Raw genomic sequence first — 115,343 nt, 5'->3', positions numbered from 1 at the left:
CGGTCAAGGTAATCGGGGCGCAGCGTTGAAAGATACATTTTCCCGCTGGCCGTGCAGTGAAACGGAACCTGTGTGCCGACGGGCAACTGAATGCGCAGCGGCCAATGGGTTTCCACACGATCGAGATAGAACATGCCCTCGCGTTCGGGGATCGCAAGATTACAGGTCTCGCCAACCGATAGCGCCAAGGACTTCAGGACAGCCAATCGCACGGTTCTGATCCGCTCGGACGACAGTGTATTGATCGAAAGTATCCGCATCCGACGGCCGGGACTGTAGGACCGGCCGTCAATGTCGCGTTGCAGAAACCCTTCTGCCTCTGCCGTTGCAAAGAGCCTGTGGATCGTTGGCTTGGGCAGCTTCATGGTCTCGTTGATGACTGACGGCGTGACAGGGACGCCGGCCTTCGCGACTTCTTCTAAAAGCAACAAGAGCCTTAGATTGGTCGGGATTTGGCCGGCGGCCTCATCGTTTTCGTCGTCAATCATCGTCACATTATCTATCCGGCAAAATCGCGAGTGCAGTTTCCGGAACAAGTGCCACAAAGAACCAGACTGCAATCAGTGCAATAAGGTAGGGCACGATGTAGCGCAACAACCGGAAGTAGGGCACACCTGTTACACCGGAGGCGACATAAAGGTTAAGCCCGTAGGGCGGTGTTACAAACCCGATGGATGCGCCAACAAGAAAGACAACGGCAAAATGGATCGGATCAATGCCGACCGAAGCTGCAATTGGCGCAAGTATCGGCGCAAGAATGATTGTCACGGGCAAGGATTCAAGAATCATGCCAGTCACGAAAACAATCGCCATGGATGTGAACAGCACCGCATAATAGCCGCCCATTCCTGTCACAAAATCACCAATGGTTTCTTTTGCGCCCAGTGATGAAAGTACCTGTTGCATCGCTACCGAAACAGCGATCAACGGAACAAGAATACCCGTAATCTGCGCCGAGCGCGACACGATAGACGGCACCTGCGGAATCGTGAAACCCTGCACGACGAACATCGAGGCAAAGCCTTTCTGTTCAACGGGCACATCGGCGGCAGCTCCCATAACCTTGTTCAGCGGATAGCACAGCAAGCCGATGAAGACACAAAAGCCCACGGTCACGCCTGCTGCCTCGGTCGGTGAGAACTTGCCGGTATAGATACCCCAAAGCACCAAACCGATAGCAAAGAAACCCAACCAAGCGCCGATAGCAGTCTTGATCAGCCGCGAAATCGAAAGGCCGATCAGGATGCCCCAACCGTTTATCGTGCAGACGATAAAGGCTGCGGTCATCATTCCTATAACCATCAGTGTGCCAGGAATAATCCCCGCTACAAAAAGATCGGAGATCGGCAGGTTCAACAAAAAGCCGTAGACAATGAAGATGATCGAAGGCGGGATAATGATACCCACCGTACCGCCCGCAGCAGCCGTGGCCGCAGAAAAGCGCTCGTCGTAATTGCCCTTCACCATCTCGGGATGGAGCATTGAACCAATGGTCGCCGTCGTGGCCGAGTTAGATCCCGAAATCGCCGCGAACAGACCGCAGGCTGCGATAGACGCCATCGCAAGACCACCGCGCAGCCAACCCAGACAAGAATAGGCAAAATCCGACAATCGCCGCGCGATCCCCGATTGGTTGATCAGGTCACCTGTCAGGATAAACAAAGGCATGGCCAGCAGGGCAAAACCCTTGCTAAAGACGTTGATCAGTTCATTGCCGGTGTTCGCGAGGGGCAAATCAATGACAAAACTACACCCGATAACCCAGTAAAAGATCACCAGCAGGACCGGTGTCCCGAGCATAAAGAACAGCGTTACCGCCAGCGAAATGATGGTAATCCATGTGCCGTCAGTCATTACACATCTCCGCCAATAACTGCTTGTTTGATGATCTGATCGCCAGACCGGTAATTGTTCCAGTCTTCCAGCCAATTGCCGATCACACGACCGGACATCAGGGTGAAAGCAATAGGAACGGTGATGTAGAACCACCACTTCATGACGTCATCGACGCCGTCGACGAGTTGAAAGTTGTCAGCGGACAGTACCGTAAACCGCAGCGACGTAGTGATCGCGATCCAGCAGAAGCCGAACCAGAGAATAGCATCAAGTGTGAGGGTCGCCATTTGACCCGCGGGGGGCATTTTGGTTCTAAATTCGCTAAAGCTCAGGTGCGTGCGCAGCTTGACGTTATAGGAACAGGCGAACCACGCCATGACCATAAACAGGAAGGGCGGGACCGTCGTTGATCCTGACCACTGGTGCGAAAAGACAAAGCGGTCGATCACACCCCAACAGATGATCCCGGCGATGATCAGATACACAATTACCGAGAGGCCGCGCTCTAGATGGCGCTCCATGAAAGGGAAGAATTGATAGAACAAATGGGCCAGAACACCGCCCACAAAGGTCGCCACAAAACAGAACAGCCACATACCGTCTGTATCGAACGCACTCCGCATTTCCCAGGCACTTCCCGAGAAGAGAGCGGGCACAATAGCTACCGCCTCGGATAATATCGACATACAGGTCTCCCCCCGAAATCTGTCTTAGAGCTGCATTGACCGCAGCTATCTTATTGTGTGGTGAAAAAGGCCGGCCGAACTCACATTCGGCCGGCCAGATTTCTAGTCAACAGGCAAAGGCCTTAGCCTTTCCACCAGCGACGTGGTTCAACGTTTTCAGGCAACGTGTTCGCATCAATTGTGCGGACCTCGTCATAGATCTCCTGATATGTGTCCAGACCACCGGACCAGCCGTTGAGGCGCTCGCGCCACTCTTCCCAGAGTGCTGGCTGATACTCAGGCGAGCACATTTCTTCCGCCTTCTTGATCTCTTCAGGAGACAAGAACGCGTTGCGCACTCCGTTTTGTGCAAAGATCGTGTTTGGAAGCTGAGGGTCAGACTGGCCGACAGTGTTGATCAGGGCAACTTCGTTTGCCGCCTGTACATGTGTCTGTGCCCAATAGGCTGATTCCATTACCGCATCCTGCAGATAGCCTTCAAGGCTATCGAAGACCGACGCAGACATGGCTGTGTGCTCGGTACCGCAGAAGAAGTTCAGGTGAACAGACTGGGATACAACAGGCGCCATGTTGGCGTAAGCCACCGCAGAGGCCCATGTTTCCGCACCGTCAATCAGGCCTTGCTTGAGGCCATCAAGGGTTTCTTCCCACGCGATCGGAACAGGGTTCAGGTTCAGCGCTTCCATCGCGATGCGACCAAGCTGTGTACCTGTGACACGGTTCTTGGTACCGGCCAACTGCTCGACAGATGTGATTGTGGGTTTGTCGTCAAAGTTCATACCCAGCTGGATGCCGCGCAGTTCCGCATGGCTGAAAAGGAACTTCAGACCGTGACGCTTTTCATATGGTTCACGCAGCAGACGCATGGACGCCGGTGAATACAGGAAGTGATACTGGTCCGCGCGGTTACGGAACATATACGCGTAGTCCAGAACGTTCAGGTAAGGTGCACCACCGGCAGAGTTCTGTGTTGAGGCCGCATAGATATCAACGATACCCTGCTGTGTTTTTTCAACGCAGGACGTTTGACCGCAGATCTGGTTGTCACCAATAAATTCGATGCGAATTTCACCGTCTGTACGTGCCTCCAGATCACGTGCAAACTCCAATGCGCCCGCACGCTCGATCAGCAGGTTGCGGGCGTTAAAGCCGGATGCGCCAAATTTCAGGTTGTATTTTGCTTCCTTCGCGAAGCGGCGTTCGTAGGTCGATTCCGCCGCCGCGGCGAGGTTCGCAAGGCTCATGGCGCCACCGAATGTTCCCGCCGCCATAAGCGTCGAACTCATCCCGTATTGCCCTGCCAGCTTGAACAGATCCCTCCGCGAAATCTGGCTGAGTTTATCTCCAATCATCATGTTTCCTCCCATGTTGTCGATTATTGAGACTTATAGTTTCAAAAAAGCCTAGTATAGTCTTTGCGTTCTGCATAGAGTTTTTTCACATTGATGGAGAAAGAAGCAGTGGAAGCTGATTTTATAGTTGTAGGCGCAGGTTCTGCAGGCTGTGTCCTTGCCAATCGCCTCAGTGCGAATCCCGCACATAAGGTGATTCTGCTTGAGGCAGGTGGCCGTGATCTTAACCCATGGATCCATATTCCGGTGGGATATTTCAAAACGATCCACAATCCCAAGGTGGATTGGTGCTATAAGACAGAGCCTGATCCGGGCCTGAATGGGCGGTCGATAGAATGGCCCCGCGGCAAGGTTCTGGGCGGGTCTTCCTCGCTCAATGGCCTGCTCTACGTCCGCGGACAACCACAGGATTATGACCGCTGGCGCCAGATGGGAAACACCGGCTGGGGGTGGGACGATGTACTGCCGCTTTTCAAACGCGCCGAGAAAAACGAACGCGGTGCCGATGAATACCACGGCGATCAGGGCCCGCTGTCGGTTTCTAACATGCGCATCCAACGTCCGATCACCGATGCATGGGTCGCAGCGGCGCAAGCCGCAGGCTATAAATTCAACCCTGACTACAATGGCGCAGAGCAAGAAGGCGTGGGCTTTTTTCAGCTGACGTCGCGCAACGGCCGGCGGTGTAGTGCGGCTGTGGCCTATCTCAATCCGGTCAAATCGCGCGAGAACCTGCAAATCATCACCCATGCGCAGGTCGAAAGGGTCATTATCGAAGGAAAACGCGCAACAGGCGTGACCTACACCGACCGCAGCGGGACGGTGCAAACCATCAAGGCACGCAAGGAAATCATTCTGTCGGGCGGTGCGATCAATTCCCCGCAAATCCTGATGCTTTCGGGCATCGGAGAGGCGGCGCATTTGGCTGAAAATGGCATCAACGTGGTGCATGATCTGCCGGGTGTGGGCAAGAACATGCAGGATCACTTGCAGGCGCGGCTTGTATACAAATGCAACGAACCTACCCTGAATGATGAGGTCGGTTCGCTCTTCGGGCAGGCCAAGATCGGATTGAAGTATCTGATGTTCCGCGCCGGTCCGATGACGATGGCCGCCAGCCTTGCAACTGGGTTCCTGAAGACGCGCGACGACCTGGAAACGCCTGATATCCAGTTCCACGTCCAACCTCTCTCGGCCGAAAACCCCGGCAAGGGTGCCGATAAATTCTCGGCCTTCACGATGTCGGTGTGTCAGCTCCGCCCGGAAAGCAAAGGCGAGATCAGGCTGCAAAGCAGCGATCCACGGACCTACCCCAAGATTATTCCGAATTATCTGTCCACCGAAACCGACTGCCGCACCGTGGTCGCAGGCGTGAATATCGCCCGCAAAATTGCGCGGCACGCGCCACTCACGTCAAAGATCAGCGAAGAGTTCCGGCCAAATCCCAGCCTGCCGATGGATGACTACGAGGCGACACTCGATTGGGCGCGCAATAACACTGCCTCGATCTATCATCCGACGGGCACCTGCAAGATGGGCGAGGGCGAGGGCGCGGTTGTTGATGCGCGGTTGCGTGTGCATGGCATTGCAGCGCTGCGTGTCGCGGATTGTTCGATCATGCCGGAGATTGTCTCGGGCAACACAAATGCCCCTGCGATCATGATTGGCGAAAAAGCGTCAGATTTGATTTTGGAGGACGTCTAGGAAGTGAGGGACGGCCGCGACTTGAGGCTACTTGAAAAACCCGATCGCGCGTGCTCCATGCTTGATCCCGTAGATCCGAAGAGGCTGTAGTATATGAAAACAAGACAAAAAATGCAGACCTTTGACTGGTTCAACTTCGCTGCGCTTGTTGCGGTCGGTGTATTTCTTGGACTGGCAATCGATGGCTTATTCGCACTTGCCGCCAGTGGCGCCTGGGGCAGTATCTTGATGATCATCGCCCTTTCGGCAGGTTTCATCGTCTTTTATCTGATTCTGGAACGGGCGTTCGAGTTCATTTCGACAGGAAGGTTTTCGGCACCTCGACAACTCCAGAAACCCCGCAAACCGCTTGTTATGGTTTTCAGCCTACCACTTGGCGTCATTATCGGCATCATCGGGGCGCAGTTTGGTTTGGGTGATTTGCTGCTCTAGGATATGGCACGGCCGCTAACACCGGTAGATTGACACCGCCAGCTGTCAACTCTGCCCTTGACCCCTCCGCCGGAATCGCAAACACTGACAAGGATGGTTTCCATGCGCCGAAAATGCGTCTGGAATGAAAAGGGAATACGGTGAGGAAGAGCCAAAGCGCGCCGAATCCGTGACTGCCCCCGCAACTGTGAGCGGCGAGCGACCCCGATGATCACCACTGAGCGCAAGCTCGGGAAGGATCGGGCAAGCAGCGACCCGCAAAGTCAGGAGACCTGCCATCAAAGGTACAGAGATGTGCCACGAGAAACTCAAACCGGGCGGGGTGTCCGGAGCGGAGAACATGATGGTGAACACGGCTCTTTTGGCCCCACAAACATGCCCTTTCGTCCCCCCGCTTATGCGCGGAGGGCTGCATGGACCGGACAACACAACACCGCATCACGGTCTGCACATCGTGTAGACATAAGGGGACGGAATGCCGCCCCGGATACGAACTTATTGAAAAACTGCGCAAAGCGATTGCCGCAGCGGGCGATAGCATTGCCGAAGACTTTGCCATTTCGGGCGTTGCTTGCATGGCAGGCTGCGACCGCCCCTGTACGGTCGCCTATCACGGGACGCAAAAGGCGACTTACCTTTTCGGCGATATCACACCCGAGGATGATATCGACGACCTCGTCGACTTTGCCAAACAATACGCTGTGCTGCATGACGGCTGGTGTTCCTCGGTGGACCGCCCAGGCAAACTGCGTAAATCCACGCTGGCCCGCGTGCCTGCCGCAATGATCGCCCTGCAAGACAGCAAGGTGCTTGCGTCATGAGCGGCGCACATCTGAAAGTCACCGACGCAAGCTGGCGCCCCCACCGGCGGATGGATCCTGTGCTTCAGCCCACAAGTTTTGAGATCGCCGCAGGCCGCGTGCTTGGTGTGGTCGGACCCAATGGTGCAGGTAAATCAACGCTCTTGCGGCTGCTCTACCGCTATCATGCGCCCAGCACTGGACGCGTGGAAATCAATGGGCAGGACATCTGGTCCATGCCCGCACGCAAAGCAGCCCAACACGTTGCGGCAGTCTTGCAGGAACAAGCCGCAGCCTTCGGCCTGACTACCCGCGAAATCGTCGCGCTCGGGCGCACCCCTCACCGCCAAGCGTATGCCAGCCCCGGTACCCAAGACCACACCGTGATCGACGAAGTGATGACACTCCTCGACCTGCAAGGTTTGGCAGACCGCGATTTCGGCACGCTTTCGGGCGGTGAACGCCAGCGTGTCATGGTCGCTCGTGCGCTGGCACAGCAGCCACAAATTCTGATCTTGGACGAACCGACAAACCACCTTGATATCCGCCACCAGCTCGAAGTGCTCGCGCTCATCAAGCAGCTTGATCTGACCATCGTCGTGTCACTGCATGACCTGAACATGGCTGCCAATATCTGCGATGATATCCTTGTTCTGGAAAACGGCCACCCCCGTGGATTTGGATCGCCCGATACGCTTTTGACCGAAACACTGGTCTCCGACACTTTCCGCGTCAACGCGCGCCGCGAAAAACTCGCACCCAGCGACGCCAGCCACCTGTCCTTTCATCTGCCAACCTGAAGAAACCCACACATGAAACTGTATTTGACAACCGCCGTCCTCAGCTTCGCGGCAGCCAGCGCCTTTGCCCAAACCACCGTCCAAAGCTGTGAGCGCGAGGTGACTTTCGACGCCCCGCCAAAGGCCGCCGTGTCCAATGACATCAATCTCACCGAAATGATGCTGGTGCTGGGACTGACCGACCAGATGGTCGGCTACACAGGCATTTCCGGCTGGAACAAACTTGACGAAACCATGCGCGCAGGGGTCGCGGAACTGCCAGAACTCTCCGAACAATACCCCTCCAAGGAGGTTCTGATCGGCGCGGAGGCGGACTTCTACTTTGCGGGCTGGAACTATGGCATGCGCGTGGGTGGCGAAGTGACCCCCGAAACGCTCTCTCCCTTTGGCATCGCGGTTTATGAACTCACGGAAAGCTGCATTCACATAGGAGGGACAGGCGCGCGCACCGCTGCGTCAATGGACGACATGTACAGTGACCTACGCAATCTTGGCGCAATCTTTGGTGTGTCGGACCGCGCCGAGGCGCTGATCGCGGATTACCAGGCGGAGCTCGCGACTTTCCTCGCCGACCTGCCCCCCCTGGCTTCACCGCCCCGCGTCTTTGTTTACGACAGCGGCGAGGATGCGCCCTTTACGGCAGGCCGCTATGCCATGCCAAACGCACTGATCGCAGCAGCAGGCGGTGAGAACATTTTGGATGAACTCGACAAAAGCTGGACCACCGTCGGCTGGGAGGCCGTTGTCGAGGCAAACCCCGAAATTATCGTCATCGTAAATTATGGCGAAGTGACTGCTGCGCAAAAACGCGACTTCTTGGTGTCCAACCCTGCCTTCGCGAACCTCGACGCTGTCAAGAACGACCGCTTCGTTGTCCTCGAATATGTTGAGGCAACACCGGGCCCGCGCAACATCGAGGCCGTGAAAACACTCGCTGCAGCATTCCGCGTCAATTAACAGATGGATGAGGCGCGCAGACAGACCACCACGCTCAACCCCCAGAAGGCGAGACTGCGGCTGACCTTCGGGCTGGGGTTTGTCTTGCTTTTTCTATCGCTCTCTACGGCGGTCAGTGTCGGTGCGGTCTCGGTCCCGCTTCCGACGGTCTGGGGGATATTGCTGCATAAAGTCGCGCCTTTCCTGATCACCCCTGACTGGTCCGCCGGGCGCGAGGCCATCGTCTGGGACATCCGCTTTCCCCGCGCGATCCTAGCCTGTCTGGTTGGCGCGGGCCTCGCCATCGTCGGGGCCAGCCTGCAGGCAGTGACGCGCAATCCGCTGGCCGATCCGCATTTGTTAGGCATTTCCGCAGGCGGGGCGTTTGGCGCGATCCTCGCGCTTTTACACACAGGGCTTTTCCTTGGGCTGCTCACAGTGCCGTTGATGGCCTTTCTTGGTGCACTCGGCGCCACATTGATTGTTCTCGCGGTCGCGCAATTTGCCGCCACCACCACCGCCGACCGGCTGGTGCTGGCTGGCGTCGCGGTCTCTTTCATCGTGATGTCCGCCGCGAATGTGCTGATCTTTCTGGGCGATCCGCGCGCTGTGCACACCGTCGTTTTCTGGATGCTTGGCGGCCTCGGCCTCGCCCAATGGAGCCAGTTGATTTATCCGCTGGCGATCCTTTTGGTTTGCGGCGCCTACCTTTGGGCCAACGCTGGCAACCTTAACGCGATGACGATCGGGGATGAGACTGCGGCCACCTTGGGCATTCCCGTAGGCCGGTTTCGCCTGACGATCTTCGTGGTCGGCGCACTGATCACGGGCGTGATGGTGGCGTTTTCAGGGATCATCGGCTTTGTCGGCCTGATGATCCCCCATATCGTACGCCTAATTGTGGGCGGCGATTACACCCGCGTACTGCCTGTTTCTGCCATCTGCGGTGCGATCTTTCTGCTTTGGGCGGATATCATCGCACGCACAGTTATGGCCCCCGACGACATCCCGATCGGGATCGTCACCGGTCTGATCGGCGGTGTGTTCTTTGTGTGGCTATTGCGGCGCAAGCCGCTCTAGCCACATTTGGAATACCCGCAAGACCCGCAAGTCATGCAACCCTCAACCATGCGCAGGTCGTAAGAGCCGCAAGACGAGCACGCCTTGCCACGCGGGCCACCATTGATGGCGACAACATCCGCCTGAGGATCGGCTTTCAGGCCCATGCCCTCGCCTGCCAGGAAACCGGTAGCGACCATGTGTTTTTCAATGACACCACCAATCGCGGCCAAAATAGACGGCACATATTTACCCTGCATCCACGCGCCACCACGCGGATCGAACACGGCCTTGAGTTCCTCAACCACGAAAGACACATCGCCCCCGCGCCGGAAAACCGCCGAGATCATACGCGTGAGCGCCACGGTCCAGGCAAAGTGTTCCATGTTCTTGGAATTGATGAAAACCTCAAACGGTCGCCGATGGCCCGCGATGACCAGATCGTTCACAGTGATATAGATCGCATGCTCACTATCGGGCCACTTGAGCTTATAGGTCGCGCCTTCCAACTCCTGCGGGCGGTCCAGCGGCTCTGACATGTAAACAACCTCGGCGCCCTCGCCTTCATGGCGAACCTGAGCGGGAACCTCGGACGGCGATGCCTCTTGCGAAACCGACAGGACCGATCCGGTCACATCATTCGGACGGTAGGTGGTGCAGCCTTTGCAGCCCTGATCCCATGCAGCCATGTAGACCTCTTTGAAATCATCGAAGCTGATATCCTCGGGACAGTTGATCGTTTTGGAAATCGAGCTGTCGATCCACTTTTGTGCCGCCGCCTGCATCCGCACATGATCCAGCGGGGCGAGCGTTTGGGCATTCACAAAATAATCGGGCAAAGGTGCATCACCTTTCAGGTCACGCCACAACTGGACTGCGTAATCCACAACCTCTTCCTCGGTGCGCGAACCATCTTTTTGGAGAACCTTGCGCGTGTAGGCGTAGGCAAACACAGGCTCGATGCCTGAGGACACGTTACCCGCATAAAGGCTGATTGTGCCGGTCGGTGCAATCGACGTCAAAAGCGCATTTCTTATGCCATTTTGACGGATTGCTTCTTTTACGTCCTCATCCATGTGCTGCATGGCACCACTGGCAAGGAACTTCTCCGCATCGAAAAGCGGGAAAGACCCCTTTTCTTTGGCAAGCTCCACAGAGGCCAGATAGGCCGCCCGCGCGATCTGGTGCATCCATTTATCGGTTTGCGCTGCCGCCTCTTCCGACCCGTAGCGCAGGCCGACCATCAGCAGCGCATCGGCCAGCCCAGTGACACCCAGACCGATGCGGCGCTTGGCCTTGGCCTCGGCCTGCTGTGCCTCAAGCGGGAACCGCGAAGCATCCACAACATTGTCCATCAACCGCACGGCTGTCGCGACGAGATCGGTCAGGGCATCCTCATCCAAAGCGGCCGCATCTTCAAACGGGTCGCTGACCAGACGCGCCATATTGATAGAGCCCAGCAAGCATGCGCCATACGGTGGCAGGGGCTGTTCACCACAGGGGTTCGTTGCCGCAATGGTTTCACAATAGCTCAGGTTGTTCATCTGGTTGATCCGGTCGATGAAAATCACACCCGGTTCAGCATAGTCATAGGTCGAGCGCATGATCGCATCCCACAAATCGCGCGCGCGCACTGTGCGATAGACCTGCCCACCAAAGACCAGATCCCAAGATCCGTCTGCTTTCACCGCATCCATAAAGGGGTCAGTGATCAGCACGGACATATTGAACATGCGCAAACGTGCAGGATCAGACTTCGCCGTGATGAAATCCTCTACATCAGGGTGATCACACCGCATTGTTGCCATCATCGCGCCGCGGCGCGAACCGGCCGACATAATCGTGCGGCACATCGCATCCCAAACATCCATGAAAGACAGCGGGCCCGACGCATCTGCCGCGACTCCCATGACGCTGGCACCCTTGGGACGGATCGTCGAGAAATCATAGCCGATCCCGCCACCCTGCTGCATCGTCAGCGCCGCCTCTTTGAGCATGTCAAAGATGCCCCCCATGCTGTCAGGGACTGTGCCCATGACAAAACAGTTGAACAGCGTCACCGACCGCGCCGTGCCAGCCCCTGCCGTGATCCGGCCCGCAGGCAGATATTTGAAATCTGAAAGAGCATCATAGAATTTGCCTTCCCACTCTTTGGGATCATCCTCCACTGCGGCCAAGGCACCCGCGATGCGCCGCCATGTATCTTCGACCGTTTCGTCGATCGGCGTACCGCCCGCATCCTTGAACCGGTACTTCATGTCCCAGATTTGTTCAGCAATAGGGGCGGAAAACGCGGTCATGGCGGGGAATCTCCTCATCGGTACAGGCAAGACTTGCATCTTACGTGCTGGGTGTTTGGTTGGGAATGGCTAAAGCAGATCAAAATTGCCGCAGCTCGACAATACCACATATAGCGGTTGATTTCCAATATGCCACCACATAAACCTTTTTCCAGCCAGGCCTTGCCACGCAGCTTATCCACGTTAACTACCACTTATCCCGGGGGGGATTGATGTCGAAAACCGTCCATATCCTGAAGCTCTCTGTCGGCACCGAAACGGTCGCCGATCTCGCTGCATGGCAGGCAACGGCGCGTGCACAGACCCAAGACGGGCTGCCACGCCACATCACCCGCATGTGGCCGAAACGGGCTGAAGAGATCCTGAACGACGGATCGATCTTCTGGGTTATCAAAGGCGTGATCCTCTGCCGTCAACCCATTGCGCGACTTGAAGAATACATCGGCGGCGACGGCATCCGCCGCTGCGCCATCGTATGCAAACCGGGCCTGATCCGCGTCGAGGCCACACCGAAACGCGCCTTTCAGGGCTGGCGGTATCTGACCGTAGATGACGCCCCCCGCGACCTGCCTGAAGGCCGGCAGGACGAAGAGGCCCTGCCACCCGAACTTTCCAAGGCTCTTGCTGCCATCGGTGTCCGCTAGGCAGGCGGCAAACCCTGTGCCATGATCCGCGCAGGAGGAGCCCCGCATGACCATTTTCACAAGTCCCTATCCCGACGTCCCTGCAACAGACCTGACGATCACCGAGCGTGTTTTTCAAAACCTTGAAAGCCGCCCCAACGACGTTGTGCTAACTGATGGCCCCAGCGGGCGCAGCATGACCGCCGCCGCATTCATGGATCAGGTCAAACGCATGGCGGGAGGATTGGCCGCAGCAGGCTTTGGCGCAGGGCATACGGTGGCGATCATGGCCCCCAACATGCCCGAGTATTGCGTGGTCTTTCATGCTGTCGCCTGGGGCGGTGGGACAATCACAACGCTGAACCCGACCTATACCGCGAGCGAGGTCGCCCACCAGATTCGCGATGCCGGTGCCGAACTTCTTATTACGATCCCCGACTTCATGGAGACCGCTCAGAAAGGCGCAGGTGAAACCCCAATTATCGCCATGGGCACGCCGGAATACATGGCTCTTTTTGGCGATCCGATCACCGAGCAGGTGCCCGTCGATCTGGATGATTTCACTGTCGTACTGCCCTATTCCTCCGGTACCACGGGCCTACCCAAAGGTGTCATGCTCTCGCACCGCAATCTTGTGATCAATGTCGATCAATCCATCGTCGCCGCCGATTTCCAGACGGGCGAAGTAACTGCCGCCTTCCTGCCTTTCTTCCACATTTACGGTATGACCGTGCTCATGAATATCCATCTCGGTGGCGGCGGCGCTTTGGTGACAATGCCACGCTTTGACCTGCCGCTATTTTTGCAAATCAGCCAGGACTACAAAGCCCAGCGTATGTGGGTCGTGCCCCCTGTCGCCCTTGCGTTGGCCAAACATCCGCTCGTCGATGACTATGACCTATCAGGGCTGCAAGAGGTATTCATCGCCGCTGCTCCTTCCGGCGCCGATCTCTCCGACGCGATTGCAGCGAGGCTGGGCTGCAACGCGCTGCAAGGTTATGGCATGACCGAACTCAGCCCCGTCTCCCACGTGGTTCCGCGTAGCGCCCCGCGGTCAGGGGCGGCAGGCGTGACCGCGCCAAACACAGCCTGCAGGATTGTCGACATAGAGACCGGCCAAGACCTGCAAGCGGGCGAAGAAGGCGAACTCTGGATCAAAGGCCCACAAGTCATGCAGGGCTATCTCAACAACCCGCAGGCCACCGAGCAAACCATCACCCCGGACGGATGGCTACGGACCGGTGACATCGCGAAAATTGACGAAGATGGCTATATGTTCATCACCGACCGCCTGAAAGAACTGATCAAATACAAAGGCTTCCAAGTTGCTCCGGCAGAGTTGGAGGCCATGTTGGTCGCCATGGACGGCATCACAGACGCTGCGGTTGTTGGTCTGCCAGACGATGAAGCGGGCGAACTGCCCGTGGCCTTTGTCGTGGCAGGCGATCCTGCCCCCGATCAGGCCGCGATCAATGCTCATATCGCGGCGCGACTGGCCACTTACAAGCAGCTCCACCAGGTCTATTTCGTGGATGAGATCCCGAAATCCGCATCCGGCAAAATTCTGCGCCGTTTCTTGCGGGACAGATTGCAAGGCTGACACTGGACGCCCCGCCTGTGCCTTCTATAGTCAGGCACGACAATGGCATCCAAGGGCGCAGTATGAAACCAGCATCTTCCCGCGCGGCCCGCAGGCTCGCCCAGAAAAGCAATACATCAGGCGCGATCACTGTCGCCGATATTGCCGCGCGCGTGGCCAAAGCCCGCGTCAAAGGTGCCGCCAAAACGCAAGAGGATCGCGCCAAACGCATCCTCTCCTCTTTCCTGCAAACCGCCCAAACCTACGGCATGCCCGCCAAAGAAGTCATTGCGGAAATGGCCAGTGGCAAAGCCGCATGGCGACTGGGCCACGCTGTCCGTGACGAGATCATGAAAGCCCCTCCCGAGGCCGTGACAAACGCGGCCTGCACGCAAGGGTGTGCCTTTTGTTGTATCCTCTCGGGTGGCGAGGGCGGCGTCATTACCGCCTTTGAAGCAGCACAACTCCACAAAGCCGCAAGTCCGCTTGCAGGCCAACCCGATGGCCGCGCATGGCACCCACAGGCCTGCCCCGTCCTTGACCCCGAAACACGCAGTTGCCGCGCCTATGAAGCGCGCCCGATGATCTGCCGTTCATTTCTGTCGACGGATGCCGAAGCCTGCGAAAGCAATGCCGCGGGCGGGACCGAGAAGGGTGCAGGACTCCTCGGTAGCCATCTGGATTATCTGGTGATTCATGCCCTGTGCCGGCAAGCCCTGAAAGGTATCACACAGGTCCACAGCTATAGCATGGCCGCGACGGCAGCCTCTGCTGTTGCTGGCGATGACACTGAAACCGGTCTCACGAAAGCCCGCCACAAACCCTCGGCCCTGGAGATCGCGTGCCGTGACGCGATCAGGGCCGCGCAGGCCTAAATGCCCAGCACCAACTGCAGCGCTTTCAGCTTCTTGCGTTGCTCATCGGTCCAGTCATTGCGCCGCCCGCGAAACAGGGTCGCCTGGGACGCATGAATCAGCCCGTCATCCAAGATCTTCAAACCATTGGCGCGCAGTGTTTCACCGGTCGAAGTGATATCGGCAATCGCCTCGGCAGTCTCATTCTTGACGGTCCCTTCGGTCGCGCCCTGACTATCCACAATCTGATAATCTGCCACGCCCTGCTCGCGCAAAAATTCACGCACCAGACGGTGGTATTTCGTCGCGATCCGCAGCCGGAACCCGTGTTTTTGCCGAAACGCTGCCGCAGTTGCATCCAGATCATCCAGCGTATTCACATCAACCCAGGCCTGCGGGACCGCGACAATCAGATCAGCCCCGCCAAAGCCCATCGGCGCAAGTTCCGCGACACGGCTGTCCCAATTGGCCAGCTTCTCGCGCACCAGATCAGACCCCGTCACACCAAGATGGATATTCCCTGATGCCAACTCACGCGGGATTTCCCCAGCGGACAACAGCACCAGTTCAAGCCCCTCAAACCCGTCAACAGCCGCCGCATATTCACGATCAGAGCCTGATTTACGCAGGCTGATCCCGCGCGCACCAAACCAGTCAAAGGTCTTTTCCATCAACCGCCCCTTGGACGGCACACCCAGTTTCAACATCAGCGCAACCCCAAAGCCAGATCAGGGCGGATCACACCGCCCACAGCAGGCACTGCTCGGCCCTGCCCCAAGCGCGCCGTCAGCGCATCATAACGGCCACCGGACGCCACGGGCGGCTGGTCCGGACGATCAATGGCGTAAAATCCGAAAACAAACCCGTCATAGTACTCCAGCGATGTGCGCCCGTAACTGCCTTCAAACTCAAGGCTGTCAACATCGACGCCGTGGTTCGACAGCGCCTCAAGTCTGGCGTTCATTGCGGCCACGGCATCACCAATCGCAGGCATATCGACCGCAATATCGCGCAGGGCACTCAGGACATTTGGCGCCGTCTCACGCAAACCCAAGATCGCATCGATCACCGCGATTTCTTCGGTGGCAATCGGTGGCGCCGCCGCATCGGCACGCAGCGCATCAATGCGCGCCTGCACTTCCGCACGGGTGCGCAACCCGATTTCCGGGCCTGCCTGCGCAAAAGGATCGTCCGCAGCCAAAAGAGCCGCCCGTGCAGGCGGCAAGGCACCGCTGCCAAACCGCTTCAACAACGCGCGAAACCGCTGCGGCCTCCAGATATGGCGCATCAGCGCCGCCTTGCGATCATCAGTTGTCCGCAACCCGCGCACCGCCGCCATCAGCACCCCGATATCACCTGTGGCAGCCCGTACAGGAAGCCCGGCAAGCCCCTCTGCGATAGCTGCAAAAACCTCCGCATCGGCACCTGCGGGGTTAGCACCGTCAAAGACTTCATACCCCACCTGCACGAACTCATTCGCGCGGGTTTCATCGACTTCCTGCTTGCGAAACACCTTTCCGGAATAGGTGTAGCGGGCGGGGTCTGCACGGGCCTCCATGTGCATCTGCACAACAGGCACTGTGAAATCAGGGCGCAGGACCATCTCGCCGCGCAATGGATCAGACGTCAGATAGGCGCGCGCGCGGATATCCTCGCCGTAAAGATCAAGCAAAGTCCCGGCCGATTGCAGCACGTCTGCCTTGATCACCTGCGCGCCCTTGGCCGCAAAGAGATCACGCAGACGCCGGGCTTCGGTCAATGTGGCGGGTGAGGTCGGCATCAGCTGTGCGTGTCCAGAATTTCGCGGACCTTCGCAAGCATCTGGTCGCGCGGCACTTCGTATTGGCTGGGGCGATCCTTCCACTCTTCCAGCGTCGCGTTCTTGGCAATCTCGGCACCAAGGATCAGGTCCTTGATCTGCACGATGCCTTTGTCGAATTCATCACTGCCCGCGATGATCGCGACAGGCGAAGCGCGCTTGTCCGCATACTTCAACTGATTGCCAAAGTTCTTGGGGTTGCCCAGATAGACCTCGGCACGAATGCCCGCATTGCGCAGTTCGGCCACCATGGTCTGATAATCCGACATACGGTCGCGGTCCATGACGGTCACGACAACAGGACCCACAGCCGTCTGATCCATACGTCCTTTGGCGCGCAACGCGGCCAGCAAACGGTCCACACCAATCGACACACCCGTAGCAGGCACTTCTTGTCCGGTGAAACGCTTGACCAGATCGTCATAGCGGCCACCGCCAGCGACAGAACCGAAATTGCGGGGACGGCCTTTTTCGTCGGTGACTTCGAAGGTGAGTTCGGCCTCGTAGACAGGACCTGTGTAGTAGCCGAGGCCACGGACAACGGAAGGATCAATCTCGATCCGCTCGGCGGTATAGCCCTGCGCCGCCAAAAGTGCCGCAATAGTCTCTAACTCTTCGACGCCTTCGACACCAAGCGCTGATCCGGCCACCAGTTCATGCAACCGTGCAACGGTCGCCGCACCCGTATCGCGCTTGGCTTCCATAAAGCCCATGACGACCTCGGCCTGCGCATCCGCCAGCCCGGCACCCTTAGTAAAATCACCGCTGGCATCCTTGCGGCCTTCACCCAAGAGCGCGCGCACGCCTTCTGGCCCAAGACGATCCAGCTTATCAATCGCGCGCAGCACAATCCCGCGCTCAGCCTCTTTGTCGTCACCGGACAGCCCCGCGACTTCCATCACACCATTCAGTACTTTGCGGTTGTTCACGCGGATAATGTAATCCCCGCGCTCGATCCCCACAGCCTCCAACGTATCGGCCAGCATCGCGCATATCTCGGCATCTGCAGCCACGGATCCCGCCCCGACTGTATCCGCATCACACTGGTAAAACTGCCGGAACCGCCCCGGTCCGGGCTTTTCGTTGCGCCAGACAGGGCCCATCGCATAGCGACGGTAGGGTGACGGCAGATCATTGCGATACTGTGCCGCGACACGCGCCAGAGGGGCCGTCAGATCATAGCGGAGGGCAAGCCAATCGTTGTCTTCTTCCCATGCAAAGACACCCTCGTTCGGGCGATCCACATCGGGCAGGAACTTGCCCAGCGCCTCGACCGTCTCAACGGCGGATGTTTCCAAGGCATCAAACCCGTAGCGATGATACACCCCTGCAATCGTGGCAAGCATCTCATTACGCGCGGTCACATCCGCGCCGAAATAATCCTGAAACCCTTTGGGCGTCTGCGCCTTGGGGCGGGGCTGTTTCTTGATCTTGGCCATAGGCTTGGTCCTGCCGGTCACTTCTGTTCCAGCGCCGTTTAACCCGCCATTGTGACAGGGGCAATGCAGTCGGGTGCGGATCAAGGCAAAGCCCTGTCATCATCTTGCCAAAAATACTCAAATTCCGATCGCTGACACAATCCGCGGCACGGCCCTTTTCGCGGCATCGTTGCAGCGCTATGATGCGGCCATGACAAGCATCACGCACCTTGAAGAAAAGATTGCCCACCTGACCCGCACGGTCGAGGATCTGTCGGATATCGTCGCCCGTCAGGAAACCGAATTGGCTGTGGCGCAACGGCGTTTGGCGATGCTGATGGAACGCGAAGCAGGGCGTGAAATGGACGCGGGCGGCACGGTCCCCCTGGCCGACCAGCGGCCGCCGCACTGGTAGAGGCTGAACCCCATCGGGGCGGGTTTTGGAGAACTGGGCCATGAGAGCCATCTCTTGTTTTCTCGCCTCCGCGCTGAACTTGTTGGCTCCGGTAAGCGCTACGGCCCAAGAAGACATGCGGACCGTGCAAGTCCGCTTTGCTGCCGGAAGCTCTGGCACGACGATCACCGACACGATCACAGGGCGTGAAGTCGTCCTCTACAAAATCGGGGCCGAGGCCAGCCAACGTATGCGCATCACTCTCATTCCTTCAAATCTGGCCACGTATTTCAATCTCTACACTCCCGGTACTGGCCCCGGGGATCAAGCATTGGCTGTTAGTCAGATGACGCCAGAGCTGAATGCCTTCGACGGGGCCCTGCCTCTATCGGGCGAATATACGGTCTCGGTCTATATGATGCGCAGCGCCGCGCGGCGGGGTGAAGTATCTGACTATACGCTGACCATCGACATCAGTGGCGACACAGGCGCCGTTGTCCAGGGGGATTTTGCCGACGGGCTGCAGGGCGGACCCGATTTCTATCAGGTCGCGACGTCCGGCAGTACGCTGAACCTGCGCGGGGGTCCGTCCGTGGGGGCGGACCGTCTCGCCCGCCTGTCCAACGGTCAGATCCTGCGCAACCTAGGTTGCCGCATGGCCGAAGGACGGCGCTGGTGCAAGGTCGCGACGCTGGCTGATCCCGGCATTGAGGGCTGGGCCGCAGGTGACTTTCTTGTCGAAGCCAGCGGTCAAGCCACACCTCCGGTCCGACCCAAGGGAACGTTACGCGTCTCTGATCATCCTTCGCGCGAAATGGCATGGACGTCATGGTGCCTCTTGCAGAAAAGCGGCACCACACTATCGAGGCGCAATCCAGCTATTGTTCGAGATGGATCATCTGCGCAATCATGCGGCCTTCAGCGGACTTCAGGCTCATACGTGCCAGTGGTCCGAACTCGGCGAAATCCTGTTCCAGCTCTGGAAACAGCGCGAATATCTCGTCCCGTTGCGCATCATCCATGCCGGAAATGCCCACATGTCCTGGGTGGAAGCTCTCACAAGGGGCGCCATCAGCATAGACGATTTCGTGCTGATCGAACATCATGTGGAAATAGGTCACCGTGCCCCCTTCGCGGCGCAGGATCCTCTTGTCATCAACCAGATGCTTTGCCGCCACCAGCACCTCAGCGACGCCGAACAACAACTCGGCCTGCCAGCCACCCAGTAACACGCGGTGCTGCGGCGACAGGACAAGCGGCCTGTCGTTTCCAAGCACATCTGCGGCAATCACGATCGGTGCGAAGCGGCCGACGGCATCAATGGTCCGCGACCCGATCCAACGAATCGGCTGCAGGCCATTATCCTTTGTGCGCACAAGATCCCCCACGCAGAGGTCCTGCACTGCAACCTTGCCGTCTTTCGTGTCAATCAGCGTGTCATGCGCAAAACAGACGATGTCGCCCGTAAAATCGCCCAAACCGATCGCGCCTGACCGAATCCCGTTACTGCTGTTACCCGAAAACGAGATCACCACGCTGACAACGGGCGAGCCGAAGGTCACCGAAATGGAGTCCGCGGCACCAGGGCCGTCAACGTCAGCAGAACTGGTATCGGTCGCAGCGACTGTATTTGGGTCCAGCAGGACGTGATAACTCTCCAAATTCGAAAAAATCGGCGTAACCGGATTGCCATTTGCATCCAAGGCCGTGATCGTCACGACATCCGACCATCCATTGGCAAGCGCATCGAGGTCGAAAATTTCGAAAGACAGATTCTTGACACCGTCATCGAAATCCAAGGTGAGGTTGGACGATTCTCCTGCGGGGACCCGCTGAGCAAAAATCGACCCACCAAAGTTGCCGAAATAGCCCGGATTGTTGGCGCCGCCCGAGCTTGATGCCGTCGACGTAAACGTCGTTGTATTTCCTATCCCCGGCCCAGACGTATTGGTGAGGGTCGTGGTCCCGTTCGGACTTGAAAAGGTTGTCCAGTCAAAAAGAAATGGCATCGCGGCTACCTGATTAAAAATACGTTTTGCAGGCTATTACATTTAATTTAGACCATGTTAAGGAGCCGTGGAACTATCCTAGACTAAAAGAGATAAACAGCGCGCTAATCTGCCACATTTTTTCCAGCGCAAGCACGAATAGGGTCAAAAAATGCCTATTGTTACTTTACCTAGGGAAACCTCTGAACGGTTAAGTCCACGGATTCAAGCTCTTGGCCAGACGCATCCGGTCGAACTTTTTCCGGCCAGCAAGATTGTCATGGGCATCGTTTTCACAACCGCAGAAACCAAGGAATTCGGCGGCGAAGGTGGCGAAGCGATGGTTCTGGCAGTCAAAGATATGGCTGCACTCAGCGCCGCCATTCCTGAATTCGAAGAGGAACGCAGGAACTATTGTGTGATCAATCATGCGAAAGCTATCGCAAGGCTTGATCCCTTTGCCTAGGCGTCTTCCACTTCAATGACGCCGCCCAAGCTCCGCAGCGCGCCTTTGATTTGTGGATTGACCGGAAATTCTTCGCCAAGATCAAGCTCGACCTCACCGGGGAGATCGTCGCGCATCAGGCAAAAATAAATCGGCCCCCGCGCGGCACGCACAGCCCCCTTGGAAGCATTCTCAAGCACTGTGGCAACCGAACCGATGACTTCGGGCCCATCAATAAACACCCGCAAACCCGCACCTCCTGCATCGGCGACCACCGCATCCACAGGCCCTACCGAGCGCCCCAAGAGCTTGAGTTGATCCGCCTCCATCGTGGCCTCACATGTCAGGACGACCTGACTGCCAGTCTCAAGGAATTCACGGGCGTTTTCCAGGACATCTGAAAACAGCGTCACCTCATATTGGCCGGTCGGATCAGACAGTTGCGCGAAGGCAAAGCGGTTGCCGCGCGCCGATTTACGTTCCTGCCGGCCTGACACGGTACCAGCCATCTTCACCACACATGCCCCGCGCTCGGCCTTGGCGATCACTTCGTCCAGCGTCAAAATCTGCTTGCGCTTGAGCGCGCCCATATAGTCATCCAGCGGATGACCCGATAGATAGAAACCGATGGCCTTGAACTCTTCGGCAAGCCGCTCGGCAGGCAACCAGTCTGCGCCATCCATCAGCCGTGGTTCCGGCAAATCCTCGCCCGCATCCCCGAAGAGCGAAACCTGATTTGAGGATTTCTGGTCATGAATCGCCGCGGAATAGGCGGTCAGCGCATCAAGGCTCATCATCACGCGGCGGCGGTTCGAATCCAGCACATCAAAGGCCCCTGCCCGCGCCAGCATTTCGAGTGACCGTTTGCCAACGCGCTTGAGATCACAACGGCGCGCAAAATCGAACAGGTTCACAAATTCGCGGTCCCCGCGCCCTGCGACGACCAGCTTCATCGCCTCGACGCCAACGTTCTTCAACGCGCCCAGCGCATAGACAAGCTTTTGATCTTTCACATCAAACGTCGCCTGAGAGCGGTTTACACAAGGCGGGGTGTATTCAATCCCAAGGCCTTTCTTGACCTCCTGAAAATACACGCCCAGCTTGTCGGTCAGATGGATATCGCAGTTCATCACACCGGCCATGAACTCGACCGGATGGTTCGCTTTCAGCCACGCGGTTTGATAACTGACCACCGCATAGGCCGCAGCATGGGATTTGTTGAAACCGTAGTTGGCGAATTTTTCGAGCAGGTCGAAAACCTCGCGGGCTTTCTTGGGCTCAACCCCGTTGGCCTTGGCGCCCTCTTCGAATTTCGGACGCTCCTTGGCCATTTCCTCGGCGATCTTTTTACCCATCGCGCGGCGCAGCAAATCCGCACCGCCAAGGCTGTAGCCCGCCATGACCTGCGCGATCTCCATCACCTGTTCCTGATAGACGATGATACCTTGGGTTTCCTTGAGAATATGGTCAATCGAAGGGTGGATCGACTCCAGTTCCCTTTGGCCGTTCTTGACCTCGCAGTAGGTCGGAATGTTCTCCATCGGGCCGGGGCGATAAAGCGCCACAAGCGCCACGATATCCTCGATACAGTTTGGTTTCATGCGCTTGAGCGCATCCATCATACCGCTGGATTCCACCTGAAACACAGCCGTTGTCTTGGCGCTGGAATAAAGCGCATAGGATTTTTCGTCATCCAGCGGGATCGCCCCGATGTCGTATTCAAAACCTTCAGGCGCATCATAAAGCTTGGTGCCATCCGCCGCGACATTCAGCGGGCGGCCAGTCTTTTTCACCAGTTCCACCGCGTTCTGGATGACAGTCAGGGTTTTCAGGCCCAGAAAGTCGAATTTAACCAGCCCCGCCTGTTCGACCCATTTCATATTGAACTGGGTTGCGGGCATGTCTGATCGCGGATCCTGATAGAGCGGCACCAGTTCGTCCAGCGGACGGTCGCCAATAACGACACCCGCCGCGTGGGTTGAGGCGTTGCGCAACAGTCCTTCGACCTGCTGGGCATAGGTCAGCAGGCGGTCGACAACCTCTTCATTCTTGGCCTCTTCGCGCAAACGCGGTTCATCGGCCAGCGCCTTTTCGATGGAAACCGGTTTCACCCCTTCCACAGGGATCATCTTCGACAGACGGTCCACCTGCCCGTAGGGCATCTGCAGCACGCGGCCCACGTCCCGCACGGCGGCCTTGGACAGCAGCGCACCGAAGGTGATGATCTGTCCTACTTTGTCGCGTCCGTATTTATCCTGCACATAGCGGATCACCTCTTCGCGGCGGTCCATGCAAAAGTCGATATCAAAGTCAGGCATCGACACACGTTCAGGGTTCAAGAACCGTTCAAACAGAAGCGAATAGCGCAGAGGATCAAGATCGGTAATCAGCAGCGCATAAGCCACAAGGGACCCCGCGCCAGAACCACGGCCCGGCCCCACGGGAATCCCCTGATCCTTGGCCCATTTGATAAAGTCGGCCACGATCAGGAAGTAACCGGGAAACCCCATACCTTCGATGATCCCAAGCTCGAATTCGAGCCGCTTTTCATATTCGGCCACATCGGCTGCATGCGGGATGACGGCAAGACGCGCTTTCAGTCCCTCTTGCGCCTGACGGCGCAATTCCGCGACCTCATCATCGGCAAATTTCGGCAGGATCGGCGCGCGCTTATATGCCTTGAAGGCACAGCGCCTGGCAATTTCGACGGTGTTTTCAATCGCCTCGGGCAAATCGGCAAAGAGCGTCGCCATCTCTTGCGGTGATTTCAGATAGTGCTGCGGTGTCAAACGGCGACGCGGCTCTTGCTGATCGACATAGGCACCTTCAGCGATGCAGATCAGCGCGTCGTGCGCTTCGTAGAGTTCGGTTTTGGGGAAATAGACGTCATTGGTGGCCACCAGTGGCAGGTTCTTGGCATAGGCCATCTCGATATGACCACGCTCTGACAAACGCTCGGCCTCGGGCAAGCCATCACCGGGGTGCCGCTGGAGTTCGACATAGAGCCGGTCGGGATAGATTGCGGCCAGCCTGTCGAGGAATGCTTCGGCTTTGGGCCGCTGGCCTTGCCGCAGCAGACGGCCCACTGGCCCATCGGGGCCACCTGACAAACAGATCAGACCCGTGTGGTATTGCGCCAGTTCTTCAAGCGTGACCTGCGGCAACTGGCCCTGCGCATCCAGATAGGCGCAAGAGTTCAGCTTCATCAGGTTCATATAGCCCGCTTCGGATTGCGCCAGCAGCACGATCGGTGCGGGAAGTTCAGGCCGTTTACCCGGTTCTGCGGCAAGATACGTCACATCCAGCTGACAACCGATGATCGGTTGCACCCCTGCCTTGGATGCCCCTTCGGAAAATTCCAGCGCGCAGAACATGTTATTGCTATCCGTCACTGCGACAGCAGGCATTCCCATCGCCGCAATCATGTCAGGCAGTTTTTTGGTCGGGATCGCACCTTCCAACAACGAATACTCGGTGTGAACGCGCAGGTGGATGAATCGGGGATCAGAGCTCATAGACGCAAGGTAGCGAAAGCCCGCGGCGCTGCAAGCGCGGAAGCGTGCCATTGCTCATCACTTAGCCGATTGACTAACTTTATTGACAATCGGTGCTTGCCGGTGAAATCTCACCCACATGACGAAGCAACTTGATTCCTTCTTCGGCGCGATGGCCGATCCAACCCGCCGCGCTGTCATTGAGCGGCTGGCTTCCGGCCCTGCCAGTGTCAGCGAATTGCACGCACCGCACAAAATGGCGCTGCCCACATTCATGCGGCATCTCAAGGTGCTCGAAGACACTGGAATCGTCCGGTCCATCAAGAAGGGTCGTGTGCGCACCTGCCACATCGAGGCAGCTCCGCTGATTGCCGCACAGGGCTGGCTCGCGTGGCAACGCGAGATTTGGGAGAACCGGATGAACAACCTCGATGCACTGGCCCATAAGATCGCGGCAGACGAAAAGGATATTTAGATGCCACTTGATACAAAATCATTCGACATGCACCGTTTGCTTCCTCTGCCAGCGGACCGGCTTTGGCAGGTTCTGACAGATGCCAAAGAGCGCGAGAAATGGAACGGGCCGGATGCATCTACCCTTTTGGAGACCGATGCCGCCGATCTGCGTGTAGGCGGAGTGGATGTGCACCGGTTCGGGCCTGTTGATGCGCCCGAGTTTCTTGTGGAAACCCGCTGGTACAATCTGGCAGCACCGGAACGCGCCGTGTTTACGGAGACTCTGATTTTCGGCGGTGAAGCCGTGTCTACAAGTCTTGTCACCTATCTGCTGGAAAGTAAGGGCGCGCAAACCGCATTGAACATCACCGTAGCAGTCTCGTCCTTCTCTGGTCCCGATACGCTTGATGAAGTACAACATGGCTGGGCGGGCGCATTGGAAACCCTGACAAGCTTTGCCCAAAGCATTGGGCAATCGACCTAGCCAACTGCCACCAGAATAGGCATCTGCCGACTTATCCCGCAGGGTTCTTGTAAAATGCCTTGCCAAACGATCCCGACACGGGTTTCATGACGTGTGGAAAAGGGCTGATGTCTACGTCGCATCGACATCGTAGCGCCCTGACAGACATTCGGTAAGGCGACGGGTTTAAATCATGAACGTCACGTTTCTTCTCAACGGGGAAACCGTGCAGGTGGAAGCGGAGCCGACCCGCACCCTGCTAGAATGGCTGCGCGAGGATCAGGGTCTTTGCGGCACCAAGGAAGGCTGTAACGAGGGCGATTGCGGGGCCTGCACTGTCATGGTCACGGACGCGGACGGCGCGAAAGCACTCAATGCATGTATTCTCTTCTTGCCGCAATTGCATGGCAAAGCCGTGCGCACTGTTGAAGGGATCAGCGCGCCGGATGGCACACTGCACCCTGTCCAGCAGGCGATGATCGACCATCACGGATCGCAATGCGGGTTTTGTACGCCGGGGTTTATTGCCGCGATGGCAACTGGGCACCTGCAAGGGCGCGCCGATCACAACGATGTGCTGGCTGGTAACCTGTGCCGCTGCACCGGCTATGCGCCAATCGTTCGGGCGGCGCAGGCGGCGGAAACCGCACAGGTGCCCGCATGGATCAGGGATGAGACCCCCGCTGTTGATGGCGTCCCATACGCGCCGGAAACCTTGGATGCGTTGGCCGACTGGTACGCCTCCAACCCTGACGCGACGCTGATTGCGGGTGCGACGGATGTCGGCCTCTGGGTCACCAAGCAGCTGCGGGACCTGCCCAAAGTCGCTTTCCTGAACCGCTGTGCATCGCTGCGCGAGATTACCAAAACACAGGACGGCATTCATTTCGGGGCTGCCGTCACAATGACCGAAGTTCTCGCGACCATCCGCAAAACACACCCCTCTTATGCCGAAATGATCAGGCGTTATGGTTCCGAGCAGGTGCGCAATGCGGCGACCATCGGCGGGAATATCGCGAACGGCTCGCCCATCGGCGACAATCCACCCGCGCTCATCGCACTTGGCGCCACCTTGCACCTGCGCCACGGCACCAAGACGCGTGATCTGCCAATCGAGGATTTCTTCATCGCCTACGGTAAGCAGGACCGCGCCCCGGGCGAGCTGGTGACCGGCGTGACGCTGCCCAAGAACGCACCAGCGCTGCGCTGCTATAAAATCTCGAAACGCTTCGATCAGGATATTTCAGCGGTTTGCGGCTGCTTCAATGTCACTGTTGTAGACGGCGTTGTCAGCGAGGCACGCATCGCCTTTGGCGGCATGGCGGGCACCCCGCACCGCGCGCATGGGGTTGAGGCGGCGCTCATCGGCCAGCCGTGGACATCAGCGACAATCGCAGATGCCGCTGGCCTCTTCGCGCAGGACTACACGCCCATGTCCGACATGCGCGCCAGCGCGAATTACCGCCTGAAGCTCGCGCAGAACCTGCTCCAGCGCTATTTTGCGGACCTCAGCGGTCAGGCCACCTCTGTTTTGGAGGTGAAAGCATGAGCGTTGCCACCCCCCTCCCCCATGATGCCGCGACCCTGCATGTGACGGGAACTGCGCGTTACATCGACGATATCCCGACACCGGCCGGCACGTTGCATCTGGCTTTTGGCATGGCCGAGATCGCCTGCGGCACCGTTCGCGCGATGAACCTTGAAAAGGTGAAGAGCGCCGCCGGTGTTGTCGCTGTGCTGACGGCAGATGACCTGCCCTTCGCCAATGATGTCTCGCCATCGGCACATGACGAGCCGCTGCTGGCGACGGGGCGTGTGCATTATTACGGACAACCCCTCTTTATGGTGGTCGCACAGTCGCATCTGGCGGCGCGCAAGGCTGCGCGGTTGGCGACCATCGACTATGCCGAAGAAACGCCGATCCTGACAATCGACGATGCGATCGCCGCCGATAGCCGCTTTGAAGACGGCCCCCGCATCTGGACCAAAGGTGATGTGGAAAGCGCCCTGAACACCGCGCCACATCGCATCACGGGCACCATCAACATGGGCGGGCAGGAACACTTCTACCTTGAAGGTCAGGCCGCCTTGGCCCTGCCGCAGGAAGGCGGGGACATGGTCGTGCAGAGTTCGACCCAGCACCCCACTGAAATCCAGCATAAGGTGGCTGAGGCACTGGGCGTTCCGATGCATGCTGTGCGCTGTGAAGTACGCCGCATGGGGGGCGGGTTCGGCGGCAAAGAGAGCCAGGGCAACGCGCTCGCGGTGGGTTGCGCCGTGGCCGCGCGGCTGACAGGCAAGCCATGCAAAATGCGCTATGACCGTGACGATGACATGATGATCACCGGCAAGCGGCACGATTTCAGGATCACCTATGACGCAGGCTTTGATGGTGAGGGGCGCCTCACAGGCGTTGATTTCACCCAGATGACGCGGTGCGGTTGGGCGCTTGATCTGTCACTCCCCGTGGCCGACCGCGCGATGCTGCATGCCGACAACGCCTATCATCTGCCTGCCGCGCGGATCACTTCGCACAGGCTCAAGACCAATACACAGTCCGCCACCGCCTTTCGCGGCTTTGGCGGCCCGCAGGGGGTTTTGGGGATCGAGCGGGTGATGGATCATATAGCGGCCGAACTGGGCCTTGATCCTGTCGTGGTGCGTCAGCGCAATTACTATGCCGGAATGCAGGCCGAAGGGCCGGGAACCGGCAAACGATTTGGCGCGGAGCATTCGCCAAAACCCGCCGTTCAGACGACGCCCTACCATATGCCCGTCAAGGACTTCATCCTGCATGAGATGACCGAGGCGCTGCTGGCGTCATCCAACTATCACGCCCGCCGCGCCGCCATCGCCGAGTGGAACGCGGGCCATGAGGTCCTCAAGAAAGGCATCGCCTTCAGCCCTGTGAAATTCGGTATTTCCTTCACGCTGACCCACCTCAATCAGGCGGGCGCGCTGGTGCATGTTTATCAGGACGGCTCGGTGCATATGAACCACGGCGGGACGGAAATGGGCCAAGGGCTGTTTCAGAAGGTGGCGCAAGTCGCCGCCCACCGCTTTGGCATAGACGTTTCGGCGATCAAGATCACCGCCACGGATACGGGCAAGGTGCCCAACACCTCGGCCACGGCGGCGTCATCGGGCACAGACCTGAACGGGATGGCGGTGGCCAATGCCTGCGATATCATTCGTGACCGGATTGCGGCCTGTCTGGCGGAACTGCACCAGACGGATGCCGCCAGCGTGCGCTTTGAGAACAGTCGTGTCTTTGTCGGTGCCGCGCAAATGAGTTTCGCCGAAGCAGCGCAGACCGCGTACCTGAACCGCGTCAGCCTCTCCGCGACCGGATTTTACAAAACCCCCGATCTGGCATGGGACCGCATCAAGGGCACCGGTACGCCGTTCTTCTATTTTGCCCAAGGCGCTGCGGTGACAGAGGTGGTGATCGACACGCTGACAGGGGAAAACCGCATCCTGCGCACCGATATCTTGCATGATGCGGGCGCATCGCTGAACCCCGCACTGGATATCGGGCAGGTCGAAGGCGGCTATGTCCAAGGTGCCGGGTGGCTGACCACCGAAGAGCTGGTCTGGGACGACAAGGGGCGCCTGCGTACCCATGCGCCTGCGACCTATAAGATACCCGTCTGTTCGGACCGGCCCGATGTGTTCAACGTGGCTCTTTGGGATCAACCGAACCCCGCCCAGACGATCTACCGCTCCAAAGCGGTGGGTGAGCCGCCTTTCATGCTGGGCACTTCAGCGTTTCTCGCGTTATCGGATGCGGTTGCCGCCTGCGGCAACGCCTACCCTGACCTGCAGGCCCCTGCGACCGCCGAAGAAGTGCTGCGCGCTGTGAACAGGGCGCGCGCATGACGGCAATTCGCATCACGGTGACGAAAACCGCGGGGTCCGTGCCGCGTGAGGCAGGCACGCAGATGCTGGTTTGGGCGGACCGGAGCGAAGGGACCATCGGGGGCGGCACGCTGGAATGGGAGGCGATGGCCGAAGCACGCCGGATGCTGCGCGATGGACGGCAAAGCCATAATGCAACAGTACCGCTGGGCCCCGCACTCGGCCAGTGCTGCGGCGGATCGGTCAGCCTGTTGTGGGAAGAGGCGGAAGCGATGACCACCCCCCCTGCCCGTCCGCTCTGGATTTATGGCGCAGGGCACGTCGGGCGCGCTCTGGTCAACGTGATGGCACCTTTGCCGGATTTTGAGATCACTTGGGTGGATACAGGCCCGGAACGCTTTCCGGAGACCGATGTCACAACTCTTGTCGCCAAAGACCCTGCCCTGATTGTGAAACATGCCCCCACTAATGCCGATCACCTGATTCTTACCTATAGCCATGAAATCGACCTCGCCCTCTGCCACGCGCTGCTGAACCACGACTTTCACAGTGCAGGATTGATCGGATCTGCGACGAAATGGGCGCGATTCAGGTCGCGCCTCGCGGCATTGGGGCATACGCCCGCCCAAATCTCGCGCATCGCGTGTCCAATCGGGGATCCCGCACTTGGAAAACACCCTGCGGCGATTGCACTTGGCGTCGCAACTGCGATGATTAGCCCTCAGGCACGCCAGACAAGGGAGCGCACTGCATGACGGAACCGCTGTTGCGCTTATGGGGGCTGACCAAAGCCTATCCCGGTGTTGTCGCCAACAAGGACGTCTCCTTTGATATCGGGCGCGGTGAAGTCCACGCACTCTTGGGCGAGAACGGGGCCGGCAAATCGACACTGGTCAAAACCATCTACGGATTGGTCAAACCTGACAGCGGGACGATGACATTGGAGGGCGAACCCTTCCAGCCCGCCGAACCCCGCGCGGCCCGTGCGGCAGGCGTTGCGATGGTGTTCCAGCATTTCTCGCTTTTTGATGCGATGAACGTGGCCGAGAACATCGCGCTTGGCATGGAAAACCCGCCGCCCCAGGCCGAGATTGCAGCACAGGTGCGGCAGGTATCGGATCAATACGGTCTGCCGCTTGATCCGGACAGGATCGTAGGAGAGCTGTCTGCAGGCGAGCGCCAAAGGGTCGAGATTATTCGCTGCCTTTTGCAGGACCCCAAGCTTTTGATCATGGATGAGCCGACATCGGTCCTTACCCCGCAAGAGGTGGCAATCCTTTTCGAAACGCTGCGCAAGCTCAGCCGCGAAAGCACGGCGATTCTCTATATCTCACACAAGCTCGAAGAAATTCGCGCACTGTGTGACAATGCCACGGTCCTGCGGCTGGGGCAGGTCGTCGGCACCTGTGATCCGCGCACGACCTCGGCGCGGGATATGGCAGAACTGATGGTGGGCAGCACGCTGCATGTGCCGCACAAAGAAGACAAGCCTGCAGGTGAAACCGTTCTGGCACTCAAGAACCTGAGCGCGAAAGCACCGCATCGTTTTGGCACGCCTTTGCGGGATATCGTCCTGGAGGTGCGCAAGGGCGAGGTGCTGGGGATTGGTGGCGTTGCCGGTAATGGGCAGGATGAGCTGGTCGCGGCTCTATCGGGTGAAATGAAGACAGCAAAGGCAATGATCCACTATAAGGGCCAGCCCATCGGCAACCTTGCACCCAATGCGCGGCGCAAGATCGGCATTCTGGCCGCTCCAGAAGAACGGATGGGCCATGCCGCGGCACCTGATATGAGCCTCACGGAAAACGCGATCCTGACAGCCATGACGCGCGAGAAACTGACGACAAACGGGTTCCTGCATTGGGCCAAAGCACGGAAATTCGCCGAAGGGGTGATTGCCGCTTTTGACGTGCGCACGCCGGGGCCGCAAAATGCGGCGCGGTCACTGTCCGGCGGAAACCTGCAGAAATTCGTAATCGGCCGCGAGATCATGCAAGCCCCCGAGGTGCTGGTCGTGAACCAGCCGACATGGGGTGTTGATGCATCAGCGGCAGCGGCGATCCGGCAGGCGCTGCTGGATCTGGCGGCCAAAGGTGCGGCCGTGATTGTGATCAGTCAGGATCTGGACGAGTTGATGGAGATTTCCGACCGCTTTGCTGCGTTGAACGAAGGGCGGCTTTCAGCGCCGCGTCCTGCTGCAGGGCTGACTGTGGAAGAGATCGGTCTGATGCTGGGTGGAGCCCATGATATGGAGGTAGCGCATGTTGATGCGTAAGGATGCCTCCGGCGGAAGTTTGATTGGACATGGAAAGTCAGGGGGCTGCGCATGATTAAGCTGGAAAAGCGCCCGCAACCCTCAAAAAGGTGGACCTTTGCCACCCCGATTGTCGCGGTGCTTTTAACCATGTTCTTTGGTGGCGTCTTGTTCGCGGCCCTTGGCCAAGACCCGCTGGTGACGATCCGTACCATCTTCTTTGATCCGCTGTTTTCAGAGTTTGCATGGTTCTATCGCCCGCAGCTTTTGATTAAGGGCGCGCCTTTGGTGCTGATCGCGATTGGCTTGTCCTTTGGCTTTCGTGCAGGAATTTGGAACATCGGGGCCGAGGGGCAGTATATTGTTGGTGCGATTTGTGGGGCCGCTGTGGGCCTCGCCTTCTATCCGATGGAGAGTTTCATCATCCTGCCATTGATGGTTGTCGCGGGCGCATTGGGCGGGCTGTTGTGGGCGATGATCCCCGGATTGCTGCGGGTCAAATTCGGCACCAACGAAATTCTTGTGTCGCTCATGCTCGTTTACGTGGCCGAGCAACTGCTGGCCTCGATGGCACTGGGTGCGTTGCGCAACCCCGAGGGTATGGGCTTTCCCGGCAGCCGGAACCTTGCGCAGTATCCATCCGCCACAAGCTGGATCAATCAATCGGCGGGCATGCACTGGGGGGTCGTTACGGCGCTGATCGCCGTGATTTTTGCCTATATCGCCCTGTCGCGACATATCTTCGGGTTCAACGTGCGCCTCTCGGGGCAAAGCCCGCGGGCCGCGCGTTTCGCGGGGGTGAACCCGGGCAGGCTGATCCTGATCTGCATGGGGATCTCGGGGACTTTGGCAGGGCTTGCGGGCTTGTTCGAGGTTGCGGGACCTGCCGGGCAGGTCAGTATCGATTTTAACGTAGGCTACGGATTTACCGCGATTATCGTAGCGTTTCTGGGGCGCTTGCATCCTGTCGGTATCTTGCTGGCTGGCGGTCTGATGGCACTGACATATATCGGCGGTGAGATTGCCCAGTCGAACCTTGGCCTGCCGATTGCCGCAATCCAGATTCTGCAAGGCATGTTGTTGTTCTTCCTGCTCGCGGTGGATGTGCTGACCAACTACCGGATCACCTTGGCAAGAAAGGCGCACTGATGGACCTCTCTTCGATCAACCCCGTCCTTTTGCTCGCCTCCCTGATGGTCGCCGCAACGCCGATCATGCTCGCCGCGATTGGCGAGCTGGTGGTCGAACGTGCCGGCGTTCTGAACCTTGGTGTCGAGGGGATGATGATCACCGGGGCTGTCTGCGGCTTTGTCGTGGCGGTCGGCACCAATTCACCTTGGATAGGTTTTGCGGGTGCCGCCCTTGGCGGTGCGCTTATTTCACTGATCTTTGGCTTTCTGACCCAGTTCTTGCTGTCCAATCAAGTGGCAACCGGCCTTGCGCTGACGCTCTTCGGGCTGGGGCTGTCGGCCTTGATGGGACAGGGTTATATCGGGATCAAGGCGCCCGCCTTTCCGGATTGGTATATCCCGGTCCTCGGCGACATTCCTGTGATAGGACCGATTATTTTTCAGCATGATCCCATGGTCTATGTGGGCCTCGCACTTGTTGCCGCTGTCTGGGGGTTCTTGCGCTATTCACGTGCAGGGCTGATTCTGCGCGCGGTCGGTGAGAACCATGAAGCGGCCCATGCGCTGGGCTATCACGTTGTGCGCGTACGGATGCTGGCGATCATGTTCGGCGGGGCCTGTGCGGGCTTGGGTGGCGCCTACCTCAGCCTTGTGCGCGTGCCGCAATGGACCGAAGGCATGACAGCCGGTGCGGGCTGGATCGCGCTGGCCATCGTCGTCTTTGCAAGCTGGCGTCCGGGGCGGCTTTTGCTGGGTGCCTATTTGTTCGGCGGCGTCACTGTGTTGCAGCTTAACCTGCAAGCAGCGGGTGCGGCCATTGCGGTCGAGTATCTTTCTATGGCGCCCTATCTAGCCACTATCGCGGTTCTGGTTATTATGCGGGCTGGACGTGCGCCCGGGTCACTGGGCCAATCTTTCCATGCCTCACGTTGAGGCGACAACAAGACCACCAAGGGGAAAAACATGACAACGAAAACACTACTGGCCAGTGCTGCGCTCGCACTTGGCCTTGCAACAGGGGCCACCGCCCAGGACACCACGACCGTTGGCTTTGTCTACGTCGGGCCGATCGGCGACGGCGGCTGGACATATGAGCACAACAAAGCCCGTCTAGCTGTGGAAGAGCATTTTGGCGATGCGGTTGAAACCGTGTTCGTGGAAAGCGTGCCAGAAGGCCCTGACGCAGAGCGTGTGATGACACAGATGGCGCTACAGGGTGCTGACCTGATTTTCACCACATCCTTCGGCTATATGGATGCAACGATCAACGTCGCGGCCCAGTTCCCTGACGTGAAGTTCGAGCACGCCACGGGCTATAAGCGCGCTGATAACGTCTCGACTTATTCGGCACGTTTCTACGAGGGCCGCGCGGTACAGGGCCACATTGCGGGCCAGATGACCGAGAGCAACATCATCGGCTACATCGCGTCCTACCCGATCCCAGAAGTCATTCGCGGCATCAATGCAGCCTACCTGCACGCGCAGGAAGTGAACCCTGACGTCGAATTCCGCATCATCTGGGCTTACACATGGTTTGACCCTGCAAAGGAGGCCGAAGCCGCCAATGTGCTGATCGAACAAGGCGCTGACGTGATCCTGCAGCACACAGATTCGACGGCACCACAGGCCGCAGCGCAGGCCGCTGGCAATGTTGTGACCTTTGGTCAGGCATCCGATATGGCGGAATTCGCACCCTTTCCACGTGTATCATCCATCATCGACGACTGGGCACCTTACTACATCGCCCGCACGCAAGCCGTGATTGATGGCACATGGGAAAGCATGGACACATGGGACGGCATTGGCCCGGGCATGGTCGGCATCGGTGAAATCACCGACGCGGTTCCTGCCGATATCAAAGCTTCTGCCGAGGACCTGATCGAGCGCCTGCGCACCGGTGAATATCACGCCTTCACCGGCCCGATTAACCGCCAGGACGGTTCTGTATGGCTGGCCGATGGTGAAATCGCTGACGATGGCACTTTGGCAGGTATGAACTTTTACGTGGAAGGCATCACTGCTGAAATTCCGCAGTAAAGACATCGAATGAGCCTAAACAGGAAGGCCCCGCATTGGCGGGGCCTTTTCTACTTGGCGCGTTCATTTTGGACTGCGCAACACACCGTTTCCAGCAATAACGCCCTTTTTTGCAGACGAATCTTGGACGCGACACCCAAATACAGCTAGCTTTAACCATAGTATAAGGCGGTTTGTGTATTTTGCCGCTGATGTGATGAGTACGGCAAGTGGGGCTTTTCTTCCGCGCTTGCCTTGATGTTAATCGCCAGGGTTTCTGCGCCCTGCTGCCGAGGGAAGAAATCTATGGCCCGTCCTGTAAGTTCCTGTCTTGCCGATATTGCAACCTATGCCCGTGTGATCTGTGCCGCTGCGGCCGTCGCGTGCAGCCTGCCAGCACATGCGCAAACAACAGCCACCTATGAAAACGGCACGCTTCGCATTTCATTCACAGAGCATACCAGAGAAGCCGACACGAACAGGCGAATCGATCTATCGGGTAAACTGCGTATGCTCAGCCAACGCGTTGTTGCCGACGCATGCTTTGTGCAAAGCGGAATCGCAACAGAAGACGCCCTTCCGATGCTCACTGCCACGATTTCAGAAGTCAGCGCCATTACACATGCGTTGGAATTCGGCGACACTGGCCTTGGTATTTTCGGGGCCGAAGAGCGCCGCATGACTTTGGCGGCCATCGGCCAATTCAATGACGTCTGGGCACCGATGCAGATCAACGCCCTGTCGATCGTGCAGGGTGACAGCTCGCATGATGATGTTCGGCGGCTCAACGCGCAAAGTGCCGAACTGCTACAAGTTGCCCATCAACTGGTATCGACGGTCGCCGCGCAGTACTTCAATCCTGCTGAAACCCGGCTGGCCGATGCATTGTTGATTGATATCGCCGAACGGCAGCAGTATTTGGCGCAAGACATTGCAAAGAATGCCTGTCTTGCCAACGCCGGCATCGGCACCGACGGCCCCATTGACGCGCTATGGTCTGCCCGCATGGCCTTCAACAGCTCAATTGGTGCTTTGTCTCTGGGCATGCCGAGCCTCGGCATTCAACCTCCCCCCACGAGCAAGATTGACGCCAGCCTCGCGGCAGTACGCACCGCATGGCTCGATATGCAAAAGCCGATCGATGCACAGCTATCCGGTGATGCCCTTTCTCAAGACCAGTTGGAAGCAGTGTTTTACGGCGCGAATGACATGACCCGCCAGATGGGCAGCGTCATCAGTCTCTATGCTGAAGCCTCACGGTTCGGATCCTAGGCACTGCGGCATCAGACCTACAGACCACAAACAGACAAACGGCATTTTGATAACCATGGAAGGTCCTGCTGTATGAGCGACAGCGCATCTGGTACGACATTTTAACCGCGCACAGCGATTGCCCCTACCCCATCGCATCGCTATCTAGGGCAAAACCCTATCCAAGCGGAGCGTCCCTCATGGCTGCCAATCAATTCGTCTATTTCATGGACGGCGTGTCCAAAACCTATCCCGGCGGGAAAAAGGTTTTCGAGAACATCCGTCTGAACTTTCTGCCCGGCGTGAAAATCGGCGTCGTCGGTGTGAACGGCACCGGTAAATCCACCCTGATGCGCATCATGGCGGGGCAAGACAAGGAATTCAGCGGTGAGGCATGGGCCGCCGAAGGCGCGCGTGTCGGGTATCTGCCGCAGGAGCCGGAACTCGACCCGAACCTGACCGTACGTGAAAACGTCATGCTGGGCGTGGCCGACAAGAAAGCGATCCTTGACCGCTATAACGAAGTCGCCATGAACTACTCGGAAGAAACCGCCGATGAAATGGCGCAACTGCAAGACCAGATCGACAGCCAGAATCTCTGGGATCTTGACGCACAGATCGACATCTCGATGGAGGCGCTGCGCTGCCCGCCCGATGATGCGGATGTCACCACGCTTTCGGGTGGTGAAAAGCGCCGTGTCGCGCTGTGCCAGCTCTTGCTGGACGCGCCTGATATGCTGCTGCTTGACGAACCGACCAACCACCTTGACGCCGAAACGATCGCGTGGCTGCAACAGCACCTGATCGACTACAAAGGCACAATTCTGATCGTCACCCACGACCGTTATTTCCTTGATGCCATCACCGGCTGGATTCTGGAACTCGACCGCGGCTCTGGCATTCCGCATGAAGGCAACTATTCAAGCTGGCTTGAGGCCAAAGCCAAGCGGCTGGAGCGCGAAGCAAAGGACGACAAATCCAAGCAACGCACCCTGCAACGCGAACTGGAATGGATGCGCCAAGGTGCTAAAGCGCGTCAGGCGAAATCCAAGGCACGGATCGCGGCCTATAACGAAATGGCCAACCAGTCCGAGCGCGAGAAAATGGGCCGCGCCCAGATCATCATCCCCAACGGTCCACGGCTGGGCTCCAAGGTGATCGCGGTGGATGGTCTGAAAAAGGCCATGGGCGACAAGCTCTTGATCGAAGGCCTCAGCTTTGATCTGCCCCCCGGCGGGATCGTCGGCGTGATCGGCCCGAACGGTGCAGGTAAATCCACTCTGTTCTCGATGCTGACCGGTCAGGCCCAGCCTGATGAGGGCACCGTTGAATATGGCGAAACCGTCAAACTGTCTTACGTCGACCAGTCGCGTGACGCGCTGAACCCCGACAGCACGGTTTGGGAAGAAATCACCGGCGGGGCCGAGATTATCGAACTGGGCGATGCCTCGATGAACTCTCGCGCCTATTGCTCGGCCTTCAACTTCAAAGGCGGGGACCAGCAAAAAAAGGTAGGGCTCTTGTCTGGCGGTGAACGTAACCGCGTACATATGGCCAAACTGCTGAAATCCGGCGGCAACGTCCTGCTGCTTGACGAACCGACGAACGATCTGGACGTGGAAACGCTCCGCGCGCTCGAAGACGCCTTGGTCGATTTCGCGGGCTGCGCTGTGGTGATCAGCCACGACCGCTTCTTCCTTGACCGGATTTGCACGCATATCCTTGCCTTCGAGGGCGACGCCCATGTGGAGTGGTTCCAAGGCGCGTTTACCGACTATGAGGAAGACAAAAAGGCGCGGCTAGGCGCAGATGCGCTTGAGCCGAAGCGGATGAAGCATAAGAAATTCGTGCGCTAAAGCCGCCCGATTGATGCCGCGTTAATCGTCCGCCCAGCCGTGGATCAGATTTTCGCGCATCAGTCGTTGCGCCAAGGTGCCCCGCGCGACGGAAATCTGCGCGAGGTACTGCGCCTTTTGCTGCGCATAGTCGCGTGCCGCATCAACAGCTTGCTGCGTTGAAACAGACGCAAAACGGATTTTCTGACCTGCGCGAAGCTGGGTCAGCCGGTCTGTGTCACATGAAATCACAGTCGCTATTTTCGGATAGCCGCCTGTGGTTTGATGATCGGCCAACAGCACCGTTGGCGCACCGTCGCCCGATACCTGAATGGACCCGCGGACAATCGGCTCTGAAGGGATCGACAAAGCATGCTCCATCTCAAGGGTCGGTCCATTCAGCCGCATTCCCATCCGGTCATAGGCATCGGAAACGGCGAAAGGCGCGCTCAAAAGGTGCTCTAGTGCCTCAGCTGTAAAATACCGATCCTGCGGCCCGAGTACGACGCGCATCGCGCCGTCAGACGCAAATTCCGGCTGCGCGATCTCGCCTGCCCGCTCTTCGCGGACCGCCGCATCTGCCACGACCAGCGTCTGTCCGCCTTGCACAACACCCCCACCAAAGCCCGAGGAGGCGTGGGTGGCCTGGCTACCAAGCCACTTTTCAGACGCCAGATCACCGGCGAAAGCCAGATAGGCCCAACTGCCGGCCTTGCCCGCACGGATGGCCAGCTTCTCGCCCTTGCGGATTGTCAGGATAGTCCATGAACCTGTCTTTTGGCCTGCATGTTCCACGACAAAATCACCACCGGTGATCGCCACGCTGACCGATCCTTCGGTGCATTGCAGCATCAAGCCACCAAGGGAAATCTCGATCGCGTTCAGGCCGGCCTTGTTGCCAAGTGCCGCATGGGCCGCATCAAAGGCCAGACGATCCATAGGGCCGGACGCCGCAACACCATAGCGCATGTTACCCGGACGGCCCGCATCCTGCATTGTGACCAATGGCCCTGCGAATGAGACAGAGAATTTTGCGCTAGCCATCGACCTGTTCCTTGCAGAGCTCTTCATAGGTCTTGAGGTCGACACGCTCAAAAACCACGCTGTCGCCCACATCAAACAGGAACGGATGGTCGGGGTTTCCCGTAAAGATCGGCGTCGGGGACCGCCCGATGATCGACCAGCCCGTGGGCATCGTCAGCGTGGTAATCAGGCATTGTGGCCCCGCGATAATCACACTGCCTGCGGGCACGCCGCGCACGGGGGCAGGTTTGCGCGGCACCTGAATCGCCTTGGGCACGCCGGACAGATAGGCGTATCCGGGCGAAAATCCGTACATTAGAACATGGAAATCCCCAGCCAGATGCGCATTGATCACCGCCTCTTGGGACAGCCCTGTTGCCGCGGCGACCGCTTCCAGATCAGGGGCGAAAGGGCCCTCGTAGCAGACCTGGACATGCCGGTCGACGCCAATGATCTTCCGGCTCTCCAAACCTTTAAGCTGTGTCCGCAGATGGCTTTCAACGGTGCTATGATCCGTCTCGATCGGGTCAAACGACACCAGAAGATTGACCAGCGCCGGTACCGTCTCAATCACACCGTCCGGCGCATCAGCTGCGATGGCCTGATCGAGGGCGATAACAGCTGCATGGGCCTCTTCGCTGATTACGTCAGAGAAAGTCACCAGCAAAGCGTGATCGGCAACAGGTTTGAAGCGAGGTTCCATAGGTATCCTTAGGGCGCGACAAACGGTCTGACCGCGACAGCCTGCGCTGTGAGATAGTTAGAAATTGCGCGCGTCATGTCCACAGCCCCCGGGCTGTCACCATGCACACAGATCGAATGGGCTGCAAGTTTGATAGGATCGCCATCCACTACAGGCATCAGTCCGGTTTGCAGAAATGACATCAGGCGCGCCGCCGCTTCGTCCGCGTCATGGATCATTGCACCGTCATGATTGCGCGGCACGAGCTGACCCGAGGCGAGATACCCCCGATCCGCGAAGATTTCAGAGAATACAGACGCACCTGCCGCCCGCGCCGCCGCTTCGCTTTCGGTGCCGGAAATTGCGAGGATCGCCAGTTTTGGATCAACCCTGCGCACAGCCGCCACAATCGCATCGGCAGTCGCACGATCCCGCGCCGCCAGATTGCCCAGCGCACCATGTGGTTTGACGTAAGTCACTGGCACCCCGACCAGTGCAGCAACACCCATCAGTGCACCGATTTGCGCGGCACACATGCGGCCGATCTCATCAGGCGGCATCGGGATCACGCGGCGGCCAAAACCTTCGCGGTCGGCATAGCCGGGATGCGCACCCACATTGACCCCGTTTTTCTTGGCCTGCATCAGCGTGCGGTACATCGTTTCGGGATCGCCCGCATGGCCCCCGCAGGCGATACTGGCTGAGGTGACCAGCGACAGCATCTGGGCGTCATCACCCATGGTCCATGGGCCAAAGCCTTCTCCAAGGTCGGCGTTCAGGTCGATCTGCATCGGCTTTGGCCCTTATTGCAGGAATGTCGGAAGGAACAACGCGATGCTTGGGAAAGCGATCAACAGGAAAGCCATCGCCAGCATGGTCAGGCAATAGGGCAAAGCCCCCAACATTACTTCGTTCAGACTGCCCGACTTGCGCGCGCCTTGCACCACATAGAGGTTGAGGCCAACAGGCGGCGTGATCAAGGCCATCTCGATCAGGACAATCATCAGGATGCCGAACCAGATCACATCATAACCTTGTGCGACCACCAGCGGCACGATGATCGGAATAGTCACAACCATCAGCGACAGGGTTTCGATAAAGAAGCCCAGCACGATGTAGAGGACAACAACCACCAGAATGGTCTTCAGCGGCGTCAGACCAAGCCCGTTCATGAATTCTGTCAGTTCCCGCCCAAGCCCTGCCGAGGCCAGCGTGAAGTTCAGGAAAGAGGCACCAATCACGATCAGCATGATCATGGCGGTGATCTTGACCGTGCCTGTCAGACTTTGGGTCAGCATGTCCCAAGACACCCCGCCAAAGGCCAGCGCGATCACAAATGCACCTGCGACACCAACGGCGGCAGCCTCGGTCGGCGTGGCCCATCCACCGTAGATTGACCCCACAATCAGACCGAAAAGGATCAGGATCGGGATCAGATCAATCAATGCGCGCAACATTTGCGGGAAGGGAAAGGTACGGCGGACGCCGCCCAGATCAGGCCGGATCACGCAGATCATTGCCGTCACGACCATAAAGGCAATCGCCAGCGCAATGCCGGGGATCAACCCGGCAAGAAAGAGTTGCGGGATCGAGGATTGCGTCAGGAATCCGTAAACGATCAGATTGATCGAAGGCGGGATCATAATGCCAAGTGTACCACCAGCGGCAATCGCGCCTGAAAAAAGTTTGGGGTCATAACCCAGCTTCTCGGCCTGCGGCATGGCAACGGTCGCCACAGTCGCAGCCGTGGCCACGGACGAGCCTGACGTGGCCGAGAACATTGTAGAGGTCGCGATATTGGCGTGAACCAGCCCACCCGGCAGCCAAGACACCCAGCGGTCAAGGGCGGCATAGGTGCGTGTTGCAACCCCGCTACGCATGAGGATTTCACCCAGCAGAACAAAAAAGGGAATAGCTATCAGTGTGGCCGAATTTGACGACGACCAGACCATATTCCCAAGACCCCGCGTTAGGGGAAAACTGGAGAAAAAGACATCAACGCCGAAACCCAACAGGAACAACACGATCCCGACGGGGATAGAGAGCGCGAGCAGCCCCAGAAGGCCGATAGACACATAGCCGATCATTGAAGTGTCTCCTGCTCTGCAAAGGCACCGATGATGCTTTCGGTTTCGGCATGCCTGCGTTTGGCCAGCAAGCTGAGTGCGGCAAGGGTCGTGATCGTGGACATGGCTGCAAACCAGACCCAGCCTGCAAACCAAGGCAGCTGAACCCACGCCAATGGCGTTTCAAGTGGCGTGTTCGCCCGCGATCCGTTCGTGATCGAACGTTCCACGACAGGCCACGCCTTGATCGCGATCGTGATGATCACGCCCGACATAACGATCATGGAAAAGACATCAAACAGCGCCTTTCCAAACGACTGGAATTTCGTGCGCAGAAGATCGATGCGGACGTGCCCCAACTCTAACAGTGCATAGGACATGCCCCATGAGGTTGCGAGCGCCATCGCATAACCCGCAATCTCTTCTGTGCCACCAAGGGACGTGCCGATCTGGCGCATGATAATATCCACGAGCACAAAGGCAGCGCACAGAAGCAGGCCGAAACCCACGACCAGTGCGACACCTTTGTTGATCACCCGCAGACGATGAATCAGCTTTAGTTCCATCTCAACACGTCCCCTGACTTTGCTTTTAGTTGATTGTCACACCGACAACCGCACCGACACTCTCGTTCCAACGGGCAGCCCAATCGCCGCCTGCGCGCTCTGCCCATTCAGGAAGAACTTCGGTCGTCAGAATGTCGCGTGCCCGCTCAAAGTCTGCGTCGCTCACCTCCACCAATGTCATGGAGCGCGCGTCACCGGATGGGCATTCACCGTTGCCGGTCAGGCAGGCAATGTCATTGACCAATGCGTCCTGTGCGCTGGCCCATGCCGGATCTTCAAAACCAGTGATAATCTCGCTTGAGATCAGCGCTTGGTTTTCCGCGCTCAGGCTGTTCCACTTATCCAGGTTGATCGCAGTCACAACCGAGTCCCAACCGCCAAGCGGAATAGGCAGCAAGTGCGTGGAAACTTCCCACCAACCCGCGCTATAGCCCGAACCGGCACCTGTGACGGCACAATCGACAACGCCGTTTTGCAACGCACCTGGCACCTCGGCGAAGGAAACGTTCACGCCTTCCGCGCCCAGTGCCTCAAGCAGTTTTGCAGTCATACGGCCAGAAGCGCGTACTTTCAGACCCTCAAGATCAGCCAGGTTTGTGATCTCGTGGTTGCAGAAGACGACCTGCGGCGGATAGGGCGCAATCGCCAGCACATGTGAATTGAAGCGGTCACGGTAGATGTCCGACACCATCGGGCGGGCAGCATCGACCATGGCACGGGCCTCATCTGCCGTCAGTGCGACAAGCGGCACATCCAGACCTTCCAGTTCCGGCGCATCGGCAACGGCATAGTCGGCCACTGTCATCGCAACGTCATAGACGCCCTGACCCAGCAGCGGATAAATATCACCAAGACCCAGGCTCATCTGGTTGTGCGTTGTCAGCTCGACATTGATGTTACCGCCAGAGGCTTCGGGCAATGTCGTGCTCCAGAATGGTGCCTCATATTGGCCGTGCAAAGGCAGGCTGGACCAGCTACCGACGACGGACAGATCTTCGGCTAAAGCGGGTGATGCAAGTGCGGTGGTCGCCGCGAGGATGGATATGACTTTTCTCATGGTTGGTCTCCTTGTTGGATCGTTTGTTTATTGTTTTAGAATTGTTGTTTCCGCGTCTTCGGCCACATCGGCGATAAGCATATGACCAGGGGAATGGGTAATACAGAGCGGCAGCCCCGCATCCAGCAGGACATTTTGAGGTGTCACACCGCAGGCCCAGTAAACCGGCACTTCTCCGGCCCTGATCTCAACCGCGTCCCCCCAATCAGGCTGCATCAGATCCGCAATCCCGATCTTTTCCGGATCACCGACGGCAATCGGCGCACCATGAGCCTGAGGGAAACGGCGACTGATTTCATGCGCTTGGGCAACCTGATCTTCAGGAATAGGGCGCATGGTTACGACCATTTGACCGTGAAACCGGCCCGCCGGCACCAGATCAATGTTGGTGCGGAACATCGGGACATTCAAACCTGTCTCGATATGACGCACCGGAATACTCGCGTGCAGCAGCGCATTCTCAAATGTAAAGGAACATCCTAGCGCAACCGTCACAAGATCATCAGTCCATTCATCACTGATCTCCGTGACTTCCTCACTTAGTCTGCCATCCCGGAACACACGGTATTTCGAAACATCACTTCGGATATCAATATCACGGCCCAGCGTTGGCAACGCCGGATTGCCGGTATCGCTCACACCGACCACCGGACAAGGCTTGGGGTTGCGCTGGCAAAACCGCAGGAAATCCAGCGCATAACGCTCTGGCAAGATCGCGAGATTGCATTGTAGTTTGCCTGCCGCCAGCCCCGCCGTGTGTCCCGTATACGCCCCTGACCGTATCGCAGCACGCACTTCAATCGCCGTGGCGGCGATCAGGTCGGTATGGGAAACAGGTTTCGCGTTCATGGCAGCTCCGCTCTTCTTTGCAAAGCATCACATGCGCGGACCGTTCCACGCAAATTATCATTTTATATCAATACCTATAAAATTTCTGAATTCAGCGAACATGCCGAACATCCCAGTCTTGCGCTACGGTGCGGGCAATTTTCGCACTGGTTTCAATAAGAAAGCTGCGTGGCTCGGATAGATATGAGGCCGTGAAGTCCAGCGGACTGGGGCGAAAGCCCGGATCAAATTCAACAATCTGGCCCGCCGACAACAGGTCATCAGCCAGCGCGCGCGGATAAGGACCAACGGCGATTCCCGCTGCGATCATCTTGAGGCTCGCAGACAGAGAAGCCGAAGAATAGACCCGCAGCTTCGGCCCGATCCGACGCGACAGTTCCGACATCAGTTCACGGTGCGGCCGGGTCTGGCTTGAATAAGAAATAATCGGGATCTGGCTCAGATCCTCTTGTGGGTTGGATGCGCCGCGGTACCACCTCAGATCGAAGGTTGGCAGAGATACGTTTTCAATCGAAAACTCTGAAACCGGCCCCATCAGCAGGGCCAGATCAAGTTTTCGCTCCACGAGGTCGGCACGTAGATTGAGCGAAATATCGACCGTCAGGTCTACATTTACGCGCGGGTATTGTTCACTAAAGGCTTTCAGAAAATCAGGCAGCCAAGCTTGAGCAATGGTTTCGGATGCTCCAACACGGAACAGGCCTTCTGTTTCGGAAGGGTTCGCCACGCGCTGCTTGATCTCTTCTTCAACGAACAACATCTGCTCGGCGTAAGACAGCAAAAGTGCGCCGTGTTTTGTCAGAACCGGTTCACCCAAGCCGCGCTCGAAAAGAGGCACCCGGAGTTCCTGTTCAAGGTTCGAAATACGTGTCGACACAGCAGGCTGTGACAGGTTGAGTCGCTCCGCCGCTTTACGAAAGCCACCAAGGCGCGCCACCCAGAGGAAGGTTTTAATCTGATCAAATGTCATGCCTCATCCATATAATGGATCACAATGGGCGCAATATGATAATGCAGGCAAAATATGCCTACTGATGTCTGTGGCATGTCAATGGCGCAAGCACACAACAAAAAAGGCCCCCGCAAAGCGAGGGCCTTTCTTAGTTCAGAGAGACGCTTGTTTATGCGTCGTCCTCGGACGTCTCAACGGCGGTGCCAAACACCTGATCTTCCTCGGACTGTGCTGCCATCTCCATCGGGGCTGCAAGGCGTGCGGCCTCTTCGGCCTCTTCGCGGCGTGCTTCGATGACGACATTGTCCCGATCTGCAGCAACACGGCGGATTTGCTGTGTTGCACCACCAGTACCCGCAGGGATCAGGCGACCAACGATCACGTTCTCTTTGAGACCGATCAGCTTGTCACGCTTACCCTGCACCGATGCTTCGGTCAGAACGCGTGTCGTTTCCTGGAACGATGCCGCAGAGATGAACGAACGGGTCTGCAACGACGCCTTGGTGATACCCAACAAGATCGGCTCGCCTGTCGCAGGGCGGTCGCCCCGTGCCAGTGCCTTGGCGTTGGCTTCATCAAACTCGGCCTTGTCGACGTTCTCGCCCTTCAGCAGAACGGTGTCACCGCTGTCCTGAATCTCCCACTTCTGGAGCATCTGGCGCACGATCACCTCGATGTGCTTGTCGTTGATCTTCACACCCTGCAGGCGATAAACGTCCTGCACCTCGTCGATCATATAGTCAGCAAGGGCCTCGACCCCCATAACCGCAAGAATATCGTGCGGGGCCGGGTTGCCATCCATGATGTAGTCACCCTTCTGGACAAAGTCACCTTCCGCAACGGGAATGTGCTTGCCCTTGGGCACCATGTATTCGACCTTCACGTCTGCATCATCCGAAGACTCAATCGCGATGCGGCGCTTGTTCTTATAGTCCTTGCCAAAGCGCACGTAGCCATCGATTTCGGCAATGATTGCGTGATCCTTTGGACGACGGGCTTCGAATAGTTCGGCCACACGTGGCAGACCACCGGTAATGTCTTTTGTCTTGGCACCCTCACGTGGGATACGTGCGACAACATCACCCGCTTTGATCTCTTCGCCGTCTTCGACGGACAGAACAGCATCCACAGACATCGGATAAGCAACGGGGTTGCCGTCCTCTTTGAGGACAACTTCGCCATCCTTGCCAAGAACGATGATCTTCGGGGCAAGCTCATTGCCCTTTGGTGCCGCACGCCAGTCGGACACGATGCGCTGGGTCATACCCGTTGCATCATCGGTGTCTTCGCGGACAGCGATACCGTTCACCAGATCGACGTATTTCGCTGTACCAGAGGCTTCTGCGATGATCGGGAGTGTATATGGGTCCCATTCAAAGAGCTTGTCGCCGCGAAGCACATCTGCGCCTTCCTTGACAAACACCTTGGAGCCATAGCCGACCTTGTGGGTCGCGCGCTCTTCACCCTCGGATCCAAGGATTGCCAGCACCATGTTCCGGCCCATGACCACCATTTCGCCAGCCGCGTTTTCAAGCAGCTGCGCGTTACGGTATTCAATCTTGCCGGGCTGAGAAGCCTCAAGGAACGACTGCTGGCCACCTTGGGCAACACCGCCAATGTGGAATGTCCGCATTGTCAGCTGTGTCCCTGGTTCACCGATGGACTGAGCCGCGATGATACCAACTGCTTCGCCGATGTTGACGCGGGTACCACGGGCCAGATCACGGCCATAGCACATCGCACAAACGCCATCTTCGCTTTCACAGGTCAGCGGGCTGCGGATACGCATTTTGCCGATTGCTGCTGCGTCGATCATGTCGGCTTTGCGCTCGTCGATCAGCTCGCCTGCTTCGACGATCACTTCGTCTGTTCCCGGCTTAATGACGTCGTCCGCAGAGACACGGCCCAGCACACGCTCGGCCAGTGATGCAACGACTTCACCATCGTTCACGGCGGCTTCTGCAGTGATCGCACGCTCGGTTCCGCAATCGACTTCACGGACGATGCAGTCTTGGGCAACGTCCACGAGACGACGCGTCAGGTAACCCGAGTTCGCAGTTTTCAACGCCGTATCCGACAGACCCTTGCGGGCACCGTGGGTCGAGTTGAAGTACTCAAGAACGGTCAGACCTTCCTTAAAGTTCGAGATGATCGGCGTTTCGATGATCTCGCCGTTCGGCTTGGCCATCAGACCGCGCATACCGCCCAACTGCTTCATCTGTGTGACCGAACCACGCGCACCGGAGTGGGCCATCATGTAAACCGAGTTCGGCTCACCTTCGGCACCATCCGCCAGAAGCGGTGTGGTCGAGATTGTGGTCATCATTGCGTCGGTGACTTTGTCGTTGGCCTTTGACCATGCATCGACAACTTTGTTGTACTTTTCGCCCTGAGTGATCAGGCCGTCCATGTACTGCTGTTCAAAGTCTTTGACCTGCTCGCGTGTTTCATCGACCAGTGCCCACTTGGTATCGGGCACAACCATGTCGTCCTTACCAAACGAAATGCCTGCCTTGAAAGCTTCACGGAAGCCCATGGTCATGATCTGGTCACAGAAGATGACAGATTCTTTCTGGCCGCAGTAACGGTAGACGGTGTCGATGACCTGCTGCACTTCTTTCTTGCGCAACAGACGGTTGACCAGCGCAAACGGCGCCTTGGCGTTCAGCGGCAGCAACGCACCCAGACGCAAACGGCCCGGTGTGGTTTCAAAGCGCGTCATCACTTCGTTGCCTTCGTCGTCGATCTGGATCATTCGCGCGGTGATCTTGGCGTGCAGGTGCACTTCACCAGCGGTCAATGCGTGTTCAACCTCTTCGATATCCGCGAAGGACATGCCCTCACCCTTCATGCCATGACGCATGATGGTGGTGTAGTAGAGCCCGAGGATCATATCCTGTGATGGCACGATAATCGGCGCACCGTTGGCAGGAGACAGCACGTTGTTTGTCGACATCATCAGAACGCGCGCTTCCAACTGGGCCTCAAGGCTCAGAGGGACGTGAACCGCCATCTGGTCACCGTCAAAGTCGGCGTTGAAAGCGGAGCAGACCAGCGGGTGCAGCTGGATTGCCTTGCCTTCGATCAGCACAGGTTCGAACGCCTGAATGCCCAAACGGTGCAGCGTTGGCGCACGGTTCAGCATGACAGGGTGTTCGCGGATGACCTCATCCAGGATATCCCAAACCTCTGGACGCTCTTTTTCCACCAGTTTCTTGGCTTGCTTCACTGTGGAAGACAGGCCCTTGGCTTCAAGGCGCGAATAGATGAATGGCTTGAACAGTTCGAGCGCCATCTTTTTCGGCAAACCGCACTGGTGCAGTTTCAGTTCCGGACCGGTCACAATGACCGAACGACCAGAGAAGTCGACGCGCTTACCCAAAAGGTTCTGACGGAAGCGACCCTGCTTGCCTTTCAGCATGTCGGACAGCGATTTCAGCGGACGCTTGTTGGCACCGGTGATGACACGGCCACGACGACCGTTGTCAAACAGCGCATCCACAGATTCCTGCAACATCCGCTTTTCGTTGCGGACGATGATGTCAGGTGCGCGCAACTCGATCAGACGCTTCAGACGGTTGTTGCGGTTGATCACACGACGATAAAGATCGTTGAGGTCAGAGGTCGCAAATCGGCCGCCGTCAAGCGGAACCAGCGGGCGCAGTTCCGGCGGGATCACAGGGATGACGGTCAGAACCATCCACTCGGGGCGGTTACCACTTTCAAGGAAGCTTTCGACGATCTTCAAACGCTTGATGATCTTCTTGGGCTTCAATTCGCCTGTCGCCTCTTTGAGGTCGGCGCGCAGTGTTTCTGCCTCGGACTCAAGATCAATCTGGGCCAGCATTTCGCGGATCGCTTCGGCGCCGATATTGGCCTGGAACGCGTCCATGCCATAAAGGTCCTGTGCGTCGTTGAACTCTTCCTCGGTCATCAACTGACCGTAGGTCAGGTCGGTCAGGCCGGGTTCGATCACCACGTAGTTTTCGAAATACAGAATGCGCTCGAGATCACGCAGCGTCATGTCCAGCATCAGGCCGATGCGGGATGGCAGCGATTTGAGGAACCAGATGTGTGCCACGGGTGCGGCCAGTTCAATGTGGCCCATCCGCTCGCGGCGGACCTTTTGCAGGGTGACTTCCACACCGCATTTTTCGCAGACAACGCCGCGATATTTCATGCGCTTGTATTTGCCGCAGAGGCATTCGTAGTCTTTGATCGGGCCAAAGATACGTGCACAGAACAGACCGTCGCGCTCGGGCTTGAACGTACGGTAGTTGATGGTCTCGGGCTTTTTGATCTCGCCGAAGGACCACGACAGGATCCGCTCGGGCGATGCCAGCGACACCTTGATTTCGTCAAACGTTTTTGCCGGTGTGAGCGGGTTAAACGGGTTGTTTGTCAGTTCCTGGTTCATCTTCAATTCCTTGAATTGGGGTGCGTTGGGGAGGGAGGCAGACTTTCATCGAAAGTCTGCCCGCAAAGTCTCAAGGAGACTTTGACTATTCCTCATCCTCCGCATCCAGGAGTTCCATGTTGAGGCCGAGACCCCGGACTTCTTTCACGAGCACGTTGAACGATTCCGGCACGCCGGCCTCGAAGTTGTCCTCGCCCTTGACGATGCTTTCGTAGACTTTCGTCCGCCCTGCCACGTCATCCGACTTCACAGTCAGCATTTCCTGCAGGGTGTAAGCCGCGCCATATGCTTCCAGTGCCCAGACTTCCATCTCCCCGAAACGCTGGCCACCGAACTGGGCTTTACCACCCAGAGGCTGCTGCGTGACAAGGCTGTATGGGCCTGTGGAACGTGCGTGGATCTTGTCGTCGACAAGGTGGTGCAGTTTCAGCAGGTACTTCACGCCCACGGTCACTTTGCGCGAGAACTGCTCGCCCGTGCGACCGTCGAAGAGAACCGACTGACCCGAGGTGTCGAAACCGGCACGCGTCAGCGCGTCGTTCACGTCAGCCTCTTTTGCACCATCGAAAACAGGCGTCGCAATCGGCACACCGCGTGTGACGTTGCCTGCTGCTTCTACCAGATTTTCCTCATCCATGCCAGCGATGCCTTCTTCATAGACATCATCGCCATAGGCAATACGCATTGCCTCACGCACAGGTGTCAGATCACCGGAGCGGCGGTATTCACCCAGCGCCTCGTCAATCTGGATACCCAGACCGCGTGCGGCCCAGCCCATGTGTGTTTCAAGGATCTGACCGACGTTCATACGCGATGGCACGCCCAGCGGGTTCAGACAGAAGTCCACCGGAGTACCATCCGCAAGGAACGGCATGTCTTCCATCGGCACAACCTTGGAAATAACACCTTTGTTGCCGTGACGACCGGCCATCTTATCGCCGGGCTGCAGCTTGCGCTTCACAGCCACAAAGACTTTGACCATCTTCATCACACCCGGAGGCAGATCATCGCCGCGGCGCACTTTCTCGACTTTATCCTCGAACCGCGCATCCATTGCACGCTTCTGGATTTCGTACTGTTCGTTCAGTGCTTCGACGATTTTCGCATCATCTTCGTCTTCCATGGCGAGCTGCCACCACTGTCCACGGGACAGTTCTGCGACGCTTTCCTCGGATACAATCGAACCAGCCTTGAAGCCCTTCGGCCCCTTGGCGGCTTTCTTGCCCGAGATGATGTCCCACAAACGCGCATAGATGTTGCGATCAAGGATCGCCAACTCGTCGTCGCGGTCACGGGCAAGGCGTTCAACCTCTTCACGCTCGATCTGCAGGGCACGTTCGTCTTTTTCCACACCATGGCGGTTAAAGACGCGGACCTCGACCACGGTGCCAAAGTCACCGGGCGGCAGGCGCAAGGATGTGTCACGCACATCGGATGCTTTCTCACCAAAGATGGCGCGCAGCAGTTTTTCCTCTGGCGTCATCGGGCTTTCGCCTTTTGGTGTGATCTTGCCGACAAGGATATCCGCAGGGCCGACTTCGGCACCGATATAGACGATCCCCGCTTCGTCGAGGTTGCGCAGGGCTTCCTCGCCGACGTTTGGAATATCGCGTGTGATTTCCTCTGGCCCAAGCTTGGTGTCACGGGCGGCGACTTCGAATTCCTCGATGTGGATCGAGGTGAAGACGTCGTCGCGCACGATACGCTCGGAGATCAGGATGGAGTCTTCGTAGTTGTAGCCGTTCCACGGCATAAACGCGACGACCACGTTCTTACCAAGGGCCAATTCACCGATATCGGTGGACGGACCGTCAGCAATGACCTGACCCTTTTGGACAGTGTCACCCACTTTCACCAGCGGGCGCTGGTTGATGCAGGTGTTCTGGTTGGACCGCTGGAATTTACGCATACGGTAGATGTCAACGCCTGCGTCACCCAGCTCAAGGTCGGATGTCGCACGGATCACGATACGCTGCGCATCGACCTGGTCGATGATACCGCCACGTTTCGCCATGATCGCCGCACCACTGTCGCGCGCAACCACTTCTTCGATACCGGTCCCCACCAACGGGGCCTCGGCCTGCAAGAGTGGTACCGCCTGACGTTGCATGTTCGAGCCCATCAAGGCGCGGTTGGCGTCGTCGTTTTCCAGGAACGGGATCAAGGACGCCGCAACCGAGACCAGCTGCTTTGGCGACACGTCGATCAGGTCCACGTTTTCACGCGGGGACAGTGTGTAGTCGCCATTCTTGCGGGTCGAAACGAGCTCGTTATTGAACGACCCATCAGGCGCCATATTCGCGTTGGCCTGCGCCACAGTGTGACGCATTTCCTCGGTCGCGGACATGTAGGACACTTCGTCCGTGACCTTGCCGTCTGTGACCTTGCGGTATGGTGTTTCGATGAAACCGTATTTGTTCACGCGGGCAAATGTCGCCAGCGAGTTGATCAGACCAATGTTCGGGCCTTCCGGTGTCTCAATCGGGCACATGCGGCCATAGTGGGTCGGGTGCACGTCGCGCACCTCAAAGCCCGCACGCTCGCGTGTAAGACCGCCGGGCCCAAGCGCGGAGAGGCGGCGCTTGTGCGTCACTTCTGACAGCGGGTTGGTCTGGTCCATGAACTGTGACAGCTGCGAAGAGCCGAAGAATTCGCGCACAGCCGCAGCAGCAGGCTTGGCGTTGATGAGATCCTGCGGCATCACGGTGTCGATTTCGACAGAAGACATACGCTCTTTGATCGCGCGCTCCATGCGCAGCAGGCCAACGCGGTACTGGTTTTCCATCAGCTCGCCAACGGAACGGACACGACGGTTCCCAAGGTGGTCGATATCGTCGATATCGCCCTTGCCATCACGCAGTTCGACCAATGCTTTGATACAGGCGACGATGTCTTCCTTGCGCAGGGTGCGCATGGTGTCTTCGGCGTCCAGATCGAGGCGCATGTTCATCTTTACGCGACCAACGGCGGACAGGTCATACCGCTCGCTGTCAAAGAACAGCGTGTCAAACAGCGCAGATGCGCTATCAACGGTCGGCGGCTCACCCGGACGCATGACGCGGTAGATATCCATGAGCGCGGTTTCGCGGTTCATGTTCTTGTCCGAGGCCATCGTGTTGCGCATGTAGGCGCCCACATTGATGTTATCGATATCCAGAACAGGGATCGTCTTGATGCCCGCATCGACCAGATCCTTGAGTGTACCGCCGATGACTTCGCCATCCTTGTCCATCTCGAGTGTCAGCTCATCACCGGCCTCAACGTAGATCGCACCGTTTTCTTCGTTGATGATGTCTTGTGCGACGAACTTGCCGACGATGTTTTCGTAAGGCACCAGCAGCTCTTTAACGTCACCTGCATCAATCAGCTTCTTGACCGAACGCGGCGTAACCTTTTCGCCGGCTTTCGCGATGACTTCACCGGTATTCGCATCAACCAGATCAAAGACAGGACGTGTGCCACGAACACGCTCTGGGAAGAACTTGGTTGTCCAGGCCTTGCCCTTTTTGTCCAGCTTGTATTCGACGGTATCGTAGTAGGCATTCATGATGCCTTCCTGATCCAGACCCAGCGCATAAAGCAGCGTCGTTACAGGCAGTTTGCGACGGCGGTCGATCCGGCAGAACACGAGGTCCTTGGCGTCGAATTCAAAATCAAGCCAGCTACCGCGGTATGGGATAATGCGGCAGGCAAACAAGAGTTTACCAGAAGAGTGGGTTTTGCCCTTGTCATGATCAAAGAAAACGCCAGGCGAGCGGTGCATCTGGGATACGATTACGCGCTCGGTGCCATTCACAACGAAGGTGCCGTTCGGTGTCATCAAAGGCATATCGCCCATGAAGACGTCTTGCTCTTTGATGTCTTTGACAGATTTCGCACCTGTGTCTTCGTCCACTTCAAACACGATCAGACGGAGGGTCACCTTGAGCGGCGCACTATAGGTCATATCGCGCTGCTGACATTCCTCAACGTCGTATTTCGGCTTTTCCAGCTCGTACTTGACGAATTCAAGGACGGCTGTCTCATTGAAATCCTTGATCGGGAACACCGACTGGAAGACACCTTTGATGCCTTCGCCGTCGAGTGGCGTGTCGCTGTCGCCGGAGCGCAGGAACAGATCATAAGAGGATTTCTGAACCTCGATGAGGTTCGGCATTTCAAGCACTTCACGGATTTTGCCGTAGTACTTACGCAGGCGTTTCTGACCAAGGAAAGTAGAAGCCATGTGCGGTGTCACCTTTTGTTTGTCTCTCGAGTTCCACATCGCCCGGGCCGCGACGCTTCACCCATTTGACCGGGGGTTCTAAAGTCTATTCGTGGCTGCCGTCCCACCGGCACCCTCCCGACTTTTGGAACCTACCCAAGAGGACGGTCAACGCATTGGCCGACCTCTAAGACAGGTTTGGCTGGACCCGCAAAATGCGAGTCCAGCCTTGTTTACAGGGCGAATTGTGCTTCGCCAAAAGCGGGCTTAGGCCAGCTCGACCTCGGCGCCAGCTGCTTCCAGCTTTGCTTTGATCTCTTCGGCTTCGTCCTTGGACGCGCCTTCTTTGATTTTGCCACCGGCTTCGACGAGGTCTTTGGCTTCTTTCAGGCCAAGACCTGTGATGCCGCGGACTTCTTTGATGACGTTGATTTTGGATGCGCCAGCATTCTTGAGAACGACGTCGAATTCTGTCTTCTCTTCTGCAGCCGCACCAGCGTCACCAGCAGGACCAGCCATCATGACAGCGCCACCGGCTGCTGGCTCGATGCCGTACTCGTCCTTCAGGATGGTTTTCAGTTCTTGTGCTTCGAGAAGTGTCAGACCAACAATCTCTTCAGCCAGTTTTTTCAGATCAGCCATTTTATGCTTTCCGTTCGTTTTAAGTGTGTTCCAACGTGAGGGTGAAACCCCAAGTCAATTCAGATGCTTTATGCAGCTTTCTCTTCGATGGTTGAGAGAATGCTTGCGATGTTCGAAGCAGGCGCGCCAATGGCCCCGGCGATGTTGCTTGCAGGTGCACCGATGCAGCCCACGATAGAAGCAATGAGCTCCTCGCGTGATGGCATACCGGCAACCGCTTTCACACCAGCGACGTCCAGCGCTGTATCGCCCATAGCACCGCCGAGAATGACAAGTTTTTCATTCTCTTTGGCATACTTGTCGACAACCTTCGCCGCAGCGACGGGGTCTTCAGAGTAAGCGAGTACAGTCATGCCTTCGAGGTACTGGGCGATGCTTGCGCATGGCTTGCCCTCGAGGGCGATTTTGGCGAGCTTGTTCTTGGCAACGCGCACGGACCCACCTGCTTCACGCATGTGCGCGCGCAGGTCCTGCATTTCAGCAACTGTCATGCCTTCGTAGCGGGCAACCACTACAACGCCAGAGCTTTCAAAGATCTGGCCGAGATCGTCGACCAGCTGTTCTTTTTGTGCTCTATCCACAGTTTTACTCCAAGTTTGGCGCCGGATTTGATCCCGGCACCGGCTCTACTTTTGTCAAACGGCTCAGGCCGCCCAACAGTCTACAGTCCATGTGCAAACGGGGCGAGCCAGAGGGAACCGAGGAGAGCCTCAAGAATTCTGGTCTTCCCGTCTCAGGCAGGAATTAATGGCATGAGGCCAACCCACCGTCTCGGACGAATAAAGGCCCAGACGAATCAATCGCGCGGGCCTGAAAGACCGTTTAGTGGTCTATGAGCAGAAAGCCAAGTGCCACACCTGATTTAATGAGGGTTTTTGTCACGAGGACCATTCCACATAACCTACTGGAAAGGTGTCGGCAGATAAGATGCGAAATGAACAACAAATAAGACTTTGCCGGCATCGCGTTGGCAGTGACGTCTTTCTTATTATTCTGAACCGGGATGTGACGACAGAACTCTCTACCCGGATTGGTGATACAATCATTGAGTTGATGGAAATCCCCGCAGAAGACGCGCAGCAGATCACAAGTGCCAGCGCAAGTTACCGGTTTGCTGCCTGTCCGTCCGGGCCAACTCAGAACCGAACGCGCGACCTGCCTTGTTGCGAGTCACTGCAAGGCAAAAATGCAAACGGCAGGCCAATTTGGCCTGCCGGAGACTGCTTCAAACTGAAGACAGGAATTTAGTTGCCGGTCGCAGACGCGACATCAACAGAGACGCCCGGGCCCATTGTCGAGCTGACGGAAATCTTTTTCATGTAGGTCCCTTTTGCGCCTGTCGGCTTGGCCTTGCCAACCGCATCAACAAAGGCTTTCAGGTTCTCTTCGATCTGCTGCGCAGAGAAAGAGGATTTGCCGATACCGGCGTGAACCACACCAGCTTTTTCCGCTTTGAACTGAACCTGACCGCCCTTTGCTGCTTCCACAGCTTCCTTGACGTCCATGGTCACTGTACCAACGCGCGGGTTTGGCATCAGGTTACGTGGGCCCAGAACCTTACCCAGACGACCGACAACAGCCATCATATCAGGTGTCGCGATGCAGCGGTCAAAATCGATCTTGCCGCCCTGAACAGTTTCCATCAGGTCTTCTGCACCAACGATATCTGCGCCAGCCGCTTTCGCTTCTTCCGCTTTCTCGCCGCGTGCGAATACAGCCACGCGTACGGTTTTACCTGTACCATGTGGCAGGTTCACTGTGCCGCGAACCATCTGGTCGGCGTGACGTGGATCAACGCCCAGCACCATTGCGATTTCGACGCTCTCGTCGAACTTTGCGTTGGCGTTGTCTTTCACCAAAGCAGCCGCTTCGGACACTGTGACGTTCTGTTTGCCTGCGAATGCAGCACGTGCTGCAGTTGTACGCTTACCAAATTTTGCCATTACTTCACCTCGATGCCCATAGAGCGAGCGGAACCCGCGATGATCAGCATTGCGCCTTCGATGGACGTCGCGTTGAGGTCCTTCATCTTCGCTTCTGCGATTTCACGAACCTGCTTGCCTGTGATTGTACCAGCAACATCCTTGCCAGGTGTTTTGCTGCCAGACTTCAGGTTCGCGGCCTTCTTGATGTAATAAGACGCAGGTGGCGTCTTGATTTCCATCGTGAACGACTTGTCCTGATAGTAGGTGATTACTGTCGGGCACGGGGCATTCTTTTCCATGCCTTCTGTCTTGGCGTTGAACGCTTTACAGAATTCCATGATGTTGATGCCGCGCTGACCCAATGCTGGGCCGACGGGTGGGGAAGGGTTAGCAGCTCCTGCAGGAACCTGCAGTTTGAGCGTACCCATAATCTTCTTGGCCATGAAGCCATCTCCTATTCCAACGCCCTTTGGTCGCGACCGCAGGGCTTTTCGTTGTGTGGTCCGGTCTGGCGCACGCGTGCCCCTCGCCTCCCACATGAGTGCCGCCTCAAGGGCGACAAGAGCGCCGTTTAGTCGGGCAACCCCCATTTAGCAAGTGGTTTTCGGCACGAATGCACTGAAAATCCATCGTTGCGGCAGCCAATAACGCCCACGTGATCCACCACGGCGTTGCCTTTAGGGAAACCGTAATAAATCGATCTCAAAGGAAAGCGTTATGACCTATACAAAAGCTCAGATCATTTTTCACTGGCTCACTGCTGCCGTTCTGCTCGTGATGGTGTTAACGGGCCTCGCTTATACATATGATTGGGTTGATGCAGGCACGATGCAACTGCACCAGATCTCGGGCCAGATCCTTATCGTGCTGGTTATTGCGCGCGTAATCGCCCGCTTCTGGCACCCTGCAACACCAGCCGTCAAACCCCACCATCCACTCGAGGCTGTCATGGCGAAAATCGTCCATGTCGGGCTTTATATCTGCCTTATCGCCTATCTGGTGACCGGATATATCGCCGCCTCGGGCCTGCGCGATCCACTGCTGATCGCCGCCGTTGACCAAGGCTTTGCGCGCTCGGACACGGGAGAATGGTTTCTTGAGGCGCATTTTACGCTGAAGTGGATTCTTTTGGCGCTGTTTGCCATCCACATCATCGCCGTTCTGAAACACCGATTTTGGGACAAAGACTTGCCCTTGTCGAATATGACCCTCACCCCACGAAAGGAATGACTATGCAAAAAATGACCCGCCGCCATGTGATGACGACAATTTCCAGCACAGCCGTTTTGCTCTGCCCTGCAATCTTGAATGCGCAAACAAATTTCGAGGCCGAATGGGCCGGCTTGCCAGAAGACCGCCCCACAGGTGAAAACCAGTTGATTACAGTCTCTGCAGGCGCAGCCGAGGTCGAGATATCGGCCTTGCAACCCGGTGAAGTCGCCGTGATCGCGCGCCCCACAGATGACGCGGAGTTTTCGGCAACGGGCATGATGCAATATGTGGCGGTGCATCGGCGCACGGCAGAGCAGGTCGCCTTTGGCGCGGCGAATGATCGGGCGGGCACGGTCCAGAACCCCGAATACTTTGTCGTAAACCTGCTGTGTACGCATCGTGGCAAGGCGATTGGTTTGACAGGTAACCCGAATGCGCCCTTTGCCTGCCTTGACCGCGGATCGCGGCACGGATCGGTTTATAATGCCGTCGGCATGGGGGTCGCTGGCGCATCAGAAGGCGAATACCTGTCGATCCCTGACTATACGCTGACAGCAGACGGCACTCAGGTTGTGCTTTCGCTGTCCTAAAGAACACAACAGCAGAAACAAAAAAGGGGAGCGTCCGACGCTCCCCTTTTTCAATTGCTGCGGTCGCCGTTACTGCTTGGAAACCTGCGTAAACTCCAGCTCGACCGGTGTGGCGCGGCCAAAGATAGAGACCGTCACCTTCAGGCGCTGGTTCTCTTCGTCGACTTCCTCGACCATACCGTCGAAGTCTTCGAACGGACCATCGTTGACTTTGACCTTCTCGCCGATCTCGAAGTGGATGAGAGTCCGTGGCGCATCCTCACCTTCCTGAACGCGGCCAAGGATTGCCTGTACTTCGGCATCGCGCATTGGCATCGGGCGGCCTTGTGGGCCAAGGAAGCCTGTGACGCGGTTGATCGAGTTGATCAGGTGATAGCCCTCGTCCGACATTTCCATATGGACCAGAACGTAACCCGGCATAAAGCGGCGCTCGGCGGTCACTTTCTTGTTGCGGCGGATCTCGATCACTTCCTCGGTCGGCACCAGAACCTCATCGATCTGATCGCTGAGCCCCTGCTCTTCTGCCTTTGTGCGGATCGCTTCTGCAATCTTCTTCTCAAAGTTTGAGAGAACGCTTACCGAATACCAACGTTTGGCCATCTGTCAGAGCACCTTGTCGTCACGCAGCCACAGGGCCGCTATTGCATTTCAGTTCGGCAGTTGAACCGCCAGTCCCGAAAATAAAATCGGCGTGCAACTTGATTCGCCGCACGCCATTTTCGGAAGTTGTTGGCTCTTACCGCTGCCTTACGGGGTTTTCAAGAGGCGGGCGGGAAAAGCGGCGCATTAGCTACCAAAGTAAGTCAAAACGCCGTTCAGACCTGTCCGGATCAGAAGATCGACCAAAAAGAAGAAAATCGCTGTCAGCGCGGCCATAATAAACACCATGATCGTGGTCATCACCACTTCACGGCGGGTCGGCCATACGACTTTGCCCACCTCTGAACGGACTTCCTGGATGAACTTAACGGGATTGGCGAGTGCCATGGCTGATCGTCCTTTGTAAAAACATGACGGACTTACGGCCTCTGCCCCACAAATTCAAGCCCGTTAGGACCGACTGGTCATCATGAACGCGTCAGTGCTTGTCGGGATCCAGCAAGGTAACGCCATCCATCTGTGCAATCGTCGCGATCTGGCGCGCGTAGGCCGCATCACTGATGGCGTGTTCTTTTTCCGAGAACCCGTCAAAGGGCGGATGTCCATCTTCCACGGAAAGCGCCTTGCGGGCCGCTCTTGCGGAATTCTCTGCGGTCACGTCACCCGCCTGTTCCAACACCTGCGCAACAGCAGCAGCAGACAGACCACGGTTCATACGTCGTCGTGGTGGTCGCACAGCTGCGGCGGCATCTTGCCCGACCAGTCCGGAGATAATTTGCGGAAACAGGGCACCATAGTCCTCGTATCGCCAGACCGTGATAGCCCCCACGCCATGTGCAGCGCGCAGTCGACCAACCAGATCCACCCAATCGACGGTGCCTATGCCATGACTTTTCAGGTAGGATTTCAACGGTTGTACCCTGCCACCCAAGAGCAGCTGGCAATAGGCTGAATTAAGAAAAGCCGTTGGGCGGCGCACGGCAAGGTGGACATCAATAGTCTGGCCAAGTGCCCCTGACAGCCCCGTAAGGCGCGCGCCTGCGGACTTGTAGCGGCGCTTCATCTTGCGGCCGTTCGGCGTATTCAAAGCGCCGATAAAATTCTCCTCGCTGAAGACCAGCCGATGGCCATCCTGGCGCAGCCTTGCCAGTTGCTCGCCAGCTGGACGCTTTTCCATATCGTCCGGTGCTTGATGCTTCAGCCCGAAGAGGGATTGCAAAGACCGCCCCGGCAATCGCAGCGTATCGGGGCCATAATACTGCACGCCATGCTCTGCCAACTGCTTGGTAGCAGATTTGAGCGAGCGTTGCAGATGCGTGGTGGCCGTCTTGTGTGCCCCGACATGGAACGCAACGGAAAGAGGTCTGGATGTCATAGAAACTAAATGAACCTCCGCGCACAAGCGTGTCGGTGATCTGGTCTGGCAGGGGCACCAGGACTTGAACCCGGGACCTACGGTTTTGGAGACCGCCGCTCTACCAACTGAGCTATACCCCTACGACCGAGTAGCGAGGTAGTCCGAAACTCAGGCAGGATCAAGAGGGAAGGTGCCGCGAAACGGCTGGACCGTCCGATTTCGGTTTGGGAACGGTCCGCGCCGATACCCGATCGGCGCAATCCATATCTAAACAGGCCCAAGAAGCCGGATTTTTGCGACCTTCGGCCAGGACTTTAGCGGGAAGCGATCACTACCGGCGCAAAGGCTGCGTAATCAAGGACCACTTCATAGTCAGCATCGTATTTGCCCAGAAGCGGCGGAAACAGATCCGCGTCCGTCAGATAAATATCATAGCTGGCATCATATGATCCGTAGACGGCTGCACCAACTTCAATGCCATTCTCGGCAAGAACGGCTTCATAGTCAGCCTCATAAAGTCGGCTCTTGTCATTGCTCAAAACGGCTTCTGCAAAAACAGGACCGGCAAAAACGTTGACGGCAACAAAAAGCGCAATTGATTTCAAGGGGGTCATTTCAGGCTCCGTAACTCGATAAATAAAACATGGCACAGGCACCATGAGCACAGGCAAAAGATAAAAAGCCAAAATGGCAGACTTAGGCCCAAATCATGCTGATTTTAGTCGAATTGTGTTCATGTGCGGCGCGGTTCAGGACGCTCGCAGCTTGTGTTCAGGTGCAGACCTGCGAAAACAGAGGATGACACGTAAACAAAGGCACCGCCCAAGATGTCACTGCGCAAACGCATCGAGAATTCAGAACGGCTCGTGAACGCGGTCGGACGTTTGGTCTTGCTGTACCTCAATCTGGTCCAGCGCACGACGCAGTGGCAGTCCGACGGCGTGGAAGAATTGCGCGCCGCAATGGCGGAAGGGCCTGTATTGCTTGTGATGTGGCACAGTCGGCTCATGATGATCGCGCACCACTGGCCAGTCGAAAGCGGATCGCTCTCCAGCCTGCATGATACCTCGCCAATTGCGCGGGTCGTCGGTGCTGTTCACCGACAAAGGAGGCTGCAACCTATGAAAATGTCAGTCAAAGTGTCAAACATCGTGGCATCACGCACGGTACTCAAACGCGTCAATGAAGGCGTAAGTATCGGATTGACGGCCGATGGACCACTCGGGCCTGCACTACAGTTGAAGGATCCACCGCTTGAGTGGGCGCGCGCGACCGGATTGCCGATCTTTTGCTACGCTTTTTCAACCACCCGTCAGCGACGCGCGGCGTCATGGGATAAGTTGCTGATACCGCGGCTATTCGGCAAAGGCGCCTATGTCTTTGCCCGCTTTCCCCAAAAGGTACCACGCAAGCCAGACGGGGACGAACTGGCAAATCTCCGTAAGGATATCGCAAGTTTCATCGACGCCAGCACCGCGCGTGCGGATGCGATGATCGATCTGCCGCACGGCCCCTAGACTGTCGCGCGCCTGAAGAACAGCAAACACACCGCAGCCGCAAACGACATCCCTGCCCCGGCCAGTATCGCCATTCCCGCATCACCTGCTGCGTCAGCCAGTCCGCCGCCAAACCGTGGGCCCACCATCATCACGACATAGTAGATCGTAAAAAAGACGCCCATCCCCAACGAACGCGATTTCGGCGTAAGCACATCTCCGGGCAAGGTCATTACCGGCCCCGCGCCCAATGCGAACAAGATGCCCAACACGCAAAATACGGTGAGCGCCAAGGCCGGAGCATAAAGGATGACAGGCATCAAGACTGCAAAGCTGATCAGGCTAAGATAGATAATCGCATCCTTGCGGCCGGTCCGATCCGCAATAATGCCACCGATGGGCAACGCGATAGAAAACAGCACCATGAACAGACTGGTCACAGAGCCCGCTTGCGTCAGCGACCACCCTTGCTGCACCAGAAGAGCAGGACCAAAGCTGAACACCATCGCGAGCGCGGTGTTGTAGAGCGCCCAAACCAAACCCGCCAGTGTCAGCGCAAAATAGGGAAATGACACCCGTTCCAGCGCAGCGGTCGTCACCTCAATCCCCTCTGGAGAATGATAGAACAGCGCAAAGATCACAAAGGCGGCGGCAACCAAGCCCCAAAGCGTCCACCACGCGAAAGCGATGCCACCGGCATTGGCCAATAAAGGCAGGAGCATGAGTGCAAGCGCGATCCCGACAGGCCAGGAATTGATGTAAATCGCCATCGCCGTCGAAATTTCACGACCCGCAAACCAATCCACCAACATCTTGGTCATAAGGACGTTCAGGATCACGCCGCCGGTCCCCATGATGAACCTACCAGCCACCAGCACATTCCAGCTCTCGGTCACTGCCACCATGGTGCCTCCAAGCAGCATCAAGAGAAGACCGGCACCCACGATACGTTTGTCACCAAATCGGGCAGCCACGGCACCGCCGGGAAGAGCAAAGAAGATGCCCGGCGCAAAATAAAGTCCGATCAGAAAGCCAATTTCGGCCAATCCGATGCCGAACGTTTCCATCAAGAGCGGCGACAGCGCAGCAACGGCCTGAAACTGGAAAGCCATTGTAAGCCGTGCGAAAAACAGGATGGCCAGAATCAGCCAGCGATTAGCGGTCATGCATCACCCTTTCCGAGATTCATCATTTGCGCAACTGAAACGCATATCACAGCCCACGGCCACTGGGCCTTCAGTGCAGGTGCGTTTGCGCGATGACGCGGATGACTTTACGCGGCACCGCTCCGAAGCTTGGCCAGATCAGCGCCGACAATCGCGGCCTCTTGGGCAATAATCCTGCCGATATCCCAATCCCACCACGCGATCTCAAGCAGGGCTGCAATCGTCTCATCGTCAAACCGCATCCTGCTGATTTGCGCAGGGTTGCCCCTGACAATCGCGTAATCCGGGATTTGTCCGCTCACAACTGCACCCGCCGCAACGATCACGCCGTTGCCAATCCGGGCACCGGGTAAAATGGTGGCACCCTGTCCGATCCAGACATCGTTGCCGAGAACAGTATCGGGTCCGGGATCAGGCATGGAAGGGCCGTCCGGACCAGTGCCTGTAAAGATCATAAAGGGAAAAGTCGAAAACCCATCGTAACGATGGTTCGCCGACGACGTGATAAACGTCACGCCATCCGCGAACTGGCAGAATTTCCCGATCCGAAGCTTCTCGGGCGAAAACGCATAGAGGTAGGGCGCGAGATGCGCGGCCCAATCATCGGGTGGCTTGTGCGCGCTGGCATATGTGTAGTCGCCAATCTCGAAGCGCGGATGATCAACAGCCGCGGAAAGAAAGACTGTGCCTTCATGTGCGTTGCCGTCAGGCAGAACAACCGGATTTCGGGTTTTGGGGGATGGAAAGGTCATGGGACATCCTTGTGCTGAATTGAGAAAAGGTTACAGCGTTGAATGATCCATGTCGGCCTCCATTGGTTACGCAAGCCGCTTAGCACATATCAGCGAAAACCAAAAGGCCGCTCCAAGTGGAGCGGCCTTTCGTTTGTTCTGTCCGATGTGTCGGGGCGGGCCCCGACCGACGGGTTATTCTACGATCTTCGATACAACACCGGCGCCGACTGTGCGGCCGCCTTCGCGGATCGCAAAGCGCAGGCCGTCTTCCATCGCGATCGGTGCGATCAGCTCGACGTTGAACTTCAGGTTGTCGCCCGGCATCACCATTTCGGTGCCTTCGGGCAGAACAACTGTGCCGGTCACGTCAGTGGTCCGGAAGTAGAACTGTGGACGGTAGTTCGCGAAGAATGGTGTGTGACGGCCACCCTCTTCCTTGGTCAGAATATAGGCTTCTGCCTCGAACTTTGTGTGCGGGTTCACAGAGCCCGGCTTACACAGAACCTGACCACGCTCAACACCTTCACGGTCCACACCGCGCAGCAGTGCGCCGATGTTGTCGCCGGCTTCACCACGGTCCAAGAGCTTGCGGAACATCTCGACGCCTGTGCAGGTCGTCTTGGTGGTGTCACGGATACCAACGATGGAAATCTCGTCGCCGACGTTGATCACGCCACGCTCGACACGGCCGGTCACAACCGTACCACGGCCGGAGATCGAGAACACGTCCTCGATCGGCATCAGGAACGGCAGGTCAACCGCACGGGCAGGTGTCGGGATATATGTGTCGACAGCTTCCATCAGCGCTTTGATCGAGTTCTCGCCGATCTCCGCGTCACGGCCTTCCAGTGCGGCCAGAGCCGAACCCGGGATCACAGGAATGTCGTCGCCAGGGTACTCGTAAGAGGACAGCAGTTCGCGGATTTCCATTTCAACCAGCTCGAGCAGTTCTGCGTCGTCAACCTGGTCAACCTTGTTCATGTAAACGACCATGTAGGGGATGCCCACCTGACGGCCGAGCAGGATGTGCTCGCGGGTCTGTGGCATCGGGCCGTCGGCTGCGTTCACAACCAGGATCGCGCCGTCCATCTGGGCGGCACCGGTGATCATGTTCTTCACATAGTCAGCGTGGCCGGGGCAGTCGACGTGGGCGTAGTGGCGTGTCTCTGTCTCGTACTCGACGTGTGCGGTCGAGATTGTGATACCACGGGCCTTCTCTTCGGGCGCGCCGTCAATCTGGTCGTAGGCTTTGAAGTCACCGAAATACTTGGTGATCGCAGCGGTCAGGGTGGTCTTGCCGTGGTCAACGTGGCCGATTGTGCCAATGTTTACGTGCGGCTTATTACGTTCAAACTTTGCCTTTGCCATTTTGCAGGGCCCTTAATTCTGAGGGGCCACAAGCGGCCCGGTCCAACATCGCGGGCGATGTATTTGGAAATGGATGGGAAATCAAGTGGCGCATTTGCGATAACGGAAACGAAATGCAAATCAGTCAATCCGGTTGTTGGGCAATTGCACGATGGCGCTGTGTCCATACAGGCCTAATCGATACCGTTCTCAACCTGAAGCGCGCGAATATATGAAATAATCATCTCAACATCAGCGCGCGTCAGGCCCTCAACTGCGGCCATGTTCCCGAACGGCCAATGGTGCGCCCGCACGCCAAGTGCGACAGCCCGCTGAAATGCCTCATCGCCGTGATGCGACGGTTCATAAATCTTATGAACCAACGGAGGACCGACGCCATCACGCCCAACTGCATTTACCCCGTGACACACCGCGCAATTGGCTTCAAAGGCAATCTGCCCCATCGCCTGCTGCTCGGTAAAGCGCGCTGGAATTATGACATCAACCAACGGGCCAGCCTCGGCTGCAGGTTTTGTATCAGCGACGTTTGGCGCATCAGCGGCACCCATCATCAGGTAAACCCCAGCGCCTACGACCGCCGCAAATACACCGATTGCAACTCTATTCAAAACCAGCATCGCTCATTTACAACTCCGTTTGCGGACAAGCTAGGAACTTCCCGCGCTGGAAGGTCAAACGATTAAATGAACCGGTTGTTCTTGGGGAAACCATGTGGCGGGCGCTTGCCGACACCGGCACGCGCGCCTTTCCACTCTGTCATGTCCGGCTCGGTCCGTGTTTTGCCACCACCCATCTGCCAGGACAGCCCGTCTTCCCAAGCGAATGTCGTGATGTCCGACAACCCGCCATCCAACTCAAGCATACCCTGCCGCCCGGCCGCCTTTTTATATTTCTGGATGCGCACGCCTTTGCCACGCCCCATTTCAGGCAATTCACCGATTTCAAAGACCAATAGCTTGGCGTTCTCGGACACCACCGCGACATGGTCGCCCACGACGCGGCGGCAGACCTTCGCGACAGTGTCTTTGACATTCAGAACCTGCTTGCCGGTCCGCGTCTGCGCCAGAACTTCTTCTTCGGGCACGATAAACCCGTTGCCCTCAGCTGAGGCAACCAACAGCTTTTCACCCGGTTTATGGATCAGGAAATCGACGATCGCGACATCATTGGGTAGATCAATCATCAAACGCAACGGCTCGCCCATACCGCGCCCGCCGGGCAGATTGGCGGCGCCGACTGTATAGAAACGGCCGTTTGCGCCAAAGACGAGCAGTTTATCGGTGGTCTCCGCGTGGAAAATAAAGCGCGGGCCATCGCCGTCTTTGAATTTCAGCTCGCGGGTCAGATCAATATGACCGGTCATTGCACGGACCCAGCCCATCTCAGAGCAAACCACAGTGATCGGCTCGCGCTCGATCATTGCCTCAAGCGGGACATCCACAACCTCGGTCGCCTCGGCGAATTGCGTGCGACGCGCCCCGCCTTCGCTATCGCGGCCAAAGATTTTGCGGGTCTCGCGCAGTTGCTCGGAAATCCGCGCCCATTGCAGATCATCGCTTTCCAGCAAATCCTCGATGCCTGCGCGCTCTTCCATCAGTGCGTCACGCTCGGCAATCAGTTCCAGCTCTTCCAACCGGCGCAAGCTGCGCAAGCGCATGTTCAGGATCGCTTCGGCCTGTACTTCTGTGAGCGAGATTTCCGGATCCGCCCCCGGCACGATCGGCGAACGGTAGTCCGCCTCGGACGTGGCGCGCCCATGATCCTGCCCCCAATCCTCGATCATCAAGGCCTGTTTGGGATCGTCGTCGTAGCGAATGATATCAATCACGCGGTCGAGATTGAGGAAGGCAATGATAAAGCCCTCAAGCACCTCAAGCCGGTGGTCGATCTTTTCCAGACGGTATCTACTGCGGCGGATCAGGACGTCGCGGCGGTGGTCAAGGAAAGCCCGCAGCACTTCCTTGAGGGAACAGACCTTGGGCGTCAGCCCGTCGATCAGCACGTTCATGTTCAGGCTAAAGCGCGTTTCCAGATCGGAATTGCGGAACAGCATCCCCATCATGACCTCGGGATCGACGGTCTTTGCGCGGGGTTCGAGGACCACGCGGATATCCTCGGCGCTCTCGTCGCGGACATCGGCCAACAATGGCACCTTCTTAAGCTGGATCACTTCGGCCAGCTTCTCGATCAGTTTCGATTTCTGCACCTGATAAGGAATTTCGGTCACGACAACCTGCCACTGACCACGGCCCAGATCCTCGACTTCCCATTTGGCGCGCAAACGGAAAGACCCGCGCCCTGTGCGGTAGGCCTCGGCGATATTCTCTTTGGGTTCGACAATCACACCACCGGTCGGAAAATCGGGACCGGGGATGTAGTTCAGCAGCGTATCATCGCGCGCATCGGGTGTTTTGATCAGATGCAGGCAGGCATCCACCAGTTCATGCAAGTTGTGCGGTGGAATATTCGTCGCCATCCCCACAGCGATCCCGCTTGATCCATTGGCAAGAAGGTTGGGGAATGTGGCCGGCAAGACTGCCGGCTCGGTCAGCCGCCCGTCATAGTTGTCGCGGAAATCGACACTGTCCTCGGACAAACCTTCCAGAAGCGCCTCGGCGGCGGCTGTCATCCGCGCCTCGGTATAGCGCGAAGCGGCAGGGTTATCGCCGTCGATATTGCCGAAGTTCCCCTGACCATCGACCAGCGGGTAGCGGACGTTGAAGTCCTGCGCCAAACGCGCCATCGCATCATAGATCGCGGCATCACCATGGGGGTGGAAATCACCCATCGTGTCACCGCTGATCTTGGCAGATTTCAGAAACCCACCCGTGGGCGACAAGCGCAGGCGCGACATCGCATAGAGGATACGACGATGGACCGGTTTCAGACCGTCGCGAGCATCGGGCAAGGCACGATGCATGATCGTGGACAGCGCATAGGTCAGATACCGGTCGCCGATGGCGCGGCGGAGGCTTTCGGTCACGTCGTTGGGCCCTAGGCCGGTCTCGATCTCATCATTCATGGGACTGGTTTAGCGGGCCTCGATTCTGGCGTAAAGCGGCGAATATACACTGCGTTGCGCAATCTCGATTGACAACAGGCGTTCGATCGCCGTTGCAACGCGCGGCCACTTGTCAGCTGGCAATCCGCGGTGCAAAGACAAGCGCATGATACAGAAATCCATTTTGATCACGGGCTGTTCCTCTGGCATCGGCTATGACGCCGCATATGGGCTGCGCGCCGCGGGCTGGCGTGTTTTTGCGAGTTGCCGCAAGCAGGAAGACTGCGACCGGCTGCGCAGCGAAGGGTTCGAGAGCCCGCGCATTGACTACGCCGACGCCGACAGCATCGTCACCGGCCTTGCCGAAACACTCGAGGCAACCGGCGGCACGCTGGACGCGCTCTACAACAATGGCGCTTACGCCTGCCCCGGTGCCGTCGAGGATTTGCCGGTTGGCGCCCTGCGCGAGATTTTCGAAACCAACGTCTTTGGCTGGCATGAGCTGACACGGCTGGTCATTCCCGTGATGCGCACCCAAGGGCATGGGCGGATTATCAATTGTTCATCCGTTTTGGGGTTCGTCGCACTGCGCTGGCGCGGGGCCTATGTGGCGACCAAATACGCGCTTGAGGGCCTGACAGATGTCTTGCGCATCGAAATGAGCGATACGCCGATCAAGGTGATCCTGATCGAACCCGGCCCCATCACAGCCAAGATCCGCGAAAATGCGATCCCGCACTTCGAGAAATGGATTGACTGGGAAGGATCGGCCCGGGCCGGCCAGTATGCGCAGTTGCGATCACGGCTCTATGACGACAACGGACCGGACCGTTTCGAGTTGCCTCCCTCCGCGGTGACCAGAAAAATCCTGCACGCCCTGACATCCGCGCGCCCGAAACCGCGCTACTATGTGACAACCCCCACCTATCTGATGGGTTTTTTGCGGCGCGTGTTGCCGACGCGGCTTCTTGATGCGGTCATTTTGCGCGGCTGAGGGTTTTCTTTCCGGCACGCCCTGCTACATGCGAGAGGAATTAAGGAAGGATCGAACCAATGGCCAATGACCCGCTTTTTTGGGCGATGTCTGTGTCAGTGCTGGTTGTGCTCGTCATTTTGATGTGGGGTATCGGCAGCTTTGGCAAGGGCGGTGAGTATAACCGCAAACACGCAAACAAGATCATGCGCTGGCGCATTGGTGCACAATTCCTTGCGGTCGTGATGATCCTGATTTTTGTCTATTTGCGCGGTGGAGGAAACTAACCGATGGTCGTTCTCAACAAGATCTACACAAAAACCGGAGACTCCGGCGAAACGGCCCTTGGTAACGGCAGCCGCGTTGCCAAACACTCGATGCGGGTAACATCCTACGGCACGGTCGATGAAACGAATGCAACCGTCGGACTGGCACGCCTGCATGCCACCGGCGAGATGGATGCCCAGCTTGCCATGATCCAGAACGATCTGTTTGACCTTGGCGCGGACCTTTGCCGCCCTGATATGGAAAAAGACGGCGAAGCAGAATACCCCGTACTGCGCATGACCGATGCGCAAGTTGCGCGCCTTGAAAGCCAGATTGATACAATGACCAAAGAGGTCGAGCCCCTGCGCAGTTTTATTCTGCCTGGTGGATCGGCGCTCGCGGCCCATTTGCACCTTTGCCGTACCGTGTCGCGCCGTGCCGAGCGGTTGACCGTCGAATTGGCGACGTACGAGTCGGTCAATCCAGCGGCGGTCAAATACCTTAACCGTTTGTCTGACTGGTTTTTCCAAGCCTCGCGCATCGCCAATAACAACGGCAATGATGATGTGCTTTGGGTGCCCGGCGCAAACCGCGGCTAAGCGATTTTTCAGCAGAAAAACCGTCATCGGACCTGATCCGCTTATTACATACGAGACCCTGTCCCAGGGGTTTGACCTTACGTTCGCGTCAAGAACGTGGCGTCGGTGACATCTGCCGCGTCGATTTTGCACTGTTTTCACGCGGCAGCGCAGGCTAACAACGGGGCGAGAAGTGTAATTTTCAGATTCTTGGGAGAGAAACGCATATGAAGGTCCTCGTACCCGTCAAGCGCGTGATTGACTACAACGTGAAAGTTCGTGTGAAAGCGGACGGCTCCGGTGTCGATCTCGCGAACGTCAAGATGTCGATGAACCCGTTCGACGAAATCGCTGTAGAAGAAGCGATCCGCCTGCGCGAAGCGGGTAAAGTTGAAGAAATCGTCGCGGTCTCGATTGGCGTCAAACAAAGCCAGGAAACACTGCGCACCGCGCTGGCGATGGGTGCCGACCGTGCGATCCTTGTTGTTGCTGCTGACGATGTGCACACCGACATTGAACCGCTGGCTGTTGCCAAAATTCTTGCCGCGATCGTCAAGGAAGAAGAGCCGGGTCTGGTGCTGTGCGGGAAGCAAGCAATCGACAATGACATGAATGCCACTGGCCAGATGCTGTCGGCCCTGCTGGGCTGGTCACAAGCGACCTTCGCCTCTGAGGTTGATGTTGATGGCGACAATGCGACCGTCACCCGCGAAGTTGATGGCGGCCTGCAGACGATCAAGGTGAAAATGCCAGCAATTGTGACTGTGGACCTGCGCCTGAATGAGCCGCGCTATGCGTCGCTGCCCAACATCATGAAGGCCAAGAAAAAGCCTTTGGATGAAAAGACACCTGCCGATTACGGCGTTGATGTCGCGCCGCGCCTCAGCATCGTGAGCACCACAGAACCAGCGGCCCGCAAGGCCGGTATCATTGTGGGTTCGGTTGATGAACTTGTCGAGAAACTCAAAGAAGCGGGGGCTGTATAATGGCTGTTCTTCTGATTGGTGAAGTAACTGACGGCACATTGGCCGTTGATGCGACGGCAAAGGCCGTCTCTGCGGTGAAGTCTTTGGGTGATGTGACCGTGCTTTGCGCGGGTGCCTCAGCGAAAGCGGCCGCTGACGAGGCAGCAAAGATTGAAGGCGTCTCCAAAGTACTCTGCGCTGAAGATCCGGCCCTTGGTCACCGCTTGGCCGAGCCTACCGCCGCTCTGATTGTATCACTCGCAGGCGATTATACGCATATCGCCGCCCCCGGCACCACGGACGCGAAAAACGTTATGCCACGGGTCGCTGCACTCTTGGACGCGATGATCATCTCTGAAATGACTGCCGTGGTTGACGCGGACACGTTCGAGCGTCCAATCTATGCAGGCAACGCGATCCAGACAGTCAAATCCTCTGACGCTGTCAAAGTCATGACCATCCGTACCGCTGGCTTTGATGCTGCGGCGATGGGTGGTTCTGCATCCGTTGAAAGCATCGGTGCCGCCGGCGATCCGGGCCTGTCTGAATGGGTCGAAGACAAAGTAGCCGCTTCTGATCGCCCCGAACTGACGTCTGCCGGTGTTGTTGTTTCCGGTGGTCGTGGCGTCGGGTCGGAAGAAGACTTTGCACTGATCGAAAAGCTGGCCGATAAGCTCAACGCCGCTGTCGGCGCATCCCGCGCTGCTGTGGATAGTGGCTACGCGCCCAATGACTGGCAAGTGGGCCAGACCGGCAAGGTCGTAGCGCCTGAACTCTATGTGGCCGTTGGCATCTCGGGTGCCATCCAGCACCTTGCGGGCATGAAAGACAGCAAGATCATTGTTGCCATCAACAAAGATGAAGAAGCGCCTATTTTTCAGGTTGCAGACTTCGGCCTCGTGGCAGACCTTTTTGATGCCGTACCGGAACTGACCGGCAAGCTCTGATCAGTTGCGCCATTGCGCATGAAGGGCCCCGGCAGTGCCGGGGCCTTTTTTATATGGCATAAAGCTGGTTTCTAATGGATTGGATCAGGGCCGCGCCTGCCTCGACATGGCAATCAACACCCAGCATTTCTGAGGCGGCTTTCGTCTGGCTTGGTGGAAAGTACATGCCGCGTGAGCCCTGCGACAAGGCACGTTCCGTCGGGTTCACGACGACAACGTCTTTGACCAGAGGCCGCAACTCATCAATCATTGACGCTGTGATGAACAGCGGATCAACCTGCAACTGGCCCGGGCGGTCGGCCCAATGCGTATCTGTCATGGCATCTTCGGAAAACCACAGCAGGATGGTCCGACGCCCGATCTGGCCCAGCATATTGCGCATGCGCGCCAACCAAGCCGCGCGCAGTTCAATCACGACAGTGTCAAACCGTTCGAGAGATGTGGCATGCAGCGCACCCAGCATATGGCGCGTAAAGGAAAACTCCGAAAAATCGATCTCTTGATAGATCGCCTGCAAGACGGTTGATGCGCGCAGGAACCGGTCGTTTCGCCGCGGATGGACCGAATAGAACCGGTTTGAAAGAAAATTCGCCCCCATCACCTGCACTACGGTCAAATCGGCTTCAGCGCAGATATCCATGATCGTCGGATCATTGACAAAGGCATCAATCCCGCCGTTGACGCACCCAAAGTTCACGCATGTCTGGCGCATGGCCTTTTCAACAAGGGTTGGAAACGGCTTTTCGATGAATTTGCCATAGGTTTCGGTGCCACCGATGAAGGCAAGATACGGCAAATCAAGTCGTTTGCGCGGCCCGCGAAACAACATCCGTGAATTCCCGTAACGGCACGGCGAATACGAAAGTTCACCTGTTTCAATCGTTTCATGTCGCATGGCTACCGCCCCTTTCTGTCATCACCCAAGGCGCAGATTCGCCCAATTCTTTTGCGAATTTGCTAATGACGGCATTTGATAAAACTTTTACCTACACGCCCGACTTGAAGGTGACCCCCGCAGGGGCCTATGGTGCGGCCAACCGTTAAAGGAATGATCATGACAATTGAGAAGGTAGGCATCGTTGGCGCAGGTCAGATGGGCAACGGCATTGCCCATGTTTTTGCCCTTGCGGAATATGAAGTGCTGATGACCGATATCAGCGAGGACGCGTTGAGTGCCGCCGTCGCGTTGATCGAGCGCAATCTGGATCGTCAGGTCAGCAAAGACCTGATCACCCAGGCGCAAAAAACCGACGCGATGAAGCGGATCACAACGACACCAACTCTGACCGATCTGGGCAAGACAGACCTGATTATCGAAGCCGCGACCGAGCGTGAGACGATCAAGACCGCGATTTTCGAAGATCTTGTGCCGCACCTCAAGCCGGACACGATCCTGACGTCGAACACCTCGTCAATTTCAATCACACGGTTGGCATCACGGACAGACCGGCCCGAAAAATTCATGGGGTTCCACTTTATGAACCCTGTCCCGATCATGCAGTTGGTCGAACTGATCCGCGGCATCGCGACCGACGAAGCCACCTTCAAGGCCTGCCACGCGGTTGTGGAACGCTTGGGCAAAACCTCTGCCACCGCAGAGGATTTTCCCGCCTTCATCGTCAACCGTATCCTGATGCCGATGATCAACGAGGCAATCTATACGCTCTATGAAGGGGTAGGGTCGGTGCAATCCATTGATACCTCGCTCAAGCTGGGTGCAAACCACCCGATGGGGCCGCTGGAACTGGCCGATTTCATCGGTCTGGATACCTGTCTGGCGATCATGAACGTGCTGCACGACGGTCTGGCCGATACCAAATATCGCCCCTGCCCCTTGCTCACCAAATATGTCGAGGCAGGCTGGCTGGGCCGTAAATCGCAACGCGGCTTCTATGACTACCGCAGTGGCACGCCTGTACCCACGCGCTAGTCTTTCAGACGCAGCGTTTCTTGCCGCATCCAATCCATACAGGCGCGTTGGTCACTCAGGCGTGACCTGACTTCCTCTGCGTCAAACGGATGGCCAATCACAGGCTTTTGCGGCTTGCCGCAGGCCCTGACGATTTCATAAATCAACAGGCTTTGGCGCAGGGTGGGCGATAGGCGGTTGGCCATTTGATACCAGCGCGAATTCGAACCCGGAAAGAAGAGCGGTACAACCCGCGCACCTGACATCCGGATCATTTTGGCAGTAAAAAGGTTCCATTCCCTCTCGATCATGGGTCCGAACAGCGTGTCAGACGATGCGACGACCCCCGAAGGGAAAACGGCTACGACGCCACCAGCATTCAAATGCGCCATGGCTTGCTTGCGCATCTCGACCATCTTTGCCTGTGCGCCTTCTTCATGCGGAAACGGGACAGGGATGAGGAACTTACCTGCACCTTCATCAATATCGGTAAGAAAAGCGCGGGTCAGGATACGGTAGTCGCTGCGCACCCGCCCGATCAGTTCGGCAAAGATCATGCCGTCAACCAGCCCATGCGGATGGTTTGCGACAACAACGACAGGCCCGGTTTGGGGAATGCGCGCCAACTGCTCGTCCGGCGTCGTCACATCAATCCCCATCACATCCAGCGCATTACGCCAGAACGCCTGACCGTGGAACTTGCCCCGCTTTTCAAATTCGCGGACCATCCGGATAATCTTGATTTTCCCTGTAAGCCATTCAATCGTCTTGATCACGGTGCGCCGCACGGGGTGATCAAACGTTTCCGAATAGGTCAGCGCCCGCCGGTTATACACGTGCGGGACAGGCTTTGAGACGGCGGGCTGTGCAGGGGCCTTGGGGGTCGTATCGGTCAATGCACTTGTCCTATCCGATCCTGACATTCATCAGTCGCCTTCACCGAATTTATCGGCAACAAGATTTTCAATTGCCGCAGCAAGCTCTTTTTCCTGCGGTCCGCGTGTTTCCACGTCAATAAAGGTTCCGATAGAGGCTGCCAACATCAAAAGCCCCATGATGCTGTCGCCGCTGGTGCGTTCCCCGTCCTTACTGACTATGGCCTCGGCATCAAAGCTTTCGACAACCTCGACCAGTTTGGCGGACGCGCGCGCGTGCAGACCTTTGATATTCTCGATCTTCAAACGCATCTGGGTCATTGGGGAAGCCCCCCGTTGTGACTATTGATGTATTTGTGCGCCGCAGCAATGGCCGCTTCGACAGCATCCGGCACGCTGGCCTTGCGGGATTTGGCAAGTTTGATGAGCATCGGCAGGTTTGCTCCATAAAGGATGCGGCGGTTTTCCGGGCTACAGGCCTTGAGCGAAAGGTTGGTCGGCGAACCACCAAACATATCCGTGACGATGACTACACCGTCACCGGTATCGACATCATCTGCAGCCTGGCAGATCTCGGTCTGTTTCGCCGCGCGGTCATCTTCGGGGCCAATTGCAATACTGACCATGCCGGGCTGCGGCCCGACGACATGCTCGACCGCGGCGTGATATTCCTGCGCCAACCCCCCATGCGCCACGATGACGATACCAATCAAACTACGTCTTCCCTTTTCCCTTGCGCATCGCGCCGCTCTAATTCGCGATGTCGTTTAGACACATGCCACCCGTCTTGTGCAAGTGCCTCTGCAAGCCGTTCTGTCATTGCAACCGAGCGGTGTTTGCCCCCTGTACAGCCAAAGGCGATCGAGAGGTGTGCTTTGCCCTCATCCTTATGCGCAGGAAGAAGCAAATCCACGAGGCCCTTAATCTGGGCAAAAAACGGCGGAAAGCGCGGATCAGCCGCGACATAGGCCGCCACGGCAGGATCGCGGCCGTCAAGGACACGCAGGTCTTCTTCCCAATGGGGGTTTTGCAGAAAACGGCAATCAATCACGATGTCCATGCCACGCGGCAGACCGCGTTTGTAAGAAAAAGAATGCAATGTCACGCCAAGCTTGGCACCGCCCTCGCCTGTCCTGAACCATCGCTCAACCTCAGCCTTCGCGTCATGGGGCGACATGCCCGTCGTATCAATCAGCACATCGGCACGCGCACGGATAGGGATCAAGAGGTCCCGCTCGGCCTGAATACCGGCAAGCGGCGGACCAGCCGGGGCCAAAGGATGCCGCCGCCGCGTTTCGGAATAGCGGCGCACAAGCTCTTCCTCATTGGCATCCATATAGAGAACCTGCGCCGGAAACTGCCCCTTGCCTGTCAGCCGGTCAATTGTGTCGATCAACGCACTGATGCTGAAATCACGGTTGCGGACATCAATACCCAGAGCCAGCGGACGCACGGGCGGCGGACCATCCAGCAAGCGCGGCAAGAGCGACAAAGGCAGGTTGTCAATCACCTCATAGCCCAAGTCCTCAAGCGCCCTGATTGCCGTCGAGCGCCCGGCACCGGATGGACCGGTGACCAAGACCACACTCGCGGCCTGATCTTCTGGGGCTGCTCCCGCATTGGTCATCGATCGCTCCAACCGGATTTGAGAATTTGCAATACTGCTGCAGCAAAGTGTGGCGCGTCCACGCGGCATATCAAGGGGAGATTATGTCCCAGTAGTTCAAAAAACCGCGCCTCGGGCATGCGCGCGGTTTCGGATTGATCAAGGTCTACCACCAAAACAACCCTTGCGCGGCTCTGCACTTCTGCATTCAAGATGCCGATACCGCGTGCTTCTATTAGCCCTTTGATGGTGTCCGGTGCCTGCGCGAACACAAGACCGTGCTCCGACATGAGGCGCACGCCATCATCCGCGACCAGTTTACAGCCCAGCGCCATAAGCTGCAGCCCCAAGGAAGATTTACCCGACCCTGATTTCCCCACGATAATGACGGCGCGATCGGCCCAAGCCACACAGGTCGCGTGCAGGGTTCGGGATGCTGCCATAACGGATGCCCCTAGATCGGCAGGCCAACAACAAAACGGGCACCCAACGGCTCAGATGTTGGGTCAGCATCTGTTGGCCGGATATTCTCGGCCCAGATTGCGCCACCGTGGGCCTCTACGATCTGCTTGGAGATCGCCAAACCTAGGCCGGAGTTGTTGCCGAACTGTCCTTCGGGGCGCTCGGAATAGAAGCGTTGGAAAATCTTGGTCAACGCATCATCAGGAATGCCGGGGCCAGTATCTTCGACCACCACCAGCACCCGGTTCTGACGGGTGCGCGCCCAGATGCGGATTGCATCGCCTTTGTCACAGAACGAAATCGCATTTGTGATCAGATTGACAAAGACCTGCGCCATCCGCCCTTCGAGGCCCTGGACCATAAGCGTACCTTCGGGCAGGTCAGTGACGAAATCAACGCCACGAAGCCTGGCGTCCTTGCCAAGGAATTCACCGATATTTCCAAGCATCTTGATCAGGTCGAAGGACTCCTCCTCTTCCTTGACAAGCTCGCTGTCGAGCCGTGACGCGTTCGAGATATCGCTGACAAGACGGTCCAAACGCTTCACATCATGTTCGATCACTTCCAGCAAACGCTCGCGTTGATCGTCGCGTTTGGCCACGCGCATCGTGCCCACAGCAGATCGCAGCGAGGCCAAGGGGTTCTTGATCTCATGCGCCACATCTGCGGCAAACTGCTCGTTTCCCTCGATCCGTTCGTAAAGGGCCGACACCATGCTGCGCAGTGCCGCGGACAAACGGCCGATTTCGTCAGGGCGCCCGCTCAAATCAGGGATACGGACACGGCCGGGGGACATTTTGCGCGCATTCTTTTCCTGACTAGCCTCTGCGGCAGTGGCCAGTTGTGCCAGTGGATTGGCGATGGTCGAGGCAAGAACCAGACTGAGACCCACACTGACCAGAATACCCACAAAGAACAGGCGCAGGAATTGCTCGCGTTCGCGGCGGACAAGGCTGTCAACCTCGCCAGCGGCTGTTGTAACAGCGATTACCCCCACGGCCACATCGTTGCGCATGATCGGCGTTGTGACGATAAAAGTTGTCGCACCGTTGATTTGCGACGCTTCCAGTTGGGTGCCGTTCAGGATCGCGTCTTGTACATTCTCTTGTGACAGCCGCACGAGCGCATCCTGCTCGCTAACGTCTTCCTGTCCGAACGAGCCAAGGCTGATCAGCCCATCCCAAACCGAAACAAGGAAATCGAGAATGAACGTTCCACCGGTTTGCGCTTCCAACTCGGCAATCTGTTCTTGGTTGAGGCTGCCGCTTGCGCGCGCCACCAATGTGGTATCTGGCGCAAAAACCGAAACCTCGACCCCGCCCCGCAGATTCAGACCTTCCAATGTGGCTGTCGGATTGATCCCGTCAGCAGTGACGAGGTTCACCGGCGCAATTCTGGGCAGCTGCCCTTCAAAAACATCGGCAATCAACTGCGCCTCGTTGACCAATCCGTTGGCACGCTGAAATGCGAGGCTGTCACGCGAGGGGCTGAGATAAAGCACGCCGGAAATCAGCATGATCAAAGCGATCAGGTTGAAGGTGATAATCTTGCGTGCAATTGGCGACCGCCGCAGTGCGAACAAACGCCCGCCCGGAATCTCGTCAACTTCGATCTCTTCGGTGACAAAGTCCGGATCGACCCAATCATCGCCGAGCACAAGATCAGGCGTACGCGCCGCTGCGCGCACGGACTTGAGGTCGCGTACGTCAATTTTGGGCGAAGCCGTCATGGCTTACTCTTCGTTGTAGCGGTACCCGATTCCGTAAAGGGTCTCGATCGCAGAGAACTCGTCATCTGTGTTACGCATCTTTTTCCGCAGCCGCTTGATGTGGCTGTCGATCGTCCGATCGTCCACGTAAACTTGGTCATCATAGGCAACATCCATCAACTGATCCCGGCTTTTGACAAAGCCGGGCCGCTGGGCCAGCGCCTGCAACAACAAGAATTCCGTCACCGTTAGGGATACGTCTCTCCCTTTCCATTTCACTGCGTGACGGAGCGGATCCATCACCAACTCACCGCGGACCATCACTTTGGTGTCTTCGGTTTCCTCAATCTCTTCGCCCGCAATCGCATCTTGCCTGCGCAAGAGCGCGCGGATTCGTTCGACGAGTAAACGCTGAGAAAATGGCTTTTTTACGTAATCGTCAGCGCCCATGCGCAAACCAAGCACTTCGTCGATCTCATCGTCCTTGGAAGTCAGGAAAATAACGGGCATGGAGGTTTTTTGTCGCAGTCTTTGCAACAAATCCATTCCGTCCATCCGTGGCATTTTGATGTCCAAAACAGCCATGTCAGGCATCCGTTTGTTGAAAGCCTCGAGCGCTGAGAGACCGTCATTATAGGTCTCGACCTCGAAACCCTCCGCCTCTAGTGTCATGGCAACGGACGTGAGGATGTTCCTGTCATCGTCTACAAGTGCAATTCTCGACATGGTGGAAACCCTTCTTTCGATATGCTCGGCGCTCTTCGAGGCGCTGACTGAGACTTTTCAACGTTTTACCTAAGCGAATCAACACTTAACTCATCCTACGCCACGAAAATGCCATATTTGCGGTACTTTTGCCGAGAATACGGAAATCCCCCTGACATTATTCCGGCCGCATCCGGCCCATCCGGCATATTGGTTGCGCTAACATCGGATTGGTTGCGCTAACGATGCGAAACGAGGGTATCGGCCCTTGAAAACTTGGTGCTATGGATGTGCATCGCTAGCCACGTCGGCCATTTCAAAAAGGAGCGAACCCATGGACCAAGGTACGGTCAACCCATCGATGAAACTTGAGGATCAAGGCATCACAGGGCTGGGTTATGTCTATTACAACCGCTCTGAGGCCGAACTGCACGAGGCAGCCGTTGCGGCGGGTGAAGGTGTGACAGGCAAAGGCGGAACATTCCTTGTCACCACAGGCAAGCACACAGGACGCTCGCCCAAAGACAAGTTCGTCGTCAAAACCGATGGCGTCGTTGATACGATCTGGTGGGAGAACAACCCCCCGATGGACCCCGCGAAATTTGATGTGCTCTACGCGGATATGCTGGAGCACATGAAAGGCGGCACCTACAACGTGCAAGATTTGTTTGGTGGCGCCGACCCGGCACATCGTCTTGATGTGCGCGTTGTGACTGAACTGGCTTGGCATGGATTGTTCATCCGCCACCTGCTGCGCCGCCCGGACGCAGCAGAGCTTGAAACCTTTGTGCCGGATTTCACAATCATCAACTGCCCCACGTTCCAGGCAGACCCCGAAAAGCACGGATGCCGGTCCGAGACTGTCATCGCACTGAATTTTGAGGCCAAGCTGATCCTGATTGGTGGCACGGAATACGCGGGCGAAAACAAAAAGTCCGTTTTCACCCTGCTCAACTACCTGCTGCCTGAAAAGGGCATCATGCCCATGCACTGCTCGGCCAACCATGCCCCGGGCAATCCGGTCGACACAGCCGTATTCTTCGGCTTATCAGGGACAGGTAAAACAACGCTTTCCGCTGATCCAACCCGGGTTCTGATCGGTGACGATGAACACGGCTGGTCCGAGCGCGGCACTTTCAACTTCGAAGGTGGCTGCTACGCCAAAACAATCGGCCTCGACCCCGAAGCAGAGCCGGAAATCTACGCCACCTGCTCTATGCCGCATACGGTGATCGAAAACATGGTTTTCGATCCTGAGACGCTGGAACTGGACTTTGAAGACGACAGCCTGACTGCAAACATGCGTTGTGCCTACCCGCTCAACTACATTTCCAATGCGTCTGAAACGGCCTTGGGCGGTCACCCCAAGAATATCATCATGCTGACCTGCGATGCTTTCGGCGTGCTGCCTCCGATCGCGCGACTTACGCCAGCGCAGGCGATGTATCACTTCCTGTCCGGTTTCACATCAAAGGTTGCCGGCACAGAACGCGGTGTAACCGAGCCCGAACCCACATTCAGCACCTGCTTTGGCGCCCCCTTTATGCCGCGCCGTCCTGAGGTTTACGGCAACCTGCTCCGCTCGAAAATCGCAAGCCATGGTGCAACATGCTGGCTTGTGAACACCGGCTGGACAGGCGGTGCATACGGAACAGGATCACGGATGCCGATCAAGGCAACACGTGCGCTTCTGTCTGCGGCGCTCGACGGGACACTGATCGAAAGCACCTTCCGCAAGGATGCCCACTTCGGATTTGAAGTGCCGATATCCGTGGATGGTGTCGACGATAAGCTGCTGAACCCGCGTGACACATGGGCAGATAAAGAAGCCTATGATAAACAAGCGGCCAAGCTGGTCACAATGTTCAGCGACAACTTTGAAAAGTACGTCCCTTTCATTGATGACGACGTCAAAGCAGCTGCAATCGGGTAAAATAACGTAAGGTGGATCTTGATCCACCTTCCCCCTTCCCTACCCCATCAGCCCGCGCCGGATCAGGTTGACGCCTGCAATCACGAGTACCCAAAGCGTGACACGCCGGAATCGCTCTTGATCAAAGCGGTCACCCAAACGGAACCCGAGCCACATTCCTATCAGTGCAGGCAATACAAGTGCTGCGGAAAATCCCCATGTCTGGGCATTCAAGATGCCTGACTGCAGATGCCCCAGTAAAAGCATCACGGACCCGAGCCCGTAAATCACACCCTGCACAGACATCTGGCTTGAACGCGGTGTGTTCAATGCAAGCAGATACAGAACTGTGGGTGGTCCCCACGTTCCTGCCAGTCCGCCGAGCGTTCCTGCCAGTGCGCCTGCAATCCATTCAAAAGGCCGCCGCCATCGTGGTGAGATCTGAGGGCGCCACCCGACGAGTTGAATAATGCAGAGACCGACAACCGGCACGCCAAGCACGATAAACATGACATTGCCGGGGATGCTGCGTACAAATTGCGCTGCCACAAGGATCATCACGCAAACCACCAGCACGTAGCGCCAGTGATCTTTCAGAGCTGCCTGTGCATTGCCAAACCCCGAACGCGCTACCTGTAGCGCATTGCTGATCACGATGGGAAAAACAATGCCAGCAACAACCAGTTCAGGTGGAATCAGAATACCCATGCCGGAAATCATGATCAGCGGCATTGCGAACCCAACGGCACCTTTGACAAATCCGCCCAGCATCGTAACTGCAAAGGCGAAAAGAAAAATCATAGGGGTGAGAAGAGGCGAAAATTCAGGCATATAGTCTCTTACGACATTGGATACAGCATGCCAGCAGGAAATTCGCTGCGACACTTTTGTTCGTTTAATGATATATTTGTGAATATTTATTGCGCTGCAACTGCATTATGATTATCTCTGCACCTGCAAATTGAACGGAGTCGAAAAATGCCGCATGATGGACAGGATATGACGTTGAACCAAAGCCCCCTACTGGGCGACCTTTTGGCGCTCACCGCTGCCTCCATTCCTGCGGTCGAAGACGTGCTTGCACGCGCCAAGGAAGCTGTGCGCGCGATTGTCACCGACGGCGCGCGCATCTCGGGTGCGCTGATCGAAGAGAACCAGACCGCAGCACATGGTCTGGCATGGCTGGCGACCTACGCACAGTCTTTGCAGCAAATGCAGAAGTGGGCCGAACGTCTGCAGGCCGAGGGCAAATTTGGCGAAGTTGAGCAGTTGCTGCACCAGATCGCCTTTGGCGAATATCTGGCGCAAATCTCTGGCGGCATCCCGATGAGCCAAGGAGAAATTCTGCGCCTGCAAGACATCGGACTAAACCAGGATGACATGCCCGCACTGATGGAACCCGCCGTCATGACGTTGACGCGGTCCGGCAACACGCAGGCCGCCCGCATGCGGCTTGTTACGCTGATGGAAGAGCAGTCGGCCAATATCACCGTCGGGGCTTCCGGCCTTGATGACGAGCTTGAGATGATCCGCGAGCAGTTCCGCCGTTTCAGCATCGACCGCATTGAACCACACGCCCACGAGTGGCACCTCAAAGACGAATTGATCCCGCTCGAGATCATCGACGAGATGGCCGAGATGGGCGTCTTCGGTCTGACGATACCGGAAGAATACGGCGGCTTCGGCCTTTCCAAAGCGTCAATGTGTGTGGTGTCAGAAGAATTGTCGCGCGGTTATATCGGCGTCGGTTCGCTCGGGACACGTTCGGAAATCGCAGCAGAGCTGATCCTCTGCGGCGGCACCGAAGAGCAAAAACAGAAATGGCTCCCCGGCCTTGCATCGGCCGAGATCCTGCCGACGGCCGTTTTCACAGAGCCCAACACAGGGTCCGACCTTGGCAGCCTGCGCACCCGCGCCGTCAGGAAAGGCGACGACTGGGAAGTGACCGGCAACAAGACGTGGATCACCCACGCCTCGCGCACGCATGTGATGACTTTGCTGGCGCGCACCGATCCTGACACCACCGATTATCGCGGCCTGTCCATGTTCCTGGCTGAAAAAACACCCGGTACGGACGAAAACCCCTTCCCGACCCCCGGCATGACCGGCGGCGAGATTGAGGTGCTGGGCTATCGCGGCATGAAGGAATACGAACTAGCCTTTGACGGCTTTGCAGTGAAGGGTGAAAACCTGCTTGGCGGAGAAACCGGCAAAGGGTTCAAGCAGCTGATGCAAACCTTCGAGAGCGCGCGCATCCAGACCGCTGCCCGTGCTGTCGGCGTTGCCCAATCCGCACTGGATGTGGGCATGCAATACGCCCAGGACCGCAAGCAGTTTGGAAAATCCCTGATCCATTTCCCCCGTGTTGCCGGCAAACTTGCCATGATGGCGGTCGAGATCATGGTCGCGCGGCAACTGACGTATTTCAGTGCACATGAAAAAGACAACGACCGCCGCTGCGACCTCGAAGCAGGCATGGCGAAACTCTTGGGCGCGCGCATCGCTTGGGCCTGCGCAGACAACGCGCTGCAAATCCATGGCGGCAACGGTTTCGCGCTTGAATATAAAGTCAGCCGAATTCTTTGCGACGCGCGGATTCTGAATATCTTTGAAGGTGCGGCCGAAATCCAAGCCCAAGTGATTGCACGCCGTTTGCTGGACTAAGTTGCTTTTGCCTCACGCGCGGCTAATTGGTTGCGCGTGAGTGATAAGGAACGCCAAGTGCCCAAAACCGTCCTGCTGACCGGCGCATCCGGCTATATCGCCAAGTATATCGTGCTCCAGCTTCTTGAGGCAGGGTATCATGTGCGCGGCACCGTCCGCAGTCTTGAACGTTGCGCGGAAGTGATTGATGCCCTGCGCCCGCACCTGAGCGACCCTTCCATGCTTGATGACAGGCTGTCCTTCATCGCCTTGGACCTGACAGCGGATGACGGCTGGGAGAGCGCAATGGACGGGGTGGACGTGCTGATGCATACCGCCTCACCCTTCCCAATGACCCAACCCAAGAACGAAGACGACCTGATCCGGCCTGCCGTTGATGGTGCGCTGCGTGCACTGCGTGCGGCCCATAACGCCGGTATTTCGCGTGTGATCCTGACGTCCTCCACCGCCGCGATCAGCGGCTCCGCCTTGCCCGCAGGGGACACATCCTTTGACGAAACCAACTGGACCGACCCCAGCGATCCGGACACATCTGCCTATACGCGATCAAAGACACTGGCCGAGCAAGCGGCGTGGGATTTTGTGCGCGACATTGCGCCCGACCTGCACCTGACAGCCATCAACCCCGGCTTTGTCATTGGCGCGCCACTCGACCATAAATTCGGCACATCCGTTTCAGTGATTGAACGGATATTGCGCGCCAAAGACCCGATGTTGCCGAATTTCGGTTTCCCCACTGTCGACGTCCGTGATGTGGCAGAAATGCATGTGGCCGTAATCGACAAGCCGCAAACATACGGCCAACGGATCATGACAGTCGACAGGTTCATGCGCTTCGTCGATTTGGCAAAAGCGATCAAGACAGCCTATCCTGACCGCAGGATCGTGACCCGTGTCGCACCCGATTTCGTCGTGCGGTTTCTGGCAATTTTCGACCCAGCGATCAAATCCATCACCCCGGGCCTCGGGCGTGTGGACAAGCTGAATAACGCGCGCGCAATTGCCACACTGGGGCGTGGAATGCGACAAGCGCATAAGTCTGCCGTTGAGACAGCGGCCTATCTAATCGACAACAAACCGGCCTAGGCCCGCATGATCGCATCAACCAGCCGCGCACGGGCACCTGGCATCGGGCGCTCGCCCAGGCTTTTGATCAGACGATGTTCGATGAAATAACCTGTGGTCCCCAGCGCCTTGGCGATCTCGGGATTTGAGGCATCCCCCTTCCCGGCTAATACCGGCGGCAGCGGAAGCATGCGGTCGGCCCATTCACCCGCAGCCTCGCGGCTGACAGCACGGCCCGATTTCGGAGACACAAAGACGAGGTCTTCATTCACACCGCGCACGGCACAGGCCGAGAGATCAAGGCCAAATCCCATTTCCTCCAAAAGCGCCTGTTCCCAGCGCAGATAGGCCAATGGCCAGATCTCGGACTGCCCTAAAAGATCAAGCAGCCCGATCGTGCGATCATAGAGCGGGCCGTGTGTCTCGCGTTCCGGCAAGACCATGGTCAAGAGGCTACACACCGCATTCAGCCCCGCCAAAGCGAGCCTGTCACCCATCGCCACCGCTGCACGGCTTCGGATCGGCTCAACCGTAAAGCTCCCAAGATGGCTATCCAGCCGCGCTTTCCAGGCCACCGCCACTTGCGCACCGGGTTGCAGGACTGGTGCCAGCTTGCGACTGGTCCCGCCACGCACAACGCCCGCATGACGGCCATGTGCCGCGCTGAACACCTCGATGATTACAGAGTTCTCACCAAAGGGGCGCGACGACAGAAGTGCGGCTTCATCTCGCCATTCAATCATAGGGAAAACGTCCGTTTCATTTGCGCATAACAGACCGGGATCGGCGCAGTTGCAAGCGCCGCGTTGCCTGCACAGGTGCGTCGCCTCCGACGGGGGAGTATTTGGGGCAAGATGATAACGACCACCTTGCCCCAGAGACGAACCAAAGCTCATCACCTCGCGTGGCCATCGGCTCTCCAGCCTGTACCGTGACAGCAGTCTCGGATGACTTGGTTAAAGATGTCTTATCATCTTGCCAAAAATACTCCCGCCGGAGGCATAAAAGTCAATCTAACCCCGGTTCATCCAGCAGGTGACGTCCTTGGCGATCTTCCACCTCGATCACCCACAAATCCGGATCAAAGCCACGCTGCCTGACGATCGAGGCGTCAACCTCCGCCTCATCGCCCTCAACCAGCACCATCCATTTGCGTTCGCCGGTCATCAGATCAAAGCTGCGCTGATAGCAGCAGGCCTGCCCATCCAGTGTATTCAGCTTGACCAAGACGGCACCTGCGGTGCTGTCGCCGCGCTGAACCACAAAGGCGGGAATTTCAGTCAGGCGCAGCCGCGTCAGATAGGCCGAGACCCAGATGTCCGCCGTCAGCTTCAAGCGTTGCCGTCTTTGAAATCAAGCCCCATCTCGGAATACCGTTCGGCGTCTTCCAGCCAGTTGGGGCGAACCTTGACCTTCACAAACAAATGGACACGACGACCAAGGAATTCTTCAAGCTCTATCCGTGCAGCCTGACTGATCGCCTTGACGGTCTCGCCGCCTTTGCCCAGGACAATGCCTTTATGACCGTCGCGCGCGACATAGATCAGCTGGTCAATGCGCGCCGATCCATCGGGGCGCTCTTCCCAGTTTTCGGTTTCAACCGTCAACTCGTAAGGCAGCTCCTGATGCAGACGCAGGGTCAGTTTTTCGCGGGTCATCTCGGCGGCGATCATGCGCATTGGCAGATCGGCAATCTGGTCTTCAGGGTAAAGATACGGGCCCTCGGGCACCTGTGTGACCAGCCAGTCGCGCAGCGCGTCACAGCCATGGCCACGTTCCGCCGAGATCATGAATGTCTCGGCGAAGGGAAACGCCTCATTCATCTCTTTCGTCAGTGCAAGCAGCACTTCGGATTTCACTTTGTCGATCTTGTTGATCGCAAGGGCCACCGGCGATTTGCCTGACCGCTCGGACAGGGTTTCCAAAATCGCCTTCACACCTGGGGTGACACCACGGTGCGCCTCGATCATCAAGACCACAACATCCGCATCGGCGGCCCCGCCCCAAGCAGCGGCCACCATCGCCCGATCAAGGCGGCGGCGCGGTTTGAACAGGCCGGGTGTGTCGATAAAGATCAACTGCGCGTTTTCCGCCATAGCCACACCGCGAATACGGGCGCGGGTGGTTTGGACCTTATGGGTCACAATCGACACTTTCGCGCCGACCATGCGGTTCAGAAGCGTCGACTTTCCGGCATTGGGTTCGCCGATCAGGGCGACAAATCCGGCTTTGGTTGGGACGTCAGTCATTGATCGACTTTCTTTAAAAGAGCGCTTGCCGCCGCTTGTTCGGCCTGGCGTTTTGAGCCGGCTGTGGCCTGCTCGGATGCGCCAGATGCCAAGCGCACCTCAATGGTAAACATAGGCTGGTGGTCAGGTCCAGTGCGGCCCACCTCGATATACTGCGGTGGCACCTCACCGCGGGCCTGCGCCCATTCCTGCAGGGCGGTTTTGGCATCGCGCGCATCATCGGCGACGTTGGTGATCCGCGCGCCCCATAACCGTAGAATGGCAGCACGTGCGGCGTCGAAACCGCCGTCCTGATATATCGCCGCAATGACCGCTTCCATCGCATCGGCAAGCAGCGCCTCTTTCCGGCGACCGCCCGATTTCATCTCGGAGCGCCCCAGTTTCAGCACCGCCCCCAGATCAATCTGGCGCGCCACATCCGCACAGGCCTCGCGGCGCACCAACGCGTTATAGCGCGGAGCAAGCAGGCCTTCTGGCGCAGAAGGGTCAGCCGCAAGTAGCGCCTCGGCCATAACGAGCCCCAAGACACGGTCACCCAAGAACTCGAGCCGCTGGTTGTCATCCCGGTGCGGGCTGACGATGGACGAATGGGTCACCGCCCGGATCAGCAACTCGGGCGTTTGGAAACTATACCCTAGCCTTTTGGAAAAGGCGGAAAGTTCGGCTGAGAGCTTCAATCGAGGGCCGTGAGAAAACGGTCAGAACGCCATGTCCAGAATGCGAACATCGAACGCCCTGCAGAAGAGAACATCACACGGTCAGCACGTCCCACGATATCCTTACGCTCGACAAAGCCAACACCGTTTGCCGCTGGAGACACGCGGCTGTCGGTCGAATTGTCGCGGTTGTCACCCATGAAGAAGAACTGCCCTTCCGGTACGGTGAAGACGCCCGTGTTGTCCGTCGGACGCGGTCCAATATCCAAGATCGCGTGGCTGACGCCATTCGGCAGCGTCTCGATCGCGCGGTTCTTTTCACAAGAAGCGCCGGAGCCGACCGGACCGTTCGCACACTGCGGGCGCAAACCAAGTGGGCCTTGTGGTGCCATGGTTTCGGTAAACACACCTGCGGGTTCAACCTGAACCGGAACATCATTGATCTGCAGCACACCGTCGACCATCTGAATACGGTCGCCAGGGACACCGATCAGACGCTTGATGAAATCCCGGCCGTCTACAGGGTGACGAAAGACCACGATATCACCGCGTTCGGGGTCCGAACCGAAGATACGATCTTCGCGATCCTCGATAAAGCCGCAGAAATCATCCGCACCGATATCAATGCCCAACCCCTGAATGCGGATCGACGGACAGGATGCATAGGAATAACCGTAAGCCATCTTGTTGACGAAAAGGAAGTCACCGATCAGCAGCGTATCTTTCATTGATCCCGAGGGAATCCAGAACGGCTGAAAAAAGAGTGTGCGGAAAATGCCGGCAATCACCAGTGCCCAGAATACGGTTTTCACTGTATCAATTAGCCAGGCGATAAATCCTGTTTTCTCGGCCATTTTCTGATCCTTGCAATAGGTTTGTGGCTACATGAGCCTGTGGGACTGCCCTGTCAAGCGATGGGGCGTGCCTCGATCACCACAAAGGCCTGTGCCCAAGGGTGATCGTCGGTCAGCGTGACATGAATAATGGCCTCATGGCCCTCCGGCGTCATCTGGTCGAGGCGCTCTTTGGCCCAACCGGTGACAGCCATGACCGGTTGGCCTGTGCGCAGATTGGACACCGCCATATCCTTCCATGAAATGCCCATCCGCAAGCCCGTACCCAAAGCTTTCGAGCACGCTTCCTTGGCGGCCCAGCGCTTGGCGTAAGTGCCCGCCACGTCTTTGCGGCGCTCGGCCTTGCGCTGCTCGACGTCAGTGAACACGCGATCGCGGAAACGGTCACCGAAGCGGTCCAATGTGCCTTGTATCCGTTCGATATTCGCAAGATCAGTGCCAATGCCCAAAATCATGCGTCACCCTTTGCCGCATAGATATGCGCGACGCGCTCTTCCTGAACACCGCCAAAAAAATCGAACGCCCTGTCGCAAGCCGCATGGAAATCCGAAATCTTCAGCTTCGGAAACCGGAAATAGGTATCTGCTATATTTTCCTGTTGGGCCGCAAAAATCACCCGCCCGATCCCGGCCCAGCGCATCGTTGCCAGACACATCTCGCACGGCTGACAGGATGCAAGAAGCGTTGCCCCCGACAGATCGCGATCACCGGCGGCTTTGGCGGCCTGCGCAATCGCCACAACCTCGGCATGGCGGCTGGGGTCGTCGCTGTCACTCACTTCGTTGCGAGCCGTTGCGATAACTTGACCGTCCAGAACGACAGCAGCGGTGAAAACGATGGCGCGGCCTGCCGCATGCAGTGCGCAAGCATGATCCGTCACAGCACGCATCGCGTCCTGTTCTACCTTAGTCATGGTCATCTGCTTGGCTGTCACGCCCGCGCCTCATCCATGATGCGGCGCATCTCGGCAATTGCCGGGCCCAATCCGCGGAAAATCGCTTCACCGATGATGAAATGCCCGATGTTCAGTTCCATCACCTGCGGCAGTGCAGCGATTGGGCTGACGCAGTCATAGGTCAGACCATGACCTGCGTGAACTTCAAGGCCCAGATCATGGGCAAAAGCGGCCATATCCGTCAGCTTGCGCAGCTCGTCATCGCGCACATCAAAGCGACCTTCTGCATGGGCGTCGCAATAAGCGCCGGTATGCAGTTCGATCACTTCGGCGCCGATGCGATGCGCCGCTTCGATCTGGCGCTGGTCGGCGGCGATAAAGATCGACACACGGCATCCGGCGTCGCGTAGCGGGGCGATATAATGGGCCAGCGCGTTTTCCTCGCGCGCGACCTCCAGTCCGCCTTCTGTTGTGCGCTCTTCGCGCTTTTCCGGCACAATGCAGACAGCATGGGGCTTATGACGCAAGGCTATCGCCTGCATCTCTGCCGTAGCGGCCATTTCGAAATTCAACGGACCTTTGAGCGCGGCCATCAAGCCTTCGATATCGGTGTCCGTGATGTGGCGGCGGTCCTCGCGCAAGTGTGCAGTGATCCCGTCAGCGCCGGCCGCTTCAGCCATGATCGCTGCGCGCACAGGATCGGGCATGGCACCGCCGCGCGCGTTGCGGACAGTGGCAACATGGTCAATATTCACACCAAGGCGCAAAGCATTTGTCATCGTTTTTCGTCCTTCCGTTGGTCAGGCTATTGGCCGGATCCTTGTTCAGGTGATGTCTTTTTCTTCAACTGGTCAAGCTTTGCCAGCAGCGCTTTTTTGCGGCGGGTCTGATAGGCGCTGATCACCGGAACAGCCAGGTAATAGGCGATCGTTGCGGTAATCAGCCCCGGAAGGATGCCGCCCACCAGATAGGGAAAGAAAACATCGTCATAAAAGACCTGCAAACCGCGCCAGTTGATCGGGTCCGGCGTAAATATTGCAACGACGTTGTTCCAGAGGTCATAGCTTGCATCAGCGAACTTTTGACCAAGATGGTCATTGCGGCCGGGTGGCAGCCCCAAAAGCCATGAGCCCAGACTGATCGACAGAAAGCCGATGGGCGGAAAGGTCAGCGGGTTGCCAAAGAACGTCGCCATCAGGGCGGCAAGGATATTGCCACGCATCAAACGCGCGATGATCGCGGCAAAGACAAAGTGCAGACCAAAAAGCGGTGTAAAGCAAACGAACACGCCGGCCCAGATACCACGGCTGATTTTCTGCGGTGTATCGGGCAAACGGCGGACGCGATGTTTGACGTACTCGAAGGCACGGGTCCAACCACCACGAGGATAGAAGAAATCCAGCACGATCTGCCAGATCGCCCGTCTATCCCTACGTTTGAAGACCAATACTCGTCATCCTTCCCTGCGCGGCGTACCCGCTCCCAAGATCGCTAGTCCTGGATCTTTGTGGCGTTTGATTGACGACACATTACTTTCCGCCTCAAGCGCTGTTTGCACGCGGTGCAGATGCTCAGCGTCGCGCAAATCGACATCAATCAACAATCTAAAATAGTCTGGCTTGCGGTCAATGAACTTGAGGTCAGAGATATTGGCGTTCTGTTCGCCAATCAATGTGCAAATACGCCCCAGCACGCCCGAGTCGTTCGCGATCGTCGCATCGAATGTCACGGTGTTGACCGCGCCATGTGTGCCCTCCTGCCAATGCAGGTCGATCCAGCGCTCCGGCTGATCTTCGTAATCCACCAGTGCCGCGCAATCAATCGCATGCACGACCACCCCGTGACCACGAAAGGTGATGCCCACAATCCGTTCGCCCGGCACAGGTTGACAGCACGCACCACGCTGCTGGATCTGATCCGGCGCAAGGCCGACCACGGCCCGCCCCTGATCAATCTCTTCGCCCTGCGCATTCTCAAGCTCTGGATAGATCGCGGTGACCACCTTGCGTCCGGTGATTTCGGCACTGCCCAAGCGGGCCAGCAATTCGTCGACGCCATCAATGGCCAGCGCCTTGGCTGCCGTCTTGAGCGCCTTTTCGGTGCTTTTCTTGCCCACATTTTCAAAGGCCACGCGCGCGAGTTCGCGCCCCAGTCGGACAAAGCGTTCCCGGTCTTCTTCGCGGAGCGAGCGGCGAATAGCGGTCTTGGCGCGGCCGGTGACCGCGATATCAATCCAAGTGGCCTGCGGCGTTTGCCCTTCGGCGGTAATGACCTCGACAGACTGACCATTCTTCAGACGGGTCCAAAGCGGCACGCGCAACCCGTCCACCTTGGCGCCCACACAGGCCGAGCCGATCCGCGTGTGGATCGCATAGGCAAAATCAATCGGCGTCGCCCCGCGCGGCAGCTTGATCACATCGCCCTTGGGCGTAAAGCAGAACACCTGGTCCTGATACATCTCGAGCTTGACGGCTTCGAGGAATTCGTCGTGGTCCTGATCTTCGTCCAGACGTTCCGTCAGCGACGAAATCCAGCGCACCGGATCAACGGCAAAGCGGTTTTCAACCCGTTCACCGTTCTTATAGGACCAATGCGCAGCAACGCCTGTTTCGGCAACTTCATGCATCTCGCGGGTACGGATCTGCACCTCGACCTGCTTGCCGTCACGGCCCGACACGGTGGTATGGATCGAACGATAGCCGTTGGATTTCGGCTGGCTGATATAGTCTTTGAACCGCCCCGGCACAGCACGCCAGCGCTGATGGATGACGCCCAGAACGCGGTAACAATCCGCCTCGGTCGCCACGATCACGCGGAAACCGTAGATATCGGACAGGCGGCTGAACCCCTGTTCTTTCTCCTGCATCTTGCGCCAGATTGAATAAGGCTTTTTCGCGCGGCCCGCCACGTCGGCCACGATGTTGGCCTTTTCCATTTCGACACGCATGTCGGCAGTGATCTTCTGAATCACATCGCCGGTTTCACGTTGCAGCGTGATAAAGCGGCGAATGATCGAATTGCGGCCTTCGGGATTAAGGACGCGGAAAGACAGATCCTCGAGCTCTTCGCGCATCCATTGCATACCCATGCGACCCGCAAGCGGGGCGAAGATATCCATCGTTTCACGCGCCTTCTGGGCCTGTTTTTCAGGGCGCATGGATTTGATCGTTCGCATGTTGTGCAACCGGTCGGCCAGTTTGACCAAGGTCACCCGCAAATCGCGCGACGTCGCCATAAAGAGCTTACGGAAATTCTCGGCCTGTTTGGTCTGAGTCGAGGTCAGTTGCAGATTGGTAAGCTTGGTGACACCGTCAACAAGCTCTGCGATCTCGCGGCCAAAGCGTTTTTCGACTTCGGCGAAAGAAGCTTTGGTGTCTTCAATCGTGTCGTGCAGCAAGGCTGTGATGATGGTGGCATCGTCCATCTGCTGTTCGGCCAGAATACCCGCGACAGCAACAGGATGCGTGAAATACGGCTCACCCGAATGGCGGAATTGCCCTTCGTGCATCTCTTCACCAAAGGCGAAGGCATCGCGCAGCAAGGCGTGATTCGAATTTGGATTGTAAGTGCGGACCAGCGCGATCAGATCATCTGCAGTCGTCATCCGGTCGCGCGCCTATCTATGTCAGGCCGGCGAGGCGACCTTAACGCTGTCCTTGCGCATCCATCAATGCGCGCAGCAATTTCTCTTCTGACATATCGTCATCAGCAGGTTTATCGGTCTCGGCGCCCATCAAGAGAGACATGCTGTCTTCTTCCGGCTCGTCGACTTCAATCTGCGACTGGTTGGCCTCGATCATGCGCTCGCGCAGATCAGCCGCTTGCTGGGTTTCGTCGGCAATCTCGCGCAAGGACACGACAGGGTTTTTGTCGTTATCACGGTTCACTGTGATCGGCGCTCCGGCAGAGATTTCACGCGCACGATGTGCCGCAAGCATCACAAGCTCAAAACGGTTTGGAACTTTATCGACGCAATCTTCTACGGTGACGCGGGCCATGGGACGTACTCCAGTCGAGTAATAAGGACTTTGGAAGCCGCCTACTTAGAACCTTCCGCTTAGATTGACAAGGGCCTGCGCGGCGTTTGCGCGTTGTTTTCTATGGCGCGTTCGGGGCAATCAAAGGCGTGACCTCGGCGCGGGCGGCCGAAGGCAGGTCTGCACAGATTTGCGCGACTGAACGCCCCAGCACAGGATGCCGCCAATCCGGCGCCACATCGCACAAGGGAACCAGCACAAAAGCACGGTCCTGCATGCGCGGATGCGGCAGGATGAGCTGTGACGGCGTTTCGACAAGCTGATCCTGCAACGACAAATCACGCCAATAGGCATAGGTTTCCGCGTCAGGCAGAATCGAACCCCCGACAGCAATCAAATCAAGATCAAGTGTGCGTTGCCCCCACCGCTTGACGCGTTGCCGCCCTGCTGCGGCCTCGATCTGGTGCAAATGCTCAAGCAAGGCCAGGGGCGACAGCGTCGTGAAGATGATCATGGCAGCGTTCACAAAGTCCGGTCCGGCACCGGCAGGAAAGGCGGGTGTCGCATACAAACCGCTGGACTTCGCGGGTATTTCTGACAGGACACCCACTTTGAGCATAGCTTTTTGTACAGTCGCCATAGCATCGCCCCATGCCGATTCTTCGTTGCTACCAAGGCAAATGAGCGCAATTTGGGTTTCAGAGCTGATCATTTCGCGGTTGTCTCACCTGCTTAATATATTACTTAGATGAAATACTTGCGTTAACCTAACAACACTCACGGAAATACAATAGCGCAAGGTTCGCATTTGGAAGGACTACTTATGTTTTATCGGGACGAGCGATTGGCGCTCTTCATCGATGGTTCAAACTTGTATGCCGCAGCGAAATCGCTCGGTTTTGACATCGACTACAAACTTCTGCGGCAGGAATTCATGCGCCGCGGGAAAATGCTTCGGGCATTTTACTACACAGCCTTGTTGGAGAATGATGAGTATTCACCGATCCGCCCACTCGTGGATTGGCTGAATTACAACGGCTTCACCATGGTGACGAAACCGGCCAAGGAATATACTGACAGCATGGGCCGCCGGAAAGTGAAGGGGAACATGGATATCGAACTCACCGTCGATGCCATGGAGCTTGCACCCCATGTCGATCACGTCGTGTTGTTTTCGGGCGACGGTGACTTTCGGCCATTGGTCGAGGCGCTGCAGCGCAAAGGCGTGCGTGTGTCGGTTGTTTCAACAATCAGGAGCCAACCACCTATGATCGCGGACGAGTTGCGCCGTCAGGCCGACAACTTCATCGAACTCGACGAATTGCGCGATGTCGTCGGCCGTCCAACACGTGAACCACGTGTTGAAACGCAGGACGACGATGAAAGTGACGCGGACTAGATGCCGCCGCATTGAGGCGCATTCTCCCCGCGCCTCAATGCGTCGCAGCATCTGATACTGGACCTGCCCGCGTCAAACCCTTACCTCTGGTGGTGAAACCGGAGATCAAGATGACCAAACCACCCCTAAAGCTCTATCTCGCCGCCCCGCGCGGTTTCTGTGCTGGCGTTGACCGCGCCATCAAGATTGTCGAGATGGCGTTGGAAAAGTGGGGCGCACCCGTCTATGTGCGCCACGAGATTGTGCATAACAAATTCGTCGTTGATGCCCTGCGCGACAAGGGCGCGGTCTTTGTGGAAGAGCTGGACGAATGTCCCGATGACCGCCCCGTGATCTTTTCCGCCCATGGCGTGCCCAAAGCGGTGCCTGCCGCCGCCGCCGAGCGCGAGATGGTCTATGTTGACGCGACCTGCCCGCTTGTGAGCAAAGTGCATATCGAGGCGCAGCGCCATGCGGATAACGGCCTGCAAATGATCATGATCGGCCATAAGGGTCACCCTGAAACAGTCGGCACAATGGGGCAACTGCCCGAGGGCGAAGTGCTTTTGGTCGAGACCGTCGAAGACGTCGCCACCGTTGAGGTGCGCGATCCCGCTCGGCTGGCCTTTGTCACACAAACCACCCTTTCGGTCGATGACACCGCCGATATCGTCGCGGCCCTTCACGCCCGTTTCCCCGGCATCGTCGGGCCGCATAAGGAAGATATCTGCTACGCCACCACCAACCGGCAGGAAGCGGTCAAAGCGATGGCGCCGAAATGCGATGCGATGCTGGTCGTCGGCGCGCCGAATTCCTCAAACTCCAAACGATTGGTCGAAGTGGGCGCGCGGGCTGGCTGCAATTATGCGCAACTGGTGCAGCGGGCCACCGATATTGACTGGCGGGCGCTTGAAGGGATCACATCAATGGGGATCACGGCGGGTGCATCGGCCCCCGAGGTGCTCATCACCGAAGTGATCGACGCCTTCAAGGACCGCTATGACACCACCGTCGAAATGGTCGTGACCGCCGAAGAAAACGTTGAATTCAAAGTGCCGCGCGTGCTGCGCGAACCTGCTTAGATACAATGAACACGATCCCGCGCTCCGCACTTCTCCTTGGCCTCGCAGGTCTGCTTCCGTTTCTTTGGGGCGCGGCGACTGTGCTGCTGCCTGATCTTGCCATGTGGGGGCAAATGACGCTCGGCGGCCGTTTTATCGGCCCCTATGTCCAGCTCTTCTACGGCGCGATTATCCTGTCGTTTATGTCAGGCGTCCTTTGGGGCTTTGCAACGAAAGCCACAGGGCAGATGGCCACCGCCAGCTATGTCCTGTCGGTGATCCCTGCGCTTTGGGCGTTCTTTATGACAGGCGGCGGGCCGACAACGGCGGCGGTAAACCTGATCGTGGGTTTTCTTGGCCTGCTTTTGCTGGATTGGCATTTCTGGCGCTTGGGTCTGGCGCCGGCATGGTGGATGCATCTCCGCGGATTGCTGACAGCGATCGTGATCATCTCGTTCCTGCCACTCGTCTTCTGATGGCGGATGCACGCACGATTGCGACCTATGATGCTAAAGCGGCCGACTATGCGCAGATGGTGGCCAGCGACACGCCTGATGCGACGCTGCAAGCTTTCATCGACCTGATGCCACAAGGCGGGCATGTGCTTGATTTGGGCTGCGGCCCGGGGACAGCATCGGCGCATATGCGTGCCGCTGGGCTGGTCCCTGATCCGGTGGACGCATCGCAAGGCATGATCACGATTGCCAAAGACAAATTCGGGCTTCCCGCGCGACTAGGCGAATTTGACGATATCGACGGCAAAGAGATCTACGACGGTATCTGGGCCAATTTTAGTCTGCTACACGCAGCACCTGATGATTTACCGCGTCATTTCGATGCCCTCTTCAAGGCAACCAAACCGGGCGGCATTATTCATGTGGGCATGAAAACAGGCACCGGTATCGCACGCGATAAAATCAACAGGCTCTACACCTACGTCACTGTCGATGCGCTTATGGCGCTGCTGACCTCGGCAGGCTATCAGGTGACCTATATGAAAGAGGGAACAGAGGCCGGTCTTGCCGGCACGCTTGATCCCTTTGTTATCATGCGCGGACAAAAGACCTGATCATGCCGAAACTCTATGCTTACACAGATGGTGCCTGCTCGGGCAATCCGGGCCCCGGCGGGTGGGGTGCACTTCTGGTTGCGCGCGAGGGCGATACCGTTGTGAAGACCCGCGAACTCTCGGGCGGTGAAGCGGAAACCACCAATAACCGGATGGAGCTCTTGGCGGCCATTACCGCGTTGGAGACTCTGTCAAAGGGGGCAGCTGTCACGGTCGTGACAGACAGCTCTTATGTCAAAGACGGGATCACCAAGTGGATCCACAGCTGGAAGAAAAGCGACTGGAAGAAAGGCAAGGTCAAGAATATCGACCTTTGGCAACGGCTGGACGCCGCAACGGCCCGACATGACGTGACATGGGAATGGGTCAAAGGGCACGCGGGCCACCCCGAGAACGAAAAGGCCGACGAGTTGGCGCGTGCGGGGATGGCGCCGTTCAAAAAGTGAGCCTTAGCTGACCTTCAACACAATCTTGCCGATATGTGCGCTGCTTTCCATGCGGGCATGGGCGGCAGCGGCATCTGCAAGCGCGAATTCCTGATCCATCACAGGGGCAACCTTGCCCGCCGCAAGCAGCGGCCAGACATGCGCACGCAGTTCATCGGCAATCCGCGCCTTGGCCAGATCGGACTGCGGGCGCAGGGTTGATCCGGTGATCGTCAAACGCCGCGTCATCAATTGCACAAGGTTCAATTCCGCCTTCGGCCCTTGCAGAAATGCAATCTGCACGAGTTTTCCATCGTCGGCGAGCGCTTTCAGATTGCGCTGGATATATGGGCCCCCGACCATATCAAGGATCAGATCTGCCCCGCCCAGCGCTTGCAGTTTTTCAACAAAATCATCCTCGCGGTAATTGAAAGCATCCTCTGCCCCCAATGCAACACAAGCCGCGCATTTGTCGGCTGATCCCGCCGTCGCAAACACCCGCGCGCCGAAAGCCTTTGCAAGCTGAATGGCGGTTGTCCCGATGCCCGAACTGCCGCCATGGACCAAAAAGCGCTGTCCCGCCTGCAAGCCACCGCGCATGAAAACGTTGGACCAGACGGTAAAGAAAGTCTCGGGCAGGCAGGCCGCTTGTTTCAGGCTCAGACCCTCGGGAACGGGCAGGCAATGTGCCGCAGGGGTCGCCACATATTCGGCATAACCGCCCCCGGGCAATAGCGCACAGACCTGATCGCCCACACGCAAGCCGGTCACCCCTTCACCGCAGGACACCACCTCACCCGCCGCTTCCAGACCGGGCAGATCACTGGCACCTTTGGGCGGATTGTAGAGGCCCGCACGTTGCAGGGCATCGGGGCGGTTCACGCCCGCGTAGACCACTTTGATCACCACCTGATCATAGGCCGGTTCCGGCATGGGCCGCTCGGCAAGCATCAGCACATCAGGCCCGCCGGGCTTGGAAATCTCGATAGCCTTCATGAATTCTTGTCCTTACTGCGGATCACGCCAGACGCCCGGCAGATCAGGGTCGCTATGGGTCGCGGGTGCTTTGATGCCGCTCATCATCCGTTCCAGCGTGCCGGCAACGGGTTTGAACAAGGGGTTCGCCTTGGCCTGTGCCTTGAATTTTTCGAACTGCATCACATTGTCGATGCGGCGGTCGATAAAATCGTCGGTGGCCTGCATGTTCAGACTGTCGTCGCCCAGCCAGAAGAGAATCACCGCGCTGTAGACCGCCGAAAGCGTCATCCGTTTGGTGTACCAATTGGCATCGCGCGACGTATCGCCCAGCGCGTTCCAGATCGCGTCCGCCGTGCCCCAAACCAGTTTCGCCCCGTCCGCCGCCATATGCGGCAGCGCAAAAAGGGTGGTGCCACGGCGCACCGCCTCTTTATCGTCGATCACCTGCAGGCGCAGGCGGATCGCATGGGCCACCTTGTCGCGAAAGCGCATATCGCCCAGATCGGCGGCCTTGAGCGCCGCAATCATGGCCGCATCACCCCTTTTGTGATAGGCAATCGCCAGATCAACCGCACCGCGCGGACACAGCGCCTCGGCGACCGCGGGATCAACCCCTGCGTCACGTGTGGCGGCGGCAAATGTCTCAGGCGACCAGCCGTCAAAGGCCACGTGGGGCAGTGCCGCATCCAGAAGTTGCTCGAGGATCGGGTCAACGTCGGGCTTTGTCATGATGATCTCCTGCTGTTCGTGCACACTAGACAAACTAGCCCACCTTTGCTATCTGCCCACTTCCTGCAATTTTTGCAAATTTAACTTAGAGAGGTGGTGAAAACCACATGCAGGTTAGTGTTCGTGATAACAACGTCGATCAGGCGTTGCGTGCTCTGAAGAAGAAACTTCAGCGTGAGGGCGTCTTTCGTGAAATGAAGCTCAAGCAGCATTTCGAAAAGCCTTCGATCCGCAAAGCGCGTGAGAAAGCAGAAGCGATCCGCCGTCAGCGCAAGCTGGCGCGCAAGAAGCTCCAGCGCGAAGGTATGCTCTAAGCATCCTTCCGACGTTACGACCAAGAACCCCCGGCTGAGCAATCAGGCGGGGGTTTTCTTATGCGGGATCACCCAGCCGGTTCAGTATCGGACAGTCCGGGCGATCATCGCCCGCGCAATCGCGGACCAGCGTTTTCAACGTATCGCGCATGTCCTCAAGATCGGCGATCTTTGTTTCGATCCGCGCCAGGTGTTCTTGCGCAATCCGGCGCACATCGGAACTGGCCCGAGAACTATCCTCCCACAGCGCAAGAAGGTCGCGGCAATCCTCGATCGAAAATCCCAACGCACGGGCGCGCGCAAGAAAGGTCAGCTTGTGAATATCACTTTGCACAAACGCGCGGTACCCGTTGGCGTCGCGCGCCGGTTTGACCAGCCCGATATCCTCATAATAACGGATCGTTTTCGCAGGCAGCCCTGCCTTTGTTGCAGCATCCCCAATATTCATGCCACAGCCGCCTTTGCCACAGGCGCGACCCAGCGCAGGCGCAACGCATTCGACAGGACAAAAACGCTCGATAGCGCCATCGCCCCTGCCGCCAGCATCGGCGATAAGAGCGGCCCGCCAAAGACATAAAGCCCCCCCGCCGCGACAGGGATCAGCGCGGAGTTATAGGCAAAGGCCCAAAACAGGTTCTCGCGGATGTTGCGCATGGTGTGGCGGCTGATCTCGAACGCATTGGACACACCGTTGATGTCGCCGGACATGAGCACCACATCCGCGCTTTCAATCGCCACATCGGTGCCCGTGCCAATGGCGATCCCAACGTCCGCCGCGGCCAGCGCGGGCGCGTCATTGATCCCGTCACCCACGAAAGCAATCTTGGCACCGTCCTTGGCAAGATCCCGTAGGGCGGCCACCTTGCCGTCCGGCAGCACCTCGGCGATGACCGTGTCGATCCCGAGCTCTGCGGCAATGGCATTGGCCGTCGTCTTGTTATCGCCGGTGATCAGCGCGACCTTCAGCCCCATGTCCTGAAGCTTTTTGATCGCCGCTGGTGTCTCTGGCTTGATCGGGTCCGAAATCCCGATCAGCCCCACCAACGCGCCATCAATGGCTGCATAAAACGGCGTTTGGCCCTGTGCTGCGATCTGCGCGGCTTGGTCAGCGAAAGCCTCAATCGCAATGCCTGCGCGTTCCATCATGCGGTCTGCTCCCACCATCACGGTCCGGCCATCAACCATTGCCGTAACACCAAAGCCCGCTTCGGCGCGGAAATCTGATGCGGAGCCAATGGGATATCCTTTGTCTTTTGCCATCCGCACAATAGCTTCGGCAATCGGGTGCTCTGACAACGCCTCGACACTAGCAACGCGCCCCATGACTTCAGCCTCATCAAGGCCCGCGTTCAGGAACACAGACGTCACCTCTGGCCGCCCGCGCGTCAGCGTACCGGTTTTGTCAAAGGCCACGATTTGCGCGGAACGCAGGGCCTGCAACGCATCGCCTTTGCGAAACAACACACCCAGTTCTGCCGCGCGGCCCGTGCCCACCATGATCGAGGTTGGTGTAGCCAATCCCATCGCACAAGGGCAAGCGACGATCAGGACCGACACACCCGCGACCAAAGCAAAGCTGAGTGCCGGATCAGGGCCAAAAATCAGCCAGCCGATTACTGTCAGAACGGCCAGCACCAAAACAACCGGCACGAACCAAAGCGTCACGCGGTTCACAAGGTCCTGAATGGGCAGCTTGGCCCCCTGTGCATCTTCCACCATGCGGATAACCTGCGCCAGCATCGTATCCGCGCCCACCTGTGTCACACGGAAGGTAAAGACACCTGTCCCGTTCACTGTACCGCCCGTGACGCGATCATCGCTCGCCTTTTCAACGGGGATCGGCTCACCGGTGATCATGCTTTCATCGACAAAGGAACTGCCCTCGATCACGACACCATCAACCGCAATGCGCTCGCCAGGACGGACGCGCAGGATATCGCCAACAACAATATCGGAAATCGGGACTTCAACCGCTGCGCCATCCTCCATCTGGTAGGCGGTCTTGGGCTGCAGGCCGACAAGCCTGCGGATCGCCGCACCAGTCTTGCCCTTTGCACGTGCTTCAAGGAAACGACCAAGCAGGATCAGCGTGATGATGACCGCTGCCGCCTCAAAATAGACTGCGCGTGTTCCTGCGGGAAGGACGGCCGGAAAGAACGTCGCAACTGTGGAAAACGCCCATGCTGCACCTGTGCCGATGGCAACCAAAGCGTTCATATCCGGCGCGCCTTTGAAGAGAGCAGGCAGGCCTTGGGTAAAAAAGAACCGTCCCGGCCAGATGAGAACGAGCGTGACGAGCACAAACTGCAACACCCAACTGGTTTGCATCCCGATGGTGCGGTGGACGAACTCATGGACGCCCGGGATAAAATGCCCCCCCATTTCCACCACGAAAACCGGCGCAGTAAGAACAGCCGCAATCGTCAAATGGCGACGCAACGCCGCCATCTCGGCGGCTTTATGATCGACCTTGGGCGCGGAAAGATCATGCACATGCGCGGGATAGCCTGCATTGGTTGATGCCCTTGCCACGGCCTGCGGTGTCGTAGCGCCCGCAAGGAATTTTACCAGCGCTGTCTCGGACGCCAGGTTTACCGATACGTCGGTCACCGCAGGTGCGGCGGCAAGGGCCTTTTCCACCCGCGCGGCGCAACCTCCACAGGTCATGCCTGTGATGGCCAAGGTTACTTGATCAACGACTGCAGGATAGCCTGCGGTCGCAAGAGCCTCTGTAATGCTGGCAGGGGTTGCCGGTGCGTCGAACCCGACCACAGCGCTTTCCGAGGCGAGGTTCACCGCAACCTCGTTCACCCCATCAACGGCGCGCAGCGCGTTTTCGGCCCGCGCAACGCAGGATCCGCAAGACAGTTTCGAGATTTGGAGTGTCAGAGAACTTTTTGTCATAGCGTGCCACCTTTGGTAGACGCTTTACATAGGGCTTCCACTCACTGGAAGGTCAAGGGGCAATCAGGTTATTCTACGGAGCGGGCTTCTGCGATATATTGCTGAAGCTCTGCCAGCGGGATCGCACCGGGCACCAAAGCATCGCCAATTACAAATGCCGGCGTGCCGGTAAAGCCGAGGTTCTGCGCCAGCTGGTCGGACGCGGCAATGTGGCTATTGACTGCATCGCTTTGCATATCTTCGCGCAGTTGGTCTACATCCAGACCAATGGACCGCGCCAAGGCAAGGATCGACGCCTCTTCCGCACGTCCACGCATTTCCATCAAACCCCAGTGCATTTCTTCGTATTTGCCCTGATTGCGCGCGGCCAATGCTGCCCGCGAGGCAAGAACAGAGCCTTCACCCAAGATGGGCCATTCACGGTAGACAACACGCACGTCCTTATCCGCTGCAAGGAGCGCCTTTACATCACCAGCTGCGCGTTTGCAGTAAGGGCAGTTGTAATCAAAGAATTCCACAATAACGGTCTCTGCATCGGGATTGCCGACAGAGGGCGCATTTGGATCGTTTTCAAGAAACGCACGCTGGCGGAGCAGGATTTCGGCCTGCGCTGCGGCCTGTGCTGCGCTGCGCTGCTCTTCGATAAGCGCGATTGCCTCCATGATGATCTGCGGGTTTTCGCGGATCGCTTCAAGCGCCAGTGCCTTGATCTCGTCGTCTGACATGCTCTGCGCTGCGGCTCCGAAAGGAAGCAGGGTCATCAGGGCAGTGGCCAAAAGTATACGCATGTCATGTCCATTTCATCGGATAAATCGCAGGGTCGCTTGCATACAATCATTTTGCAGCACCGTTGGCCACATACATCTATGTGAATTCTGCGGCCGAACGACACAGCTCTGTATAACCAATGACACGATTGCGCAGGAATGACGCGCCCCTATCGCTTGCTCCTCTGGCCTGCTTTCGTTTAGGTGCAGGCTATGGAACAACCGCGCGCAAACAAGCCGTCACACAGGCCCGCCCTGACGTCCCTTTTCAAGGGCATCGCTGTGTTTGTGATGCTTGTTTGTATCGTGCCATACATCGGTGTTCTTGCAGCGGCATTGACCGGATCGTTCGACACGCTGAACAATCTGGCCGAAACGGTTCTAGGACGCTACACAATCACCACATTGATCCTTGTGGCGCTGGTCATGGCGGGGGCCGCATTTATCGGCGCAGGTGCCGCTTGGCTTGTCACGATGACCGATTTTCCCGGGCGCCGCTGGATGGAAATCGCGCTGGCGCTGCCGCTTGCATTTCCGGCCTATGTGCTGGCCTACGGTTATACGCATGTGCTCGACCATCCAGGGATCGTGCAAACCTTGCTGCGCGATCTGACAGGATGGGGACCTCGGGACTATTGGTTCCCTGAAATCCGCTCGCTGGGTGGCGCCGCGATGATGCTGACGCTGGTGCTGTATCCTTATGTCTATCTCTTGGCGCGGGCTGCATTTGCGGCGCAAGGATCGAGCACATTTCTGGCCGCGCGGGTTCTGGGCCGCTCACCTTTTTCGGCGTTCATGCATGTGTCTCTGCCCATGGCACGACCGGCGATTGCCTCGGGCGTGATGCTGGTCGCAATGGAAACAATCGCGGATTTCGGCACAGTGGCCTATTTTGGTGTGCAAACCTTCGCAGTGGGCATTTACACCAGTTGGTTTTCTCTGGCGGATCGCGCCGCAGCAGCGCAACTGGCGTTAGGTCTGTTGAGCTTTGCGCTGCTGCTTGTGATGCTGGAACGGACGAGCCGTGGTAACGCAAAATACACCAGTGGAAGACGTAACGCCCCCTTACAGCGCCTGACCCTCAGCAAGGGTCAAAAGCTTGGTGCGTTTCTATTTTGTCTCACACCTGTTCTGCTTGGCGTGGTCCTGCCTGTCATCGCACTCAGCATTATGGCCGTCGGGTCGCAGCAAGACCTGCTCAGTCCACGCTATCTGGGCTTTATCCGCAATTCGCTCACACTTGCCGGTATTGCTGCGGTCCTTACGGTGCTTGCGGCCCTGATCCTCGGTACCCTGCACCGTGTCAGCACAAGCCGCCTGACCGGCACGTCCCTCTATCTTGCACGGATCGGCTATGCTGTGCCAGGCGGGGTTATCGCGGTGGGGCTCCTGGTGCCGTTTGCGGCCTTTGACAACGCGCTTGATAGCTGGATGCGCGCCACCTTTGACATCTCGACAGGGCTCTTGTTTACAGGCTCGATCTGGCTGTTGATTTCGGCCTATCTGATCCGGTTCCTCGCGGCAGCCATTGGCGCATATGAGGGTGGGATTGCGTCGGTTGCACCCAATATGGATGCAGCCGCACGGACCTTGGGCCAGGACATTCCCGGTCTGGTCAGACGGGTCCATATGCCCCTGTTGCGCACCAGCCTTTTGACCGCAGGCTTGATCGTCTTTGTCGATGTGATGAAGGAATTGCCCGCAACCCTGATCATGCGGCCATTCAACTACGACACACTTGCGGTGCAGGCCTATCGGCTGGCGTCAGATGAACGGCTTGAGGGTGCAGCCGTGCCCAGCCTTGTCATTGCGGCAATCGGGTTGATCCCTGTGATCCTGCTATGTCGCAAGATCGGCACGGGTCGCGCCTGAACCCTATTGTTCTGCACGCCGCTTCCACTGCTGATAGGCCAAGAACACATGTACTGCGGTCAATAGGCCGAATATGCCAGTGATCGCACGATTACTTTCCAGCGCGTACATGACGGTCGCAAAACCCAGCAAACTCGCCGAAAACACAAACCACCATGGGCTTTGTGTCTTGGCGCGGGCGCGCCGCAAATCACCGTTCCGACAGTTCTGCGCCTCTTTGCGATTGGCCTGTTGAACAAAAACATGGGCGGGATCGTTGTTGTCGATTGGCATCTGCGCGGCTCCTTGTGCCCGCAGAAAAGCAAGCCTGCATATTGCAAGTCAAGTGACGGAGCGCATTACACCAAACACAAAAAAGGCGCCTTTTGCGAGGCGCCCTTTAAGCCGTCAGAGATAGAATTTATTCCCAACCGACCTGATTAAAGATCTGCTGTGCCGCAGGCAGGTTCTCTGCAACGGCGCTCAGGTCAACCGCGTCAGGACGGAAAAGCCCCATTGCTGCGACGGAAGGTGACAACCCAACACCGGGTACCGCAGGATATTCGTCGTTGCCTGCGCTGAAGTACTGCTGTGCACGATCAGAGGCCAGATACTCGAGGAACTTGATCGCATTGTCGCGGTTCGGCGCGTTCACAGCGACACCACCACCTGACAGGTTCATATGCGCGCCCTCGGCGTTCTGTGCAGGGAAGACCCAGCCGATATTTGCAAGCGCGTCGGCGTCCAGGCCATCAACGTCAGTGCGCAGAGCGCGGGCAAAGTAGTAGGTGTTCGAGATGGCAATGTCGCATTCACCTGACACCAGACCACGCAGTTGGTCGGTATCGCCACCCTGCGGATCGCGGGCAAAGTTGTTGACGAAACCTTGCGCCCACTCCGTCGCGGCCTCTTCACCGTGGTTTTCGATCACCGCCGACAGCAGTGTCTGCGAATAGACATTGGTCGAAGACCGGTGACAGACCATCCCTTCATATGCAGGATCAGCCAGAGAGACATAGTCCTGCGGCGGGTTTGCGACGCGGTTCTTGTCATAGAAGATAATGCGCGCGCGCTGGCTGAAGCCAAACCACTGGTTGTCGGCGTCCTGCAGATACCCGGGAATGCGGGCCTCTAGGATATCGCTATCAATCGTTTGCAACAGACCGGCCTGCTTGGCACGTGCAAGACGCGATGTGTCAACAGTCATGAGAATATCAGCAGGCGAATTTGCACCCTCTGCCTGCATCCGGGCGATCAATTCATCGGCGTTTGCTTCAATCCGGTTCACAGTGATGCCTGTCAGCTCGGTGAAGTCCGAATAGAGCCGCTCGTCAGTGTCATAGTGACGTGAGGAATAGAGGTTCACTTCGCCTGCGTCGCTTTGGGCGTAGACGGACGTGGCCGAAATTGTCAGGGCGGCCGTCAGGAAGAGTGAGTTTCTCAATGGTGTGCGCATGATCTTCATCCTTGCGAAGGTTGGAGTTGATGCGCGGAAACTGACAAAAATGATCAGGATATGCAATATATCCTGATCATTTTTGTCAGAGAAAAATTAAGTATTTGTTTTATATAAGAATTCTACCGTCCCTTCCAAACCGGATCACGCTTTTCGGCGAATGCGCGCGCCCCTTCCAACTGATCCTCCGAGTTATAGAGGGTCTCGACAGTGGCAAACTGGCTCTTGGTGATCCGATTCATTGCGTCCTGGAATTTCATATCTTCCGCCTCCCGGACCACTTCCTTGAGCGCCGCATAAACAAGCGGCGGCCCCGACGCGATAAGTGCTGCCATCTTGCGCGCTTCATCCATCAACTGATCCGCCGGAACCACACGGTTGATCAATCCCCAGCGGGCGGCCTCCTCGGCGTCGATCCAGCGCCCTGTCAAAAGCATTTCCATCGCGATGTGATAGGGTATCCGTTTGGGCAACTTGCAGGACGCTGCATCAGCGACAGTGCCGGAGCGGATTTCAGGCAGAGCGAAAGTGGCATGTTCAGCCGCCAAGAGAATATCGCCTGACAACGCCAGTTCCAGCCCGCCGCCGCAGCAAATCCCGTTGATCGCCATGATGACCGGTTTATTCATACGCGGCAATTCCTGCAGCCCGCCAAAGCCGCCCTTGCCATAGTCGCCATCGACAGCATCACCCTCAGCGGCCGCCTTGAGATCCCAGCCCGGGCAAAAGAATTTCTCACCCGCACCAGTCACAATCGCCACGCGCAGGTCAGGGTCATCGCGGAAATCGGCAAAGACCTCGCCCATGATCCGGCTGGTCGCCAGATCAATCGCGTTCGCTTTGGGGCGGTCCAGCGTCACCTCGAGGATATGCCCGTCGCGGGTGGTCTTGATGGGGCCGTCAGTCATGGCGTTCTCCTGTTGTGATCAACGCATCCGCCGCGACGGCCCCTCTTGGGCCACACATTAGCGGGTTGATTTCTATCTCTATTGGCGTCTGCGTCATGACATAGGACTGTACCGCCAGCACCGCGTCAATGATCGCTTGGATATCGACCGCAGGCGCGCCGCGATAGCCGTTCAGAACAGGTGCAATCCGCAATTCACCAAGCGCCTGTTTGATATCACTCGCATCGACGGGCAGGATCAGGCTCGTCCTGTCCTCCAGAATCTCCGCCCAGGTCCCGCCCGCCGCAAGTGTCAGCACATAGCCATGCGCCGGATCCAGCACGACACCAACAAGAAGCTCGACAATCACATCGGTGATCATCTGTTCGACCAGAAAGGTCTCCGTCGGCATTGCCTCGGCGGCACGCAACAAAGCCGCCTGGTCAGCAATCCCCACAACAACTGCGCCCGCTTCGGTCTTGTGGGCGACACCGGTACCTTTCAGAACAACAGGAAAGCCGACCACCTGCCCGGCATCTGCAAGCCCTTTAATGTTTGTGACATATTCAGACTGCGGGACCGGCAGGCCATAGCGCTTCAAGACCTGCTTTGCTTCTGCCTCACTCAGTACCTGCGCTGGCCGCACCAGTGGCGGGACAAACAGTCCTTCCCCTTTCGGCTTCCCGACACGCGCCGCGACCGCGATCGCCTCAATCGCCTCGGCCATGCCGCAAAGCGGCAGAATGCCCCGCGCCACGAGATCAATGGCAACATGCTCGGGCAGGTTTTCGACCAATGAACTCAGCACCGCGATAGGGCGGCCTGTCTGCGCCTGCGCGCATTCTACGGCATTCAGCACCAAGTCCCACGCAGGGGCTGTGCAGCGGTCAGGGCGCGGGAAATCAAGGATCACGACGCCCAGCGCCATGTCCGGTGACATCATGGCGGAAAATGTGGCGGCCATCGCGTCTTCGTTGCCCCAGATAAAGGTATGGTAGTCGAGCGGATTGGCTAACGCCACGATTGGCCCAAGAGTGTTTCGCAGATCAACGGTTTGCGCCTCTGAAAGCGGCGGAAACGAGATCGACCGCCCATGCGCCATATCAGCCATCAGGCTGGCCTCACCACCCGAACACGACATCGAGGCGACCGTGGCTTCACCCAAGGGCCCCACAACATGCAAAAGCTTGAGCGTCTCGAGAAAGGCCGAGAGTGAAGACACCCGCCCGATCCCCAGACGATCAAAAAGCGTATCAGCACCCGCGTCGCTGCCCGCAAGCGAGGCAGTGTGAGAAATCGCTGCCCTTTGCGCCTGTTCGGATTTCCCGGTTTTCAACGCGACAATCGGCTTGCCCAAACGCCGTGCTGCCGCAGCCAGTTCCACAAAACCCGCCAGATCATCTATGCCCTCCAGATAGAGCCCCAGCGCCGTGACCTTGGGGTTCGCCAGCAACGTCCTGCCAATCTCGGACAGACCGGTTTGCGCCTGATTGCCCACGGTCGCGACATAGGCAATTGGCAAACCGCGGGTCTGCATCGTCAGATTGATCGCCACATTCGAGGATTGCGCGATCAGGGCCACCCCACTGTCCACGCGGAGGCCACCATGCTGATCGGGCCAAAGGGTGACCCCATCGAGATAATTCAGGAACCCATAGCAGTTGGGGCCGATCACGGGCATATTTCCTGCCGCCACCAGAAGCGCCTGTTGCAGGTCATGCCCGTCCGCGACCTCATGTGCCGCCTCGCTAAAACCCGAGGCAAAACAAATGGCGCCACCCGCACCAATCGCGGCAAGTGCTTCTACTGCCGCGACGGTCGTGTGCCTGTTGACACCAATAAACACCGCATCAGGTGGCGCGGGTAGGTCCGCAATTTCGCGAAAAGGTAAAAGGCCTGCCACGTCATCCTTGGTGGGATGCACCAGCCAGATATCGCCCGCAAAACCGATCTTCTGGCACTGGCGGATCACTTCAGCACCCCATGCCCCGCCACCGATCACAGCAATAGAGCGGGGGTTAAAAAGCCGCGTCAGCCTGTCCATCAGGCCCCCAGAGGACGCAGCAATTCGCGGCTGATAATGTGGCGCTGGATTTCTGATGTGCCGTCCCAGATCCGCTCGACCCGCGCATCACGCCAGAACCGCTCAATCGGGAAATCGCTCATCAATCCCATGCCGCCATAAATTTGCAGGGTCGCGTCGGTGACACGGGCCAGCATTTCGGTGGCATAGACCTTGGCCGAGGCAATTTCGCGGTTTGCCGGTAGCCCTTGATCCAGACGCCATGCGGCAGAAAGCGTTAACATATCTGCGGCGTCAATCTCGGTGATCATGTCGGCGATCTGGAAACTGACGCCCTGGAACTTGCCGATGGGCTGGCCGAATTGTTTGCGCTCTGCGGCGTAATTCAGGGCATAATCAAAACACCGCCGCGCCCGCCCAACCGACATGGTGGCCACGGTAATCCGTGTGGCGTAGAGCCACTCATTCATCACCGCAAAACCGCCATCGACTTCGCCCAGAACCTGCGCATCCGGCAAGCGGCAGTTGTCAAAATCAAGAATGCAGTTCTTGTACCCACGGTGGCTGACCGATTGGTAACCATCCCGCACCTCAAAACCCGGCGTCCCGCGGTCAACCAGAAATGTGGTAATACGTTTCTTGGGCCCACGGGGCGTGTCATCCACGCCCGTTGCAACAAAGACGATAAAGAAATCCGCGTGATCGGCACCCGATATAAAATGCTTGGACCCGTTGAGCACCCAATCGCCGCCATCGCGCACCGCCGAACATTTCATCCCCCGCACGTCCGAGCCTGCATCAGGTTCCGTCATCGCCAGCGCATCCATCCGTTCGCCGCGCACCGCAGGCCGCAGATACCGCTCAACCTGATCTTCCTGACAGGCCATCAGGATATTCTGCGGGCGCCCGAAGAAGTGGTTCAGCGCCATCGACCCACGCCCCAATTCCCGCTCGACCAGCGCAAACTCAACGTGGCTTAAGCCTGCGCCACCAACCTCTTGCGGAAAGTTGCAGGCATAAAACCCCAGTTCAATCGTCTTGCGTTTGATCTCATCGGCGATTTCTTTTGGAACTTCCCCACTCCGTTCGACCGCATCTTCATGGGGATAGATTTCGCGTTCCACAAAAGACCGTACGGTATCCACGATCATTTGTTGTTCATCGGTCAGGCCAAAATGCATGGTTGGCTCCGTTTTGGTGCTTCACCGCAAACCGTAAGAAGCCGCCCTGGAAAAGTCATGCAGAATTGCAGTCACCTAAGAGAAAACGTGCAGAGCGGCAATGTTTGCTGTTTTTATCCACGCGGATTAGTCTGGCTGTATTCAGCCAACGGGGATCGTATGCTCACCACCTGCACTGAAACAGTCAGTATCCTTTATGCCATTGCCTTTGGCGCAGGTGATGCCTGCATCGACGTCAGCGCTGGGTCGATCCTGACCGCTTTCGGCGCGTTTATGGTGCTTGTGGTCATTGCCCAGTTTCTTGCACGCAAGCTCTGGGCAAAGCTGACACAGTCACAACCCCATGCTGCACCCGAACCAACCATGCCAGATCATGACCACCCGTTCAGCGACGATCCGAATTATCGCGACAGCGCCATCCGGTCCAGCAAACGCTAGCTTGCCGGCCGGTTGTTTCCGCCAATCGCGCGGGTCAGGCGCGCTGCGGCTTCCATGACATCTTCGGCCAAGGCCGCGATCCGGTCATCGGTGATCCGTGACGTCGGACCCGAGACTGAAATTCCCGCCACCGCCTCGCCAAAGACATTATAGACAGGGGCTGCGATACACCGCATGCCGATGTTGCGTTCTTCGCCGTCAAAAGCATAGCCGCGCGCCTTGGTGGTGTGCAGATCGGCAATCATCGCTTCGGGATCGGTCAGCGTATGCGGTGTAAACTGTTCAAGCTTGCCGGCGGCCAGCACTGCACGTTGGCGTTTGTCGTGCATGCGTGACAGCAATGCTTTGCCAATGCCCGATGAATGCATCGCTGATGCGGTCCCGGGCGGAAAGAAAGCGCGGATTGTTGCGTGCGTCTCAACCTGCCCCAAAAAGAGCACCTGACCATCCCGTTCGATTCCAAGGTTCGCAGTCTCGCCCGTCGCCTCCATCAGATCACGCATGATGGGCCGTGCGCGTTCGACCAGCGACGTGCGGCGCAGGAACATTGATCCAGTCAGGAATGCAGCGGGGCCAATGCTCCAGACCTGGCTTTGCGGATCGAAGTCGGCAAAGCCGCGACCCTGAAATGTGGTCAGAACACGGTAAACGGTTGCGGGGGATTGCCCAAGGGCGCCAGCGATTTCGGACAGGGTGCTGCCCTGCATTTCACCCAGCTGGACCAGAACCTCTAACGCGCGATCAAGCGATTTAATCGTATTCTGCGCCCCCTTGTCGTCCCATGCCTTGGGGCGACCACGGCCACGCTTTACCTCTTCTTCCATGATTTTTCTCGTATCTGAAATTACATTTCACATTATGAAAAATACAAAGCACTGACAACAAACATTTTTCTCATGTAGTCACTTTCTGAAAAATAATTTCAAAAAAATATGCAGACACGGTCTGTTCTGGCAAAACACGCTCAACCCAATGGAGGATTGGACGATGAGCTTTCAGAACCCCGTATTTATTCCCGGCCCGACGAATATGCCCGAGGCTATTCGCAAGGCCTGCGACATGCCGACGATTGACCACCGGTCACCGCTTTTCGGGCAAATCCTGCACCCAGCGCGTGCGGGCGTTCAGGAAATCCTGAAGTCCGACACGGCTGAAGTCTTTATCTTTCCGTCTACCGGTACCGGCGGCTGGGAGACAGCACTCACAAATACCCTGTCTCCCGGCGATACGGTTCTGGCGGCGCGCAACGGGATGTTCAGCCACCGCTGGATTGACATGTGCCAGCGTCATGGGCTGGATATGCAGATCGTCGAGACCCCATGGGGCCAAGGTATTCCTGCGGACCGTTACGCAGAAATCCTGAAAGCGGATACCGCGCATAAGATCAAAGCGGTGCTGGCGACACACAACGAGACCGCAACCGGCGTGAAATCAGACATCGCTGCCGTCCGCAAAGCGCTGGATGCCGCGGACCACCCTGCAATGCTCTTTGTGGATGGGGTCAGCTCTATCGGGTCAATGGATTTCCGCTTTGATGAGTGGGGCGTTGATGTTGCGGTGACGGGTTCGCAGAAAGGATTCATGCTGCCTGCGGGTCTGGCAATTGTTGGCTTCAGCCAGAAAGCGTTGGCGGCCAGCAAGACGGCGCAGTTGCCGCGCACCTTCTTTGACATCGCTGATATGACCAAGGGCTATGCGGCCAATGCCTATCCTTACACGCCCGCGGTCGGTCTGATGAACGGGCTGCTTCTTGCAACCGAGATGCTGCTCAAAGAAGGTCTCGAGAACGTCTTTGCGCGGCACAACCGGATCGCTTCCGGTGTGCGAGCCGCCGTGGATGCCTGGGGGCTGGAACTTTGCGCGGCTTCCCCTGATCTCTATTCCGACACGGTCAGTGCGATCAAAACACCTGAAGGGTTTAACGCCACCGATATCGTCACCCATGCCGCCGAAAAATATGGCGTCGCATTCGGTGTTGGCCTTGGCGAAGTGGCTGGCAAAGTCTTCCGGATCGGCCACCTGGGCAGCATGACTGATGTCATGGCGCTGTCCGGCATTGCCACCGCCGAGATGTGCATGGTCGACCTTGGTCTTGATATCAAACTCGGCTCTGGTGTGGCGGCGGCACAGGAATACTATCGCGGGTCAACAGGCCTGAAATTGCGGGATGCAGCATAATGAAAGACCACACAGACATGTATATTCCGACCTATCAGGACATGCTGGATGCGCATGAACGCATCAAGCCGCATATCAACCGTACACCCATCCGCACTTCGGACTACCTCAATGAATTGACCGGCGCGCAACTGTTTTTCAAATGCGAGAACTTCCAGGAACCGGGGGCGTTCAAGGTGCGTGGTGCCGCAAATGCAGTCTTTGGACTGACAGATGAGCAGGCCAAGCATGGCGTGGCCACCCACTCTTCGGGCAACCATGCATCCTGCCTCAGCTATGCGGCGATGCGCCGGGGCATTCCGTGCAACGTGGTCATGCCGCGCACAGCACCGCAGGCCAAAAAAGACACGGTGCGCCGTTATGGCGGGGTGATCACGGAATGTGAGCCCTCGACCACATCACGCGAAGAAACATTTGCGCGGGTACAGGCCGAAACGGGCGGCGATTTTGTCCACCCTTACAACGATCCACGGGTGATTGCAGGACAGGGCACGTGCTCCAAGGAATTCATGGAGCAGGTGGACGGGCTTGAGATGATGGTCGCCCCCATCGGTGGTGGCGGTATGATCTCCGGCACTTGCCTGACACTGTCGACCCTCGCGCCCGAGGTACAGATTATCGCATCCGAGCCTGAACAGGCCGACGACGCCTATCGCAGCTTCAAGGCAGGCCACATCATCGCCGATGATGCACCAAAAACCATCGCGGACGGCCTGCTTGTGCCGCTCAAAGAGCGTACATGGCACTTCGTGTCCAACTATGTGACGGATATCTACACGGCGTCTGAGGAAGAGATCATCGACGCGATGAAGATCACGTGGAAACACCTGCGGATCGTGATGGAGGCAAGCTGCGCTGTTCCGCTCGCCACGATCCTGAAGAACAAAGAGACATTCGCCGGCAAGCGTGTCGGCGTCATCATCACCGGCGGCAACGTCGACCTCGATAAACTGCCTTGGATGCAAGGTTAAAGGGAGAAGACCCATGAACGATATGAGCAACCTCAAGAACCTCGAAGTCGGCTACGACGTCCCTGCCCTGCCTGGCATGGATGAGGCGGACATCCAGACTCCCTGCCTCGTGCTGGATCTGGACGCGCTGGAGCGGAACATCAAGAAGATGGGCGATTTTGCAAAATCGCACGGTATGCGCCACCGCGTGCATGGCAAGATGCACAAATCCGTTGATGTGGCGCTGCTGCAGGAACGCCTTGGCGGGTCGGTTGGTGTCTGCTGTCAGAAGGTCTCAGAGGCGGAAGTGTTCGCCCGTGGCGGCATCAAGGATGTCCTGGTGTCCAACCAGGTTCGCCAGCCTGAAAAGATTGACCGTCTTGCACGGATGCCGAAACTTGGCGCGCGTACGATCTGCTGCGTGGACGACATCGACAACGTGGCAGATCTGTCAGCCGCAGCGATGAAGCATGGCACACAGATCGAATGCCTCGTTGAAATCGACGTGGGCGCAGGCCGCTGTGGCGTGCAATACGGCCAGCCTGTTGTTGATCTGGCCAAGGCGATCGACGCGGCACCGGGCCTGAAATACGCAGGCATTCAGGCCTATCAGGGCGCAATGCAGCACCTTGATTCCTACGAGGAGCGTCAGGGCAAAACCCAGATCGCGATTGATCAGGTGCGTGAAACCTTGGAAATGCTGAAGGCCGAAGGCATTGAGTCCGACATCGTCGGCGGCGGCGGCACAGGTTCTTACTACTTCGAAAGCGCCTCTGGTGTGTTCAACGAATTGCAGTGCGGATCCTACGCTTTCATGGACGCGGACTATGGCCGCATCCTTGACAAGGACGGCAACCGGATTGACCAAGGCGAATGGGAAAACGCGCTGTTTATCCTGACCTCGGTGATGAGCCACGCAAAGGCCGACAAAGCCATCGTGGACGCGGGCCTGAAAGCGCAATCAGTCGATAGCGGCCTGCCGACAATCTATGGTCGCACGGACGTACAATACGTCAAATGCTCGGACGAACACGGCGTGGTTGCCGATCCTGACGGTGTGTTGAAGGTGAACGACAAGCTCAAGCTGGTGCCGGGCCACTGTGACCCGACCTGCAACGTGCATGATTGGTATGTGGGTGTACGCAACGGCAAGGTTGAGACGCTGTGGCCTGTGTCCGCACGCGGCAAAGCCTACTAACGCGCTCTTCCCTCCTTATCGGTCGCTCATCGCGAAGACAGCCCCGCAAGGGCTGGATGAGCGGCCGTCAATGAAAGACCAAGACCATGATTATCGTTCCCGAAAAAGAAATCGCAGGCCTGCTGACCCGTGCCGATGCGTTCGAGGCTGTCGAAAAAGTCTTTGCCTCGATGTCCAAAGGCAGCGCCTACAACTTTCCTGTGATCCGCGAAGCGATCGGCTATGAAGATGCGCTCTACGGCTTCAAAGGCGGTTTCGACAAATCGGGCATGGCGCTCGGGCTCAAGGCAGGCGGGTACTGGCCGCATAATCTCGAGAAGCATGGCGAGATCAATCACCAGTCCACCGTTTTCCTTTTTGATCCTGATACCGGCAAAGTAAAGGCGATGGTCGGCGGGAACCTTCTGACAGCCCTGCGCACCGCTGCGGCATCTTCGGTCTCGATCAAACATCTGGCGCGTAAGGACGCCAAGGTCATGGGCATGGTTGGCGCTGGCCATCAGGCCACTTTCCAACTGCGCGCCGCCTTGGAACAGCGCAACTTTGAAAAAGTCATCGGCTGGAACTATCACCCCGAAATGCTGCCCAATATCGAAAAGG

At 57.5% G+C, this 115,343-nt stretch carries 111 protein-coding genes, 1 tRNA gene, 1 pseudogene and 1 riboswitch (2 of these 114 only partly in view); of the genes and pseudogenes, 47 read left to right on the top strand and 66 right to left on the bottom strand.

Annotated features, from left to right (window positions below; all coding sequences use genetic code 11):
* The 4 genes from C7964_RS03340 to C7964_RS03325 form a co-directional block, all read right to left on the bottom strand.
* Positions 1–488 carry the 5' portion of an IclR family transcriptional regulator gene (locus tag C7964_RS03340; RefSeq protein WP_110278548.1) on the bottom strand. It extends 292 nt beyond the left edge of the window, so the window shows 488 of its 780 coding nt (coding positions 1–488); its start codon is at positions 486–488; its stop codon lies beyond the left edge, outside the window.
* 7 nt (positions 489–495) lie between these two features.
* Positions 496–1,854, bottom strand: a complete 1,359-nt coding sequence (locus C7964_RS03335; protein WP_110278234.1) for a TRAP transporter large permease — start codon at positions 1,852–1,854, stop codon at positions 496–498.
* Complete coding sequence (locus tag C7964_RS03330; RefSeq protein WP_110278233.1) at positions 1,854–2,522, bottom strand: TRAP transporter small permease; 669 nt, start codon at positions 2,520–2,522, stop codon at positions 1,854–1,856. Before C7964_RS03330 ends, C7964_RS03335 begins: the two co-directional genes overlap by 1 nt.
* 122 nt (positions 2,523–2,644) lie before the next feature.
* Positions 2,645–3,877, bottom strand: coding sequence for a TRAP transporter substrate-binding protein (locus tag C7964_RS03325; protein ID WP_110278232.1), 1,233 nt, complete (start codon positions 3,875–3,877; stop codon positions 2,645–2,647).
* Positions 3,878–3,967: 90 nt separating this feature from the next.
* Between C7964_RS03325 and C7964_RS03320 the strand changes: the two genes are divergently transcribed.
* From C7964_RS03320 to C7964_RS03295, 6 genes are all read left to right on the top strand, one after another.
* Positions 3,968–5,578 carry a GMC family oxidoreductase gene (locus C7964_RS03320; RefSeq protein ID WP_110278231.1) on the top strand — a complete coding sequence of 537 codons (1,611 nt, stop codon included), beginning with the start codon at positions 3,968–3,970 and terminating at the stop codon, positions 5,576–5,578.
* A 111-nt stretch (positions 5,579–5,689) separates the two neighbouring features.
* A complete protein-coding gene (locus C7964_RS03315; protein WP_110278230.1) occupies positions 5,690–6,010 on the top strand; it encodes a hypothetical protein in 321 nt (106 codons plus the stop codon).
* Between the two features lie 77 nt (positions 6,011–6,087).
* Positions 6,088–6,304, top strand: a riboswitch (cobalamin riboswitch).
* Positions 6,305–6,423: 119 nt separating this feature from the next.
* Complete coding sequence (locus C7964_RS03310; protein WP_055296160.1) at positions 6,424–6,831, top strand: DUF1636 family protein; 408 nt, start codon at positions 6,424–6,426, stop codon at positions 6,829–6,831.
* Positions 6,828–7,610 carry an ABC transporter ATP-binding protein gene (locus tag C7964_RS03305; RefSeq protein WP_110278229.1) on the top strand — a complete coding sequence of 261 codons (783 nt, stop codon included), beginning with the start codon at positions 6,828–6,830 and terminating at the stop codon, positions 7,608–7,610. The genes C7964_RS03310 and C7964_RS03305 overlap by 4 nt, the downstream gene beginning before the upstream one ends.
* A 12-nt stretch (positions 7,611–7,622) precedes the next feature.
* Positions 7,623–8,567: an ABC transporter substrate-binding protein gene (locus C7964_RS03300; protein ID WP_110278228.1), complete on the top strand. Its 945-nt coding sequence runs from the start codon at positions 7,623–7,625 to the stop codon at positions 8,565–8,567.
* 3 nt (positions 8,568–8,570) lie between these two features.
* Entirely contained in the window at positions 8,571–9,626 is a 1,056-nt protein-coding gene (locus C7964_RS03295) for a FecCD family ABC transporter permease (protein WP_110278227.1), read from the top strand.
* Here the strand turns inward: C7964_RS03295 and C7964_RS03290 are convergent.
* Positions 9,623–11,905 carry an adenosylcobalamin-dependent ribonucleoside-diphosphate reductase gene (locus C7964_RS03290; RefSeq protein WP_110278226.1) on the bottom strand — a complete coding sequence of 761 codons (2,283 nt, stop codon included), beginning with the start codon at positions 11,903–11,905 and terminating at the stop codon, positions 9,623–9,625. The two genes, C7964_RS03295 and C7964_RS03290, sit on opposite strands and share 4 nt — an antisense overlap.
* Before the next feature lie 212 nt (positions 11,906–12,117).
* Between C7964_RS03290 and C7964_RS03285 the strand changes: the two genes are divergently transcribed.
* The 3 genes from C7964_RS03285 to C7964_RS03275 all read left to right on the top strand — a co-directional run bounded on the left by C7964_RS03285 (position 12,118) and on the right by C7964_RS03275 (position 14,982).
* The gene (locus C7964_RS03285; RefSeq protein ID WP_110278225.1) at positions 12,118–12,549 is read left to right on the top strand and encodes a DUF1489 family protein; all 432 of its coding nucleotides are present in this window, start codon (positions 12,118–12,120) and stop codon (positions 12,547–12,549) included.
* Positions 12,550–12,595: 46 nt separating this feature from the next.
* Positions 12,596–14,128: an AMP-binding protein gene (locus C7964_RS03280; protein ID WP_110278224.1), complete on the top strand. Its 1,533-nt coding sequence runs from the start codon at positions 12,596–12,598 to the stop codon at positions 14,126–14,128.
* Between the two features lie 62 nt (positions 14,129–14,190).
* On the top strand, positions 14,191–14,982 hold the full coding sequence (locus tag C7964_RS03275; RefSeq protein ID WP_110278223.1) for a YkgJ family cysteine cluster protein: 792 nt from the start codon (positions 14,191–14,193) through the stop codon (positions 14,980–14,982).
* Here the strand turns inward: C7964_RS03275 and hisG are convergent.
* The 3 genes from hisG to hisS are packed head-to-tail and all read right to left on the bottom strand — an operon-like array spanning position 14,979 to position 18,219.
* A complete protein-coding gene (hisG, locus tag C7964_RS03270) occupies positions 14,979–15,668 on the bottom strand; it encodes an ATP phosphoribosyltransferase (protein WP_076661009.1) in 690 nt (229 codons plus the stop codon). The genes C7964_RS03275 and hisG overlap by 4 nt on opposite strands.
* Positions 15,668–16,741 (bottom strand): ATP phosphoribosyltransferase regulatory subunit, encoded by a 1,074-nt coding sequence (locus C7964_RS03265; RefSeq protein WP_110278222.1) that lies wholly within the window; start codon positions 16,739–16,741, stop codon positions 15,668–15,670. The genes hisG and C7964_RS03265 overlap by 1 nt, the downstream gene beginning before the upstream one ends.
* Positions 16,741–18,219 (bottom strand): histidine--tRNA ligase, encoded by a 1,479-nt coding sequence (gene hisS, locus C7964_RS03260; RefSeq protein WP_110278221.1) that lies wholly within the window; start codon positions 18,217–18,219, stop codon positions 16,741–16,743. The genes C7964_RS03265 and hisS overlap by 1 nt, the downstream gene beginning before the upstream one ends.
* A gap of 190 nt (positions 18,220–18,409) precedes the next feature.
* On the opposite strand from hisS, the gene C7964_RS03255 reads away from it, so the two are divergent.
* Together C7964_RS03255 and C7964_RS20315 are read left to right on the top strand one after the other, a co-directional pair.
* Positions 18,410–18,613, top strand: a complete 204-nt coding sequence (locus C7964_RS03255; RefSeq protein WP_110278547.1) for a SlyX family protein — start codon at positions 18,410–18,412, stop codon at positions 18,611–18,613.
* Between the two features lie 40 nt (positions 18,614–18,653).
* A pseudogene (locus C7964_RS20315) lies at positions 18,654–19,268 on the top strand (SH3 domain-containing protein); the annotation flags it as partial.
* A 202-nt stretch (positions 19,269–19,470) separates the two neighbouring features.
* Here the strand turns inward: C7964_RS20315 and C7964_RS03250 are convergent.
* Positions 19,471–20,601 (bottom strand): Hint domain-containing protein, encoded by a 1,131-nt coding sequence (locus C7964_RS03250; protein WP_110278220.1) that lies wholly within the window; start codon positions 20,599–20,601, stop codon positions 19,471–19,473.
* A 259-nt stretch (positions 20,602–20,860) separates the two neighbouring features.
* On the opposite strand from C7964_RS03250, the gene C7964_RS03245 reads away from it, so the two are divergent.
* On the top strand, positions 20,861–21,046 hold the full coding sequence (locus C7964_RS03245; RefSeq protein WP_110278219.1) for a hypothetical protein: 186 nt from the start codon (positions 20,861–20,863) through the stop codon (positions 21,044–21,046).
* On the opposite strand, the gene dnaE is transcribed toward C7964_RS03245, so the two are convergent.
* Positions 21,043–24,540 carry a DNA polymerase III subunit alpha gene (gene dnaE / locus C7964_RS03240; RefSeq protein ID WP_110278546.1) on the bottom strand — a complete coding sequence of 1,166 codons (3,498 nt, stop codon included), beginning with the start codon at positions 24,538–24,540 and terminating at the stop codon, positions 21,043–21,045. The two genes, C7964_RS03245 and dnaE, sit on opposite strands and share 4 nt — an antisense overlap.
* A 118-nt stretch (positions 24,541–24,658) precedes the next feature.
* On the opposite strand from dnaE, the gene C7964_RS03235 reads away from it, so the two are divergent.
* From C7964_RS03235 to ettA, 11 genes are all read left to right on the top strand, one after another.
* Positions 24,659–24,994 (top strand): ArsR/SmtB family transcription factor, encoded by a 336-nt coding sequence (locus C7964_RS03235; RefSeq protein ID WP_110278218.1) that lies wholly within the window; start codon positions 24,659–24,661, stop codon positions 24,992–24,994.
* Positions 24,995–25,459: an SRPBCC domain-containing protein gene (locus C7964_RS03230; RefSeq protein ID WP_110278217.1), complete on the top strand. Its 465-nt coding sequence runs from the start codon at positions 24,995–24,997 to the stop codon at positions 25,457–25,459.
* 172 nt (positions 25,460–25,631) lie between these two features.
* Complete coding sequence (gene xdhA / locus C7964_RS03225; RefSeq protein WP_110278216.1) at positions 25,632–26,987, top strand: xanthine dehydrogenase small subunit; 1,356 nt, start codon at positions 25,632–25,634, stop codon at positions 26,985–26,987.
* The gene (gene xdhB, locus C7964_RS03220) at positions 26,984–29,317 is read left to right on the top strand and encodes a xanthine dehydrogenase molybdopterin binding subunit (RefSeq protein ID WP_110278215.1); all 2,334 of its coding nucleotides are present in this window, start codon (positions 26,984–26,986) and stop codon (positions 29,315–29,317) included. The genes xdhA and xdhB overlap by 4 nt, the downstream gene beginning before the upstream one ends.
* On the top strand, positions 29,314–30,051 hold the full coding sequence (xdhC, locus tag C7964_RS03215) for a xanthine dehydrogenase accessory protein XdhC (protein ID WP_110278214.1): 738 nt from the start codon (positions 29,314–29,316) through the stop codon (positions 30,049–30,051). Before xdhB ends, xdhC begins: the two co-directional genes overlap by 4 nt.
* Complete coding sequence (locus C7964_RS03210) at positions 30,048–31,571, top strand: ABC transporter ATP-binding protein (protein WP_110278213.1); 1,524 nt, start codon at positions 30,048–30,050, stop codon at positions 31,569–31,571. The genes xdhC and C7964_RS03210 overlap by 4 nt, the downstream gene beginning before the upstream one ends.
* Before the next feature lie 51 nt (positions 31,572–31,622).
* A complete protein-coding gene (locus C7964_RS03205) occupies positions 31,623–32,699 on the top strand; it encodes an ABC transporter permease (protein WP_110278212.1) in 1,077 nt (358 codons plus the stop codon).
* Entirely contained in the window at positions 32,699–33,613 is a 915-nt protein-coding gene (locus C7964_RS03200; protein ID WP_110278211.1) for an ABC transporter permease, read from the top strand. The genes C7964_RS03205 and C7964_RS03200 overlap by 1 nt, the downstream gene beginning before the upstream one ends.
* 30 nt (positions 33,614–33,643) lie before the next feature.
* Positions 33,644–34,717, top strand: coding sequence for a BMP family ABC transporter substrate-binding protein (locus C7964_RS03195; RefSeq protein WP_110278210.1), 1,074 nt, complete (start codon positions 33,644–33,646; stop codon positions 34,715–34,717).
* Positions 34,718–35,002: 285 nt separating this feature from the next.
* Positions 35,003–35,968: a type IV pili methyl-accepting chemotaxis transducer N-terminal domain-containing protein gene (locus tag C7964_RS03190; RefSeq protein WP_181417094.1), complete on the top strand. Its 966-nt coding sequence runs from the start codon at positions 35,003–35,005 to the stop codon at positions 35,966–35,968.
* Positions 35,969–36,147: 179 nt separating this feature from the next.
* Positions 36,148–37,803 (top strand): energy-dependent translational throttle protein EttA, encoded by a 1,656-nt coding sequence (gene ettA, locus C7964_RS03185; protein ID WP_110278208.1) that lies wholly within the window; start codon positions 36,148–36,150, stop codon positions 37,801–37,803.
* A 21-nt stretch (positions 37,804–37,824) separates the two neighbouring features.
* Here the strand turns inward: ettA and C7964_RS03180 are convergent, their stop codons facing one another.
* From C7964_RS03180 to rplK, 14 genes are all read right to left on the bottom strand, one after another.
* The gene (locus tag C7964_RS03180) at positions 37,825–38,826 is read right to left on the bottom strand and encodes a 5-oxoprolinase subunit C family protein (RefSeq protein WP_110278207.1); all 1,002 of its coding nucleotides are present in this window, start codon (positions 38,824–38,826) and stop codon (positions 37,825–37,827) included.
* Entirely contained in the window at positions 38,819–39,508 is a 690-nt protein-coding gene (locus tag C7964_RS03175) for a 5-oxoprolinase subunit B family protein (RefSeq protein ID WP_110278206.1), read from the bottom strand. The genes C7964_RS03180 and C7964_RS03175 overlap by 8 nt, the downstream gene beginning before the upstream one ends.
* An 8-nt stretch (positions 39,509–39,516) precedes the next feature.
* Positions 39,517–40,278, bottom strand: a complete 762-nt coding sequence (locus C7964_RS03170) for a LamB/YcsF family protein (protein WP_110278205.1) — start codon at positions 40,276–40,278, stop codon at positions 39,517–39,519.
* Between the two features lie 12 nt (positions 40,279–40,290).
* Positions 40,291–41,574 (bottom strand): TRAP transporter large permease, encoded by a 1,284-nt coding sequence (locus tag C7964_RS03165; RefSeq protein ID WP_110278204.1) that lies wholly within the window; start codon positions 41,572–41,574, stop codon positions 40,291–40,293.
* A complete protein-coding gene (locus C7964_RS03160) occupies positions 41,571–42,119 on the bottom strand; it encodes a TRAP transporter small permease subunit (protein ID WP_110278203.1) in 549 nt (182 codons plus the stop codon). The genes C7964_RS03165 and C7964_RS03160 overlap by 4 nt, the downstream gene beginning before the upstream one ends.
* A gap of 25 nt (positions 42,120–42,144) precedes the next feature.
* Positions 42,145–43,176 carry a TRAP transporter substrate-binding protein gene (locus C7964_RS03155; RefSeq protein WP_110278202.1) on the bottom strand — a complete coding sequence of 344 codons (1,032 nt, stop codon included), beginning with the start codon at positions 43,174–43,176 and terminating at the stop codon, positions 42,145–42,147.
* 27 nt (positions 43,177–43,203) lie between these two features.
* Positions 43,204–44,025, bottom strand: a complete 822-nt coding sequence (locus C7964_RS03150) for a putative hydro-lyase (RefSeq protein ID WP_110278201.1) — start codon at positions 44,023–44,025, stop codon at positions 43,204–43,206.
* 91 nt (positions 44,026–44,116) lie between these two features.
* The gene (locus tag C7964_RS03145; protein WP_110278200.1) at positions 44,117–44,995 is read right to left on the bottom strand and encodes a LysR family transcriptional regulator; all 879 of its coding nucleotides are present in this window, start codon (positions 44,993–44,995) and stop codon (positions 44,117–44,119) included.
* A gap of 151 nt (positions 44,996–45,146) precedes the next feature.
* Positions 45,147–49,394, bottom strand: a complete 4,248-nt coding sequence (gene rpoC, locus C7964_RS03140; RefSeq protein WP_110278199.1) for a DNA-directed RNA polymerase subunit beta' — start codon at positions 49,392–49,394, stop codon at positions 45,147–45,149.
* Positions 49,395–49,479: 85 nt separating this feature from the next.
* Positions 49,480–53,619: a DNA-directed RNA polymerase subunit beta gene (gene rpoB / locus C7964_RS03135; RefSeq protein ID WP_110278198.1), complete on the bottom strand. Its 4,140-nt coding sequence runs from the start codon at positions 53,617–53,619 to the stop codon at positions 49,480–49,482.
* A 246-nt stretch (positions 53,620–53,865) separates the two neighbouring features.
* Positions 53,866–54,240 (bottom strand): 50S ribosomal protein L7/L12, encoded by a 375-nt coding sequence (gene rplL, locus C7964_RS03130; RefSeq protein ID WP_055296195.1) that lies wholly within the window; start codon positions 54,238–54,240, stop codon positions 53,866–53,868.
* A gap of 68 nt (positions 54,241–54,308) precedes the next feature.
* A complete protein-coding gene (rplJ, locus tag C7964_RS03125) occupies positions 54,309–54,821 on the bottom strand; it encodes a 50S ribosomal protein L10 (protein ID WP_110278197.1) in 513 nt (170 codons plus the stop codon).
* 663 nt (positions 54,822–55,484) lie between these two features.
* The gene (gene rplA / locus C7964_RS03120) at positions 55,485–56,183 is read right to left on the bottom strand and encodes a 50S ribosomal protein L1 (protein ID WP_110278196.1); all 699 of its coding nucleotides are present in this window, start codon (positions 56,181–56,183) and stop codon (positions 55,485–55,487) included.
* The gene (gene rplK / locus C7964_RS03115; protein WP_055296198.1) at positions 56,183–56,608 is read right to left on the bottom strand and encodes a 50S ribosomal protein L11; all 426 of its coding nucleotides are present in this window, start codon (positions 56,606–56,608) and stop codon (positions 56,183–56,185) included. The genes rplA and rplK overlap by 1 nt, the downstream gene beginning before the upstream one ends.
* A gap of 274 nt (positions 56,609–56,882) precedes the next feature.
* Here rplK and C7964_RS03110 point away from each other — a divergent pair, with 274 nt between their 5' ends.
* On the top strand, positions 56,883–57,395 hold the full coding sequence (locus C7964_RS03110; RefSeq protein WP_110278195.1) for a cytochrome b: 513 nt from the start codon (positions 56,883–56,885) through the stop codon (positions 57,393–57,395).
* A 2-nt stretch (positions 57,396–57,397) separates the two neighbouring features.
* Entirely contained in the window at positions 57,398–57,967 is a 570-nt protein-coding gene (locus C7964_RS03105; RefSeq protein ID WP_110278194.1) for a Rieske (2Fe-2S) protein, read from the top strand.
* Positions 57,968–58,036: 69 nt separating this feature from the next.
* Here C7964_RS03105 and nusG read toward each other — a convergent pair whose 3' ends face one another.
* The 5 genes from nusG to C7964_RS03080 all read right to left on the bottom strand — a co-directional run bounded on the left by nusG (position 58,037) and on the right by C7964_RS03080 (position 60,538).
* A complete protein-coding gene (gene nusG, locus C7964_RS03100) occupies positions 58,037–58,567 on the bottom strand; it encodes a transcription termination/antitermination protein NusG (RefSeq protein WP_055296201.1) in 531 nt (176 codons plus the stop codon).
* 186 nt (positions 58,568–58,753) lie between these two features.
* Complete coding sequence (gene secE / locus C7964_RS03095; RefSeq protein ID WP_055296202.1) at positions 58,754–58,954, bottom strand: preprotein translocase subunit SecE; 201 nt, start codon at positions 58,952–58,954, stop codon at positions 58,754–58,756.
* Between the two features lie 91 nt (positions 58,955–59,045).
* A complete protein-coding gene (locus C7964_RS03090) occupies positions 59,046–59,942 on the bottom strand; it encodes a hypothetical protein (RefSeq protein ID WP_110278193.1) in 897 nt (298 codons plus the stop codon).
* 46 nt (positions 59,943–59,988) lie between these two features.
* Positions 59,989–60,064 (bottom strand) — tRNA-Trp (locus C7964_RS03085).
* Positions 60,065–60,238: 174 nt separating this feature from the next.
* Positions 60,239–60,538: a hypothetical protein gene (locus C7964_RS03080; RefSeq protein WP_110278192.1), complete on the bottom strand. Its 300-nt coding sequence runs from the start codon at positions 60,536–60,538 to the stop codon at positions 60,239–60,241.
* 213 nt (positions 60,539–60,751) lie between these two features.
* Here C7964_RS03080 and C7964_RS03075 point away from each other — a divergent pair, with 213 nt between their 5' ends.
* Complete coding sequence (locus tag C7964_RS03075) at positions 60,752–61,441, top strand: lysophospholipid acyltransferase family protein (RefSeq protein WP_286163728.1); 690 nt, start codon at positions 60,752–60,754, stop codon at positions 61,439–61,441.
* Here the strand turns inward: C7964_RS03075 and C7964_RS03070 are convergent.
* The 5 genes from C7964_RS03070 to C7964_RS03050 form a co-directional block, all read right to left on the bottom strand.
* A complete protein-coding gene (locus C7964_RS03070; RefSeq protein ID WP_110278191.1) occupies positions 61,438–62,586 on the bottom strand; it encodes an MFS transporter in 1,149 nt (382 codons plus the stop codon). The genes C7964_RS03075 and C7964_RS03070 overlap by 4 nt on opposite strands.
* 107 nt (positions 62,587–62,693) lie before the next feature.
* Positions 62,694–63,338 (bottom strand): CatB-related O-acetyltransferase, encoded by a 645-nt coding sequence (locus C7964_RS03065; protein WP_110278190.1) that lies wholly within the window; start codon positions 63,336–63,338, stop codon positions 62,694–62,696.
* A gap of 174 nt (positions 63,339–63,512) precedes the next feature.
* The gene (tuf, locus tag C7964_RS03060; RefSeq protein ID WP_110278189.1) at positions 63,513–64,688 is read right to left on the bottom strand and encodes an elongation factor Tu; all 1,176 of its coding nucleotides are present in this window, start codon (positions 64,686–64,688) and stop codon (positions 63,513–63,515) included.
* Between the two features lie 173 nt (positions 64,689–64,861).
* Positions 64,862–65,305: a c-type cytochrome gene (locus C7964_RS03055; protein ID WP_110278188.1), complete on the bottom strand. Its 444-nt coding sequence runs from the start codon at positions 65,303–65,305 to the stop codon at positions 64,862–64,864.
* 62 nt (positions 65,306–65,367) lie between these two features.
* On the bottom strand, positions 65,368–67,710 hold the full coding sequence (locus C7964_RS03050) for a DNA topoisomerase IV subunit A (RefSeq protein ID WP_110278187.1): 2,343 nt from the start codon (positions 67,708–67,710) through the stop codon (positions 65,368–65,370).
* Positions 67,711–67,855: 145 nt separating this feature from the next.
* Between C7964_RS03050 and C7964_RS03045 the strand changes: the two genes are divergently transcribed.
* The 5 genes from C7964_RS03045 to C7964_RS03025 all read left to right on the top strand — a co-directional run bounded on the left by C7964_RS03045 (position 67,856) and on the right by C7964_RS03025 (position 71,419).
* The gene (locus C7964_RS03045; protein ID WP_110278186.1) at positions 67,856–68,683 is read left to right on the top strand and encodes an SDR family NAD(P)-dependent oxidoreductase; all 828 of its coding nucleotides are present in this window, start codon (positions 67,856–67,858) and stop codon (positions 68,681–68,683) included.
* 59 nt (positions 68,684–68,742) lie between these two features.
* On the top strand, positions 68,743–68,949 hold the full coding sequence (locus C7964_RS03040) for a twin transmembrane helix small protein (RefSeq protein ID WP_076660948.1): 207 nt from the start codon (positions 68,743–68,745) through the stop codon (positions 68,947–68,949).
* A 3-nt stretch (positions 68,950–68,952) separates the two neighbouring features.
* Positions 68,953–69,528 (top strand): cob(I)yrinic acid a,c-diamide adenosyltransferase, encoded by a 576-nt coding sequence (locus C7964_RS03035; protein WP_076660947.1) that lies wholly within the window; start codon positions 68,953–68,955, stop codon positions 69,526–69,528.
* A gap of 206 nt (positions 69,529–69,734) precedes the next feature.
* Entirely contained in the window at positions 69,735–70,493 is a 759-nt protein-coding gene (locus C7964_RS03030) for an electron transfer flavoprotein subunit beta/FixA family protein (RefSeq protein ID WP_110278185.1), read from the top strand.
* The gene (locus tag C7964_RS03025; protein ID WP_110278184.1) at positions 70,493–71,419 is read left to right on the top strand and encodes an electron transfer flavoprotein subunit alpha/FixB family protein; all 927 of its coding nucleotides are present in this window, start codon (positions 70,493–70,495) and stop codon (positions 71,417–71,419) included. Before C7964_RS03030 ends, C7964_RS03025 begins: the two co-directional genes overlap by 1 nt.
* A 49-nt stretch (positions 71,420–71,468) precedes the next feature.
* Here the strand turns inward: C7964_RS03025 and C7964_RS03020 are convergent, their stop codons facing one another.
* The gene (locus C7964_RS03020) at positions 71,469–72,314 is read right to left on the bottom strand and encodes a DUF6473 family protein (protein ID WP_110278183.1); all 846 of its coding nucleotides are present in this window, start codon (positions 72,312–72,314) and stop codon (positions 71,469–71,471) included.
* 159 nt (positions 72,315–72,473) lie between these two features.
* Here C7964_RS03020 and C7964_RS03015 point away from each other — a divergent pair, with 159 nt between their 5' ends.
* Entirely contained in the window at positions 72,474–73,349 is an 876-nt protein-coding gene (locus tag C7964_RS03015; protein WP_110278544.1) for a 3-hydroxybutyryl-CoA dehydrogenase, read from the top strand.
* Here C7964_RS03015 and C7964_RS03010 read toward each other — a convergent pair.
* From C7964_RS03010 to C7964_RS02980, 7 genes are read right to left on the bottom strand one after another with little or no spacing between them, the layout of a single operon-like run.
* A complete protein-coding gene (locus C7964_RS03010; RefSeq protein WP_502693548.1) occupies positions 73,346–74,224 on the bottom strand; it encodes a lysophospholipid acyltransferase family protein in 879 nt (292 codons plus the stop codon). The genes C7964_RS03015 and C7964_RS03010 overlap by 4 nt on opposite strands.
* A 30-nt stretch (positions 74,225–74,254) precedes the next feature.
* The gene (locus C7964_RS03005) at positions 74,255–74,524 is read right to left on the bottom strand and encodes an HPr family phosphocarrier protein (protein ID WP_076660943.1); all 270 of its coding nucleotides are present in this window, start codon (positions 74,522–74,524) and stop codon (positions 74,255–74,257) included.
* A complete protein-coding gene (locus C7964_RS03000) occupies positions 74,521–74,916 on the bottom strand; it encodes a PTS sugar transporter subunit IIA (RefSeq protein ID WP_076660942.1) in 396 nt (131 codons plus the stop codon). Before C7964_RS03000 ends, C7964_RS03005 begins: the two co-directional genes overlap by 4 nt.
* A complete protein-coding gene (gene rapZ / locus C7964_RS02995; RefSeq protein ID WP_110278181.1) occupies positions 74,913–75,830 on the bottom strand; it encodes an RNase adapter RapZ in 918 nt (305 codons plus the stop codon). The genes C7964_RS03000 and rapZ overlap by 4 nt, the downstream gene beginning before the upstream one ends.
* Positions 75,827–76,252 (bottom strand): HPr kinase/phosphorylase, encoded by a 426-nt coding sequence (locus tag C7964_RS02990; RefSeq protein WP_110278180.1) that lies wholly within the window; start codon positions 76,250–76,252, stop codon positions 75,827–75,829. Before C7964_RS02990 ends, rapZ begins: the two co-directional genes overlap by 4 nt.
* Before the next feature lie 11 nt (positions 76,253–76,263).
* Positions 76,264–78,000: a sensor histidine kinase gene (locus C7964_RS02985; protein ID WP_110278179.1), complete on the bottom strand. Its 1,737-nt coding sequence runs from the start codon at positions 77,998–78,000 to the stop codon at positions 76,264–76,266.
* 3 nt (positions 78,001–78,003) lie between these two features.
* Entirely contained in the window at positions 78,004–78,705 is a 702-nt protein-coding gene (locus C7964_RS02980; RefSeq protein WP_055295931.1) for a response regulator transcription factor, read from the bottom strand.
* A 313-nt stretch (positions 78,706–79,018) separates the two neighbouring features.
* Here C7964_RS02980 and C7964_RS02975 point away from each other — a divergent pair, with 313 nt between their 5' ends.
* The gene (locus C7964_RS02975; RefSeq protein WP_110278178.1) at positions 79,019–80,617 is read left to right on the top strand and encodes a phosphoenolpyruvate carboxykinase; all 1,599 of its coding nucleotides are present in this window, start codon (positions 79,019–79,021) and stop codon (positions 80,615–80,617) included.
* A gap of 39 nt (positions 80,618–80,656) precedes the next feature.
* Here C7964_RS02975 and C7964_RS02970 read toward each other — a convergent pair whose 3' ends face one another.
* On the bottom strand, positions 80,657–81,427 hold the full coding sequence (locus tag C7964_RS02970) for a sulfite exporter TauE/SafE family protein (RefSeq protein WP_110278177.1): 771 nt from the start codon (positions 81,425–81,427) through the stop codon (positions 80,657–80,659).
* 147 nt (positions 81,428–81,574) lie between these two features.
* Here C7964_RS02970 and C7964_RS02965 point away from each other — a divergent pair, with 147 nt between their 5' ends.
* Positions 81,575–83,260, top strand: coding sequence for an acyl-CoA dehydrogenase family protein (locus C7964_RS02965; protein ID WP_110278176.1), 1,686 nt, complete (start codon positions 81,575–81,577; stop codon positions 83,258–83,260).
* A gap of 57 nt (positions 83,261–83,317) precedes the next feature.
* The gene (locus tag C7964_RS02960) at positions 83,318–84,346 is read left to right on the top strand and encodes an NAD-dependent epimerase/dehydratase family protein (RefSeq protein ID WP_110278175.1); all 1,029 of its coding nucleotides are present in this window, start codon (positions 83,318–83,320) and stop codon (positions 84,344–84,346) included.
* On the opposite strand, the gene recO is transcribed toward C7964_RS02960, so the two are convergent.
* The 12 genes from recO to folK all read right to left on the bottom strand — a co-directional run bounded on the left by recO (position 84,343) and on the right by folK (position 93,668).
* Positions 84,343–85,068, bottom strand: coding sequence for a DNA repair protein RecO (recO, locus tag C7964_RS02955; RefSeq protein WP_110278174.1), 726 nt, complete (start codon positions 85,066–85,068; stop codon positions 84,343–84,345). The two genes, C7964_RS02960 and recO, sit on opposite strands and share 4 nt — an antisense overlap.
* A 265-nt stretch (positions 85,069–85,333) precedes the next feature.
* Positions 85,334–85,660: a DUF1491 family protein gene (locus C7964_RS02950; protein ID WP_110278173.1), complete on the bottom strand. Its 327-nt coding sequence runs from the start codon at positions 85,658–85,660 to the stop codon at positions 85,334–85,336.
* A complete protein-coding gene (gene era, locus C7964_RS02945) occupies positions 85,657–86,574 on the bottom strand; it encodes a GTPase Era (protein ID WP_110278172.1) in 918 nt (305 codons plus the stop codon). Before era ends, C7964_RS02950 begins: the two co-directional genes overlap by 4 nt.
* Positions 86,571–87,251, bottom strand: coding sequence for a ribonuclease III (gene rnc, locus C7964_RS02940; protein ID WP_110278171.1), 681 nt, complete (start codon positions 87,249–87,251; stop codon positions 86,571–86,573). The genes era and rnc overlap by 4 nt, the downstream gene beginning before the upstream one ends.
* Entirely contained in the window at positions 87,248–88,084 is an 837-nt protein-coding gene (gene lepB, locus C7964_RS02935) for a signal peptidase I (RefSeq protein ID WP_110278170.1), read from the bottom strand. The genes rnc and lepB overlap by 4 nt, the downstream gene beginning before the upstream one ends.
* 53 nt (positions 88,085–88,137) lie before the next feature.
* Positions 88,138–88,539: a holo-ACP synthase gene (gene acpS, locus C7964_RS02930; protein WP_110278169.1), complete on the bottom strand. Its 402-nt coding sequence runs from the start codon at positions 88,537–88,539 to the stop codon at positions 88,138–88,140.
* Positions 88,536–88,997 carry a deaminase gene (locus C7964_RS02925; RefSeq protein ID WP_286163726.1) on the bottom strand — a complete coding sequence of 154 codons (462 nt, stop codon included), beginning with the start codon at positions 88,995–88,997 and terminating at the stop codon, positions 88,536–88,538. The genes acpS and C7964_RS02925 overlap by 4 nt, the downstream gene beginning before the upstream one ends.
* A gap of 17 nt (positions 88,998–89,014) precedes the next feature.
* A complete protein-coding gene (locus C7964_RS02920) occupies positions 89,015–89,758 on the bottom strand; it encodes a pyridoxine 5'-phosphate synthase (protein ID WP_110278168.1) in 744 nt (247 codons plus the stop codon).
* Between the two features lie 26 nt (positions 89,759–89,784).
* Complete coding sequence (locus tag C7964_RS02915) at positions 89,785–90,426, bottom strand: DUF2062 domain-containing protein (protein ID WP_110278167.1); 642 nt, start codon at positions 90,424–90,426, stop codon at positions 89,785–89,787.
* Between the two features lie 6 nt (positions 90,427–90,432).
* Positions 90,433–92,583, bottom strand: a complete 2,151-nt coding sequence (locus tag C7964_RS02910; protein WP_110278166.1) for a RelA/SpoT family protein — start codon at positions 92,581–92,583, stop codon at positions 90,433–90,435.
* Between the two features lie 40 nt (positions 92,584–92,623).
* Positions 92,624–92,977, bottom strand: a complete 354-nt coding sequence (rpoZ, locus tag C7964_RS02905; protein WP_110278165.1) for a DNA-directed RNA polymerase subunit omega — start codon at positions 92,975–92,977, stop codon at positions 92,624–92,626.
* Between the two features lie 100 nt (positions 92,978–93,077).
* On the bottom strand, positions 93,078–93,668 hold the full coding sequence (gene folK, locus C7964_RS02900) for a 2-amino-4-hydroxy-6-hydroxymethyldihydropteridine diphosphokinase (protein ID WP_110278164.1): 591 nt from the start codon (positions 93,666–93,668) through the stop codon (positions 93,078–93,080).
* A gap of 111 nt (positions 93,669–93,779) precedes the next feature.
* On the opposite strand from folK, the gene C7964_RS02895 reads away from it, so the two are divergent.
* The 5 genes from C7964_RS02895 (at position 93,780) to rnhA (ending at position 96,910) form a co-directional block, all read left to right on the top strand.
* Positions 93,780–94,355 (top strand): LabA-like NYN domain-containing protein, encoded by a 576-nt coding sequence (locus C7964_RS02895; protein WP_110278163.1) that lies wholly within the window; start codon positions 93,780–93,782, stop codon positions 94,353–94,355.
* 110 nt (positions 94,356–94,465) lie between these two features.
* Positions 94,466–95,416, top strand: a complete 951-nt coding sequence (gene ispH / locus C7964_RS02890; RefSeq protein ID WP_110278162.1) for a 4-hydroxy-3-methylbut-2-enyl diphosphate reductase — start codon at positions 94,466–94,468, stop codon at positions 95,414–95,416.
* A gap of 5 nt (positions 95,417–95,421) precedes the next feature.
* Positions 95,422–95,871: a DUF3429 domain-containing protein gene (locus tag C7964_RS02885; RefSeq protein WP_110278161.1), complete on the top strand. Its 450-nt coding sequence runs from the start codon at positions 95,422–95,424 to the stop codon at positions 95,869–95,871.
* Positions 95,802–96,464, top strand: coding sequence for a class I SAM-dependent DNA methyltransferase (locus tag C7964_RS02880; RefSeq protein ID WP_286163725.1), 663 nt, complete (start codon positions 95,802–95,804; stop codon positions 96,462–96,464). The genes C7964_RS02885 and C7964_RS02880 overlap by 70 nt, the downstream gene beginning before the upstream one ends.
* 2 nt (positions 96,465–96,466) lie before the next feature.
* Positions 96,467–96,910: a ribonuclease HI gene (rnhA, locus tag C7964_RS02875; RefSeq protein WP_110278159.1), complete on the top strand. Its 444-nt coding sequence runs from the start codon at positions 96,467–96,469 to the stop codon at positions 96,908–96,910.
* Between the two features lie 3 nt (positions 96,911–96,913).
* Here the strand turns inward: rnhA and C7964_RS02870 are convergent, their stop codons facing one another.
* Together C7964_RS02870 and C7964_RS02865 are read right to left on the bottom strand one after the other, a co-directional pair.
* The gene (locus C7964_RS02870; RefSeq protein ID WP_110278158.1) at positions 96,914–97,885 is read right to left on the bottom strand and encodes an NAD(P)H-quinone oxidoreductase; all 972 of its coding nucleotides are present in this window, start codon (positions 97,883–97,885) and stop codon (positions 96,914–96,916) included.
* 12 nt (positions 97,886–97,897) lie between these two features.
* Positions 97,898–98,596 carry a COQ9 family protein gene (locus C7964_RS02865; protein ID WP_110278157.1) on the bottom strand — a complete coding sequence of 233 codons (699 nt, stop codon included), beginning with the start codon at positions 98,594–98,596 and terminating at the stop codon, positions 97,898–97,900.
* 107 nt (positions 98,597–98,703) lie between these two features.
* Here C7964_RS02865 and rpsU point away from each other — a divergent pair, with 107 nt between their 5' ends.
* Positions 98,704–98,910: a 30S ribosomal protein S21 gene (gene rpsU / locus C7964_RS02860; RefSeq protein WP_007206547.1), complete on the top strand. Its 207-nt coding sequence runs from the start codon at positions 98,704–98,706 to the stop codon at positions 98,908–98,910.
* A 58-nt stretch (positions 98,911–98,968) separates the two neighbouring features.
* Here rpsU and cueR read toward each other — a convergent pair whose 3' ends face one another.
* The 3 genes from cueR to C7964_RS02845 form a co-directional block, all read right to left on the bottom strand.
* Entirely contained in the window at positions 98,969–99,358 is a 390-nt protein-coding gene (cueR, locus tag C7964_RS02855) for a Cu(I)-responsive transcriptional regulator (protein ID WP_110278156.1), read from the bottom strand.
* A complete protein-coding gene (locus C7964_RS02850; protein WP_110278155.1) occupies positions 99,355–101,814 on the bottom strand; it encodes a heavy metal translocating P-type ATPase in 2,460 nt (819 codons plus the stop codon). The genes cueR and C7964_RS02850 overlap by 4 nt, the downstream gene beginning before the upstream one ends.
* 68 nt (positions 101,815–101,882) lie before the next feature.
* Positions 101,883–102,602, bottom strand: coding sequence for a DsbA family protein (locus C7964_RS02845; RefSeq protein WP_110278154.1), 720 nt, complete (start codon positions 102,600–102,602; stop codon positions 101,883–101,885).
* 192 nt (positions 102,603–102,794) lie between these two features.
* On the opposite strand from C7964_RS02845, the gene C7964_RS02840 reads away from it, so the two are divergent.
* Positions 102,795–104,453: an ABC transporter permease gene (locus C7964_RS02840; protein WP_400083583.1), complete on the top strand. Its 1,659-nt coding sequence runs from the start codon at positions 102,795–102,797 to the stop codon at positions 104,451–104,453.
* A 3-nt stretch (positions 104,454–104,456) separates the two neighbouring features.
* Here the strand turns inward: C7964_RS02840 and C7964_RS02835 are convergent, their stop codons facing one another.
* From C7964_RS02835 to C7964_RS02815, 5 genes are all read right to left on the bottom strand, one after another.
* Complete coding sequence (locus C7964_RS02835) at positions 104,457–104,726, bottom strand: hypothetical protein (protein WP_110278153.1); 270 nt, start codon at positions 104,724–104,726, stop codon at positions 104,457–104,459.
* A gap of 127 nt (positions 104,727–104,853) precedes the next feature.
* Entirely contained in the window at positions 104,854–105,888 is a 1,035-nt protein-coding gene (locus C7964_RS02830; RefSeq protein WP_110278541.1) for a Fe(3+) ABC transporter substrate-binding protein, read from the bottom strand.
* Between the two features lie 122 nt (positions 105,889–106,010).
* Positions 106,011–106,796, bottom strand: coding sequence for a carnitinyl-CoA dehydratase (locus C7964_RS02825; RefSeq protein ID WP_110278152.1), 786 nt, complete (start codon positions 106,794–106,796; stop codon positions 106,011–106,013).
* Complete coding sequence (locus C7964_RS02820) at positions 106,789–108,819, bottom strand: acetate--CoA ligase family protein (protein ID WP_110278151.1); 2,031 nt, start codon at positions 108,817–108,819, stop codon at positions 106,789–106,791. The genes C7964_RS02825 and C7964_RS02820 overlap by 8 nt, the downstream gene beginning before the upstream one ends.
* Positions 108,819–109,979 carry an acyl-CoA dehydrogenase family protein gene (locus tag C7964_RS02815; RefSeq protein ID WP_110278150.1) on the bottom strand — a complete coding sequence of 387 codons (1,161 nt, stop codon included), beginning with the start codon at positions 109,977–109,979 and terminating at the stop codon, positions 108,819–108,821. Before C7964_RS02815 ends, C7964_RS02820 begins: the two co-directional genes overlap by 1 nt.
* A 159-nt stretch (positions 109,980–110,138) precedes the next feature.
* Here C7964_RS02815 and C7964_RS02810 point away from each other — a divergent pair, with 159 nt between their 5' ends.
* A complete protein-coding gene (locus tag C7964_RS02810; RefSeq protein WP_076660909.1) occupies positions 110,139–110,417 on the top strand; it encodes a hypothetical protein in 279 nt (92 codons plus the stop codon).
* On the opposite strand, the gene bhcR is transcribed toward C7964_RS02810, so the two are convergent.
* A complete protein-coding gene (gene bhcR, locus C7964_RS02805; protein ID WP_110278149.1) occupies positions 110,414–111,241 on the bottom strand; it encodes an HTH-type transcriptional regulator BhcR in 828 nt (275 codons plus the stop codon). The genes C7964_RS02810 and bhcR overlap by 4 nt on opposite strands.
* Before the next feature lie 163 nt (positions 111,242–111,404).
* On the opposite strand from bhcR, the gene bhcA reads away from it, so the two are divergent.
* From bhcA to bhcD, 4 genes are all read left to right on the top strand, one after another.
* On the top strand, positions 111,405–112,595 hold the full coding sequence (gene bhcA / locus C7964_RS02800) for an L-aspartate--glyoxylate aminotransferase BhcA (RefSeq protein ID WP_110278148.1): 1,191 nt from the start codon (positions 111,405–111,407) through the stop codon (positions 112,593–112,595).
* On the top strand, positions 112,595–113,566 hold the full coding sequence (gene bhcB / locus C7964_RS02795; protein ID WP_110278147.1) for a beta-hydroxyaspartate dehydratase BhcB: 972 nt from the start codon (positions 112,595–112,597) through the stop codon (positions 113,564–113,566). The genes bhcA and bhcB overlap by 1 nt, the downstream gene beginning before the upstream one ends.
* Positions 113,567–113,579: 13 nt before the next feature.
* A complete protein-coding gene (gene bhcC, locus C7964_RS02790) occupies positions 113,580–114,743 on the top strand; it encodes a 3-hydroxy-D-aspartate aldolase BhcC (protein ID WP_110278146.1) in 1,164 nt (387 codons plus the stop codon).
* Positions 114,744–114,829: 86 nt separating this feature from the next.
* Positions 114,830–115,343 carry the 5' portion of an iminosuccinate reductase BhcD gene (gene bhcD / locus C7964_RS02785; protein ID WP_110278145.1) on the top strand. The gene runs 452 nt beyond the window's last position, so 514 of the gene's 966 nt are visible here — the first part of the coding sequence; its start codon is at positions 114,830–114,832; its stop codon lies beyond the right edge, outside the window.

Origin of the sequence: Loktanella sp. PT4BL (assembly GCF_003201935.1) — a bacterium.
Classification (GTDB): domain Bacteria; phylum Pseudomonadota; class Alphaproteobacteria; order Rhodobacterales; family Rhodobacteraceae; genus Yoonia.
The sequence above is the reverse complement of the archived record's forward strand: the minus strand, read 5'-3'. Positions and strand labels throughout refer to the sequence as shown.

Bases quoted from the DNA above. Each gene is read 5' to 3' on its own strand.
- C7964_RS03160 (WP_110278203.1), bottom strand. From the start codon at position 42,119: ATGGAACTAAAGCTGATTCATCGTCTGCGGGTGATCAACAAAGGTGTC.
- C7964_RS03145 (WP_110278200.1), bottom strand. From the start codon at position 44,995: ATGACATTTGATCAGATTAAAACCTTCCTCTGGGTGGCGCGCCTTGGT.
- C7964_RS02980 (WP_055295931.1), bottom strand. From the start codon at position 78,705: ATGTCGAGAATTGCACTTGTAGACGATGACAGGAACATCCTCACGTCC.
- C7964_RS02965 (WP_110278176.1), top strand. From the start codon at position 81,575: ATGCCGCATGATGGACAGGATATGACGTTGAACCAAAGCCCCCTACTG.
- rplA (WP_110278196.1), bottom strand. From the start codon at position 56,183: ATGGCAAAATTTGGTAAGCGTACAACTGCAGCACGTGCTGCATTCGCA.
- rnhA (WP_110278159.1), top strand. From the start codon at position 96,467: ATGCCGAAACTCTATGCTTACACAGATGGTGCCTGCTCGGGCAATCCG.
- xdhC (WP_110278214.1), top strand. From the start codon at position 29,314: ATGACGGCAATTCGCATCACGGTGACGAAAACCGCGGGGTCCGTGCCG.
- C7964_RS03275 (WP_110278223.1), top strand. From the start codon at position 14,191: ATGAAACCAGCATCTTCCCGCGCGGCCCGCAGGCTCGCCCAGAAAAGC.
- C7964_RS02885 (WP_110278161.1), top strand. From the start codon at position 95,422: ATGAACACGATCCCGCGCTCCGCACTTCTCCTTGGCCTCGCAGGTCTG.
- C7964_RS03155 (WP_110278202.1), bottom strand. From the start codon at position 43,176: ATGAGAAAAGTCATATCCATCCTCGCGGCGACCACCGCACTTGCATCA.
- C7964_RS03110 (WP_110278195.1), top strand. From the start codon at position 56,883: ATGACCTATACAAAAGCTCAGATCATTTTTCACTGGCTCACTGCTGCC.
- rpoC (WP_110278199.1), bottom strand. From the start codon at position 49,394: ATGAACCAGGAACTGACAAACAACCCGTTTAACCCGCTCACACCGGCA.
- C7964_RS03080 (WP_110278192.1), bottom strand. From the start codon at position 60,538: ATGACCCCCTTGAAATCAATTGCGCTTTTTGTTGCCGTCAACGTTTTT.
- folK (WP_110278164.1), bottom strand. From the start codon at position 93,668: ATGATCAGCTCTGAAACCCAAATTGCGCTCATTTGCCTTGGTAGCAAC.
- rpsU (WP_007206547.1), top strand. From the start codon at position 98,704: ATGCAGGTTAGTGTTCGTGATAACAACGTCGATCAGGCGTTGCGTGCT.
- C7964_RS03170 (WP_110278205.1), bottom strand. From the start codon at position 40,278: ATGCAGATCGACCTGAACGCCGACCTTGGAGAAGGCTTTGGCCCATGG.
- C7964_RS03030 (WP_110278185.1), top strand. From the start codon at position 69,735: ATGAAGGTCCTCGTACCCGTCAAGCGCGTGATTGACTACAACGTGAAA.
- C7964_RS03290 (WP_110278226.1), bottom strand. From the start codon at position 11,905: ATGACCGCGTTTTCCGCCCCTATTGCTGAACAAATCTGGGACATGAAG.
- C7964_RS02825 (WP_110278152.1), bottom strand. From the start codon at position 106,796: ATGACTGACGGCCCCATCAAGACCACCCGCGACGGGCATATCCTCGAG.
- C7964_RS03305 (WP_110278229.1), top strand. From the start codon at position 6,828: ATGAGCGGCGCACATCTGAAAGTCACCGACGCAAGCTGGCGCCCCCAC.
- era (WP_110278172.1), bottom strand. From the start codon at position 86,574: ATGACTGACGTCCCAACCAAAGCCGGATTTGTCGCCCTGATCGGCGAA.
- C7964_RS03200 (WP_110278211.1), top strand. From the start codon at position 32,699: ATGGACCTCTCTTCGATCAACCCCGTCCTTTTGCTCGCCTCCCTGATG.
- C7964_RS03045 (WP_110278186.1), top strand. From the start codon at position 67,856: ATGATACAGAAATCCATTTTGATCACGGGCTGTTCCTCTGGCATCGGC.
- C7964_RS03005 (WP_076660943.1), bottom strand. From the start codon at position 74,524: ATGACCCAGATGCGTTTGAAGATCGAGAATATCAAAGGTCTGCACGCG.
- recO (WP_110278174.1), bottom strand. From the start codon at position 85,068: ATGATTGAATGGCGAGATGAAGCCGCACTTCTGTCGTCGCGCCCCTTT.
- C7964_RS02815 (WP_110278150.1), bottom strand. From the start codon at position 109,979: ATGCATTTTGGCCTGACCGATGAACAACAAATGATCGTGGATACCGTA.
- C7964_RS02920 (WP_110278168.1), bottom strand. From the start codon at position 89,758: ATGACAAATGCTTTGCGCCTTGGTGTGAATATTGACCATGTTGCCACT.
- rpoB (WP_110278198.1), bottom strand. From the start codon at position 53,619: ATGGCTTCTACTTTCCTTGGTCAGAAACGCCTGCGTAAGTACTACGGC.
- dnaE (WP_110278546.1), bottom strand. From the start codon at position 24,540: ATGAGCTCTGATCCCCGATTCATCCACCTGCGCGTTCACACCGAGTAT.
- xdhB (WP_110278215.1), top strand. From the start codon at position 26,984: ATGAGCGTTGCCACCCCCCTCCCCCATGATGCCGCGACCCTGCATGTG.
- ispH (WP_110278162.1), top strand. From the start codon at position 94,466: ATGACCAAACCACCCCTAAAGCTCTATCTCGCCGCCCCGCGCGGTTTC.
- C7964_RS02830 (WP_110278541.1), bottom strand. From the start codon at position 105,888: ATGCGCACACCATTGAGAAACTCACTCTTCCTGACGGCCGCCCTGACA.
- C7964_RS03105 (WP_110278194.1), top strand. From the start codon at position 57,398: ATGCAAAAAATGACCCGCCGCCATGTGATGACGACAATTTCCAGCACA.
- nusG (WP_055296201.1), bottom strand. From the start codon at position 58,567: ATGGCCAAACGTTGGTATTCGGTAAGCGTTCTCTCAAACTTTGAGAAG.
- C7964_RS03280 (WP_110278224.1), top strand. From the start codon at position 12,596: ATGACCATTTTCACAAGTCCCTATCCCGACGTCCCTGCAACAGACCTG.
- C7964_RS02820 (WP_110278151.1), bottom strand. From the start codon at position 108,819: ATGGACAGGCTGACGCGGCTTTTTAACCCCCGCTCTATTGCTGTGATC.
- C7964_RS02990 (WP_110278180.1), bottom strand. From the start codon at position 76,252: ATGGCAGCATCCCGAACCCTGCACGCGACCTGTGTGGCTTGGGCCGAT.
- hisS (WP_110278221.1), bottom strand. From the start codon at position 18,219: ATGGCCAAGATCAAGAAACAGCCCCGCCCCAAGGCGCAGACGCCCAAA.
- C7964_RS03285 (WP_110278225.1), top strand. From the start codon at position 12,118: ATGTCGAAAACCGTCCATATCCTGAAGCTCTCTGTCGGCACCGAAACG.
- C7964_RS03075 (WP_286163728.1), top strand. From the start codon at position 60,752: ATGTCACTGCGCAAACGCATCGAGAATTCAGAACGGCTCGTGAACGCG.
- C7964_RS03190 (WP_181417094.1), top strand. From the start codon at position 35,003: ATGGCCCGTCCTGTAAGTTCCTGTCTTGCCGATATTGCAACCTATGCC.
- hisG (WP_076661009.1), bottom strand. From the start codon at position 15,668: ATGTTGAAACTGGGTGTGCCGTCCAAGGGGCGGTTGATGGAAAAGACC.
- C7964_RS03035 (WP_076660947.1), top strand. From the start codon at position 68,953: ATGGTCGTTCTCAACAAGATCTACACAAAAACCGGAGACTCCGGCGAA.
- C7964_RS03300 (WP_110278228.1), top strand. From the start codon at position 7,623: ATGAAACTGTATTTGACAACCGCCGTCCTCAGCTTCGCGGCAGCCAGC.
- C7964_RS03250 (WP_110278220.1), bottom strand. From the start codon at position 20,601: ATGCCATTTCTTTTTGACTGGACAACCTTTTCAAGTCCGAACGGGACC.
- C7964_RS02810 (WP_076660909.1), top strand. From the start codon at position 110,139: ATGCTCACCACCTGCACTGAAACAGTCAGTATCCTTTATGCCATTGCC.
- rplK (WP_055296198.1), bottom strand. From the start codon at position 56,608: ATGGCCAAGAAGATTATGGGTACGCTCAAACTGCAGGTTCCTGCAGGA.
- bhcA (WP_110278148.1), top strand. From the start codon at position 111,405: ATGAGCTTTCAGAACCCCGTATTTATTCCCGGCCCGACGAATATGCCC.
- C7964_RS03235 (WP_110278218.1), top strand. From the start codon at position 24,659: ATGACGAAGCAACTTGATTCCTTCTTCGGCGCGATGGCCGATCCAACC.
- C7964_RS02985 (WP_110278179.1), bottom strand. From the start codon at position 78,000: ATGACGGCTTCGCCCAAAATTGACGTACGCGACCTCAAGTCCGTGCGC.
- C7964_RS03315 (WP_110278230.1), top strand. From the start codon at position 5,690: ATGCAGACCTTTGACTGGTTCAACTTCGCTGCGCTTGTTGCGGTCGGT.
- acpS (WP_110278169.1), bottom strand. From the start codon at position 88,539: ATGATTTTGGGCATTGGCACTGATCTTGCGAATATCGAACGGATACAA.
- C7964_RS03320 (WP_110278231.1), top strand. From the start codon at position 3,968: ATGGAGAAAGAAGCAGTGGAAGCTGATTTTATAGTTGTAGGCGCAGGT.
- C7964_RS03055 (WP_110278188.1), bottom strand. From the start codon at position 65,305: ATGCTGGTTTTGAATAGAGTTGCAATCGGTGTATTTGCGGCGGTCGTA.
- C7964_RS02835 (WP_110278153.1), bottom strand. From the start codon at position 104,726: ATGCCAATCGACAACAACGATCCCGCCCATGTTTTTGTTCAACAGGCC.
- cueR (WP_110278156.1), bottom strand. From the start codon at position 99,358: ATGAATATTGGGGATGCTGCAACAAAGGCAGGGCTGCCTGCGAAAACG.
- C7964_RS02840 (WP_400083583.1), top strand. From the start codon at position 102,795: ATGGAACAACCGCGCGCAAACAAGCCGTCACACAGGCCCGCCCTGACG.
- C7964_RS03245 (WP_110278219.1), top strand. From the start codon at position 20,861: ATGGGCATCGTTTTCACAACCGCAGAAACCAAGGAATTCGGCGGCGAA.
- C7964_RS02880 (WP_286163725.1), top strand. From the start codon at position 95,802: ATGGTGGATGCATCTCCGCGGATTGCTGACAGCGATCGTGATCATCTC.
- rapZ (WP_110278181.1), bottom strand. From the start codon at position 75,830: ATGACCAATGCGGGAGCAGCCCCAGAAGATCAGGCCGCGAGTGTGGTC.
- C7964_RS03015 (WP_110278544.1), top strand. From the start codon at position 72,474: ATGACAATTGAGAAGGTAGGCATCGTTGGCGCAGGTCAGATGGGCAAC.
- C7964_RS03295 (WP_110278227.1), top strand. From the start codon at position 8,571: ATGGATGAGGCGCGCAGACAGACCACCACGCTCAACCCCCAGAAGGCG.
- C7964_RS02845 (WP_110278154.1), bottom strand. From the start codon at position 102,602: ATGCGTATACTTTTGGCCACTGCCCTGATGACCCTGCTTCCTTTCGGA.
- C7964_RS02850 (WP_110278155.1), bottom strand. From the start codon at position 101,814: ATGACAAAAAGTTCTCTGACACTCCAAATCTCGAAACTGTCTTGCGGA.
- C7964_RS03025 (WP_110278184.1), top strand. From the start codon at position 70,493: ATGGCTGTTCTTCTGATTGGTGAAGTAACTGACGGCACATTGGCCGTT.
- C7964_RS03165 (WP_110278204.1), bottom strand. From the start codon at position 41,574: ATGATCGGCTATGTGTCTATCGGCCTTCTGGGGCTGCTCGCGCTCTCT.
- C7964_RS02925 (WP_286163726.1), bottom strand. From the start codon at position 88,997: ATGACTAAGGTAGAACAGGACGCGATGCGTGCTGTGACGGATCATGCT.
- C7964_RS02970 (WP_110278177.1), bottom strand. From the start codon at position 81,427: ATGCCTGAATTTTCGCCTCTTCTCACCCCTATGATTTTTCTTTTCGCC.
- C7964_RS02975 (WP_110278178.1), top strand. From the start codon at position 79,019: ATGGACCAAGGTACGGTCAACCCATCGATGAAACTTGAGGATCAAGGC.
- C7964_RS03230 (WP_110278217.1), top strand. From the start codon at position 24,995: ATGCCACTTGATACAAAATCATTCGACATGCACCGTTTGCTTCCTCTG.
- C7964_RS03335 (WP_110278234.1), bottom strand. From the start codon at position 1,854: ATGACTGACGGCACATGGATTACCATCATTTCGCTGGCGGTAACGCTG.
- C7964_RS03310 (WP_055296160.1), top strand. From the start codon at position 6,424: ATGGACCGGACAACACAACACCGCATCACGGTCTGCACATCGTGTAGA.
- C7964_RS03070 (WP_110278191.1), bottom strand. From the start codon at position 62,586: ATGACCGCTAATCGCTGGCTGATTCTGGCCATCCTGTTTTTCGCACGG.
- C7964_RS03040 (WP_076660948.1), top strand. From the start codon at position 68,743: ATGGCCAATGACCCGCTTTTTTGGGCGATGTCTGTGTCAGTGCTGGTT.
- C7964_RS03265 (WP_110278222.1), bottom strand. From the start codon at position 16,741: ATGCCGACCTCACCCGCCACATTGACCGAAGCCCGGCGTCTGCGTGAT.
- bhcC (WP_110278146.1), top strand. From the start codon at position 113,580: ATGAACGATATGAGCAACCTCAAGAACCTCGAAGTCGGCTACGACGTC.
- bhcB (WP_110278147.1), top strand. From the start codon at position 112,595: ATGAAAGACCACACAGACATGTATATTCCGACCTATCAGGACATGCTG.
- C7964_RS03020 (WP_110278183.1), bottom strand. From the start codon at position 72,314: ATGCGACATGAAACGATTGAAACAGGTGAACTTTCGTATTCGCCGTGC.
- xdhA (WP_110278216.1), top strand. From the start codon at position 25,632: ATGAACGTCACGTTTCTTCTCAACGGGGAAACCGTGCAGGTGGAAGCG.
- lepB (WP_110278170.1), bottom strand. From the start codon at position 88,084: ATGGCCGAGAAAACAGGATTTATCGCCTGGCTAATTGATACAGTGAAA.
- C7964_RS03050 (WP_110278187.1), bottom strand. From the start codon at position 67,710: ATGAATGATGAGATCGAGACCGGCCTAGGGCCCAACGACGTGACCGAA.
- C7964_RS03065 (WP_110278190.1), bottom strand. From the start codon at position 63,338: ATGACCTTTCCATCCCCCAAAACCCGAAATCCGGTTGTTCTGCCTGAC.
- C7964_RS03330 (WP_110278233.1), bottom strand. From the start codon at position 2,522: ATGTCGATATTATCCGAGGCGGTAGCTATTGTGCCCGCTCTCTTCTCG.
- C7964_RS03205 (WP_110278212.1), top strand. From the start codon at position 31,623: ATGATTAAGCTGGAAAAGCGCCCGCAACCCTCAAAAAGGTGGACCTTT.
- C7964_RS03175 (WP_110278206.1), bottom strand. From the start codon at position 39,508: ATGGAACCTCGCTTCAAACCTGTTGCCGATCACGCTTTGCTGGTGACT.
- secE (WP_055296202.1), bottom strand. From the start codon at position 58,954: ATGGCACTCGCCAATCCCGTTAAGTTCATCCAGGAAGTCCGTTCAGAG.
- C7964_RS03180 (WP_110278207.1), bottom strand. From the start codon at position 38,826: ATGGCTAGCGCAAAATTCTCTGTCTCATTCGCAGGGCCATTGGTCACA.
- C7964_RS02895 (WP_110278163.1), top strand. From the start codon at position 93,780: ATGTTTTATCGGGACGAGCGATTGGCGCTCTTCATCGATGGTTCAAAC.
- C7964_RS03150 (WP_110278201.1), bottom strand. From the start codon at position 44,025: ATGAACGCGAAACCTGTTTCCCATACCGACCTGATCGCCGCCACGGCG.
- rpoZ (WP_110278165.1), bottom strand. From the start codon at position 92,977: ATGGCCCGCGTCACCGTAGAAGATTGCGTCGATAAAGTTCCAAACCGT.
- ettA (WP_110278208.1), top strand. From the start codon at position 36,148: ATGGCTGCCAATCAATTCGTCTATTTCATGGACGGCGTGTCCAAAACC.
- C7964_RS02910 (WP_110278166.1), bottom strand. From the start codon at position 92,583: ATGACGACTGCAGATGATCTGATCGCGCTGGTCCGCACTTACAATCCA.
- C7964_RS03255 (WP_110278547.1), top strand. From the start codon at position 18,410: ATGACAAGCATCACGCACCTTGAAGAAAAGATTGCCCACCTGACCCGC.
- C7964_RS02870 (WP_110278158.1), bottom strand. From the start codon at position 97,885: ATGAAGGCTATCGAGATTTCCAAGCCCGGCGGGCCTGATGTGCTGATG.
- C7964_RS03325 (WP_110278232.1), bottom strand. From the start codon at position 3,877: ATGATGATTGGAGATAAACTCAGCCAGATTTCGCGGAGGGATCTGTTC.
- C7964_RS03090 (WP_110278193.1), bottom strand. From the start codon at position 59,942: ATGACATCCAGACCTCTTTCCGTTGCGTTCCATGTCGGGGCACACAAG.
- C7964_RS02865 (WP_110278157.1), bottom strand. From the start codon at position 98,596: ATGACAAAGCCCGACGTTGACCCGATCCTCGAGCAACTTCTGGATGCG.
- C7964_RS03210 (WP_110278213.1), top strand. From the start codon at position 30,048: ATGACGGAACCGCTGTTGCGCTTATGGGGGCTGACCAAAGCCTATCCC.
- rplL (WP_055296195.1), bottom strand. From the start codon at position 54,240: ATGGCTGATCTGAAAAAACTGGCTGAAGAGATTGTTGGTCTGACACTT.
- tuf (WP_110278189.1), bottom strand. From the start codon at position 64,688: ATGGCAAAGGCAAAGTTTGAACGTAATAAGCCGCACGTAAACATTGGC.
- C7964_RS03195 (WP_110278210.1), top strand. From the start codon at position 33,644: ATGACAACGAAAACACTACTGGCCAGTGCTGCGCTCGCACTTGGCCTT.
- bhcR (WP_110278149.1), bottom strand. From the start codon at position 111,241: ATGGAAGAAGAGGTAAAGCGTGGCCGTGGTCGCCCCAAGGCATGGGAC.